95 protein-coding genes and 2 pseudogenes (2 of these 97 cut by a window edge) are annotated in these 114,583 nt (G+C 72.3%); 41 read left to right on the forward strand and 56 right to left on the reverse strand.

Annotation, left to right across the window (positions count from 1 at the left end; genetic code table 11):
* The 3 genes in view from BJY14_RS35945 to grpE are tightly spaced (at most 28 nt apart) and all read right to left on the reverse strand, a layout consistent with a single transcriptional unit that may run on beyond the window.
* Positions 1 to 335 carry the 5' end (the start) of a SaeA-related protein gene (locus BJY14_RS35945; RefSeq protein WP_179847676.1) on the reverse strand. It extends 2,347 nt beyond the left edge of the window, so the window shows 335 of its 2,682 coding nt (coding positions 1-335); the start codon lies at positions 333 to 335; the stop codon falls past the left edge of the window.
* A gap of 28 nt (positions 336 to 363) precedes the next feature.
* Positions 364 to 1,947 carry an Hsp70 family protein gene (locus BJY14_RS35950; protein ID WP_179847677.1) on the reverse strand — a complete coding sequence of 528 codons (1,584 nt, stop codon included), beginning with the start codon at positions 1,945 to 1,947 and terminating at the stop codon, positions 364 to 366.
* Between the two features lie 5 nt (positions 1,948 to 1,952).
* Positions 1,953 to 2,636: a nucleotide exchange factor GrpE gene (gene grpE / locus BJY14_RS47500; RefSeq protein ID WP_312879572.1), complete on the reverse strand. Its 684-nt coding sequence runs from the start codon at positions 2,634 to 2,636 to the stop codon at positions 1,953 to 1,955.
* Between the two features lie 194 nt (positions 2,637 to 2,830).
* On the opposite strand from grpE, the gene BJY14_RS35960 reads away from it, so the two are divergent.
* The gene (locus tag BJY14_RS35960; RefSeq protein ID WP_179849853.1) at positions 2,831 to 3,466 is read left to right on the forward strand and encodes an ACT domain-containing protein; all 636 of its coding nucleotides are present in this window, start codon (positions 2,831 to 2,833) and stop codon (positions 3,464 to 3,466) included.
* A gap of 19 nt (positions 3,467 to 3,485) precedes the next feature.
* On the opposite strand, the gene BJY14_RS35965 is transcribed toward BJY14_RS35960, so the two are convergent.
* Positions 3,486 to 4,403: a carbohydrate kinase family protein gene (locus tag BJY14_RS35965; protein WP_179847678.1), complete on the reverse strand. Its 918-nt coding sequence runs from the start codon at positions 4,401 to 4,403 to the stop codon at positions 3,486 to 3,488.
* 71 nt (positions 4,404 to 4,474) lie between these two features.
* Between BJY14_RS35965 and BJY14_RS35970 the strand changes: the two genes are divergently transcribed.
* Both BJY14_RS35970 and BJY14_RS35975 read left to right on the forward strand, forming a co-directional pair.
* Positions 4,475 to 5,119 carry a class II aldolase/adducin family protein gene (locus tag BJY14_RS35970; RefSeq protein WP_179847679.1) on the forward strand — a complete coding sequence of 215 codons (645 nt, stop codon included), beginning with the start codon at positions 4,475 to 4,477 and terminating at the stop codon, positions 5,117 to 5,119.
* Between the two features lie 35 nt (positions 5,120 to 5,154).
* A complete protein-coding gene (locus BJY14_RS35975) occupies positions 5,155 to 5,958 on the forward strand; it encodes an enoyl-CoA hydratase (protein ID WP_179847680.1) in 804 nt (267 codons plus the stop codon).
* On the opposite strand, the gene BJY14_RS44645 is transcribed toward BJY14_RS35975, so the two are convergent.
* Positions 5,915 to 6,988, reverse strand: a complete 1,074-nt coding sequence (locus tag BJY14_RS44645) for a hypothetical protein (protein WP_218905738.1) — start codon at positions 6,986 to 6,988, stop codon at positions 5,915 to 5,917. The two genes, BJY14_RS35975 and BJY14_RS44645, sit on opposite strands and share 44 nt — an antisense overlap.
* Before the next feature lie 127 nt (positions 6,989 to 7,115).
* Between BJY14_RS44645 and BJY14_RS35985 the strand changes: the two genes are divergently transcribed.
* The gene (locus tag BJY14_RS35985) at positions 7,116 to 7,535 is read left to right on the forward strand and encodes a TIGR03668 family PPOX class F420-dependent oxidoreductase (RefSeq protein ID WP_179847681.1); all 420 of its coding nucleotides are present in this window, start codon (positions 7,116 to 7,118) and stop codon (positions 7,533 to 7,535) included.
* On the opposite strand, the gene BJY14_RS35990 is transcribed toward BJY14_RS35985, so the two are convergent.
* The 3 genes from BJY14_RS35990 to BJY14_RS36000 form a co-directional block, all read right to left on the reverse strand.
* Positions 7,532 to 8,329 carry an alpha/beta fold hydrolase gene (locus tag BJY14_RS35990; RefSeq protein ID WP_179847682.1) on the reverse strand — a complete coding sequence of 266 codons (798 nt, stop codon included), beginning with the start codon at positions 8,327 to 8,329 and terminating at the stop codon, positions 7,532 to 7,534. The genes BJY14_RS35985 and BJY14_RS35990 overlap by 4 nt on opposite strands.
* An 86-nt stretch (positions 8,330 to 8,415) precedes the next feature.
* Positions 8,416 to 9,414: an ADP-ribosylglycohydrolase family protein gene (locus BJY14_RS35995; protein WP_246396234.1), complete on the reverse strand. Its 999-nt coding sequence runs from the start codon at positions 9,412 to 9,414 to the stop codon at positions 8,416 to 8,418.
* 15 nt (positions 9,415 to 9,429) lie between these two features.
* Positions 9,430 to 10,236, reverse strand: a complete 807-nt coding sequence (locus tag BJY14_RS36000; protein WP_312879573.1) for an AraC family transcriptional regulator — start codon at positions 10,234 to 10,236, stop codon at positions 9,430 to 9,432.
* A gap of 64 nt (positions 10,237 to 10,300) precedes the next feature.
* Between BJY14_RS36000 and BJY14_RS36005 the strand changes: the two genes are divergently transcribed.
* Positions 10,301 to 10,711: a PTH2-like family protein gene (locus BJY14_RS36005; RefSeq protein WP_179847683.1), complete on the forward strand. Its 411-nt coding sequence runs from the start codon at positions 10,301 to 10,303 to the stop codon at positions 10,709 to 10,711.
* Here the strand turns inward: BJY14_RS36005 and BJY14_RS36010 are convergent.
* Together BJY14_RS36010 and BJY14_RS36015 are read right to left on the reverse strand one after the other, a co-directional pair.
* Positions 10,686 to 11,783, reverse strand: coding sequence for an acyl-CoA dehydrogenase family protein (locus BJY14_RS36010; RefSeq protein WP_179847684.1), 1,098 nt, complete (start codon positions 11,781 to 11,783; stop codon positions 10,686 to 10,688). The genes BJY14_RS36005 and BJY14_RS36010 overlap by 26 nt on opposite strands.
* Before the next feature lie 92 nt (positions 11,784 to 11,875).
* Positions 11,876 to 12,118: a Rossmann-fold NAD(P)-binding domain-containing protein gene (locus BJY14_RS36015; RefSeq protein WP_179836019.1), complete on the reverse strand. Its 243-nt coding sequence runs from the start codon at positions 12,116 to 12,118 to the stop codon at positions 11,876 to 11,878.
* A 137-nt stretch (positions 12,119 to 12,255) separates the two neighbouring features.
* On the opposite strand from BJY14_RS36015, the gene BJY14_RS36020 reads away from it, so the two are divergent.
* On the forward strand, positions 12,256 to 13,062 hold the full coding sequence (locus tag BJY14_RS36020; RefSeq protein ID WP_179847685.1) for an SAM-dependent methyltransferase: 807 nt from the start codon (positions 12,256 to 12,258) through the stop codon (positions 13,060 to 13,062).
* Between the two features lie 12 nt (positions 13,063 to 13,074).
* Here BJY14_RS36020 and BJY14_RS36025 read toward each other — a convergent pair whose 3' ends face one another.
* On the reverse strand, positions 13,075 to 13,563 hold the full coding sequence (locus tag BJY14_RS36025) for a MarR family winged helix-turn-helix transcriptional regulator (RefSeq protein ID WP_179847686.1): 489 nt from the start codon (positions 13,561 to 13,563) through the stop codon (positions 13,075 to 13,077).
* A 171-nt stretch (positions 13,564 to 13,734) separates the two neighbouring features.
* Between BJY14_RS36025 and BJY14_RS36030 the strand changes: the two genes are divergently transcribed.
* Entirely contained in the window at positions 13,735 to 14,958 is a 1,224-nt protein-coding gene (locus tag BJY14_RS36030; protein WP_179847687.1) for an MFS transporter, read from the forward strand.
* Positions 14,959 to 15,058: 100 nt separating this feature from the next.
* Here BJY14_RS36030 and BJY14_RS36035 read toward each other — a convergent pair whose 3' ends face one another.
* The gene (locus BJY14_RS36035) at positions 15,059 to 15,697 is read right to left on the reverse strand and encodes a TetR/AcrR family transcriptional regulator (RefSeq protein ID WP_179847688.1); all 639 of its coding nucleotides are present in this window, start codon (positions 15,695 to 15,697) and stop codon (positions 15,059 to 15,061) included.
* Positions 15,698 to 15,768: 71 nt separating this feature from the next.
* Between BJY14_RS36035 and BJY14_RS36040 the strand changes: the two genes are divergently transcribed.
* The gene (locus tag BJY14_RS36040; RefSeq protein ID WP_179847689.1) at positions 15,769 to 16,674 is read left to right on the forward strand and encodes an NmrA family NAD(P)-binding protein; all 906 of its coding nucleotides are present in this window, start codon (positions 15,769 to 15,771) and stop codon (positions 16,672 to 16,674) included.
* Here the strand turns inward: BJY14_RS36040 and sbnB are convergent.
* Entirely contained in the window at positions 16,665 to 17,690 is a 1,026-nt protein-coding gene (gene sbnB, locus BJY14_RS36045) for a 2,3-diaminopropionate biosynthesis protein SbnB (RefSeq protein ID WP_179847690.1), read from the reverse strand. The two genes, BJY14_RS36040 and sbnB, sit on opposite strands and share 10 nt — an antisense overlap.
* A 27-nt stretch (positions 17,691 to 17,717) precedes the next feature.
* On the reverse strand, positions 17,718 to 18,683 hold the full coding sequence (gene sbnA / locus BJY14_RS36050; RefSeq protein ID WP_179847691.1) for a 2,3-diaminopropionate biosynthesis protein SbnA: 966 nt from the start codon (positions 18,681 to 18,683) through the stop codon (positions 17,718 to 17,720).
* A gap of 237 nt (positions 18,684 to 18,920) precedes the next feature.
* On the opposite strand from sbnA, the gene BJY14_RS36055 reads away from it, so the two are divergent.
* The 7 genes from BJY14_RS36055 (at position 18,921) to BJY14_RS36085 (ending at position 45,186) form a co-directional block, all read left to right on the forward strand.
* A complete protein-coding gene (locus BJY14_RS36055) occupies positions 18,921 to 20,456 on the forward strand; it encodes an amino acid adenylation domain-containing protein (RefSeq protein WP_179847692.1) in 1,536 nt (511 codons plus the stop codon).
* A 458-nt stretch (positions 20,457 to 20,914) separates the two neighbouring features.
* Entirely contained in the window at positions 20,915 to 31,855 is a 10,941-nt protein-coding gene (locus BJY14_RS36060; RefSeq protein ID WP_179847693.1) for a non-ribosomal peptide synthetase, read from the forward strand.
* The gene (locus tag BJY14_RS36065) at positions 31,852 to 39,615 is read left to right on the forward strand and encodes a non-ribosomal peptide synthetase (protein WP_179847694.1); all 7,764 of its coding nucleotides are present in this window, start codon (positions 31,852 to 31,854) and stop codon (positions 39,613 to 39,615) included. Before BJY14_RS36060 ends, BJY14_RS36065 begins: the two co-directional genes overlap by 4 nt.
* A complete protein-coding gene (locus BJY14_RS36070; protein WP_312879574.1) occupies positions 39,612 to 43,565 on the forward strand; it encodes a non-ribosomal peptide synthetase in 3,954 nt (1,317 codons plus the stop codon). The genes BJY14_RS36065 and BJY14_RS36070 overlap by 4 nt, the downstream gene beginning before the upstream one ends.
* Positions 43,566 to 43,590: 25 nt before the next feature.
* Entirely contained in the window at positions 43,591 to 43,800 is a 210-nt protein-coding gene (locus BJY14_RS36075) for an MbtH family protein (protein ID WP_179847696.1), read from the forward strand.
* On the forward strand, positions 43,793 to 44,455 hold the full coding sequence (locus BJY14_RS36080; protein WP_258943802.1) for a GNAT family N-acetyltransferase: 663 nt from the start codon (positions 43,793 to 43,795) through the stop codon (positions 44,453 to 44,455). Before BJY14_RS36075 ends, BJY14_RS36080 begins: the two co-directional genes overlap by 8 nt.
* Complete coding sequence (locus BJY14_RS36085) at positions 44,452 to 45,186, forward strand: thioesterase II family protein (protein WP_179847697.1); 735 nt, start codon at positions 44,452 to 44,454, stop codon at positions 45,184 to 45,186. The genes BJY14_RS36080 and BJY14_RS36085 overlap by 4 nt, the downstream gene beginning before the upstream one ends.
* A gap of 76 nt (positions 45,187 to 45,262) precedes the next feature.
* Here BJY14_RS36085 and BJY14_RS36090 read toward each other — a convergent pair whose 3' ends face one another.
* Together BJY14_RS36090 and BJY14_RS36095 are read right to left on the reverse strand one after the other, a co-directional pair.
* Positions 45,263 to 46,318 (reverse strand): S1 family peptidase, encoded by a 1,056-nt coding sequence (locus BJY14_RS36090; RefSeq protein WP_312879575.1) that lies wholly within the window; start codon positions 46,316 to 46,318, stop codon positions 45,263 to 45,265.
* Positions 46,319 to 46,607: 289 nt separating this feature from the next.
* Complete coding sequence (locus tag BJY14_RS36095; protein WP_312879576.1) at positions 46,608 to 47,681, reverse strand: S1 family peptidase; 1,074 nt, start codon at positions 47,679 to 47,681, stop codon at positions 46,608 to 46,610.
* A 256-nt stretch (positions 47,682 to 47,937) separates the two neighbouring features.
* On the opposite strand from BJY14_RS36095, the gene BJY14_RS36100 reads away from it, so the two are divergent.
* Complete coding sequence (locus BJY14_RS36100; RefSeq protein WP_179847700.1) at positions 47,938 to 48,891, forward strand: ornithine cyclodeaminase family protein; 954 nt, start codon at positions 47,938 to 47,940, stop codon at positions 48,889 to 48,891.
* Positions 48,892 to 49,179: 288 nt separating this feature from the next.
* Positions 49,180 to 49,704: pseudogene (locus BJY14_RS36105) on the forward strand (response regulator); the annotation flags it as partial.
* Here the strand turns inward: BJY14_RS36105 and BJY14_RS48020 are convergent.
* The 4 genes from BJY14_RS48020 to lanKC all read right to left on the reverse strand — a co-directional run bounded on the left by BJY14_RS48020 (position 49,636) and on the right by lanKC (position 55,952).
* The gene (locus BJY14_RS48020; RefSeq protein ID WP_376770025.1) at positions 49,636 to 51,480 is read right to left on the reverse strand and encodes an ATP-binding cassette domain-containing protein; all 1,845 of its coding nucleotides are present in this window, start codon (positions 51,478 to 51,480) and stop codon (positions 49,636 to 49,638) included. The pseudogene BJY14_RS36105 and the gene BJY14_RS48020 sit on opposite strands and share 69 nt — an antisense overlap.
* The gene (locus BJY14_RS36115; RefSeq protein ID WP_179847702.1) at positions 51,477 to 53,162 is read right to left on the reverse strand and encodes an ATP-binding cassette domain-containing protein; all 1,686 of its coding nucleotides are present in this window, start codon (positions 53,160 to 53,162) and stop codon (positions 51,477 to 51,479) included. Before BJY14_RS36115 ends, BJY14_RS48020 begins: the two co-directional genes overlap by 4 nt.
* Positions 53,163 to 53,223: 61 nt before the next feature.
* Positions 53,224 to 53,331, reverse strand: coding sequence for a SapB/AmfS family lanthipeptide (locus tag BJY14_RS36120; protein ID WP_179847703.1), 108 nt, complete (start codon positions 53,329 to 53,331; stop codon positions 53,224 to 53,226).
* Positions 53,332 to 53,336: 5 nt separating this feature from the next.
* On the reverse strand, positions 53,337 to 55,952 hold the full coding sequence (gene lanKC / locus BJY14_RS36125) for a class III lanthionine synthetase LanKC (RefSeq protein WP_312879578.1): 2,616 nt from the start codon (positions 55,950 to 55,952) through the stop codon (positions 53,337 to 53,339).
* A 183-nt stretch (positions 55,953 to 56,135) separates the two neighbouring features.
* Between lanKC and BJY14_RS36130 the strand changes: the two genes are divergently transcribed.
* Both BJY14_RS36130 and BJY14_RS45960 read left to right on the forward strand, forming a co-directional pair.
* Positions 56,136 to 56,924 carry an SDR family oxidoreductase gene (locus BJY14_RS36130; RefSeq protein ID WP_179847705.1) on the forward strand — a complete coding sequence of 263 codons (789 nt, stop codon included), beginning with the start codon at positions 56,136 to 56,138 and terminating at the stop codon, positions 56,922 to 56,924.
* Positions 56,921 to 57,985 (forward strand): NAD(P)H-dependent amine dehydrogenase family protein, encoded by a 1,065-nt coding sequence (locus BJY14_RS45960; RefSeq protein ID WP_179847706.1) that lies wholly within the window; start codon positions 56,921 to 56,923, stop codon positions 57,983 to 57,985. The genes BJY14_RS36130 and BJY14_RS45960 overlap by 4 nt, the downstream gene beginning before the upstream one ends.
* Here the strand turns inward: BJY14_RS45960 and BJY14_RS36140 are convergent.
* The 3 genes from BJY14_RS36140 to BJY14_RS36150 all read right to left on the reverse strand — a co-directional run bounded on the left by BJY14_RS36140 (position 57,982) and on the right by BJY14_RS36150 (position 63,430).
* Positions 57,982 to 58,827 carry a nitroreductase/quinone reductase family protein gene (locus tag BJY14_RS36140; RefSeq protein ID WP_179847707.1) on the reverse strand — a complete coding sequence of 282 codons (846 nt, stop codon included), beginning with the start codon at positions 58,825 to 58,827 and terminating at the stop codon, positions 57,982 to 57,984. The genes BJY14_RS45960 and BJY14_RS36140 overlap by 4 nt on opposite strands.
* A gap of 296 nt (positions 58,828 to 59,123) precedes the next feature.
* Positions 59,124 to 62,075 (reverse strand): helix-turn-helix transcriptional regulator, encoded by a 2,952-nt coding sequence (locus BJY14_RS46890; RefSeq protein WP_179847708.1) that lies wholly within the window; start codon positions 62,073 to 62,075, stop codon positions 59,124 to 59,126.
* 98 nt (positions 62,076 to 62,173) lie between these two features.
* Positions 62,174 to 63,430, reverse strand: coding sequence for a glycosyltransferase (locus tag BJY14_RS36150; protein WP_179847709.1), 1,257 nt, complete (start codon positions 63,428 to 63,430; stop codon positions 62,174 to 62,176).
* 223 nt (positions 63,431 to 63,653) lie between these two features.
* Between BJY14_RS36150 and BJY14_RS36155 the strand changes: the two genes are divergently transcribed.
* Complete coding sequence (locus BJY14_RS36155; protein WP_179847710.1) at positions 63,654 to 64,109, forward strand: peroxiredoxin; 456 nt, start codon at positions 63,654 to 63,656, stop codon at positions 64,107 to 64,109.
* Positions 64,110 to 64,126: 17 nt separating this feature from the next.
* Here BJY14_RS36155 and BJY14_RS36160 read toward each other — a convergent pair whose 3' ends face one another.
* Positions 64,127 to 65,767, reverse strand: a complete 1,641-nt coding sequence (locus tag BJY14_RS36160; protein WP_312879579.1) for a CocE/NonD family hydrolase — start codon at positions 65,765 to 65,767, stop codon at positions 64,127 to 64,129.
* Between the two features lie 168 nt (positions 65,768 to 65,935).
* On the opposite strand from BJY14_RS36160, the gene BJY14_RS36165 reads away from it, so the two are divergent.
* Positions 65,936 to 66,997: a mechanosensitive ion channel family protein gene (locus BJY14_RS36165; protein ID WP_179847711.1), complete on the forward strand. Its 1,062-nt coding sequence runs from the start codon at positions 65,936 to 65,938 to the stop codon at positions 66,995 to 66,997.
* On the opposite strand, the gene BJY14_RS36170 is transcribed toward BJY14_RS36165, so the two are convergent.
* On the reverse strand, positions 66,987 to 68,228 hold the full coding sequence (locus tag BJY14_RS36170) for an alpha/beta hydrolase family protein (RefSeq protein WP_179847712.1): 1,242 nt from the start codon (positions 68,226 to 68,228) through the stop codon (positions 66,987 to 66,989). The two genes, BJY14_RS36165 and BJY14_RS36170, sit on opposite strands and share 11 nt — an antisense overlap.
* A 69-nt stretch (positions 68,229 to 68,297) precedes the next feature.
* A complete protein-coding gene (locus BJY14_RS36175) occupies positions 68,298 to 68,930 on the reverse strand; it encodes a TetR/AcrR family transcriptional regulator (RefSeq protein ID WP_179847713.1) in 633 nt (210 codons plus the stop codon).
* A gap of 107 nt (positions 68,931 to 69,037) precedes the next feature.
* Between BJY14_RS36175 and BJY14_RS36180 the strand changes: the two genes are divergently transcribed.
* Together BJY14_RS36180 and BJY14_RS44650 are read left to right on the forward strand one after the other, a co-directional pair.
* Complete coding sequence (locus BJY14_RS36180) at positions 69,038 to 70,219, forward strand: MFS transporter (protein WP_218905743.1); 1,182 nt, start codon at positions 69,038 to 69,040, stop codon at positions 70,217 to 70,219.
* The gene (locus BJY14_RS44650; RefSeq protein ID WP_218905744.1) at positions 70,183 to 70,464 is read left to right on the forward strand and encodes a hypothetical protein; all 282 of its coding nucleotides are present in this window, start codon (positions 70,183 to 70,185) and stop codon (positions 70,462 to 70,464) included. The genes BJY14_RS36180 and BJY14_RS44650 overlap by 37 nt, the downstream gene beginning before the upstream one ends.
* A gap of 3 nt (positions 70,465 to 70,467) precedes the next feature.
* Here BJY14_RS44650 and BJY14_RS45975 read toward each other — a convergent pair whose 3' ends face one another.
* The 7 genes from BJY14_RS45975 to BJY14_RS36220 form a co-directional block, all read right to left on the reverse strand.
* A complete protein-coding gene (locus tag BJY14_RS45975) occupies positions 70,468 to 71,304 on the reverse strand; it encodes an ATP-binding protein (RefSeq protein WP_246396236.1) in 837 nt (278 codons plus the stop codon).
* A 75-nt stretch (positions 71,305 to 71,379) separates the two neighbouring features.
* Positions 71,380 to 72,069 (reverse strand): lysophospholipid acyltransferase family protein, encoded by a 690-nt coding sequence (locus BJY14_RS36195; protein WP_218905745.1) that lies wholly within the window; start codon positions 72,067 to 72,069, stop codon positions 71,380 to 71,382.
* A 97-nt stretch (positions 72,070 to 72,166) separates the two neighbouring features.
* Positions 72,167 to 72,793 carry a GOLPH3/VPS74 family protein gene (locus BJY14_RS36200; protein ID WP_179847714.1) on the reverse strand — a complete coding sequence of 209 codons (627 nt, stop codon included), beginning with the start codon at positions 72,791 to 72,793 and terminating at the stop codon, positions 72,167 to 72,169.
* A gap of 2 nt (positions 72,794 to 72,795) precedes the next feature.
* Entirely contained in the window at positions 72,796 to 73,038 is a 243-nt protein-coding gene (locus tag BJY14_RS36205; RefSeq protein WP_179847715.1) for a type II toxin-antitoxin system antitoxin, read from the reverse strand.
* A 12-nt stretch (positions 73,039 to 73,050) separates the two neighbouring features.
* Complete coding sequence (locus tag BJY14_RS36210) at positions 73,051 to 73,965, reverse strand: SPFH domain-containing protein (RefSeq protein ID WP_179849861.1); 915 nt, start codon at positions 73,963 to 73,965, stop codon at positions 73,051 to 73,053.
* A 125-nt stretch (positions 73,966 to 74,090) separates the two neighbouring features.
* The gene (locus tag BJY14_RS36215) at positions 74,091 to 75,629 is read right to left on the reverse strand and encodes an MFS transporter (RefSeq protein ID WP_179847716.1); all 1,539 of its coding nucleotides are present in this window, start codon (positions 75,627 to 75,629) and stop codon (positions 74,091 to 74,093) included.
* 68 nt (positions 75,630 to 75,697) lie between these two features.
* On the reverse strand, positions 75,698 to 78,784 hold the full coding sequence (locus BJY14_RS36220) for an AfsR/SARP family transcriptional regulator (RefSeq protein WP_179847717.1): 3,087 nt from the start codon (positions 78,782 to 78,784) through the stop codon (positions 75,698 to 75,700).
* A gap of 50 nt (positions 78,785 to 78,834) precedes the next feature.
* On the opposite strand from BJY14_RS36220, the gene BJY14_RS36225 reads away from it, so the two are divergent.
* Entirely contained in the window at positions 78,835 to 79,242 is a 408-nt protein-coding gene (locus BJY14_RS36225) for a limonene-1,2-epoxide hydrolase family protein (RefSeq protein ID WP_179847718.1), read from the forward strand.
* A 48-nt stretch (positions 79,243 to 79,290) separates the two neighbouring features.
* On the opposite strand, the gene BJY14_RS36230 is transcribed toward BJY14_RS36225, so the two are convergent.
* Complete coding sequence (locus BJY14_RS36230; RefSeq protein ID WP_179847719.1) at positions 79,291 to 79,839, reverse strand: hypothetical protein; 549 nt, start codon at positions 79,837 to 79,839, stop codon at positions 79,291 to 79,293.
* A 262-nt stretch (positions 79,840 to 80,101) separates the two neighbouring features.
* On the reverse strand, positions 80,102 to 80,671 hold the full coding sequence (locus BJY14_RS36235) for a superantigen-like protein SSL4 (RefSeq protein ID WP_179847720.1): 570 nt from the start codon (positions 80,669 to 80,671) through the stop codon (positions 80,102 to 80,104).
* A gap of 282 nt (positions 80,672 to 80,953) precedes the next feature.
* On the opposite strand from BJY14_RS36235, the gene BJY14_RS36240 reads away from it, so the two are divergent.
* Positions 80,954 to 81,406 carry a hypothetical protein gene (locus tag BJY14_RS36240; protein WP_179847721.1) on the forward strand — a complete coding sequence of 151 codons (453 nt, stop codon included), beginning with the start codon at positions 80,954 to 80,956 and terminating at the stop codon, positions 81,404 to 81,406.
* A gap of 189 nt (positions 81,407 to 81,595) precedes the next feature.
* Here the strand turns inward: BJY14_RS36240 and BJY14_RS36245 are convergent, their stop codons facing one another.
* The gene (locus BJY14_RS36245) at positions 81,596 to 81,823 is read right to left on the reverse strand and encodes a hypothetical protein (RefSeq protein WP_179847722.1); all 228 of its coding nucleotides are present in this window, start codon (positions 81,821 to 81,823) and stop codon (positions 81,596 to 81,598) included.
* Between the two features lie 65 nt (positions 81,824 to 81,888).
* Here BJY14_RS36245 and BJY14_RS47850 point away from each other — a divergent pair, with 65 nt between their 5' ends.
* Positions 81,889 to 82,116, forward strand: coding sequence for a Scr1 family TA system antitoxin-like transcriptional regulator (locus BJY14_RS47850; RefSeq protein ID WP_376770059.1), 228 nt, complete (start codon positions 81,889 to 81,891; stop codon positions 82,114 to 82,116).
* On the forward strand, positions 82,113 to 82,307 hold the full coding sequence (locus BJY14_RS36250) for a DUF397 domain-containing protein (RefSeq protein ID WP_179847723.1): 195 nt from the start codon (positions 82,113 to 82,115) through the stop codon (positions 82,305 to 82,307). The genes BJY14_RS47850 and BJY14_RS36250 overlap by 4 nt, the downstream gene beginning before the upstream one ends.
* Positions 82,308 to 82,858: 551 nt before the next feature.
* On the opposite strand, the gene BJY14_RS36255 is transcribed toward BJY14_RS36250, so the two are convergent.
* The 5 genes from BJY14_RS36255 to BJY14_RS36275 all read right to left on the reverse strand — a co-directional run bounded on the left by BJY14_RS36255 (position 82,859) and on the right by BJY14_RS36275 (position 86,165).
* Positions 82,859 to 83,659: a DNA ligase-like domain-containing protein gene (locus tag BJY14_RS36255; RefSeq protein WP_218905746.1), complete on the reverse strand. Its 801-nt coding sequence runs from the start codon at positions 83,657 to 83,659 to the stop codon at positions 82,859 to 82,861.
* A 248-nt stretch (positions 83,660 to 83,907) separates the two neighbouring features.
* Complete coding sequence (locus BJY14_RS36260; protein WP_179847724.1) at positions 83,908 to 84,102, reverse strand: hypothetical protein; 195 nt, start codon at positions 84,100 to 84,102, stop codon at positions 83,908 to 83,910.
* 447 nt (positions 84,103 to 84,549) lie between these two features.
* Positions 84,550 to 84,915 carry an Mth938-like domain-containing protein gene (locus BJY14_RS36265; RefSeq protein WP_179847725.1) on the reverse strand — a complete coding sequence of 122 codons (366 nt, stop codon included), beginning with the start codon at positions 84,913 to 84,915 and terminating at the stop codon, positions 84,550 to 84,552.
* Positions 84,916 to 85,011: 96 nt separating this feature from the next.
* Positions 85,012 to 85,920, reverse strand: coding sequence for a hypothetical protein (locus BJY14_RS36270; RefSeq protein ID WP_179847726.1), 909 nt, complete (start codon positions 85,918 to 85,920; stop codon positions 85,012 to 85,014).
* Positions 85,917 to 86,165, reverse strand: coding sequence for a hypothetical protein (locus BJY14_RS36275; protein WP_179847727.1), 249 nt, complete (start codon positions 86,163 to 86,165; stop codon positions 85,917 to 85,919). Before BJY14_RS36275 ends, BJY14_RS36270 begins: the two co-directional genes overlap by 4 nt.
* A gap of 49 nt (positions 86,166 to 86,214) precedes the next feature.
* Between BJY14_RS36275 and BJY14_RS36280 the strand changes: the two are divergent.
* Together BJY14_RS36280 and BJY14_RS36285 are read left to right on the forward strand one after the other, a co-directional pair.
* A pseudogene (locus BJY14_RS36280) lies at positions 86,215 to 86,382 on the forward strand (IS5/IS1182 family transposase); the annotation flags it as partial.
* A gap of 99 nt (positions 86,383 to 86,481) precedes the next feature.
* Positions 86,482 to 87,483: a hypothetical protein gene (locus tag BJY14_RS36285; protein ID WP_179847728.1), complete on the forward strand. Its 1,002-nt coding sequence runs from the start codon at positions 86,482 to 86,484 to the stop codon at positions 87,481 to 87,483.
* A gap of 27 nt (positions 87,484 to 87,510) precedes the next feature.
* On the opposite strand, the gene BJY14_RS36290 is transcribed toward BJY14_RS36285, so the two are convergent.
* From BJY14_RS36290 to BJY14_RS36300, 3 genes are all read right to left on the reverse strand, one after another.
* Positions 87,511 to 88,038, reverse strand: coding sequence for a hypothetical protein (locus tag BJY14_RS36290; RefSeq protein WP_179847729.1), 528 nt, complete (start codon positions 88,036 to 88,038; stop codon positions 87,511 to 87,513).
* A gap of 14 nt (positions 88,039 to 88,052) precedes the next feature.
* Positions 88,053 to 88,613: a hypothetical protein gene (locus tag BJY14_RS36295; RefSeq protein ID WP_179847730.1), complete on the reverse strand. Its 561-nt coding sequence runs from the start codon at positions 88,611 to 88,613 to the stop codon at positions 88,053 to 88,055.
* A 177-nt stretch (positions 88,614 to 88,790) separates the two neighbouring features.
* Positions 88,791 to 89,174 carry a S24 family peptidase gene (locus tag BJY14_RS36300; RefSeq protein ID WP_246397674.1) on the reverse strand — a complete coding sequence of 128 codons (384 nt, stop codon included), beginning with the start codon at positions 89,172 to 89,174 and terminating at the stop codon, positions 88,791 to 88,793.
* A 192-nt stretch (positions 89,175 to 89,366) separates the two neighbouring features.
* Here BJY14_RS36300 and BJY14_RS36305 point away from each other — a divergent pair, with 192 nt between their 5' ends.
* Together BJY14_RS36305 and BJY14_RS36310 are read left to right on the forward strand one after the other, a co-directional pair.
* A complete protein-coding gene (locus BJY14_RS36305) occupies positions 89,367 to 90,017 on the forward strand; it encodes an NUDIX domain-containing protein (protein ID WP_179847732.1) in 651 nt (216 codons plus the stop codon).
* 193 nt (positions 90,018 to 90,210) lie between these two features.
* On the forward strand, positions 90,211 to 90,381 hold the full coding sequence (locus BJY14_RS36310) for a hypothetical protein (RefSeq protein ID WP_179847733.1): 171 nt from the start codon (positions 90,211 to 90,213) through the stop codon (positions 90,379 to 90,381).
* An 82-nt stretch (positions 90,382 to 90,463) separates the two neighbouring features.
* Here BJY14_RS36310 and BJY14_RS36315 read toward each other — a convergent pair whose 3' ends face one another.
* The 3 genes from BJY14_RS36315 to BJY14_RS36325 all read right to left on the reverse strand — a co-directional run bounded on the left by BJY14_RS36315 (position 90,464) and on the right by BJY14_RS36325 (position 93,022).
* Entirely contained in the window at positions 90,464 to 91,306 is an 843-nt protein-coding gene (locus tag BJY14_RS36315) for a class I SAM-dependent methyltransferase (RefSeq protein ID WP_218905748.1), read from the reverse strand.
* A gap of 643 nt (positions 91,307 to 91,949) precedes the next feature.
* Positions 91,950 to 92,144, reverse strand: coding sequence for a DUF397 domain-containing protein (locus BJY14_RS36320; RefSeq protein ID WP_179847735.1), 195 nt, complete (start codon positions 92,142 to 92,144; stop codon positions 91,950 to 91,952).
* Between the two features lie 2 nt (positions 92,145 to 92,146).
* Positions 92,147 to 93,022, reverse strand: coding sequence for a helix-turn-helix domain-containing protein (locus BJY14_RS36325; protein WP_179847736.1), 876 nt, complete (start codon positions 93,020 to 93,022; stop codon positions 92,147 to 92,149).
* A gap of 815 nt (positions 93,023 to 93,837) precedes the next feature.
* On the opposite strand from BJY14_RS36325, the gene BJY14_RS36330 reads away from it, so the two are divergent.
* Positions 93,838 to 94,233: a GNAT family N-acetyltransferase gene (locus BJY14_RS36330; RefSeq protein WP_179847737.1), complete on the forward strand. Its 396-nt coding sequence runs from the start codon at positions 93,838 to 93,840 to the stop codon at positions 94,231 to 94,233.
* A 200-nt stretch (positions 94,234 to 94,433) separates the two neighbouring features.
* Here the strand turns inward: BJY14_RS36330 and BJY14_RS36335 are convergent, their stop codons facing one another.
* The 5 genes from BJY14_RS36335 to BJY14_RS36355 all read right to left on the reverse strand — a co-directional run bounded on the left by BJY14_RS36335 (position 94,434) and on the right by BJY14_RS36355 (position 98,190).
* Positions 94,434 to 94,880: a hypothetical protein gene (locus tag BJY14_RS36335; protein WP_179847738.1), complete on the reverse strand. Its 447-nt coding sequence runs from the start codon at positions 94,878 to 94,880 to the stop codon at positions 94,434 to 94,436.
* A 152-nt stretch (positions 94,881 to 95,032) separates the two neighbouring features.
* A complete protein-coding gene (locus tag BJY14_RS36340) occupies positions 95,033 to 95,479 on the reverse strand; it encodes a hypothetical protein (protein ID WP_179847739.1) in 447 nt (148 codons plus the stop codon).
* 38 nt (positions 95,480 to 95,517) lie between these two features.
* Positions 95,518 to 96,018 (reverse strand): hypothetical protein, encoded by a 501-nt coding sequence (locus BJY14_RS36345; protein ID WP_179847740.1) that lies wholly within the window; start codon positions 96,016 to 96,018, stop codon positions 95,518 to 95,520.
* Positions 96,018 to 96,464 (reverse strand): hypothetical protein, encoded by a 447-nt coding sequence (locus BJY14_RS36350; protein ID WP_179847741.1) that lies wholly within the window; start codon positions 96,462 to 96,464, stop codon positions 96,018 to 96,020. The genes BJY14_RS36345 and BJY14_RS36350 overlap by 1 nt, the downstream gene beginning before the upstream one ends.
* A complete protein-coding gene (locus BJY14_RS36355; protein WP_179847742.1) occupies positions 96,451 to 98,190 on the reverse strand; it encodes a hypothetical protein in 1,740 nt (579 codons plus the stop codon). Before BJY14_RS36355 ends, BJY14_RS36350 begins: the two co-directional genes overlap by 14 nt.
* Positions 98,191 to 99,021: 831 nt before the next feature.
* Here BJY14_RS36355 and BJY14_RS36360 point away from each other — a divergent pair.
* The 6 genes from BJY14_RS36360 (at position 99,022) to BJY14_RS36385 (ending at position 104,656) form a co-directional block, all read left to right on the forward strand.
* On the forward strand, positions 99,022 to 99,447 hold the full coding sequence (locus BJY14_RS36360) for an ATP-binding protein (RefSeq protein WP_179847743.1): 426 nt from the start codon (positions 99,022 to 99,024) through the stop codon (positions 99,445 to 99,447).
* On the forward strand, positions 99,444 to 100,010 hold the full coding sequence (locus BJY14_RS36365; RefSeq protein WP_179847744.1) for an SUKH-4 family immunity protein: 567 nt from the start codon (positions 99,444 to 99,446) through the stop codon (positions 100,008 to 100,010). The genes BJY14_RS36360 and BJY14_RS36365 overlap by 4 nt, the downstream gene beginning before the upstream one ends.
* A gap of 144 nt (positions 100,011 to 100,154) precedes the next feature.
* Positions 100,155 to 102,197, forward strand: a complete 2,043-nt coding sequence (locus BJY14_RS36370; protein ID WP_179847745.1) for an McrB family protein — start codon at positions 100,155 to 100,157, stop codon at positions 102,195 to 102,197.
* Positions 102,194 to 103,417: an McrC family protein gene (locus BJY14_RS36375; RefSeq protein WP_179847746.1), complete on the forward strand. Its 1,224-nt coding sequence runs from the start codon at positions 102,194 to 102,196 to the stop codon at positions 103,415 to 103,417. The genes BJY14_RS36370 and BJY14_RS36375 overlap by 4 nt, the downstream gene beginning before the upstream one ends.
* 223 nt (positions 103,418 to 103,640) lie before the next feature.
* Complete coding sequence (locus BJY14_RS36380) at positions 103,641 to 104,411, forward strand: transposase family protein (RefSeq protein ID WP_179842248.1); 771 nt, start codon at positions 103,641 to 103,643, stop codon at positions 104,409 to 104,411.
* A 68-nt stretch (positions 104,412 to 104,479) separates the two neighbouring features.
* Complete coding sequence (locus BJY14_RS36385) at positions 104,480 to 104,656, forward strand: hypothetical protein (protein ID WP_179847747.1); 177 nt, start codon at positions 104,480 to 104,482, stop codon at positions 104,654 to 104,656.
* A 235-nt stretch (positions 104,657 to 104,891) separates the two neighbouring features.
* On the opposite strand, the gene BJY14_RS36390 is transcribed toward BJY14_RS36385, so the two are convergent.
* Together BJY14_RS36390 and BJY14_RS36395 are read right to left on the reverse strand one after the other, a co-directional pair.
* A complete protein-coding gene (locus BJY14_RS36390) occupies positions 104,892 to 105,347 on the reverse strand; it encodes a hypothetical protein (RefSeq protein WP_179847748.1) in 456 nt (151 codons plus the stop codon).
* Positions 105,348 to 105,368: 21 nt separating this feature from the next.
* On the reverse strand, positions 105,369 to 107,132 hold the full coding sequence (locus tag BJY14_RS36395; RefSeq protein ID WP_179847749.1) for a hypothetical protein: 1,764 nt from the start codon (positions 107,130 to 107,132) through the stop codon (positions 105,369 to 105,371).
* Between the two features lie 606 nt (positions 107,133 to 107,738).
* On the opposite strand from BJY14_RS36395, the gene BJY14_RS36400 reads away from it, so the two are divergent.
* Complete coding sequence (locus tag BJY14_RS36400; protein WP_179847750.1) at positions 107,739 to 111,212, forward strand: AAA family ATPase; 3,474 nt, start codon at positions 107,739 to 107,741, stop codon at positions 111,210 to 111,212.
* A gap of 7 nt (positions 111,213 to 111,219) precedes the next feature.
* On the opposite strand, the gene BJY14_RS36405 is transcribed toward BJY14_RS36400, so the two are convergent.
* Positions 111,220 to 112,644 carry an alpha/beta hydrolase gene (locus BJY14_RS36405; RefSeq protein WP_179847751.1) on the reverse strand — a complete coding sequence of 475 codons (1,425 nt, stop codon included), beginning with the start codon at positions 112,642 to 112,644 and terminating at the stop codon, positions 111,220 to 111,222.
* Between the two features lie 153 nt (positions 112,645 to 112,797).
* Between BJY14_RS36405 and BJY14_RS36410 the strand changes: the two genes are divergently transcribed.
* The gene (locus BJY14_RS36410) at positions 112,798 to 113,067 is read left to right on the forward strand and encodes a hypothetical protein (protein ID WP_179847752.1); all 270 of its coding nucleotides are present in this window, start codon (positions 112,798 to 112,800) and stop codon (positions 113,065 to 113,067) included.
* A gap of 5 nt (positions 113,068 to 113,072) precedes the next feature.
* On the opposite strand, the gene BJY14_RS36415 is transcribed toward BJY14_RS36410, so the two are convergent.
* Entirely contained in the window at positions 113,073 to 114,020 is a 948-nt protein-coding gene (locus BJY14_RS36415; protein ID WP_179847753.1) for a hypothetical protein, read from the reverse strand.
* 433 nt (positions 114,021 to 114,453) lie between these two features.
* Between BJY14_RS36415 and BJY14_RS36420 the strand changes: the two genes are divergently transcribed.
* A protein-coding gene (locus BJY14_RS36420; protein ID WP_179847754.1) for a trypco2 family protein crosses the window boundary here: on the forward strand, positions 114,454 to 114,583 show its 5' portion. The gene runs 173 nt beyond the window's last position; the window shows 130 of its 303 coding nt (coding positions 1-130); the start codon lies at positions 114,454 to 114,456; its stop codon lies beyond the right edge, outside the window.

The following is a 114,583-nucleotide window of genomic DNA, read 5'->3' on the forward strand; positions in this document are numbered from 1 at the left end:
CGCAGCCGCGCCTCCAGCGGGCGGGGGTCGCCGCGCTCGGCGGCGGAGAACAGCGGCGCCAGCTCGCGGTGCTCGGCCTCCAGCCGGTCGATGAGCCGGCGGTACTTCAGCTGCCCGCGCGCCCGCCGCCAGCACTGCCGGACCAGCCTGACCCGCGCCGCGACGGCCGCCGCGTCCAGTCCGTCGAGCGGAGCTCGTCCGTTGAATGGCGGTGGGTGGGGGCTGGAGGACGGTCCGTCGAGCGCGTACCGGACGCGCAGGTCCTCGGGGGGCTGGTCGCCCGCGGCCCGCGCGGGTTCCAGCACCTCCCGCCGGTAGTCCTCGTCGAACGCCACGGGCGCCTCCAGGGGATCCGCGGCCCGCTCAGCTGACCTGGACCCGGGAGAGGGCCTTGCGGGAGCGCTCGACCTCCTCCTCCGACATGCCGCCGACGTCCACCTTCAGTTCCAGCCGCTCGCCGGTCTCCTTCTCCACGGCCGTGACGTTCAGCAGGCCGGAGGAGTCGAGCGCGAACGTCACCCCGATCGGCCAGCCCGACTTCTTGCCCGGCGGGACGCGGATCTCGCCGGTCGCGATCTCGGTGTTGTCGATCAGGTCGGCGGACTCCACCACGCCGGCCTGCTCCATCACCCGGATGTCGGCCGAGGCCTGGTCGTCGTAGACGGTGAAGAAGTCCTCGGTCCTGGCGGCGGGGAGCTCGTCGTTGGCGTGCACGAGGTGCGCGACGCTCTCGGCGCCGGTCTCCCGGTCGACGACCACGATCCCGAACGCGTGCGAGGCGACCGTCCTGATCCGCCGCCCGGCGATCTGCTTCTGCTGCTCGGCCGACAGGCCGGCCCGGTTCGCCATCTCCTCGGCGCGCTCGGCGGCGCCTTCCCGGACGAGCCGCCGGTAGGTCTCCTCGAACGCGTACAGGGCGGCGCCCTTGGCGACCGCGAGGTCGGGGTCCTGGAGGCGGGGGGCGAGGCCGAGCTCGGTCTGCAGCCGCGCCGCGACGACCGGCATCTTCGTGGAGCCGCCGACGAGGACGAGGTCGTCGTAGTCCTCCACCCCCTTCTCGGCGGCGGTCGCCAGCGTCCGGCCGGTGATCTCCACGGTGCGGTCGAGGAGGTCCTTGGTCAGCTCCTCCAGCTTCTCCCGCGTCACCTCGACGGAGGCGACCCGCCCGCCGTGCATCACCCGGACGGTGTGGGACGTGCGGGTGGTGAGGGCCTTCTTGGCGTCCTCGGCGTCGCGGCGCAGCTGCTGCTCGGTCTGCCGGTCGTCCAGCGGGTCGCCGGCGCCCGGATGCTCGGCGCGGAACCGCTCGGCGAGGTGCTCCACGAGCCGCGCGTCCCAGTCGGCGCCGCCGAGCTCGTGGTCGCCGTCGGTGCACACCACCTCGATGTGGCCCTCGCGCAGCGCGATGATCGTGGTGTCGAACGTCCCGCCGCCGAGGTCGTACACCAGGATCGTGCGGTCGGTCTCGGGGTTGAGGACGCCGTAGGTGATCGCGGCGGCGATCGGCTCGGACACGATGTCGATGACGTTCAGGCCCGCGATGCGGCCCGCCTTGCGGGTCGCGTCGCGCTCGGCCACGCCGAAGTAGGCCGGGACGGTGATGACGACGTCGCGGGCCTCCTCGCCCGTCGTGGTGCGCGCGTCCGTCGCCAGCTTCAGCAGGATGAACGCCGACACCTCCTCGGGCGTGAAGTCGATCCCGTGGATGGGGCGCGTGACGTCCCGGCCCATGTCCCGCTTGATCAGGCTGACGACGTTGTCGGGCTCCAGGACCGCGGTGTCCTTCGCGGTCTGGCCGACGACGACGTTCTCCCCGCTCTCGAAGAACACGACGGACGGGGTGGTGTCGGTGCCCTCCAGGTTCCGCTGGACGGCGGGCCGGCCCACATCGTCGATGGAGGCAATGCAGGAGTACGTCGTTCCCAGGTCGATCCCGTAGACGGCCATGTCCCTCACCCGCTGTTCGTCGTCTGTCCGTTGTGCGTCGCCTCGGCGGCGGGCACCGGCTCGGCGAGCCTGCCCACGCTGACCGCCGCCTTGCGCAGCACCTTCCCGCTCTGCTCGAACCCGTCGGACTGCACGTCCGTGACGGTGCCGTCCGCCACGGGGTCGTCGACCGGCGTGACCGCGACCGGACGGTGCCGGGACCCGTCGTAGGGGGCGCCCGGCTCGACGGTGAACCGCTCGACGCCGAGCCGCGCGAGCGCGTCGGCGACGTCGTCGGCCAGCGCGGCCAGCAGCGCCGCCGTCCGCCGCGGGTCGGGCGCGTCGGCGAGGTCGGGCGCGCGGAGCCGGTCGGACTCGCGGCGCGCCTGGTCGTGCAGCCGGTACAGCGCCGTGCGGACGGGCTCCAGCATCGCCTGCAGCTCTCCGCGCCGCAGCCGCTGGTTCTCCTCGTGCAGCCGGTCGATGACGGCCTCGCGGTGCTCCGCGCGCTCTCGCTCGCGGTCGAGGCGGGCGGTGAGCCCGGCGAGGGCGTCCCTCACCTCGGCGTGCAGCACCGCGCCGGTGCCGACGTCGCCGGCGTCGACCGTGCCGGCCTCGTCCGCGGCGGCGCCGCCGGCGTCTCCGGCGCGCGGCGGCTCGGGCCCGGCACCGGAGGCCTCGCTGACTGGGGGTTCCCCGTCCCTCGACACGTAGAGTCACCTTAATGCTGGGCGGCAGGAGACGTCAGGCCAACCGATGACCTCCACCGGACTCTAGTTTGACCCGTGCCCACCGTTCCAGCACCGACTTTCCGTGCCGTTTTCTTGGGATGACACGTGTGGGTAACACAGGGGAAACGGGTGTCGCCGAAGCTGGGGGCCTCGCACGGAGACGGGAGGTGGCGATGTTGCTGCGGATAAGGGTGCGCCTGCCGGACCGCCCTGGTTCGCTCGGCCAGGTCGCGCGCACCTTGGGCGCGGCGGGCGCGGACGTCGTCCAGATGGCGGTGCTGGAGCGCGACAACGGCCGGGCGATGGACGACTTCACCGTCGCGTGGCCCACCGGGGCCGACTTCGAGCGGCTGGCCGGGGGGCTCGGCACGGTGCCGGGGGTGGAGGTCGTCGGGGTCTGGCCGACCGCCGAGCCGCAGGGCGCCTTCCCGGACGCGGCCGTGATCGGCCAGGTCGCCGCCGTCCCGGAGCGCGGTCTGGAGATCCTCGCCGACGCCGTCCCGGCCATCCTGAGCGCCGACTGGGCGGGCCTCGCCGAGGTGAAGGGGGAGGACGAGCCGGTCCTCGTGCACGCCAGTTCCGGCGGCGAGCCGGGCGCCGCCCTGCCGGAGCTGCGGCCGCTGCGGCCGCGCGCGTTCACGGCGCCGGACGGCACGCGGTTCGCGGTGTGCCCGCTCGCCGCGGGCGGGGTCGCGCTCGTGGTCGCCCGGACGGACGCGCCGCCGTTCCACCGGACGGAGGTGTTCCGGCTGGAGCAGCTCGCCGGGGCCGCGAACGCCGTCCTGCACCGCGGCGCGGCCCCGCTCTGAGCGCCTGCGCGGCTCGGCGTCAGTCCAGCAGGGCGAGGACCGCGTCCAGGTCCGTGAGGCGGGCGTCGGAGCCGAGCCCCTGGGCGACGGTGGCCGCCGCGGCGGTGCCCCAGCGCGCGGCCTCCAGGACGTCCCTGCCGCGGGTGAGGCCGGTGATGAACCCGGCGCAGTAGGCGTCGCCGCAGCCGGTCGTGTCGACGACCTCGACGGGCAGCGCGGGCAGCCGGTGCGCGCCCTCGGCGGTGGCGACGAGGCTGCCGTCCCCGCCGAGCGTGACGACGACCGTGCCGGGCCCCCGCGCGAGCAGCGCGGCGGCGGCCTTCTCCGGGTCGTCCTCGCCGGTCATGAGGGCGGCCTGCTCCTCGTTCGGCAGGAAGTGGTCGACGTGCGGGAGGAACGCGGCCGCGCCGTCCAGCAGGTCGGGCATGGTGGACAGCAGGTCCATCGTCACGACGGTGCCGGCCTCGCGGGCGGCGTCGAGCATGGCGAAGAAGGCCGGGTCGTTGAGGCCGAACGTGACGTCGGGGCCGCCGAGGTGCACCGCGCTCGCCGCGCCCAGCAGGCCCGGCCCGACCGCGCCGGCGGCGAGGGTCAGGTTCGCGCCGGGGACGTGGAAGCTCGGCCGCCCGCCGTCCGGCCGGATCGGCAGGATCGACGCGCTGGTCTGGTCGGCCGTCCGCCGGACGAGCCCGCCCACGTCCACGCCCTCGCGCGTCATGATCGTGACCAGCAGGTCGCCGAGGTCGTCGTCGCCGATCGCGCCGACCGAGACGACCTCGTTGCCGAGCCGGGCCAGGGCGACGGCGGTCCCGGCGGCGGCGCCCGCCGCGGTCACCCGGATCTGCTCGACGACGACGGTGTCCTGGCCCTCCGGGATGCCCTCCACCGGGCGGGCGAGCACGTCCAGGATGTGCGCGCCGAGAGTGACGACGGTCATGACCGGCCCCTTAGTGATCGTCGGGGCCGTAGCGTACGCGGTGCAGGCTCCGAAAGGTGAGAGGTATTCGCATGTTGTTGAGGGACGAGCGGGACGCGTTGTGCGCGATCGGCCGGCGGCTCGCCGGGACCGGGCTGGTGACGGGCGCGTCCGGCAACGTCAGCGTCCGGTCGGGCGATCTGGTCGCGGTCACCCCGGGCGGGATGATGCTCGACCGGATGGAGCCCGCCGACTGCCCGGTCGTGAACATCGAGGGCCGGTGGGTGGACGGCGACAAGGCGCCGTCGTCCGAGACGCCGATGCACCTCGCCCTCTACGAGGCGACCCCGGCCGCCGCCATCGTGCACACGCACTCCACCTACGGCGCCGTCGTGGCGACGACCATGTCCGAGCTGCCGCCGATCCACTACAACACGCTCCTGCTCGGCGGCGTGGTGAAGGTCGCCGAGTACGCCACCTACGGGACGCCCGAACTGGCCGAGAACGTCCGGACGGCCATGGCGGGCGGCAAGCGCGCCGCGCTGATGGCCAACCACGGGGGCGTCACGATCGGCCGCGACCTGGAGGAGGCGTACGAGAACGCGCGCCTTCTGGAGTGGCTGTGCGGCGTGTACGTCCGCGCCAAGGCGATCGGGGAGCCACGGATCCTGACGGAGGAGGAGTTGGCGGAAGTGGTCGAGCGGGGGCTGGCGCCGCCCGACTTCCCCCGCGTGTAACCTAACGCTTGTTAGGTCACTCTGGGAGGCCCGCCTTGCCCTTCGTCCTGGTCGACAGGCCGCGCCCGAACGTCACCCTGATCACCCTCAACCGGCCCGAGCGCATGAACGCGATGGCATTCGACGTGATGGTCCCGTTCCGGGAGGCCCTGGAAGAGGTCAGCCGCGACAACGAGACCCGCGTCGTCGTGATCACCGGCGCCGGACGGGGGTTCTGCTCCGGCGCCGACCTGGAGAATCCGGGGAGCATCCCGGGCATCGACGGGCTGACGCTCCCGACGATCGCGCTCCGCTCGATGGAGCTGCTGGACGACGTGGTGCGGGCGATGCGGCGCGTCCACCAGCCGGTCATCGCGGCGGTCAACGGCCCGGCGATCGGCGGCGGCCTGTGCCTGTCGCTCGCAGCCGACATCCGGCTCGGCGCGGACACGGCCCTGTTCCGCGCGGCCGGGATCAACAACGGGCTGACCGCGAGCGAGCTCGGCCTCAGCTACCTGCTGCCGCGCGCGATCGGCGCGTCCCGGGCGTTCGAGCTGATGCTGTCCGGACGCGACGTCGAGGCCGCCGAGGCCGAGCGGATCGGCCTGCTGTCGCGCGTCGTCCCCGGCGACAAGCTCCTCGACGCCTGCTACGAGCTGGCCGAGCGGATCGCCGGGTTCAGCCGCCCCGGCACCGAGCTGACGAAGCGGATGCTGTGGTCGAGCCTGGACGCCGCGAGCCTGGACGCCCACATGGGGCAGGAGGGCCTCGCCCAGCTGTACGTCCGCCTCACCACCCACAACTTCGAAGAGGCGATCAAGGCGCGGAGGGAGCACCGCCCCCCGGACTTCCAGGACTGACGCACACCGGCCTGGTCCGCCGCTGGTACGACCACGCCGCCGCGCCCAGCGCCAGGCCGTAGGCGGCGAACGCGCCGATCCCGCACGCCGCCACCGTCCAGCCGGACCATCCGCTGATGAGCCCGTCGTGCGGGAGGTCGCGCAGACCGAGGACGGGCGGCAGCAGGTAGGCGATGGAGCCGACGACGCCGTACGGGCCGAGCGTCAGGGCGCCGAGCCAGGCCGGGGTGAGCGGCAGCCAGCGCGGCACCCTGCGCCCGGCCAGCGGCGGCGCCCACCGCGGGAAGACCTGCCCCCATTCGTGGGTGAGCCCCATCAGCAGGAAGACGCCGGCGAGCGCCGCCAGGGTGGTGAAGTCCAGTCCGTACCTCTCCAGCGTGAGGACCAGCCCGGACGCGCCGTTGCGCTCGAACTCGGCGACGACCTGCTCGCCCTCGATCCCCGCGAAGGAGCCCCCGAACGCCCATGTCGTCTTCATGGCGACGTAGGGCGCGAACCCGAGGGCCCCGCCGTAGGCGGCCCACCGCACCGCGCGCGGCGCGGGGGACACGGGCGGCGAGGTCGTGGCGGTGCCCGTCCCGGCGTGAAAGCCGCCGCACCGTGCGCACCTTCCCGCCGTGCTGCGCTGGTAGGCCAGGGCCGTCCCCGCGAGCAGGGCCGCGCCCACCGCGCACAGGGCCTCGACGGCGAACCTGGGCCAGTCGTCGACCGTCCCGTCGAAGACGAGTTGCAGCGCGTTCATCACGAAGCCGAACGTTCCGGCCCCCGCCAGCACGCAGGCCGTCCACAGCCCGCTGAGCGGCCACCACCGCGGCATCTGCCGCCCGACGCCGCGCACGCTCGACACCGCCATGATCCCGCCGACGCCGAGGAGGGCGGCGATCACCCATCCCGCCGCCCGCGCGCCGGCCGGCGGCGCCCCGGTCTCCCCGCCGGCCGCCCAGTACAGGGCCGCCCCCACCGCGCCCAACGACCACACCCCGGCCGCGTACCCCGCCCAGCGCGGCCACAGCCTCCCGACCGATTCCATGGGACGAGCCTGTCCGCGCCCCCGCCGCAGCGCCTCCCACCGGGGGGCGAACGCCCTACCCCGTGCGGGGGAGGGGGCATGGCAAGTCAGGGGGCACGGCAAGTGAAGGGCATGGCAGGGTGAGGGGGTGCCGAAGCTTGCGCCGGACGAGGCGCGCCGTCTGCTGACCACCGTGCCGGTCGCGCGCCTGGCGACCGTGGGGGAGGACGCCCGCCCGCATCTCGTCCCGGTGACGTTCGCCGTCCACCGGGGCGCCGTCTACACGGCCGTCGACCACAAGCCCAAGAGCAGCCGCGATCTGCGGCGCCTCGCGAACATCCGGGCCAATCCGCGCGTCGCGCTCCTGGCGGACCACTACGAGGACGACTGGGAACGCCTCTGGTGGGTTCGCGTGGACGGCCACGCGACCGTCGTCGCCGACCCCGCGCGCATGGCCGAACCTGTCCGGCTCCTGGCGGAGCGCTATCCCCAGTACCGCGAGCATCCGCCCGAGGGCCCGGTCATAGCCGTCACCATCGAGGCCTGGACGGGCTGGTCGGCGTCCTAGAGGGAGCGGTGGAAGGCGGTGACGGCGTTGGCGATCTGCTCGGGGAACTCCACGTGCGGGTGGTGGCCGGCGCCGTCCAGCAGGACGACCTCGCCGTTCAGCCTCTGGCCGACCCATTCGGCCTCGGCGGCCGGGTCGGGCCAGTCGATGTCGCCCGTGCCCATGATGACGAGCGTGGGCGCCTGGACGCGGTCGAGCCGCGCCTCGGCCTCGGCGTGGGACATGCTCAGGTAGTCGGCGATGACCTTGCCGCGGCCCGGCTCCTTGAAGTTCGCCTTCAGTTCGGCCTTGTGCTCGGCGAAGTCGGCCGGGGGCTTCGGCTCCCACTTGGGGTAGTAGGACATGTAGAGCGGCAGGGCGAGGCCGGGGACCCGCATAAGGGCGGTGGTCAGCTTCTGCGCGAACCCGCCCTTGCCGTCCCGGACGAACGGCGCCGCCAGCACGAGTCCCTTGACCAGTTCGGGCGCCTCGGCCGCGACCCACACCGCGGCGGCCGCGCCGTTGGAGCACCCGTAGATCAGTGCCGGGCCCGCGTCCAGGTGCTGGAGCAGGGCCAGCAGGTCGTGGGCCAGCGGGGTGCTGCCGTACTCGGGCCAGCGTGCGCTGGTCTCGCCCATCCCGCGCTGGTCGACGGTCACGACGCGGTACCCGGCGTCCAGGAGCAGCGGCTGGAGGAACCGGAACTGCGACCGCAGGTCGAGCATCGAGGGCAGGCACACGACGAGCGGGCCGTCGCCGGTGTCGTCGTAGGCCAGCCGTCCGCCGGGAAGATCGAGGAAACGGGTCTCGCTCATCACGCACTCCTTGAAAAAGTGTAGCTTTATAGCTAAGGATATTAGCTTTAGGGCGGCCGCACGTCAAGAGCGGTGCTCTCGCGGGATCAGTCCCAGGCCTCGCCGAGCCTCGCGAGGTCGGCGGCGTACTCGATGCGGGCCGCCCACTCGCCCGGCCAGGCGTCCACGCCGAGGTGCGCGCCCGCGAACGCGCCGGCCAGGCACGCGATCGAGTCGGAGTCGCCCGAGCTGGCCGCGCCGCGGCGGATCGCCTCGACCGGCTCGTCCGGGAACAGCAGGAAGCACAGCAGGCCGGTGGCGAGCGCCTCCTCGGCGACCCAGCCCGCGCCGGTGACCGCGCAGGGGTCGGACGTCCGGTCCCCGCGCGCGACGGCCTCGTCCAGGCGGTCGAGGACGTCCAGGCACTCGTCCCAGCCCCGGGCGGCGAACGTCTCCGGGGCGTCCATGCCGGGCTGCTGCCACAGGGTGCCGAGCCAGCGCTCGTGGTAGACGGCGCGCTGGTCGTGGCAGCGGGCCCGGAGCGCGGCGGGCAGGTCGGACGGGGCCATCCCGTCGGCCAGCCACCGCACGGCGAACGCCGTCAGCTCGCTCGCCGCGAGCCCGGTCGGATGCCCGTGCGTGAGAGCGGCCTGGAGCTGCGACGCCCCGGCCCGCGTCTCGTCCGACAGGCCCGGGGCCAGGCCGACCGGCGCGACGCGCATGTTGGCGCCGCAGCCCTTGGAGCCCGCCACGGTGGCCTCCACCCAAGGCCTCCCGGCGGCCAGGTTCCGGCACGCGCGCAGGCAGGTGTTCCCAGGCGCGCGGTTGTTGTCGGGGCTGTTCAGCCAGTCGACGAAGCGCCGCCGCCACATCGGCGTGATCAGATCGGGGGTGAACGGCGGGTTCGCCAAGGCGTCGAGGAGCGCCAGCCCGACCGCGATCGCCATCTGCGTGTCGTCGGTGACGAGGGCCGGGTCGCCTTCGGGCCGCGCGGGGCCGTGCTCACCGAACCGCCTGTGGATCTGCTTCATGGTGAGGAACTCGGTGGGCGCGCCCAGCGCGTCCCCGTACGCCAGCCCGAACATCGCCCCGCTCGCCCGTTTCATGGGCGGCATTCTTCCTTAATCCGTACAAGCGTCGCGGTAGCCGCCGGGGGTCGTCCCGTAGCAGCGGACGAACCAGCGCGTCAGATGGCTCTGGTCGGCGAAACCGGTGCGGGCCGCCACGTCCCCGATCGCGTCGCCCCGGGCGAGCAGGCGGCGCGCCGCGCGCAGGCGGAGCTGGCGCTGGTAGTCGCTCGGCGCCATCCCGTACTCCCGCCGGAACGCCCGGTACAACGCGAACCTGCTGCACCCCGCCGCCTCCGCCAGCGCGTCGGCTCCGATGTCGTCGGTGCAGCACTCCTGGAGGCGCCGCCGGGCCCGCTCGACGAAGCCGCCGGCGGGCGCCGCGCGCACCCTCCGCGTGGCGGCCCGGTCGACCAGCGTCCCGACGGCCGCGGTCAGCAGCTCGTCGCGCTTCAGGGCCGGCGCACCGCCGAGCAGCGCCGCGTGCAGCCCGTGCAGCGCCCGGGCCAGGGCGGGGTCCGGCACGACGGGCGCGTCGAACAGCGGCAGCCCGACCGGGCGCGCCGCGATGTCGGCGAGCACGTCCGAGATCAGCCCGGCGCCGATGTGGACGATGCGGTAGGTGAAGCCGAGCTCGTCGGCGGCGTGGCCGTCGTGCGGGTCGTCGGGGTTGAACGCGATGACCATCCCGGCCGCGCTCGTGTGGGCCCCGCCCCGGCACCGGAACGCCTGGTAGCCGTCCTCGGTGACGCCGAACGAGTACGTCTCGTGGCTGTGCCGGTGGTAGGCGTGCCGCTCGAAGTGAGCGTGCATCGCCTCCAGCGGACGGTCGGGCGACCGCCAGTACCTGCTCCAGTCCACGCCTCCCAGTCTGGCGCACGAGCGTTCAAGACGGCGCGCCCGGGCCGAGGGCAGGCTGGACCGCATGCGTTTCGACACCAAGATCGGGATCGTGGTCCGCGACGACCTCGCCGCCTGGCAGCGGCTGAACGTCACCGCGTTCCTCGCCAGTGCCGTCGCGGGCGGCGTCCCCGGCGTCATCGGAGAGCCGTACGAGGACGCGTCCGGCAACACCTACCTGGCGATGTTCCGCCAGCCCGTCCTGGTCTACGAGGCCGGGGCCGAGGCGATCTCGACGGCCCACGCCCGCGCCCTCGCCCGCGAGATGGACATCGCCGTCTACATCGAGGACATGTTCAAGACGGGCCACGACGAGGCGAACCGCGCGACCGTCCGGGCCGTCACCGCCGAGGAGATGCCCCTGGTCGGGTTCGCCGTCCACGGCCCTAAGAACGGCGTGGACAAGGTGCTCAAGGGGTTGCGGCTGCACCCGTGAGCCCGGCGAGGGCGGCCAGGCGCTCGCGGTGCCGGTCCGGCGACCCGAACAGCTCCCGCGACGACCGCGCCCGTTTGAAGTACAGGTGCGCGTCGTGCTCCCAGGTGAACCCGATCCCGCCGTGCAGCTGGATCGCCTCGCCCGCCGTGTGGAAGAAGGCCTCCGAGCAGTACGCCTGGGCGAGCGCGGCGGCGGCCGGCAGCTCGTCCGGGCTCTCGTCGGCGGCGGCCGCCGCGTTCAGCACGGCCGACCGCGCCGACTCCACCAGCACGAACATGTCCGCGCACCGGTGCTTGACCGCCTGGAACGACCCGATCGGGCGCCCGAACTGGTGCCGCACCTTCGCGTACTCGACCGTCATGTCCAGGGTGCGCTGCGCCCCGCCGAGCTGCTCGGCGGCCAGCGCCACGGCCGCGACGTCCAGGGCCCGCGCCAGCGCCTCCGGCCCCCCGACCCTGCGCGCCGCGACCCCGTCCAGCTCGATCCGCGCCAGCCTGCGCGTCTGGTCGAGCGTCGGGAGGGCGTGCCGGACGAGCCCCGCCGCGTCCTCGACGGCGTAGACCCCGACCCCGTCCCCGCCCCGCGCCGCCACGAGGACCAGGCCGGCGATGTGCCCGTCCAGGACGAAGTTCTTCGTCCCGCGCAGCACACCGTCCTCGAACGTCGCCCGCACCGAGGCGGGGTCCCAGGACCCGCCGTCCTCGGCCACCGCCAGCGTCCCGATCACCGACCCGTCCGCGAGGCCGGGCAGCAGGTCGTGCCCGCCGTCCCCGGCCTCCAGCGCCGCCGCGGCTGTGATCGTCGCGAGGAACGGGGCGCACACCACGGCCCGCCCCATCTCCTCGAACACCACGGCCAGCTCCCGCATCCCGAACCCGGCGCCGCCGTGCTCCTCGGCGATCGCCAGGCCCTGCAGCCCGAGCTGCTCGGCCATCTGCCGCCACACCTTCGGGTCGTGGCCCTCGGCCGTCTCCATCAGCCGCCGCACCTCGGCGCCGGGGGACCGGTCGGCGAAGAAGCGCCGCAGCGCGTCCCGCAGCTCCCGCTGTTCCTCGGTGACGACGAGCTTCATCGGGCGTCCTCCCACACGTGTCCCAGGCCTACCGGGTCATCGTGCCGCGCGCCCGCCGCCCGCCTCCGGACCCTTCCCATCCACCGGGACGGTCAGGGCGCCCAGTCGTGCGGCCCGAGCACGTACCCCTTGCTCGTCGAGTGCAGATGGTTGATCGACACGAGGTGGCCGAGCGCGGCCCACAGATCCTCCTCGGGCGCGTCCACGAGCGCCCCGATCGTCTCGAAGTCCGCCGCCCCGCGCTCCTTGTCGATCTCCGCCACCGTCTCGTACACGACCAGCTCGAAGTCCGACAGCTCCTGCACGTCCCCACGCGGAACATCTCGCTCATCCATAGACACACCGTGCCCACTGGTGCACGTTCTCAGTCCCGAACGAGAGGGGCGGACGTGGCGAAAGCGGGGCCGGGCGGGCGATCCGGAACTAGAGTGATCAACGGATCTGGAGGCACGACCGAAGGCGGGTACCGGATATGTCGGACGTTCCGCGGGACCCGTCCGCCGAGGCGGATCTGCAGACCGACAGGCCGCACTCGGCGCGGGTCTACGACTACATCATCGGCGGCAAGGACAACTACGCCGCCGACCGGGAGACCGCGGCCGCGGTGCTGGCGAACTGGCCGGGGCTGCGCACCTCGATGATCGCCAACCGGGCCTGCATGCAGCGGATGGGCCGCCACCTCGCCGAGCTGGGCGTGCGGCAGTTCATCGACGTCGGGACCGGCATCCCGTCCTCGCCGAACCTGCACGAGGTGGTCCAGGAGGTGGCGCCGGACGCGCGGATCGTCTACGTCGACAACGACCCGATCGTCCTCGCCCACGCGCGTGCGCTGCTGGCCAGCACCCCCGAGGGCCGCACCGCCTACATCGAGGCCGACATGCGGTCCCCCGAGGCGCTCCACACCGATCCCGCGCTGCGCGACGTCCTCGACCTCTCCCGGCCGGTCGCGCTGACCGTGATCGCCATGCTCCAGTTCGTGGAGGACGCCCAGGGGCTGGTGGAGTCGCTCGTCGCTCCGCTCGCCCCCGGCAGCTACGTGGCCGTCACCATCCCCACAGCCGACCTCGCCCCGGAGTCGCGGCGGCTCGCCGACGACTACACCAGCAGTGGCATCCCCATGTACCTGCGTGACCACGCCGAGGTGGAGCGCCTGTTCGCCGGGCTGGAACTCCTCGAACCGGGCGTCGTCCCGATGTCGCGCTGGCGGCCCGCGCCGGGCGCCGCGCTCCTGCCCGACACCGCCACGAACATGTACGCCGCCGTCGCGAAGAAGCCCTAGCGGGGCCGCTGGTCACTGACCGGCCCGGCCCGTCGAATGCGGCAGGTCACCGCCCTGCAACTGGAGCACGGCATCGACCAGGGGTGCGAGCGCGGGCTCGGTGGCCGCCTGATCGAGGGCCTCGCGCAGAGCCGTGTTGTGGGTGGGGCGGGCCTCCTCCAGTAGGCGCAGGCCGGCGTCGGTGACGTCGGTGTAGATGCCGCGGCGGTCGGTGGGGCACAGGTAGCGGGAGAGCAGCCCGCGGTCCTCCAACCGGGTCACCAGGCGCGTCGTGGCGCTCTGGCTGAGGACGACCGAGTCGGCGACCTGCCGCATCTGCAGGTGTCCGCCCTCGCCGTCGTGCTGGCGGCTCAGTACGTCCAGCAGCGAGTACTCGCGCGCGCTCAACCGGTGCCCGGCCTGGAGCGCGCGTTCGACTCTGCTCTCGATGCGGCCGTGCAGCAGCGAGAGCGCCGACCAGCCGTGCGCCAGGGCGGTCATCGCCGGGTCGGTGGCGGTCATCAGCAGCTCCCTCGGTCGGGCCGTGCGAGCGGACGCGCCGGCGGAGCGCCCACCGCCGTGTCGCGGACCTCACTATACCCGCGCTTGCCATTAGCCCGCGTGTGCAATTATTGTCCACGCTCATAGAAGGCTTACGCAACATCGTCTTGAACGTCGGAAGGACCGCCCACCATGCCGCTCGCACTGCTGGCCCTGGCCATCGGGGCCTTCGGAATCGGCACCACGGAATTCGTGATCATGGGGCTGCTGCCCCAGGTCGGCGCGGACCTCGGCGTCTCCGTGCCGACGGCCGGCCTCCTGGTCACCGGCTACGCCCTCGGCGTCGTGGCCGGTGCGCCGATCATGACCGTCCTCGGCACCAGGATCTCTCGCAGGACCATGCTCATGCTGCTCATGGGCCTGTTCATCCTCGGCAACCTCATCTCCGCGGCCGCCCCGGCCTTCGCCGTCATGCTGATCGGCCGGGTGGTGGCGTCGCTGGCCCACGGCGCCTTCTTCGGCATCGGCTCCGTCGTCGCCGCCGGACTCGTCGCGCCGGAGCGGAAGGCCGGCGCCATCTCCATGATGTTCACCGGCCTGACCGTGGCCAACGTCATCGGCGTGCCCCTGGGCACGTTCGTGGGCCAGACGGCCGGCTGGCGCGTGACCTTCCTGATCGTCGCCGCCCTCGGCGTGCTCGGCCTGGCGGGCGTCGCCGGGCTGGTCCCGGACGTGCCCAAGCCGGAGGGAGTGCGGCTGCGGCACGAGGTGGCCGCCTTCAAGAACGCCCAGGTCGTCCTGGCCATGGCCATGACGGTCCTCGGCTTCGGCGGGGTGTTCGCCGCGATCACCTACATCGCGCCGATGATGACCGAGGTCGGCGGCTTCGCGGAGTCGTCCGTCACCTGGCTGCTGGTGGTCTTCGGACTGGGCATGGTGGCCGGAAACCTCATCGGCGGCCGCTTCGCGGACCGCAGGCTCATGCCGATGCTCTACACCGCCCTGGGCGGCCTGGCGGTGGTCCTGCTGCTGTTCACCTTCCTGGCCTCCGGAAAGGCCGCGTCCGTCGTGGCGGTCTTCCTCATCGGCCTTCTCGGCTTCGCCACCGTCCCGCCGCTGCAGAAGCGCGTCCTGGACCACGCCCACGGTGCGCCGACGCTCGCCTCCGCGGCCAACATCGGCGCCTTCAACCTGGGCAACGCCCTGTCCGCCTGGCTCGGCGGCCTGGTGATCTCCGCGGGCCTCGGCTACACGGCGCCCAGCGCCGTCGGGGCGGTCCTGGCCGCCGCCGCTCTGGTGCTGGCCGTCCTCTCGCACCGGCTCGAATCGCGCCGGCCCCGCACCACCACGGCCCCGGCGAACCTCGGACGCACCCCGGCGTCCTCCACGGGCGCCAGGGCCGGCATCGGCCCCTGATCACTGGGCGGTCCAGCCTCCGTGGGAGGGGTGTTCCTTCAGGGTTGGCGGGCCGGGCAGACGACGATCTCGCCGCGACCGGCGGCGGGCGTAGCGGCGCCTAGCCCTCCCGCAGGGCCGTCGACACCAGGCGGCGGATCGCGGAAAGATCCACGGCTTCGGCCAGGGCCTGCTCGTCAGGATCGTCCTTGCTCGGGGCTTCGACGTTGAGGAGCGTGCGGAACAGGCGCGGGAGCACCGTCCGGGCGAGCAGGTCCTCGGCGAGGGCCGCGGCGTCCGCGACGTCGTGCCCGGCCAGGTAGCCGGTGAGGCGCTCCCGGGTGCTGGCGAAGATGGCGTCGAAGTAGGCGCTGGAGCTGCCGGGCAGGCGCTCGGCTTCGGCGATGCAGAGCCGGCAGGTCCGCACCTGCGGTTCCCATGCCATCAGCTGCTGGAAGCGCCCGCAGAACAGCGTCACCGCCTCCGCCGGGTCTTCGGCGTACGCGTCCGGGGTCTTCAGCCTGCCCAGGTACAGCTCGCGGACCCACTCCATGACGGCGAGGAACAGGCGGTCCTTGCTCTCGAAATGCGCGTACAGCGACCGCTTCGACGTCCCGGCGCGCGCGGCGACGGCGTCCATCGAGGCTCGTTCGTAGCCGGTCTCCAGGAACACGTCCTTGGCCACCGCCAGGATGTGGCGGCGCAGCTCCTCACCGCGTCGCTGCCGGCCCCGCTCCGGGGATGCGCCTGCTGCACTCATCGGGTTGCGTCCTCAAAAATAAACGGTACGGTTGAGTTTACTTATCCCCGGCAGGTCATTGGAGGGACGCCATGATCGTCATTACCGCCCCCACCGGGAACATCGGGCACCAGGTCGTCGACACCGTGCTCGCGGCCGGCGAGCCCGTCCGCGTCATCGCGCGCGATCCGGCCAGGCTGCGCGCCGACGTGCGGGAACGTGTCGAGGTCGTCCAAGGGTCGCACGGCGACGGGCAGGTCGTCGCCCAGGCCTTCGACGGCGCCGACGCCGTTTTCTGGCTGCTGCCGTCCGATCCCCGGGCCGCCGACGCGAACGAGGCGTTCCTGGGCTTCACCAGGCCCGCGGCGGAGGCGATGCGCGGCCTCGGGGTCAAGCGCGTCGTGGACGTCAGCGCCCTCGGCCGCGGCACCCCGCAGGCGGGCGCGGCCGGGCACGTGACCGCGTCGCTGGCCATGGACGACCTGATCGCGAGCACCGGGGTCGCCTTCCGCGCGCTGGCCGCGTCCGGCTTCATGGAGAACGTGCTCCGGCAGGTCCAGACGATCAAGGAGCGGGGCCGGTTCTTCGACGTGATCTCTCCCGACCGCGAGCTGCGCCTCGTCGCCACGCGGGACATCGCGGCCGTCGCCGCCCGCCTGCTGCTCGACGCCACGTGGACCGGCCAGGAAGAGATCCCCCTGCTGGGCCCCGAGAACCTGTCCTACAACGACATCGCCGCCGTCATCTCCGAGGTGCTCGGAACCTCCGTCCGGTACGAGCGGATCCCCGCCCGGGCCCTCGCGGACCGGCTCACCGCCCGAGGCATGTCCGGCGCCATGGTCCAGAGCATGCTCGACATGATGGCGGCCAAGGAGAACGGCCTGGACGACGCGATCGTCCGCACGCCCCGGCACGCGACCGACACCCCGACCACCTTCCGGCAGTGGTGCGAGGAGGTCCTCAAGCCCGCGGTGCACGCCTCCGGGCGTCAGCCGTAGCGCTTCATCTCGTGGAAGAAGCCGGGGACGGTGTTCAGCTCGCCCGACGACGCGACCTGGTCGTAGACGTACTTCGCCACGGCCAGGTCCAGGACGCCGAGGCCGAACGGTGAGAAGACGACCGGCTTGTCGGCGGGCGGGGCCGTCTCGCCCGTCAGGACGTCGTACAGGGTCCCGGCGACGAAGTCGCGGTGGCCGACCCGCTGCTCGGCCAGGTGCGGGGACGTGTTCGCCTTCATGCAGTGCTCGACGTCGTCCACGACGTTGTACGACGACAGGATGATCTCGGGGGAGAGGTCGCGCAGCGACACGTGCAGGACGAGGGGGGCGTGCGCGAACCAGGCCGGGTCGGTGACGTGCGGCTCGCCCGCGACGGTCGCGAAGACGACCAGATCGGACGAGCGGATCAGCGACTCGGCCGAGTCGTGGATCGTGATCTCGCCCTTGCCGGCGCGCTCCAGGTACCCCCGGAAGCCTTCGGCGTGCTCGCGCGACAGGTCGTGGACGCCGAGCTCGTCGAAGGCGAAGCCGTTGCCCGCCAGGTAGGTGTGGATGTAGCGGGCGATGAGGCCGGTGCCGACGAAGCCGACCCGGCGGGGGCGGGGGCCGCGGCGGTCGGCGAGGGCCGCGGCGGCCAGCGCGGCGGACGCGGCGGTGCGGGCGGCGGAGATGATGGAGCTCTCCAGGCACGCGAACGGGTAGCCCGTCTCGGCGTCGTTGAGGACCAGCACGGCCGACGCGCGCGGGACGCCGTTGGCGACGTTGCCCGGGAAGCTGGAGATCCACTTGATGCCGTGCACGCCGACGCCGCCCTTGACCGAGGCGGGCAGCGCGATGATCCGGTCGGACGGGCGGTCGGGGAAGCGCAGGAAGTAGGAGTCGGGGTTGACCGTCAGGCCCTCGCCGTGCAGCCGGTAGGCCGCCTCGACCATCCGGGTGACCTCCGCCTCGCGCCCGGCGACCGCCCGGTGGACCTGGGCGCCGGAGACCACGGCGAACGTTGGGGCCTGCGTCATGGGCGGAACTCCGTTCTCCTGTGATGATCAGTCGCCGAGGATAGCGGCCGGGTCGCCGAAGTGTTCGCGCAGCCAGTTCTCCTCGTAGAGGGAATCGAGGTAGCGTTCGCCGAGGTCGGGGGCGATGGCGACGGCCACGGGGTCCTCGCCGGGGTACTTGGCCTCCAGCCAGCGGGAGGCGCCCGACACGACGGTGCCGGTGGAGCCGCCGAACAGGAACCCGCGCGAGGCCAGCGCGTGGACGGTCCGGATCGTGTCGGTCTCGGGGACGTGCACGACGTCGTCGACGAACGACTCGTCCACCAGCGCCGGCCGGGTGCTGGTGCCGAGACCGGGGACCATCCGGCGCTCGGGGAGGCCGCCGAAGGTGACCGAGCCGACCGCGTCCACCGCCACGATCGTGACGGGCCGGCGGTGCTCGCGGAAGTAACGGGCGCAGCCCATCAGCGTGCCGGTCGTGCCGGCGCCGACGAACAGGACCTCCAGGTCGGGGAACTCGCGGTCGATCGCCGGGGCCGTCCCGCGGTAGTGCGCCAGCCAGTTGTTGCGGTTGGCGTACTGGTTCAGCCACACGTACTCGTCGCCGGACGCGCACAGGTTCCGGACGTAGGCGATGCGCCCGCCGAGGTAGCCCCCGTTGGCGTCCCGGTCGGACACCACGCGCACCTCCGCGCCGAGGGCCCGCATGACCCGCATCGACGCCGGGTTGCAGCGCGGGTCGGTGACGCACACGAACCGCAGGCCGCGGCTCGCGGCGATCAGGCTGAGCGCGATCCCGAGGTTGCCCGACGACGACTCCACGATGATCGAGCCGGGGGTGAGCGCGCCGTCCCGCTCGGCCGCCTCCACCATCGCCGCGGCCGCCTTCAGCTTCACCGAACCGGCGAAATTGAAGCCCTCGCATTTGAGGTAGAGCGGGCGCTGTATGACATGCCGAAGATCGACGTAAAGGTCGTCGACATTGAATTCCTGCGGCGAGGTTATGATCGGCACGCTGCCACCCTGAAATGAAGAAGCAATTCCCTCGTCTTCCCCCGAAGTTCGCCGCGGGCTTCACGCCAGAGCCATGGCGAGGCATCACGGTACCTTCGGGCATCTTGCCGCCGCAACCCCCTGATTACCCGCCGGTAGGGCAGAATACGTGGTACTTCTGCCGGGCCGGACTTAGGCTATGGCGGCCGCTTGTTTTGCTTGTTACAGCGGAGAAGTCCTACAACACGGAGAGTTAAGATGAGTGCTCGCGGACCCGCCGTGGACCGGCTGCTCCCCCTGGCCGGGCTGCCCGCCCTGGACGTGCCCGCGGCGCAGGCGGAGCGGGCCCGCGAGCTGGCCGCGCGGCTCGGGATGCTCCGCGAGCGTGACGTCGACCTCGCCGGCCCGGTCATCGCGCGGGTGGAGCGGATCGCCGCCGAGCGCGACCGCCCCGCCGTCGCCGACGAGCACCGGACGCTCTCCTACGCAGGGCTGGCCGCCGAGGCGCGCCGGATCGCCGCGCTGCTGGAGGACGAGGGGGTCCGTCCCGGCACGGTCGTCGGCGTGGGCGGCGCCCGGTGCGCGGGCGTCATCGCCGCGTTCCTCGCGATCGAGCTGGTCGGCGCCCTGTACGTCCCGGCCGACGAGACCTGGCCCGCCGCCCGCGTCCGCGACGTCCTCGACCAGGCGGGCGCGTCGTTGCTGATCACGATGGACGCCCAGGGGGTCGCGCCCGCGCTGCTGGAGGGGGCGGCGGAGGCGGGATGCCGGGTCGTCGGCGCGTCCCGGGCGGACGGCCTGGCCCCGTGGGCGGGGGAGCCGCGCCTGAGCGCGCTCGACCAGCCCCGGTACGTGCTGTTCACCTCGGGGTCGACGGGCCGTCCCAAGGGCGCGGTCGTCGAGCACCAGGGCATGCTCAACCACCTCTGGGCGAAGGTCGTCGACCTGGAGCTGACCGGCGACGACGTGGTCGCGTTCACCGCCCCGCTGGGCTTCGACATCTCGATCTGGCAGATGCTCTGCCCGCTGCTCGTCGGCGGCCGGGTGGACGTGGTCGGCGACGAGGTCGGCCACGACCCGGTCGCGTTCGCCCGGGCGGTGAACGCGCAGGGCGTCACGGTCGTCGAGCTCGTCCCGACGATGGTCAGGCACCTGCTGGACGACCTGGCCGCCGGCGCCTCCCCGCCCGGCGGCGCCGGGGCCCGCCCGCTGGCGGGCCTGCGCTGGATGATCGCCACGGGCGAGGAGCTGCCGGCCGAGCTGTCCCGCCGCTGGCTGGAGGCGGTGCCGCACGCCCGGCTGCTGAACGCCTACGGCCCGACCGAGTGCTCCGACGACGTCACCCACCACACCGTGACGGCCGGTGACCTGGGGCTTCTCCGCCTGCCGATCGGCACGCCGATCGTCAACGCGCGCCTGTACGTGCTGCGCCAGGAGGACGACGGCACCTGGTCGGCGTGCGACGTCGGCGAGACCGGGGAGCTGTTCGTCGGCGGCGTGGTGGTCGGCCGCGGCTACCTCGGCGACGACGAGCGCACCCGCGAGGCGTTCTACCGGGACCCCTTCGGGACGTCCCCGACCGGGCGCCTCTACCGGACGGGCGACGCGGTGCGGCTGCTGCCGCCCGGCGCGGGCGGCGAGGACCGTCCCACGCTGCAGTACCTGGGGCGCGTCGACCGCCAAGTCAAGATCGCCGGGGTGCGGATGGAGCTGGGCGAGATCGAGGCGGTGCTGCAGCGCCATCCGGCGGTGCGGGCCGCCGCGGTGGTGGTGCACGAGTACCCGGGCAGGTAGCCGGCCTGCCCTTCACCGAGCGTGACCGGGCTGGCCGGATTCGGTTGCCAACCTTTGTCACCCGTCGAGCGTCCCGCCTGTCCGGAACGGACCTGGCGGCCGATGATTTTGTCACTCCTGTTAGCAATGGGGCCGGGCAAGTTCTGCTTTTGAGGGGATTGCGAGGCATGTGACCGGCTGGTTGACTGTGACCCCGCTACTCCTGAGTAGATCGTGGGACGCGAGCGGAAGACGGGCGAGGGCGGAAAGCGACGGCGCTCCGTATTGGCCGGAACACGGGGCGTTGACTCCGGGATCGCGCGGGCGATGTGCGTCCCCGGAGGAAACTCGGGTGAAAGGGGACGGGGAAACCCGATCAGTTCTGTGGTCATTCTCTTTGAATTTCTGCCCGCCGGCGTCTTGCCGGACCCGAATCCGGGCGTGAAGCAAACCCCCTGCGACCGGGAAAGCACCGCCTGATGTCCATCGAGTACGTTCCCCTTTCGGCCGCCCAGCGCAGCGTCTGGTACGCGCAGCAGCTGGCGCCGCGAACGCCGATCCACATCGCGCAGTACATCGAGATCGAGGGACCGCTCGACCACGAGCTGTTCGACCGGGTGGCGCGGATCGGCGCGCACGAGGTGCTCGCGCTGAACGCGCGGCTGGTGGAGGAGGACGGGACCGTCCACCAGATCCTCGACCCGGACGCCTCCGTGTCGATCCCGCTGGTGGACCTGTCCGGCGAGCCCGACCCGGACGCCGCCGCGCGGGCGTGGACGCGGGAGCGGATGGCCGAGCCGCTGCCGCTGCACGGCGAGCGGCTCTTCACCACCGCCCTGCTGCGGCTGTCGCCGGACCTGCACCGCTGGTTCATCCGCGCCCACCACATCATCCAGGACGGGTACTGCGGCTCGCTGATCGCCCACCGGGCCGCGGAGATCTACACGTCGCTGGCGGCCGGCGGCGGGTACGTCCCGGCGGAGCTCGGCGACTACCGGGCGCTGCTCGCCGACGAGGAGGAGTACCGGGCGTCGGAGCGGTTCGAGCGGGACCGCGCCTACTGGACCGAGCGGTTCGCCGACCGCCCGGTGGCGGTGTCGCTGTCGGACGCGACGGCCGAGCCCACCGCAGACCACCGGAGCCTGACCGGCGTCGTCCCGCCGGAGGAGAGCGCAGCCCTCGCCGCCGGGGCGCGGCTGCTGCGCACGGCGACGCCGGGCCTCGCGATCGCGGCGGCCGCCGCGTACGTGGCGCGGATGACCGGCGCCGAGGACGTCGTCCTCGGCCTCGCCGTCTCCGGCCGCACGTCCCGGCTGGCGCTGGAGACGCCGGCGATGCTGTCGACGATCCTGCCGCTGCGGGTCCGGGTCCGCCCGGACATGACGGTGGACGGCCTGGTCCGCGCCGTGACGCGGGCGACCGCGCGGGCGCTGCGGCACCAGCGCTACCGGCGCGACGACCTGGTGCGCGACCTGAGGCTGCTGGGCGAGCGGCACCGGCTGTACGGCCCGGTCATCAATGTCATGGCCTTCGACTACCGGCTGGACTTCGCGGGCCTGCCGGCGCGGATGCACGCGGTCACCACCGGTCCGGTCGACGACCTGTCGATCAACGTCTACGACAACTTCGACGGCGCCGGGATGCGCGTCGACTTCGAGGCGCACCCGGACCTGTACACCGAGGACCAGGTCGCCGCGCACCTGGACCGCTACCTGCGGTTCATGCGCCTGCTGGGGACGGTGGACCCGGCCACGCCGCTGCGCGACGTGGAGCTGCTGGACGCCGCCGAGCGGTCCCGCGTGCTGGAGGAGTGGAACGACACGGCGCGGCCCGTCGCTCCCGCCGTCGTCCCGGAGCTTTTCGAGGCGCAGGCCGCCCGCACGCCGGACGCGCCCGCCGTGACGCACGCCGGCGCGACCCTCACCTACCGGGAGCTGGACGAGCGCGCGACCCGCCTCGCCCGCCTGCTGATCGGCCGCGGCGTCGGCGCGGAGGACTTCGTCGCCCTCGCCCTCCCGCGCGACGAGAACCTGGTCGTCGCGGCGCTCGCCGTGCTGAAGGCGGGCGCGGCCTACGTCCCGGTCGACCTGGCCTACCCGGCGGACCGCATCGCGTTCATGCTGGACGACGCGTCCCCGGTCTGCGTCGTCACGACCTCGGACGCCGTCCTGCCCGGAGGAACGCCCCGGGTCGAGCTGGACGCGCTCGCCCTCGGCGGCCCGCCCGGCGGCGGCCCGCCCGCCGCCGTAACCGACGCGGAGAGGGTCCGTCCGCTCCGCCCCGGCAACGCCGCCTACGTCATCTACACCTCGGGGTCGACCGGACGGCCGAAGGGCGTCGTCGTCTCGCACGCCGGCGTCGTCGACCTGTGCGCGTGGGCGCGGGAGGACTTCGGCCCCGGCCGCCTCGCCCGCGTGCTGTTCTCCACGTCGCTGAACTTCGACGTGTCGGTGTTCGAGTGGCTGGCGCCCCTCACGATGGGCGGCGGCATCGAGGTCGTCCGGGACCTGCTGGAGGTCGCCGAGCGGGGCGGCTGGTCCGGGACGCTGGTCAGCGGCGTGCCGTCGGCGGTGTCCGCCCTGCTGGCGACGGGGGCCCCGGCGCTGGAGGCGGGCGACGTCGTGCTCGCCGGGGAGGCGCTGCCCGCGAAGCTCGTCCGGGATCTGCGGGCCCTCATGCCGAAGGCCCGCATCTCCAACATCTACGGGCCCACCGAGGCGACCGTCTACGCGACGGCCTGGTTCGACGACGGCGACCCCGCCGGCCGCGCCCCGATCGGCGGCCCGATCGCGGGCACCCGCGCCTACGTGCTGGACGCGTCGCTCGAACCCGTACCGGTGGGGGCGCCCGGAGAGCTGTACCTGGCGGGCGAGGGCCTGGCCCGCGGCTACCTGGACCGGTCCGCTCTCACCGCCGAGCGGTTCGTCGCCTGCCCGTTCGGGACGCCCGGCGAGCGCATGTACCGCACGGGCGACCTGGCCCGCTGGGACGGCGCGGGGCGGCTGGAGTACCTCGGCCGCCTGGACCACCAGGTGAAGATCCGCGGCTTCCGCATCGAGCCGGGCGAGATCGAGTCCGCGCTCGCCCGGCATCCCGCGGTGGGCCAGGTCGCGGTGGTGCACCGCGAGGACCAGCCGGGGAACCCGCGGCTGGTCGCCTACGTGGTCCCGGCGCCCGGCGGCTCCGCCGACCCCGGCGAGCTGCGCCGCTTCGTCGGCGAGACGCTGCCCGCCTACATGGTCCCGGCGGCGGTGGTGCCCCTGGAGGCACTGCCGCTGAACCCCAGCGGCAAGCTCGACCGCGCGGCGCTGCCCGCCCCCGACTTCGCGGCGCGGGCGTCCGGCCGCGAGCCGCGCACCCCCGCGGAGAAGCTGCTGGCGGACCTGTTCGCCGAGGTGCTGGGCGTCGCGCGGGTCGGGATCGACGACGGCTTCTTCGACCTCGGCGGCGACTCGATCATCGCCATGCGGCTGGTGTCGCGGGCCCGGGGGGCCGGGCTGCTGCTGTCGCCGCGGGAGGTGTTCCGGCACCCGACGGTGGAGTCCCTCGCGCGGGTCGCGCGGCCGGCGGAGGACGCGGCGCGGGGCGGCGCGGGCGGCGCGGCCGAGGAGCCCGGGGCCGGCGTGGGCGGGTTCCCGGCGACCCCGATCATGCGGTGGCTGCGGGATCTGGACGGTCCGGCCGCCGGGTTCAGCCAGAGCGTCCTGCTGCGCACCCCGCCGGGACTGGGCGCGGAGCATCTGACCCGTGCGCTGCAGGCCGTGCTCGACCACCACGACGCCCTCCGGATGAGCGTTCCCGACGGCGGCGAGCCGCGGATCGCCCCGCCGGGGACGGTCGACGCGGCCGCGTGCGTCCTCCGGGTCGACGTCGCCGGAGCCGATGACGCGGCCTTGGCGGAGACCGCGAGGGCGCAGGCCGCGCTCGCCCGCGGGCAGCTGGACCCCGCCTCCGGGGCGATGGTGCGGCTCGTGTGGCTGGACGCCGGCGCGGACGCGCCGGGCCGCCTGCTGGCCGTGCTGCACCACCTCGTCGTCGACGGCGTGTCCTGGCGGATCCTGCTGCCCGACCTCGTCGCCGCCTGGGCGGCGAGCGCCACCGGGGCGCCCGTCCGGCTGGACCCGGTCGGCACGTCCTTCCGCCGGTGGGCCCGGCGGCTGGCCGAGGAGGCGGTCACCGATCGCCGGGTCGCCGAACTCGGCCTGTGGACCGAGATGCTGCGGACGGAGGACCCGCTGCTCGGCGGACGCCCCCTGGACCCGGCCGAGGACACCCGCGGCACGGCCGGGAGCCTGACCCTCGAACTGGACGAGGCCACCACGTCGGCGCTGCTGACCGGCGTGCCCGCCGCCTTCCACGGCCGGGTGAACGACGTCCTGCTCGCCGGGCTGGCCCTCGCCGTGGCCGAGTGGCGCCGCCGCCGGGGGACCGGCACGCGCGACTCCGCCGTGCTGGTGGACCTGGAAGGCCACGGGCGCGAAGACCTCGGCGACGGTGCAGCGCTCGACCTCTCACGCACGGTGGGCTGGTTCACCAGCATGTTCCCCGTCCGGCTCGACGCGGGCGACGCGGCGTGGGACGACGTCCGCGCCGGCGGCGCGGCGGCCGGGGAGGCCGTCCGGAACGTCAAGGAGCGGCTCCGCTCGCTGCCGGACAACGGCGTCGGCTACGGCCTGCTGCGCCACCTGAACGCCGCGACCGGACCGGAGCTCGCCGCGTCCCCGGCGCCGCAGATCGTCGTCAACTACCTCGGCCGGGTCGAGACCGCGGACGGCGACTGGAGCATCGCCGCCGAGGCGGGGGCCCTGGACGGCGGCGGGGACGCCGCCATGCCGCTCGCCCACACCGTGGAGATCGACGCGATCGCCCGCGACTCGGCCGCCGGGCCGCGCCTGTCGGCCACCTGGACGTGGGCGGCCCGGATCCTGGACGGCGCGGACGTCCGCGAGCTGGCCACCGCCTGGTTCGAGGCCCTGCGCGGCATCGCCGCGCACGTCGCCGCGGGCGGCGGCGGGCCCACGCCGTCCGACTTCCCGCTGGTCCCGCTGACGCGGCCGGAGGTCGCCGAGGCGGAGGCGGCGCACCCGGGGCTGAGGGACGTCTGGCCCCTGTCCCCGCTCCAGCAGGGCTTCTTCTTCCACGCGCTGCTCGACTCCGGCTCCGACGTCTACACCGCCCAGCTCGTCCTGGACTTCGAGGGCCCCCTCGACGCCGCCGCCCTGCGCGCCGCCGGGCAGGGGCTGGTCGACCGGCACCCGGGCCTGCGGGCCGCGTTCGCGCAGACCGGCGGCGGCGACCCCGTGCAGATCGTGCTCGGCGAGGCCGAAGCGCCCTGGGAGGAGACCGACCTCGTCGGCGCCCCCGCCGCGCGGGTCCGGGAGGCCATGGCGGCCGAGCGGGCCCGCCCCTTCGACCTGGAGCGTCCGCCGCTGCTGCGCTTCGCGCTGCTCCGGCTGGGCCCCGGCCGCCACCGCCTCCTGCTCACCGCGCACCACATCGTGCTCGACGGCTGGTCGATCCCCGTGCTGGCCGGCGAACTCCTGACCCTGTACGCCGGAGAGCGGCCGCCGCCCACCGCGCCGTACCGGGAGCACCTGGCCTGGCTGGCCGCCCAGGACGGCGACGCCGCCCGGGACGCGTGGCGCGCGGCGCTGGACGGGATCGCCGGGCCGACGCTCCTGGCCCCCGCGGCCGCCGGCCGCCCGCCGGTGCTCCCCGAGCACGTCGTCCTCGACCTGAGCGCGGAACTGTCCGACGGGCTGACCGCCCGGGCGCGGCGCCACGGCCTCACCGTCAACACCGTCGTGCAGGGGCTGTGGGGGCTGCTGCTGGCGCGCCTCACCGGCCGCGACGACGTGGTGTTCGGCGCCACGGTGTCCGGGCGCCCGCCCGAACTGGCCGGGTCCGAGCAGATGGTCGGGCTGTTCATCAACACGCTGCCGGTCCGGGTCCGGCTGCGCGCGGCCGAGACCCTCATGGAGAGCCTCGGCCGCCTCCAGGACGAGCAGTCGGCGCTGTTCGCCCACCACCACCTCGGGCTGGGCGAGATCCAGCGGGCGGCCGGGACCGGCCCGCTCTTCGACACCATGACGGTGTTCGAGAACTATCCCCTCGACGCCGGGCTGCTGGAGGCGGAGTTCGGCGGCGTCCGGCTGGCGGACGCCGACCTGGTCGACGCCACCCACTACCCGCTGACCCTGCTCGCCGTCCCGGGCGAACGGCTCCGGCTCCGGCTGGAGTACCGGCCGGACGTCGTCGGCCGCGCCACCGCGGAGCGGCTGACCGCGCTGCTGGACGGCCTCGTCCAGACCCTCGTCGCCGAGCCGGACCGCCCCGTCGGCGACATCACGCTGCCCGGCGCCGACGACGCGCGGGCCGGGCTGGCCGCGCCCGGCGCCCCGGCGGGGCGGGGGACCGCGCCCGGCGGCAGCCGGCTGGTCGCCTACGTCGTCGCCGCGCCGGGCGCCGGCGTGGACCCCGAGGAGCTGCGCGCCCACGTCCGGGAGAACCTCCCCGAGTCGATGGTGCCCGCCGTCGTGGTGGTCATGGACGAGCTGCCGCTCACGCCCAACGGGAAGGTCGACACCAAGGCGCTGCCCAAGCCTGAACTCGCCGTCGCCGGCACTCCCTACCGGGCGCCCCGCGACGCCCGCGAGGCCGCGATAGCGGACATCGTCGCCGGCCTGCTCGGGATCGAAACCCCGGGCATCGACGACGACTTCTTCGACCTCGGCGGCGACTCGCTCGTCGCCATGCGGGTGGCGACCCGGATCCGCCGGGCCCTCGGAGCCGAGCTGCCCGTCCGGGCCCTGTTCGAGGCGCCCACCGTCGCCGGGCTCGCCGCGCGGGTCGCCGCGCTGGAGGGCACGGCGTCCGGCCGCCCGCCGCTGGAGCCCCGCGAGCACCCCGACGTGGTCCCGCCCTCCTACGCGCAGCAGCGCCTGTGGTTCCTGAACCGGCTGGAGGGCCCGTCGGCGACCTACAACATGCCGGTCGCGCTGCGCATCCGCGGACCCCTGGACGCGGACGCGCTCCGCGCCGCGATCGGCGACCTGGTCGAACGGCACGAGACGCTCCGCACGATCCTGCCGGACGCCGGGGGAGCGCCGCGCCGTCTCGTCCTGGCCCCGGCCGCCGCCCGCCCCGAGCTCGAGATCTCCGAGACGACCGAGGCGGAACTGCCGGTCCGGCTCGCCATGGCCGCCGGATACGCGTTCGACATCACCGCCGAGCCGCCGCTGCGCACCCACCTGTTCCGGGTCGGTCCGGACGAGCACGTCATGCTGCTGCTCCTGCACCACGTCGGCGGCGACGGCTGGTCCATGGCGCCGCTCGCCCGCGACTTCGTCACCGCGTACGCGGCGCGGGCCGGCGGGACGGCGCCGGACTGGGCGCCGCTGCGCGTCCAGTACGCGGACTACACGCTGTGGCAGCGTGAGCTGTTCGGGTCCGAGGAGGATCCGGAGAGCCTGGTGTCCAGGCAGATCGCGTACTGGCGGGACGCTCTGGCCGGGTTGCCGGAGGAGCTGCCGCTGCCGGCGGACCGGCCGCGTCCGGCGCAGGCGTCCTACCGGGGCGGGACGGAGCGGTTCCGGCTCGGCGGCGATGTCCGCGCCGGACTCATGAAGATCGCCCGGGAGACCGGCGCGAGCCCGTTCATGGTCGCCCAGGCCGCGTTCGCCGCCCTGCTGACGCGGCTCGGGGCGGGGACGGACGTGCCGATCGGGTCGCCGATCGCGGGCCGGACGGACGAGGCGCTGGACGACCTCGTCGGGATGTTCGTGAACATGCTCGTCCTGCGGACCGACACCTCGGGGGACCCGTCGTTCCGGGAGCTGGTGGGGCGGGTGAAGGAGACCGATCTCGCCGCCTACGCCCACCAGGACGTCCCCTTCGAGCGGCTCGTCGAGGTGCTCAGCCCGGCGCGCTCGATGGCGCGCCATCCGCTGTTCCAGGTCGGCCTGACGTTCCAGAACAACCCCGAGGTGCGGCTGGAGATGCCCGGCTTCAGCGCCGAGCTGGAGCCGCTGGCCGGCGGCGCGTCCCGGTTCGACCTGCTCGTGATCCTCACCGAGCGCGCCGAGGGGTTCGACGGCGAGCTGGAGTACGCGCTCGACCTCTACGACCCGGCCACCGCGCGGCGGCTCGTCGAGCGGTTCGAGCGGTACCTGTCCGCGCTGCTCGCAGACCCGGACTCGCCCATCGGAGCCGCGGACGTCCTCGCGCCGGAGGAGCGGTCACTGGTCCTCGGCGAGTGGGCCGGGCGGGCCGAGGCCCCGGCGGAGCGGGCGACGATCCCGGCGCTGTTCGAGGCGCAGGCGGCGGCGCGTCCGGACGCCGTGGCGGTGTCGTCCGAGGAGGTGTCGTGGACGTATGCCGAGGTGAACGCGAGGGCGAACCGTCTCGCGCACCGGCTCATCGGGCAGGGCGTCGGGCCCGAGCAGTTCGTGGCGCTCGCCCTGCCGCGCTCGGCGGACCTCGTCGTGGCGATCCTTGCCGTCCTGAAGGCCGGCGCGGCGTACGTGCCGATCGACCCGGACTATCCGGACGACCGCATCGCCTACATGATCGAGGACGCGCGGCCCGTCCTCACCCTGCGGCCGGAGGATCTGGACGCCGCCGGTGAGGACGACACCGACCCCGGGGTGGCCGTCGACCCGGACCATCCGGCGTACGTCATCTATACGTCGGGTTCGACGGGGCGTCCGAAGGGTGTGGTGGTTCCGCATCAGAACGTGGTGCGGTTGCTGCGTTCGACTGAGAAGTGGTTCGAGTTCGGTCCGGAGGACGTCTGGACGCTCTTCCATTCCTATGCGTTCGACTTCTCCGTCTGGGAGCTGTGGGGGCCGCTTCTGCACGGTGGCCGCCTGGTCGTGGTGCCGTACCTGACCTCGCGTTCGCCCGAGGATTTCCTCGCTCTCCTGGAGAGGGAGCGGGTGACGGTTCTCAACCAGACTCCGTCGGCGTTCTACCAGTTGATGGCGGCGGACAAGGAGCGTCCGGGCGCTGATCTGGCGCTGCGGTACATCGTGTTCGGCGGTGAGGCACTCGATCTGGGTCGCCTGGAGGACTGGTACTCCCGGCATCCTGAGGACGCGCCGACGCTGGTCAACATGTACGGGATCACTGAGACGACCGTGCATGTCTCCTACCTGGCGCTGGATCGGGTCCATACGGCGACGGCGACCGGGAGCCTCATCGGCACCGGTATCCCTGACCTTCGCGTGTACGTCCTCGACGGCCGTCTCCAGCCCGTTCCGCCGGGTGTGGTGGGGGAGTTGTACGTCGCGGGTGCGGGTTTGGCGCGCGGGTATCTGAATCGTCCGGGTCTGTCGGCCGAGCGGTTCGTCGCCGATCCGCACGGTGACCCCGGTACCCGGATGTACCGGACGGGTGACCTGGGCCGCTGGCGCCGTGACGGGACGCTCGAATACCTCGGCCGTGGTGACCAGCAGGTGCAGCTGCGCGGCTTCCGGATCGAGCCGGGCGAGATCCAGGCCGTACTGACCAGGCACGACGCCGTCTCCGACGCCGCCGTGATCGTCCGCGACGAGCGCCTCGTCGCCTACGTCGTCGGAGCGGGGATCGACCCGTCCGAACTGCGCCGCTTCGCCGGCAAGGATCTCCCCGAGCACATGGTCCCGGCCGCCGTCGTCGAGCTGGACGCGCTGCCCCTCACCGTCAACGGCAAGCTCGACCGCGCGGCGCTGCCCGCGCCGGACTTTGCCGCGAAGGTGTCGTCGCGTGCTCCGCGCACTCCGGAGGAGGAGACCCTCGCCCGCCTGTTCGCCGAAGTCCTCGGACTGGAGCGGGTCGGGGCCGACGACGGGTTCTTCGACCTGGGCGGTGACTCGATCATCGCGATCCAGCTCGTCTCGCGCGCCCGCCAGTCCGGCCTGGTCATCACACCCCGCGACGTGTTCCAGCACCAGACCGTCGAGGAGCTCGCCGCGACCGCCCGCCCGGTCGGCGAAGGAGAGGAGACCGAGGCCGAGGCGCCCGGCGCCGGGATCGGTCCCGTCCCGGTCACCCCGATCGTGGCGTGGCTGCGCGAGCGGGTGGCGGGGGACGCCGCGCTGATCAGGGGCTTCCACCAGTCGGCGCTGCTGCGCACGCCGCCGGACCTCGGCGCCGAGCGGCTGACCGGCGCTTTCCAGGCGCTCCTGGACCACCACGACATGCTGCGCCTCCGCCTGGACGGATGGCAGCCCGTCGTCCGGCCGCCCGGCTCGTGCGACGCTGCCGCCCTGGTGACCCGGGTGGACGTCGCCGGCCTGGACGCCGACAAGCTCCAGTCCGTCATCACCGAGCAGGCCACCGCCGCCCGCGACCGGCTCGACCCGGCCGCCGGGACGGTGGCGCAGCTCGTCTGGTTCGACGCGGGCCGGGAGCAGGGCCGCCTCCTCGTCGTCCTGCACCACCTGGCCGTGGACGGCGTCTCCTGGCGGATCCTGCTGCCCGACCTGGTCACCGCGTGGTCCGGGGGAGCGCTCGACCCCGTGCCGACCTCGTTCCGCCGCTGGGCGCAGAGGCTCACCGTGTCGGAGCCGGGCGAGGACGAGCTGGAGGACTGGCTCGACATCGTCGACGGCCCGCCGCAGAGCCTCGCCGTGCGGCCGCTCGACCCGCGCGTGGACATCGCGGCGCGCGCCCGCTCGGTCACCCTCGACCTGCCCGCCGACGTGACCGGCCCGCTGCTCACCGAGGTCCCGGCCGCCTTCCACGGGCGGGTCAACGACGTGCTGCTCACCGGGCTCGCCCTCGCCGTCGCCCAGTGGCGGCGGCACCGGGGCGGGCGCGGCTCCGGCGTCCTCGTCGACCTGGAGGGCCACGGCCGCGAGGACGTCGTCCCCGGCGCCGACGTCTCCCGCACCGCCGGCTGGTTCACCTCGATCCACCCGGTCCGGCTCGACACCGGTCACGAGACCGGCACCGCGGCGCTCAAGACGGTGAAGGAGCAGCTCAGGGCGGTCCCGGACGGCGGCATCGGCTACGGGCTGCTGCGCCACGGCGGCGGCGAGGCCGCCGCGGAGCTGGCCGGCGTCCCGCCCGCGCAGATCGCCTTCAACTACCTCGGCCGGGTCGCGGCCGGGGACGGCGGCGACTGGACGCTCGCCCCCGAGGAGCTCATCGCCGGGGAGGACCCCGCGATGCCGGCGGCGCACGTCCTGGAGATCAACGCCGTCACCCGGGACCTGCCCGGCGGGCCGGTGCTGTCGGCGACCTGGACGTGGCCGGACGGGCTGCTGGAGGCCGCCGCCGTCCGCGACCTCGCCGCGGGATGGTTCACCGCGCTGCGCGCCCTCGCCGCGGACGTGGCCGCCGGGGACGCGGGCGGTTTCACCCCGTCCGACCTGCTCGTGGACCTGGACCAGAGCGAGATCGACAAGCTGCAGACCGCGTGGAGGCAGAAATCGTGAACCGGGGGGACCTCGAGGACATCCTGCCGCTGTCGCCCCTGCAGCAGGGCTTCTTCTTCCACGCGCTCGTCGACGCGGGCGACGGGGACGTCTACACGGCCCAGCTCGTCCTCGACCTGGAAGGGCCGCTGGACGCCGCCGCGCTGCGCGCCGCCGCCGGGACGCTGCTGCGCCGGCACGCCAACCTGCGCGCCGCGTTCTGGCACGAGGACCTGTCGCGTCCGGTCCAGGTGATCCCGCGCACGGTCGAGCTGCCGTGGGAGGAGGTCACCGCGTCCGGGGCGGAGGCGGACGCCGTCGTCGCCCGGGAGCGGGCGCGCGGCTTCGACATGACCGCGCCGCCGCTCCTGCGGTTCGTCCTCGTCCGGACGGGCCCCGAGCGCCACCGGCTGATCCTCACCAACCACCACATCCTGCTGGACGGCTGGTCCACGCCGATCCTCGCGACCGAGCTGTTCCTGCTCTACATGCAGGGCGGCCACGACACGGGCATGCCGCGCGTCACCCCGTACAAGAACTACCTGGCGTGGCTCGCCGGGCAGGACCGCTCCGCCGCGCGGGACGCGTGGCGCCGCGCCCTCGACGGCCTGGACGAGCCCAGCCTCGTCGCCCCCGAGGCCACCGCCCGCGCCCCGCGGCCCCCGAGGCCGACCGTCGCCGACCTCGACGAGCGCACCACCCGGCGCCTCACCCGCGCGGCCCGCCGCCACGGCGTCACGTTGAGCACCGTCCTGCAGGGCGCCTGGGGCCTGGTCCTCGGCCGCCTCCTCGGCCGGCGCGACGTGGTGTTCGGGTCGACGGTGTCCGGCCGGCCGCCGGAGCTGCCCGGCATCGAGCAGATGATCGGGCTGTTCATCAACACGCTGCCGATCCGCGTCCGCTACCGGATGGACGAGCCGCTCGCCTCCCTCATGGAACGCCTCCAGGACGAGCAGACCGAACTCCTCGCCCACCACCACCTGGGCCTCACCGAGATCCAGCGGGCGGCGGGCCACGGCGGCGCGCTGTTCGACACGATGACGGTCCTGGAGAACTACCCCTTCGACCCGTCCTCGATGGACGGCTCCCTCAACGGCGTGCGCGTCGCCGCCGCCGACTCCTACGACGCGACGCACTTCCCCCTCTCGCTGGTGGCCGTGCCCGGCGAGCGGCTGTCGCTGCGCCTGCACTACCGCCCCGACGTCTACGAGCACGGGGCCGTCGTGGCGCTCCTCGCCCGCGTCCGCCGCGTCCTGGAGGCGTTCGCCGAGGACTCCGGCCGGCCGATCGGCGCCGTGGACCTGGCGGGGGAGGACCAGCGGGCCCTGCTGGCCGGCTGGAACGACACCGCCGGTCCCGTCCCGTCCGGCACCCTCCCGGCCCTCTTCGAGGCCCAGGCCGCGCGCACCCCGGAGGACGTGGCCCTCGTCTGCGGCGGCACCTCCCTCACGTACGCGGAGCTGGAGGGGCGCGCCAACCGCCTCGCCCACGAGCTGATCGCCCGGGGGATCGGCCCCGAGGACCGCGTGGCCCTGGTCCTCCCGCGCACCCCCGGGATCGTCGTCGCGATCCTCGGCGTCCTCAAGGCGGGCGCCGCCTACGTCCCGATCGACCCGCAGTATCCGGCCGACCGCATCGCCTTCATGCTGGACGACGCCGGGCCCGCTCTCACCATCACCGACGGGAGCGCGCCGGACGGAGCCGGGCACGGGCGGCCGGTCCTGATCGTCACGGGCGGCGGATGCGCGGACGCGAGCGAGCGGCCGGGGCACGCACCGACCGACGGTGAGCGGATCCGGGCACTGCGGGCCGAGAACGCCGCGTACGTCATCTACACGTCCGGGTCCACCGGGCGCCCCAAGGGCGTGACCGTCCCGCACGCGGGCGTCCTCAACTACTTCGAGGCGCACCGGGACGCGTTCATCGACCCGGCCGTCGAGGCCGCCGGCGGGCGCCGCATGCGGTTCGCGCACCTGGCGTCGTTCTCGTTCGACACGTCCTGGATGGGCCTGCTGTGGATGATGTACGGCCACGAGCTGCACCTCATCGACGACGAGACCCGGCGCGACGTCAAGGCGTACGCCGACTACGTGGCACGCGCGCGGATCGACCTGGTGAACACCACCCCGTCGCACTTCACCTCGCTCCGCGAGGCCGGACTGCTGGACGACGACGGACGGCACCGGCCCTCGCAGCTCCTCCTCGGCGGCGAGGCCGTCAGCGAGAGCCTGTGGGCCGAACTCCGCGCCGTGCCCGGCCTCGCCACGCGCAACTTCTACGGGCCCACCGAGTCGACCGTCGACACCATGAACCAGGCGGTCGCGCTCAGCGAGCACCCGTCGGTCGGCTCGCCCTACCGCAACACCCGCGCCTACGTGCTGGACACCGCGCTCCAGCCCGTCCCGGCCGGCGTCCCCGGCGAGCTGTACCTGGCGGGATCGCAGCTCGCGCGCGGTTACCTGAACCGGCCCGGACTGTCCGCCGAGCGGTTCGTGGCCGACCCGTACGGCGCGCCCGGTGACCGCATGTACCGGACCGGCGACCTGGCCCGGTGGCGCCCGGACGGGTCGGTGGAGTACCTCGGCCGCACCGACGACCAGGTGAAGATCCGCGGGTACCGGGTGGAGCCCGGCGAGATCGAGAACGTCCTCGCGGGCTGCGGCGGCGTCGCGCAGGCCGCCGTGGTCGTCCGCGACGACGGGCGCGGCGGCGGGCGCCTCGCCGCCTACCTCGTCGGGCCGGACGTCGACGTCGCGGCCGTCCGCCGGCACGCGGCCGAGCGGCTGCCCGACTACATGGTCCCCGCGCTCACCGTCCTGGACGCGCTGCCGCTGACCGTGAACGGCAAGCTCGACCGGGCCGCGCTGCCCGCCCCCGACGCCGCACCGGGCGGCGGCCGCGCGCCCCGCTCCCCGCGCGAGGAGATCCTCTGCGGGCTGTTCGCGGAGGTGCTCGGCGTGCCGAGGGTCGGCGTGGACGACGGGTTCTTCGACCTCGGCGGCGACTCGCTCACCGCCACCCGCCTCACCGGCCGGATCCGTTCCGCGCTCGGCGCCGAGCTGCCCGTCCGTGCGCTGTTCGAGGCGCCGACCGTCGCAGGCCTCGCCGAACGCGTCGCGGGCTCCACCGGCGACGTGCGCCCTCCGCTGGTGCGCGCCGAGCGCCCGGACGTCGTGCCGCTGTCCTACGCGCAGCAGCGGCTGTGGTTCCTCAACCGGTTCGAGGGCCCGTCGGCGACGTTCAACATGCCGATCGCGCTGCGCCTCAACGGCTCCCTCGACCTGGACGCGCTGCGCGCCGCCCTCGCCGACGTGGTGGCGCGGCACGAGCCGCTCCGCACGATCTTCCCGGACGGGTCCGGGACCGCCCGCCAGCTCGTCCTCGAACCGGCCGCCGCGCGGCCCCGGCTCGACGTCGCCGAGACCGGCGAGGCGGCGCTCCCGGCGGCGCTGGCGGCGGAGGCCGGGCGCGGCTTCGACCTGTCGGTCGAGCCGCCGCTGCGCACCCGCCTGTTCGCGCTCGGCTCCGGGGCGGACGGTGACGCGCATGTCCTCATGATGGTCCTGCACCACATCGCGGCGGACGGCTGGTCGATGGCGCCGCTGGCCCGCGACGTGATCCTCGCCTACGCGGCGCGTGCCGGCGGGACGGCGCCGGACTGGGCGCCGCTGCCCGTGCAGTACGCGGACTACACGCTGTGGCAGCGTGAGCTGTTCGGGTCCGAGGAGGATCCGGAGAGCCTGGTGTCCAGGCAGATCGCGTACTGGCGGGACGCTCTGGCCGGGTTGCCGGAGGAGCTGCCGCTGCCGGCGGACCGGCCGCGTCCGGCGCAGGCGTCCTACCGGGGCGGAACGCACACGTTCGAGCTGGACGCCGAACTCCACGCACGGCTCCTCGGGCTCGCCCGCGAGAACGGCGCGACGCTGTTCATGGTCATGCAGGCGGCCTACGCCGCGCTGCTGACGCGGCTCGGGGCGGGGACGGACGTGCCGATCGGGTCGCCCATCGCGGGCCGGACGGACGAGGCGCTGGACGACCTCGTCGGCATGTTCGTGAACATGCTCGTCCTGCGGACCGACACCTCGGGGGACCCGTCGTTCCGGGAGCTGATCGGGCGGGTGAAGGAGACCGACCTCGCCGCCTACGCCCACCAGGACGTCCCCTTCGAGCGGCTCGTCGAGGTGCTCAACCCGGCGCGCTCGATGGCGCGCCATCCCCTGTTCCAGGTCGTCCTGTCGTTCCAGAACAACCCGGAGGCGCGGCTGGAGATGGACGGGCTCACCGGCGGCGCCGAACCCCTCGTCTCGGGTGCCGCCAAGTACGACCTGTCCCTCTACCTGGAGGAACGGCACGGCGACGACGGCGCCCCCGGCGGGATCGAGGCCGGTCTCGAATACGCCCTCGACCTCTTCGACGCCGGAACCGCCGTGTCCATCGCGGACCGCTTCGAGCGCCTCGTCCGCGAACTGGCGGCCGACCCCGACGCGCCCGTCACCACCGCCGACATCCTCGACCGCGGCGAGCGCCGCACCCTGCTGCGCCGCTGGGCGGGCGGCAAGGGCGGCGACGTCCCGCGCACGACGATCCCGGCGCTGTTCGAAGCGCAGGCGGCGGCCCGCCCGGACGCGCCCGCCCTCACCTTCGAGGGCGTGTCGTGGACGTATGCCGAGCTGAACGCGAGGGCGAACCGTCTCGCGCACCGGCTCGCCGGGCTGGGTGTGGGACCTGAGCAGTTCATTGCCTTGGCTCTGCCGCGTTCGGCGGATCTGGTGGTGGCGATCCTCGGAGTGCTGAAGGCGGGGGCGGCGTACGTGCCGATCGACCCCGGCTACCCGGAGGACCGCATCGCCTACATGGTCCAGGACGCGCGGCCCGTCCTGACCTTGCGCCCAGAAGACCTGGAGGGCCTGGACGACCCGGGCCTCCCCGCGACCGATCCCGGAGTGGCCGTCGACCCGGACCATCCGGCGTACGTCATCTATACGTCGGGTTCGACGGGGCGTCCGAAGGGTGTGGTGGTTCCGCATCAGAACGTGGTGCGGTTGCTGCGTTCGACTGAGAAGTGGTTCGAGTTCGGTCCGGAGGACGTCTGGACGCTCTTCCATTCTTACGCGTTCGACTTCTCGGTCTGGGAGCTGTGGGGATCGCTGTTGTACGGCGGCAGGCTCGTCGTCGTCCCCTACTTGACCTCGCGTTCGCCCGAGGACTTCCTGGCCCTGCTCGCTACGGAGGAGGTGACGGTTCTCAACCAGACTCCGTCGGCGTTCTACCAGTTGATGGCGGCGGACAAGGAGCGTCCGGGCGCTGATCTGGCGCTGCGGTACATCGTGTTCGGCGGTGAGGCCCTTGACCTGGGGCGCCTGGAGGACTGGTACTCCCGGCATCCCGAGGACGCGCCGACGCTGGTCAACATGTACGGGATCACTGAGACGACCGTGCATGTCTCCTACCTGGCGCTGGATCGGGTCCATGCGGCGACGGCGACCGGGAGCCTCATCGGCACCGGTATCCCTGACCTTCGCGTGTACGTTCTCGACGGCCGTCTCCAGCCGGTTCCGCCGGGTGTGGTGGGGGAGTTGTACGTCGCGGGTGCGGGTTTGGCGCGCGGGTATCTGAATCGTCCGGGTCTGTCGGCCGAGCGGTTCGTCGCCGATCCGCACGGTGTGCCCGGTGCCCGGATGTACCGGACGGGTGACCTGGGCCGCTGGCGTCGTGACGGGACGCTCGAATACCTCGGCCGTGGTGACCAGCAGGTGCAGTTGCGCGGCTTCCGGATCGAGCCGGGCGAGATCGAGTCGGTCCTCGCCCGCCACCACGCCGTCTCCGACGCCGCCGTGATCGTCCGGGACGAGCGCCTCGTCGCCTACGTCGTCGGAGCGGGGATCGACCCGTCCGAACTGCGCCGCTTCGCCGGCAAGGATCTCCCCGAGCACATGGTCCCGGCGGCGGTCGTGGAGCTGGACGCCCTGCCGCTGACCTCCAACGGCAAGCTGGACCGCGAAGCGCTGCCCGCGCCGGACTTCGCGGCCAGGGCGTCGTCGCGTGCCCCGCGCACCCCGGAGGAGGAGACCCTCGCCCGCCTGTTCGCCGAAGTCCTCGGCCTGGAGCGGGTCGGGATCGACGACGGGTTCTTCGACCTGGGCGGTGACTCGATCATCGCGATCCAGCTCGTCTCGCGCGCCCGCCAGTCCGGCCTGGTCATCACACCCCGCGACGTGTTCCAGCACCAGACCGTCGAGGAACTGGCCGCGACCGCCCGCCCGGTCGGCGAAGGCGAACGGACCGAAGCGGAGGCGCCCGGCGCGGGCATCGGCCGCGTCCCGGCCACCCCGATCATGCACTGGTTCCAGGAGCTGCGCGGCCCCGTGGACGGCTACAGCCAGCGCATGCTGCTCCAGGTGCCGCCCGGCCTCGGCGCCGGCCGGCTGACCGGCGCGCTCCAGGCAGTCCTGGACCACCACGACATGCTCCGCCTCCGCGTGACCGGCGCCGAGTTCGAGGTCGCCGAGCCCGGCGCCGTCGACGCCGCGCCCCTCGTCCGCCGCGTGGACGTCGCCGGACTCGGCGCCGAGGACCTGCGCGCCGTGCTCGCCGCCGAGGCGGAGGCCGCCCGCCGCGCCCTCGACCCGGCCGCCGGGATCATGGCGCGGCTCGTCTGGTTCGACGCGGGCCCCGCAGCGTCCGGCCGCCTTTTGCTCACCCTCCACCACCTGGCCGTGGACGGCGTCTCCTGGCGGATCCTGCTGCCCGACCTGGTCACCGCGTGGGCCGGGGGAGCGCTGGACCCCGTCCCGACCTCGTTCCGCCGCTGGGCGCAGCGCCTCGCCGCCGAGGCGTCCGACCCCGCCCGCACGGCGGAGCTGCCGCTCTGGGAGGACGTCCTCGCCACCCCCGACCCCGTTCTCGGCGCCCGCCCGCTGGACCCGGCCGCCGACACGTTCGGGACGGCCCGGCACCTCACCCTCGGCCTGCCCGCCGACGTGACCGGCCCGCTGCTCACCGAGGTCCCGGCCGCCTTCCACGGGCGGGTCAACGACGTGCTGCTCACCGGGCTCGCCCTCGCCGTCGCCGAATGGCGGCGCGAGCGCGGCACGTCCGAGGAGACGGCCGTCCTCATCGACCTCGAAGGGCACGGCCGCGAGGAGATCGTCCCCGGCGTCGACCTGTCCCGCACCGCCGGCTGGTTCACCTCCATCCACCCGGTGCGCCTCGACGCCGGCCTGGTCGAGCCCGCCGACGTCCGCGAGGGCGGCCAGGCCGTGGGCACCGCCCTCAAGCGGGTCAAGGAGCAGCTGCGCGAGATCCCCGACAACGGCGTCGGGTACGGGCTGCTCCGCCATCTCAACCCCGCGACCGGCGAGCGGCTGCGCGCGCACCCGCAGATCGCGTTCAACTACCTCGGCCGCTCCGCCGCCCCCGAGGCCACCGACTGGGGGCCGGCGGACCAGGCCGAGAACGACGCCCTCGGCACCGGCCAGGACGCCGCGCTCGGCCTCGTCCACCCCGTCGAGGTCAACGCGCACACCCGCGACCTGCCGGGCGGCCCCGAACTGTCCGCGACGTGGACGTGGGCCGGCGGCCTGTTCGATGCCGCCGCGATCGAGGACCTCGCGGGCCGGTGGTTCGCGGCGCTGCGCGGCCTCGTCGCGCACGTCGCCGGCGGTGCCGCCGAGGGCCCCGTCGGCGGGTTCACCCCCTCGGACCTTTCCCTGGTGGACGTCAGCCAGGACGAGATCGACGAGCTCGCCGCCGAGCTCGACGGCGAATGGGAGCCGGAGTGAGCAAGTCGCAGCTTGAGGACATCCTCCCGCTGTCCCCGTTGCAGGAGGGGCTGTTCTTCCACGCCCTCTACGACTCCGGTCACGACGTCTACACCGCGCAGATCGTGCTCGACCTGCGCGGCCCGCTGGACGCGGACGCGCTGAAGGCCGCCGCGGCGGCCCTCCTGCGGAGGCACGCGAACCTGCGGGCCGGGTTCCGGCAGCGCAAGGAGGGCTCCCCGGTCCAGGTCGTCCACCGCATGGTGCGGCTGCCGTGGCGGGACGAGGACCTGTCCGCCCTGCCCGGACCCGAACGCGAGACCAGGGCCCGCGAACTGGCCGCCGCCGAACGCGCCCGCCCGTTCGACATGGCCAAGCCGCCGCTGCTGCGGTTCATGCTCATCAGGCTGGAAGACGGCCTGCACCGCATGGTCTTCACCAACCACCACATCCTGCTGGACGGCTGGTCCACGCCCGTCCTGCAGACCGAGCTGTTCGCGCTCTACCTCACCAGGGGCGACGACACCGGCATGCCGCGCGTCACCCCCTACAAGAACTACCTGGCGTGGCTCGCGAAGCAGGACCGCGCCGCCGCGGAGGACGCCTGGCGCCGCGCCCTCGACGGTGTCCACGAGCCCACGCTCGTCGCACCCGGCGCGCCCGAACCGGGCGACGGCGACGGCACGCCCGGGCGCGTCCGGACCCGCCTCACAGAGGAGCTCACCTCCGCGCTCAACGCGCGGGCCCGCGCCCAGGGCGTCACCCTGAACACGGTCGTGCAGCTCGCCTGGGCGACGCTGCTCAGCGGCCTCACGGGCGCGAGCGACGTGGTGTTCGGCGCCGCCGTGTCGGGCCGCCCGCCGGAGCTCCCCGGCGTCGAGCAGATGGTCGGCCTGTTCATCAACACGCTGCCGATCCGCGTCCGCGTCCGCCCCGCCGACACCGTCGCCGAGGCGCTCACCCGCCTCCAGGACGAGCAGGCCGCGCTGATGCCGCACCACCACCTCGGCCTCGCCGACATCCAGCGCCTCACCGGCGCCGGGACGCTGTTCGACACGATGACGGTCCTGGAGAACTACCCGTTCGACCCAAACGCCGCCGGAGCCGACCTCGGCGGGCTGACCCTCCGCGACGTGGACGGGTACGACGCCACCCACTACCCGCTGACGTTCGCCGCCGTCCCCGGCCGCCGCCTGTCCCTGCGCATCGACCACCGCCCCGTCCTGTTCGGCCCGGACGACGCCGAGCGGCTGATGCGGCGCCTCCTGCGCGTCCTGGACGCCGTCGCCTACCGGCCGGACCTGCCCCTCGGCCGTGTCCCCGTCCTGGACGACGGGGAACGCGACGACGTCCTGCGGAACTGGCAGGGGACCGGGACGGGCCGCGCCCCCGGCACCCTCACCGGCCGGTTCGCCGCGCAGTGCGCGAAGACCCCGGACGCGACCGCCGTCCGCGCGGCGGGCGAGTCGATCACCTATGCGGAACTGGACGCGCGCGCGAACCGGCTGGCGCACCGGCTGATCGAACTGGGCGTCCGCCCGGAGACGTGCGTCGCGCTCCTGCTCGAACGGTCCGCCGACGTCGCCGTCGCGTCCCTGGCGGTCCTCAAGGCGGGCGGAGCCTACGCGCCCCTCCACCCCGGCCAGCCGCCGGAGCGGATCGCGTGGGCGATCGGCGAGGTCGAAGCGCCCGTCCTGCTCGTCGACGGCCCCATGCGCGGCAAGGCCGCCGCCCTCGGCACCGCCGCGCGGATCGTCGCCGTGGACGGCCCGGACCTCGCCGGCGCGCCGGACACCGACCCGGGCGTGCCGTGCCTCCCCGGCCGGCTCGCCTGCGTTTTCTTCACCTCCGGCTCCACCGGCCTGCCAAAGGGCGTCATGGTGACGCACCGCGACGCCGTCGACCTCGCCACCGACAGCCGGCTCCGGGGCGGCGCCCACGACCGGGTCCTCGTCCACTCCTCGCACGCGTTCGACGCGTCGACCTACGAGCTGTGGACGCCGCTGCTGAACGGCGGCACCGCCGTCTTCGCGCCCCCCGGCCCCCTCGACGGCGCGACCCTCCAGGAGATCGTCGAGACCGAGGACCTCACCGCCGCCTTCCTCACCACCACCCTGTTCAACCTGGTCGGCGAGGAGCGCCCGCACGCCTTCGCCCGGCTCCGCGAGGTCCTGACCGGCGGGGAGGCCGGGTCGCCCGCCGTGATGCGCAAGGTCCTCGCCGCCTGCCCGGACACCGAGGTCGTCCACATGTACGGGCCCACCGAGGCCACCACGTACGCGACCGCCGCGCCGCTGCGCGGGCCCCTCGCCGACCCGGCGGAGCGCACGCCCGTGCTCGGCCGGCCCTACGACGACATGCGCGTGTACGTGCTGGACCAGGGGCTGCGTCCCGTCCCGCCCGGCGTCGTCGGCGAGGCCTACCTCGCGGGCGCCGGCGTCGCCCGCGGCTACCTGCGGCGGCCCGCGCTCACCGCCGAGCGGTTCGTCGCCGACCCGTTCGGCGCGCCGGGCGAGCGCATGTACCGGACCGGCGACCTGATGCGGTGGCGGCCGGGCGGGAACCTGGAGTACGTCGACCGCGCCGACCTCCAGGTCAAGATCCGCGGATTCCGGATCGAGCTGGGCGAGGTCGAGGCGGCGGTCGCCGCGCACCCGGACGTCGCCAACGTCGCCGTGATCGCCCGGGAGGAGGCGTCCGGCGCCAAGGCCCTCGTCGCCTACGTCATCGCGCCCGCGCTCTCCCCCCGGGGCCACGGCTCCCAGGAGGCGGGCGGCGGGCGGCCGCTGGACGGCCTGCGCGAGTTCGTCCGGGCGCGGCTGCCCGAGTACATGGTGCCCGCCGCGTTCGTCGGGCTGGACACGTTCCCCGTCGGCCCGACCGGCAAGCTCGACCGGCGCGCCCTGCCCGCCCCCGACTACGCCGGCGCCGCCGGCGGCCGCGACCCGCGCACCCCGGAGGAGGAGCGGCTGTGCGGGATCGTCGCCGACGTCCTCGGCCTCGACCGGGTCGCCGCCGACGTCAGCTTCTTCGACCTCGGCGGCGACAGCATCGCCGCGCTGAGGCTCTCCACCCGCGCCCGGCAGGCCGGCGTCGAGCTGACGCCCCGCGACGTGTTCACCCACCAGACCGTCGAGGCGCTCGCCAGGGTCGGCGACCCGGACGACCGGATCGGCTTCGAGGTGCTGCTCCCCATCCGGACGTCCGGATCCCGCCCGCCGGTGTTCTTCGTCCACCCCGCCGGCGGCCTCGCCTGGCCCTACCTGCAGTTCCAGCGCCACCTCGGGCCCGACCAGCCGGTCTACGGGCTTCAGGCCCGCGCCTTCACGCGATCCGACCTGCCCGAGTCGGTCGCGGAGATGGCCGCGGACTACCTGGAGCAGATCAGGTCCGTCCGGCCGGCCGGGCCCTACCACCTCGTGGGCTGGTCCCTCGGCGGCCTCGTCGCCTACGAGATGGCCGTCCGGCTCCAGGCCGCGGGCGAGACCGTCGGGCTGCTCGCGCTCATCGACTCCTACCACGGCCAGGACCTCGCGGGCGACGAGCGGAAGATCCTGCACGAGCTGCTCCAGGGCATCGGCGTCGACGCCGCGGCGATCGCCCCGGACGGCGACCCCGACATGCAGCAGATCATGGGGATCCTCGCCGACCGCGACGACGCCCTCGCCACCCTCGGCGAGGACGACCTCGTCAACGTCTACCGCAACTACGAGAACGGGCTCCGGCAGGCCGAGGAGTACCGGCCGGGACGGTTCCGCGGCGACCTGGTGTTCTTCACCGCCCTCCAGGGCCGCACCGGCGAGTCGCCCACCGGGCGGGCCAACTGGGGCCCGCTCGTGGAGGGCGAGATCGAGGACTACCCGGTCGACGCCGAGCACCACCTGCTCCTGGACCCCGGCCCGGCCGCCGAGATGGGCGCCGTCCTGGCCGCCAGGCTCGACAAACTGCACAGCGGAACGCGGGACCACTGAAGCCAGGCACGGAAAGGAACAACCCATGTCGAACCCCTTCGAGGACCCCGACGGCACCTACCTCGTGCTCGTCAACGGCGAGGGCCAGCACTCGCTGTGGCCGTCGTTCGCGGAGGTCCCCGCCGGCTGGACGGTGGCCAAGGACGAGGACACCCGCCAGGCGTGCCTCGACTTCGTCAACGAGAACTGGACGGACATGCGGCCGAAGAGCCTCATCGAGGCCATGGGTGAGTGAGGCGGGCTCGGGGCCGCATCCGGAGACCGCGCATCTGCGGATCCCCTCGGTCACCGAGTGGGAGATGGAGATGCTGGACGCCGCCGACCTGCGTCCCGCGCCGCTGCCGGGCGTCGAGATGACGTTCACCCTCGCCGGGGTGCCGTCCCCGGACGTCAGCCGCGCCCTGTACGCGACCGTCGGCGCCCGCGTCTGCTGGACCGACCGCTTCCCGTGGACGTGGGAGCGGTGGCGGGCCTGGGTGGAGCGCCCGGAGCTGTCCACGTGGATCGCCATGGCCGAGGGCACCATCGCCGGCTTCTTCGAGATCGAGGCGCAGCCCGGCGGCGACACCGAGATCCACCTGGTGGGGCTCACCCCCGCGTTCGTCGGGCGCGGCTACGGCGGCTACCTCGTCGAGCAGTGCACCCGCCGCGCCTGGCAGCGCGGCGAGCTGTGGGCCCTCACCAGCGGGCCCGCGGCGCGGGTGTGGCTGCGCACCAGCAGCCTCGACCATCCGAACGCCATCGCCAACTACCGGCGGCGGGGCTTTAAGGTGGCGGCGGAGAGCACCGCGCCGAAGCTCGTGCCGGACCCGCGGGTCGCGCCGTGGCCGCTGCCGCGCGACCCCCGCGCGGCGTCCCGCCGGCACGAGGAGGAGGAGTTGATCACGTGACCTGGTTCCGCTGTCCCGAGACGCGCCCCTGGGCGTCGATGCGGCTGTTCTGCCTACCGCACGCGGGCGGGTCGGCGGTGTTCTACCGGTCGTGGGCCAAGGAGGCCGGCCCGGCCGTCGAGGTGCAGTCCGTCCAGTACCCGGGGCGCGCCGACCGGATGGCGGACGCGTTCGTCACCGACGCGCACCAGCTCGCCCGGCTCATCGCGGGGGCGATGGCGCCGCTGATGGACCGGCCCGCCGCGCTGTTCGGGCACAGCATGGGCGCCGTCCTCGCCTACGAGGTGGCGCGGCTGCTGGAGGAGCGGGGCACCGCCCCGGTGCACGTGTTCGCGTCCGGGGCCCGCCCGCCCGACGACCGGGGCGACGAGCGCATCCGCGACAAGGACGACGACGGCCTCGTCGCCGAGCTGGCGCGGCTCGGCGGGACCGACGCCGAGCTGCTCGCCGATCCGGAGCTGCGCGAGCTCGTCCTGCCGTACGTCCGCAACGACTTCACGCTGGTCGAGGAGTACGCGCACCGGCCCGGGCCGCCGCTGACCGCCCCGGTCACCGCGATCATCGGGGACGCGGACCCGCACGTGGACGAGGAGCAGGCCCGCGGCTGGGCGCGCGCCACCCGCGGGCGGTTCGCGCTCAGGGTGCTGCCCGGCGGGCACTTCTACCTGGCCGACCAGCGGCCCGCCGTGCTCGCCGAGGTCCTGCGGACCCTGGAGGTCCCCGCCGTCTGACGCGCGGACGGGCCGCCCCCACGGGAGTCCGTGGTGGGGGCGGCCCGTCGCCGAAGGGGGAGCCTCCTGAGGTCGTCTAGTAGACGGACGCGCTGTACACCGACAGCGGCTCGGTGATGGGCTGGAAGAACGTCGTCCCGCCCGAGGAGCAGTTGCCGCTGCCGCCCGAGGTCAGGCCGAGCGCGGTGTTCCCGGCGAACAGGGAGCCGCCGCTGTCGCCCGGCTCGGCGCACACCGTGGTGCGGATGAGGCCGCTGACGCTGCCCTCCTGGTAGTTCACCGTCTGGTTGAGGGCGGTGACCCGGCCGCTGTGCAGGCCGGTGGTGCTGCCGCTGCGGTACACGGTCTGGTTGACCGCGGCGTTCCCGGCGCTGGTGATGTCGCGGGTGCCGCTGTACAGGCTGACCGTGCCCTGCGTGTCGGCGGGCGTCGACGAGTACGTGACGATGCCGTAGTCGTTGCCGGGGAAGCTGCTGCCCGCGGTGCGGCCCAGCGTCCGGCCGGAGCTGTCGGTCCAGGTCGAGCCGATGTTGGTGCAGTGCCCGGCCGTGATGAAGGCGTAGCCGCCGCCCCTTCTGACATTGAAGCCCAGCGAGCACCGGGCGCCGCCGGTGTAGATGGCCTCGCCGCCCCGGGTGAGCGTCTGGAACTTGCCGGCGACGCTCTCGGTGCGGACCGCGGAGCCCTGCTTGCTCGCGGCCGCGCGTACCTTCTCGAGCCGCGCGCCCTTGACCGTGCCGTCCACGCTGAGGACGACCTGGTTGCTCGCCGGGTCGACGGCCCAGGCGGTGCCCGGGACGGTCGCCTCGCGCTTGAGGGCGGCCTCGACCTTCTTCAGGTCCGCGCCGCTGCGCGCGACGGTCCGCGGCACCGCGCCCGCGGCGCGCACGGCCTGGGCGGCCTGCGCGTCGGTGACCGTGACGACCAGCTTGCCGTCCTTGATGTAGGAGCCCGCGCTGCGGGTTCCGAGCTGGTGCGCCAGGGACGTGGCGACGTCGCCGGGAGCGGCGGGGGCGGCGGGGGCCGCCGGTGCCGCGGACGCGGTGGGAGCGGTGGCCAGGGTGGCGGCCACCAGGCCGGCCGCGGTCGTGGTGACGGCCGCGGCGCGGACGCGCCTGTGACGGATCTTCACTTGTGCCTCCACGGGGGATAGGGCGCACCCGTGTGGTGCGCCGGAGGTCATCGACATGGTGTAAGAACCGTCAAGGCGGACGTAAGACGCAGAAGGTGACCAATTCGGCACGTTCCCGTTGGCACTCTCGGGGCGGCGTGCGTGGTCAGTCCGGCAATGCCAACCGCCGCCCGCCGGGTGAGAACGAAGTTCGGCCCCGGCCCTTTCCGCCGGAAAGGCGGAAAGGGCCGGGGCCGAAACTCGCGAGGCCTCCCGCCGCCTGGGAGCTCCGGCGGGCCGCCGAGGGCCGCTAGTAGATCTCGACCCCGAACTCCGACAGCGGCTCGGTCACGGGCTGGAAGAACGTGACGCCGCCGGACGAGCAGTCGCCGCTGCCGCCCGAGGTCAGCCCGACCGCGCCGGCCCCGGCGAACAGCGGGCCGCCGCTGTCGCCCGGCTCGGCGCACACCGTCGTCTGGATGAGGCCGCTGACGCTGCCCTCCTGGTAGTTCACCGTCTGGTCGAGCGCGGTGACCTGCCCGTCGTGGACGCCGGTGGTGCTGCCGCTGCGGGTCACGGTCTCGCCGACCGTGGCCTCCGCGGCGCCGGTGATGTCCTGGAACTGGCCGTTGACCGTGACGCCGCCCTGCGTGTCCTCAGGGGCGGCGGTGTACTTGACGAGGCCGTAGTCGTTGCCGGGGAAGCTGCTCCCGGCGTTGCCGCCGAGCGTGCCTCCCGACTCGTCGGTCCACGTGGAGCCCGCCTCGGTGCAGTGCCCCGCCGTGAGGAAGTAGTACTCGCTTCCCTTCTTGACGTTGAAGCCCAGTGAGCACCGGGCGCTGCCGGTGTAGATGGGGTCGCCGCCCGCGGTGAACGTGCGGAACTTCCCGGCGACCCGCGTGGTGCGCACGGCCGCACCCTGCTTGGTCGCGGCGCCGCGCACCTTGGTCAGCCTGGCTCCCTTGACCGTGCTGTCCATGGTGAGGACGACCTGGTTGGCCGCCGGGTCCACGGCCCAGGCGGTGCCCGGGACGGTCGCGTCGCGCTTGAGCGCGGCCATGACCTTCTTCAGGTCCGCGCCGCTGCGCGTGACGCTCTTCGGCACGGCCCCGGCCGCCCGGACCGCCTGCGCGGCCCTGGCGTCGGTGACCGTGACGACCAGGTTCCTGGTGGCCTGGTCCACGTAGGCGCCGGCGCTGCGGTCGCCGAGCCGCTGCGCCAGCTTCGCGGCCACCCCGCCGGTGTCGGCCGGGGCGGTGGCGCGCCCGCCGGGCGCGTCGAGGGTCGCGTTCGCGGCGGGGGCGGCGGCCAGTGCGGTCGCCACGAGCCCGGCCGCCGCCGTGGCGGCGGCGGCTCCGCGGACGCGGTTGGGACGGATCTTCACTATGCCTCCAGGGGGGATTGGGCGCGCCCGAATGGCGCGCCGGAGGTCACGGGTCATGCTGGAAGATTCCTGAACGCCCATGTAAGGCGAGAAAGTGACCAATCGACCATCTACGGATTGTCACAATGGGTGCGGGTTCCGTGGTCGATCCTCGGGGAGGACTGCCCGTTTGGCTGGTTTCGGGCCGGGCGGTAGGTCCAATCGAGGTGCCCTCCCGGGGGTGACTGCGCCCTCGGGGGCACGGGAGGATGGTTCGGTGACGCTCCTTTTGGCTCGTTCCATCCTTGAGTCGCTGCTCGAACCCGCCCCCTGCCTGGACGCCCTGCGCCGCGGCTTCACGGCCGGGGACGGCGGAACCGCCGCCCGCCGGGTGATCACCGAGCTGCCGGGGCAGGGCACCGCGACGGCGCTGATCCCCGGCGTGATCGAGGGGATCCCCGCCTACACGGTGAAGGTGAACGCCAAGTTCCCCGGCAGCCGCCCGGCGCTGCGCGGCGTCGTCTGCCTGCACGATCTGGCGACCGGCGAGCTGCTGGCCCTGCTGGACTCGGCGACCGTGACGGCCTGGCGCACCGGTCTGGCCGCCGCGCTCGGCACCCACGCCCTGGCGCGTCCCGCCGCCGGCGAGGTCGCGGTGATCGGCGCGGGCGCGCAGGCCGAACTGGTCATGCGGGGTCTCGGCGAGCTGCGGGAGGTGCGCGGCCTCACCGTGTTCGACCTGGACGCCGCCCGCGCCGCGGACTTCGCCGCGCGGCACGGCGCCCGGCTGGAGGCGCCCGCGACCGTGGCGCCGGACCCGCGCGCCGCCGTCCGGGACGCCGGGATCGCCGTGCTGGCGACCTGGGCGCGCCGCCCCCTGCTGAACGCCGCCGACGTGGCCCCCGGGACGCACCTCACCTCGCTCGGCGCGGACCAGCCCGGCAAGGCCGAACTGGGCGCCGACCTGCTGGAGGGCGCCCGCGTCGTCGTCGACGACGTCGCCCTGGCCGTCGAGATGGGCGTGCTGGCGGGCGCGGGCCTGGACGTCGAGCACGCCGCCGGGACGCTGCGCGACCTGATGTGCGGCCAGGTGCCCGGCCGGGTGAGGGACGGCGAGATCACGGTCTACGCGCCCGTCGGGCTGCCCTGGCAGGACCTCGCGTTGAGCTGGACGGCCTACACCGCGGCCCGCGCCGAGGGCGTGGGCGAGGGTTTCGATTTCCTCGCCTGAACCGGTTCCGGCCCATCAGGTGTACGACCGCGAATTGGCGGAATACCCATCGCTGGATTCCTGGTTTTCCCGGTGTTCTTTACAATGACGCAGTGAATAGTGTTGGCTCCATCCGGTAAGACTTTAGTAGTCGTGAGGCCTGTCGAAGGTGACCCAATGAAAGTTCGATTTTGCACTGACCGAATCCCCGGTATCGCTTCTCGCCGGCCGCCCTGACTTCGCAGTGAAGCGCGTTCGATGATTGTTCCTTTCTCAGGTCGCGGACGGGTGGCCGTGTTGGAGACGAAAATGATTCGGATTCTGCTCGCCGAGGGGGCGCCCCTCTTGCGCGGCGGGCTGGTCGCGCTGTTCGACCGGGTGAAGGATCTCGACGTGGTGGCGGCGGTCGGCTCGGGCGATCAGGTGCTCCGCACGGCGCGCAGACGGCGGCCCGACGTCGCGCTGATCGACGTCGGGCTGCCGGGACTGGACGGCTTCACCGCGGCGCGCGCGTTACGCGAGGCCGTCCCCGAGTGCCGCACCGTCCTCATGGCGGGCCGCTGCCGGACGGGCGACCTGCGGCGCGCGGTGGCCGCGCGGGCGGCCGGGCTCGTGCTCAAGGACACCTCGCCGGGCGAGCTCATGGACGCGATCAGGCGGGCGGCCGAGGGCGCGCGCGTCATCGACCCCGAGATGGCCTTCACCGAACTGGGCTCGGCTCAGAGCCCGCTCACCGAACGGGAGATCGAGGTCCTCACCCTGGCGTCACGGGGCGCGTCCGCCGCGCGGATCGCCGAGGACCTCGTCCTGACGATCGGCACCGTCCGCAACCACCTCTCCCGCATCAACCGCAAGATCGGGGCCGAGAACCGGGTCCAGGCCATCCGGATCGCCGAGGACGCCGGGTGGCTGTGAGCCCTCCTCCCAGCGGCCGATCAGGTCCCGGTACAGCGGGCACACCGCGGGCAGGTCCGCGTGCCGCCCGAGGTGGGCGCGGGTCCCGTCCAGCACCAGGACGCGGCGGGCGCGCATCGCCGAGCTGATCCGGTGCGCGATGACGACCAGCGTGCCGGGCCGCCGCGCGAACGCCTCCTCCATCCGCGCCTCGGCGGCCGGGTCGAGCCGGTACGCGGCCTCGTCCAGGATGACGAGGGGCTGCGGCGCGAGGTAGGCCCGGCACAGCGCGACGCACTGCCGCTGCGCCTCGGTCAGCGCGCCCGGCTCCAGCCGCGCCCCGAAGCCGCCGAGGTCGCGGACGAGCGGCGCGAGCCCGAGCGCGTCCACGGCACGGCCCGCCTCCCGCGGCCCGGCGTCCGGCGTGTGGTAGGCGAGGTTGTCGAGCAGGGTCCCGCTGAAGACGTAGGCCTCCTGCGGGACCAGCACCCGGCGGCCCGGGTCGCCCGCCGGCCGCCCGTCGACCAGCACCTCGCCCGCGCCGGGCGCGGCCAGCCCGGCGATCAGCGCGGCGAGCGTCGACTTGCCGATCCCGCTCGGCCCCACCACGGCCAGGTGGTCGCCGTGCGGGACGACCAGGTCCAGGTCCTCGATCACGGGCCGCGCGCCGTCCCCGTAGGCGAACGTCACGCCGCGCAGCTCCACCGCCGGCGCCCCCGGCACGGGCTCGGCGGCCGCGGGCGGGACGGGCGCGTCCGGCGCGGCCGTCTCCAGGATGCGGCCGAGCGTCACCGCCAGCCGCAGGCCGCTGCCGCCCATCCCGTGCACGAGCGTGCGCAGCGCCGGCTGCAGCCCGTGCAGGACGTAGGCCAGCGCGCCGATCACCGTCCCCGCCGTGGCGCCGCGCCGCATCAGCCACGGCGCCGCCGCGAGGACCAGCAGCAGCGGCAACCAGCCGCTCACCGCCAGCGCGACGGCGCGCACCGCCGCGAGCCGCGCCACCGCGCGCCCGGCCGCCGCCTGCGCCTCCACCGCCGCGCCCAGCTCCGCCCGCAGCAGGTCCTCGCCGCCGCACCCGGCGGCGTCCCGCAGCCCGGCGGCCAGTGCGGTGGTCCGCTCGGCGATCTCCTCCTCGCCGACGACGAGCTCGCGCTGCCGCGCGGCCGCCCTCCCGAACACCGCCCCGAACAGCGCCAGCCCGAGCACGAGCGGCGGCAGCACCAGCGCCGCCACCTCCGGCGTCGTCGCCGCCAGCCCGAGCAGCGCCGCCCCGGCCGTGAACACGAAACCGCGCGCGACGACGAGCAGCCCCCCGAACGTGTCCCGGACGATCTCCACCTGGTGGGTGAGTCGCGCGACGGCGCCCGTGTCGGGCCGTCCCCGCAGCGACCGGTGCAGCGCCCCCGTCGCGACCCGCCGGACCAGGACGTCCCGGAACGGCTCCACGATCGCCGCCAGCGCCGGATACAGCCGCCGGGCGCCGACGGCCCCCACCAGCGCCGACACGGCGAGCACGCCGAGCCAGGCGACCGCGCCGGACGTGCGTCCCGCCCGGAACGCGTCGGTGGCCTCCCCGACGGCCCGCCCGAACACCGCCGTGGGCACGGCCTCCACCGCCGACCACCAGGCGGCCCGCGCCACCGCCCGCGGGCGCGCCCGGACGGCGTCCCCGGCGCCGCGCCACACGACCCGCGCCGCCTCCCGCCTCCCGATCACGCCGGGCTCCCGAAGACCGCGCGGTAGTCGGGGTCGGGCCAGAGGACCGCGTGGGGGGCGACCCGGCGGACGCGGCCCGCGTCGAGCCAGACGACCAGGTCGGCGCGGGCGGCGGTGGAGGCGCGGCGGGCCACGATGAGGCGGGTCCGGCCGGCGAACCGGTCGAGCAGCGCGTCGGTGATCTGCACCTCGGTCACGGTGTCGAGGCTGGAGGTCGCGTCGTCCAGGACGAGGACGCGCCCGGCGTGGGCGAACGCGCGGGCCAGGCCCACGCGCTGCAGCTCCCCGCCCGACAGCGGCGCCTCCGCGAGCGGGGTGTCGTAGCCCTGCGGGAGGCGGCGGACGAAGCCGTCGGCGCGGGCGGCCCGCGCCGCCTCGCGCAGCCGGTCGTCCGGCGGTCGGGAGGGGCCGAAGGCGATGGCGTCGCGGACGGTCGCGCCGAACAGCGCGGGCCGGGCGAAGGCGTAGCCGATCTCGCGGCGCAGCGCCGCCCGGCCGAGGCGGGGCAGCGGCGTGCCGTCCAGCCGCACCTCGCCGCGGTCGGGGTCGGCCAGCCGCCCGGCGAGCGCGGCGAGCGCGTCGGCGCCGGAGCCGGCATCGCCCACGACGGCCACGGCGCGGCCGCCGGGGACGGTGAGGTCCAGGCCGTCCAGCGCACCGCGGACCGCGACCCCGCGGAACTCCAGGCGGCCGGGGCCCGGCGGGGCGTCGGCGGTGCCGTGGCGCCGCGCGGGCCACGCCAGGATCTCCGCGGCGCGGCGGGCGCCGGCGCGGGCGCGGCCGAGGCGGAGCAGCTGGGTGAGGACCGGCCCGAACCCGGCGGCGAGCCCCGCGTACTGGACGGTCGCGACCAGCTCGCCCGGCGTGAGGCGGCCCGCCGCGAGCTCGGCGCCGGCGATCCCGACGGCCGCGACCTGGAGGAGCAGCAGCGCCAGCAGGCCGCGCGCCGCGATGCCGCCCTGCACCCGCCACATCGCCTCGCCCTCCGCGCGCAGGCCGGGGAGGGGGCGCAGGATGCGCGCCGCCTCGCGTTCGGCCGTGCCGGCGGCGGCGATCGTCCGGGTCCCGGCGAGGGCCTCGGCGAGGCGGCCCGCGATCGTGCCCTGGACGGTGAGGTAGCGGTGCGCGGACGCGGTGATGTCGCGGACGAACGCGCGCATCAGCAGCGCCACGGCCGGCAGCGCGGCCGCGATCGCCGCCGCGACCCGCCAGTCGATGAGGACGAGGGCCGCGAGCGCCCCGGCGGCCGGCAGCAGCCCCGCCGCGGCCTCGGTCGCGGCGGCGGGCGCCGTGCCCGCCTCGGCCGCGCCGCCCACCATGCGCCCGGCCACGTCCCCCGGCGGGACGCGCGGCGCGGGACCCGCCGCCAGCAGGTGCCGGACGAGCGCGTGCCGCAGCCACGCCGTCGCCCGCGCGGCCGCGCAGCCGGTCGCGAGCTCCGACAGCACCTCCGCCGCGGCGGCCGCCGCGACCAGCGCGACGCAGGGCCACAGCGCGGCCGCGGCCGGGGGCCCGCCCGGCGGGACCGCGTCGATCGCGCGGGCCAGCGCGAACGGGAGCAGGACGGCCGCCGCCGCGTCCGCCAGCGCCGTGGCCGCGACGAGCGCCGTCCAGCCGCGGGCGCGCCCGGCGGCGCGCACCAGCAGCCGGTCCGCGCCGGGCGCCGGGGGAGGGGAGGTCATGGGGTCTCCAAACACGGTGACGGCCATGGCCCCGGCACGGGGACCATGGCCGCCAGCGTCATCACAGGCAGATCGTGATGCTGTGGGAGCTGTGGCAGAGCAGGCTGAGGCTGCTGTTGCCGCCGCCGCCGTTCTCGCTCACCATCCCCTGAAGGTCGAGAAGCGCCATGTTCTTCACCTCCTTTCGGGCTGGATCGAGGTGGCCGCCATGGGGGTTCCCACGGAGGGTCCGTGCGCCGTTCCGAAGAACGGCAGTCCGGGGGCCGGGTCGTGCAGGGCCGCGCCGAGCGCGAGCAGCACCCCGGCGGTGCCGGTCGCGAGGTCCATCGACAGCCGGTACATGTGCTCGCCCGGCATCGCCAGCCCGCCCGCGTACGGCAGCGCGTGCCAGGCGAGGTCGCGGACGTGCCCCGCCACGCGCGCCCCGTCCTTCGGGCCGGCGCCCGACCGGGCGTGCCGGGCCAGGTAGAGCAGCATCCCGGCGCGCCCGCTGAACAGGCTCGGCTGCGCGTAGTACCGGGACGTCGCGGCGACGCGGATCGCGTCGCGCGCGGCCTCGAACCGCTCGTCGGAACGGTGGGCCAGGTACTCGTCCAGGACGAGGCCGATGCCGACGCTGCCGCGCCCGAGGTAGGGCAGCACCCGGCTGCCCTGGTCGACGTGCAGCGCGCCGTTGTGGTCGGTGACGCAGGCGGTGAGGTCGCGGCGGAGCGCGGAGGCGGCCAGGTCGAGCAGTCCGGGGTCGCCGTCGCGCTCGTAGGCGCGGACGAACATCAGCGCCGCCCCGGCGCCGCCGTACATGAGGCCCGGACGCCCGCCGCCCCCTCCGCCCGCCCGCTCGGCCACGATCTCCACGCAGCGGCGGGCCGCCTCGCGCAGGAAGACGTCGCCGGTCGCGCGGGCGAGGTGGTCCAGGCCGAGCGCGAACCCGGGCAGGCCGCCGTAGAGGTCGTCGCCGAGCCGCTCCCACCGTTCGCCCAGGCAGTGCCGGACGGCGGCGAGCGCGGCATCACGGTGGCCGAGGCGCGACAGCACGTACGCGGCGCCCATCAGTCCGTCGTACAGGCCGATCCCGGTCCCGCGCCGCGGGTTCGACGCCCGCTCCGCCAGCCACTCCTCGTGGGCCGCGACCCGTCCGGCGCCCGTCGCGTCCAGCGCGTACAGGACGCCTGCGGCGCCGTGCGCGAGCCCGAGGGACGCGCCGGAGAACTGCTCCACGTCGCCGGGGAAGAGCCGGTCGGCGCGCCCGGGCGTGGCGCTTTCGAGGATGGCCCGCGACAGGGCGTCCCTGGCGCGCTCCCAGCCGGGGGCGTCCGGAGTGAACGCCGGCGCGGGGGCGGGCGCGGCGTCCCGGGCGATCTGCGCGACCGCCTCGTCCAGGAACGCCCGGGGGACGGGGAAGTTCTCGGCGATCAGGTCGGCGAGCTGCCGCGCCTTGCCCCGGTCGATCACGAACAGCGTGGTCAGCGGGACGAACAGGGCGAGCCGCAGGCAGGCGAGGCTGTAGCGGTCCACGTCGGCGCCGCGCCGGTCGGGCGGGGCGAGGAAGGCGGGGTTGGCGAGTGTCTGCCGGCCGCCGTCGGCCGCGGGCGCCGCCGTCTCGAAGTCGATCAGCGCGACCGAGTCGTCCGGGCGCACCATCACGTTGAACATGTGCAGGTCGTTGAAGACGAGGCCGCGCTCGTGGACGGCGGCGACGACGCGTTCCACCCCCTCGTGGACGCGCAGCGCCCACTTGGTGTACTCGGCGGTCTTCGCGGGATCCGGCTCGGGATCGAGCATCGGGTGCCGTTCGGCGAAGAACGTGTTGAGCGTGCGCCCCTCGATGAACTCCTGGACCAGGAAATGGTGCTCGCCGAGCGTGAACCAGTCGAGGACGGCGGGCACCCCCTCGATTCCGTCGAGCTTTTTCAGAATGTCCCGCTCGCGCTGGAGACGGGTCACCGCGTCCGCGCCGTCGGCGGCGAGGCCCGCATAGGGGCGCCCTTCTTTCAGGACCACCTTCGTGCCGCTCCGGGTGTCGGTCGCCGCGTATACGCCGCCCCCGTTGGAGAAGTGGAGGGCGTTGTCGATCCGGTAGGGCAGATCGGTCGTCGTGGTGGCGCCGCGTGCCTTGAGATGCGATTCCAGGCAGGCCGGGAGGGTCACCCAGCCGGGGACGGAGAAGACGGGATCGCGCCGGTCCGGCACCAGCTCCCCGGAGCCGTCGCGCAGCGCGGGCACGAGCCGCCCTTGCTCGTCCAGGCACCGGCGCTCCGCGAAGCCGCCGTACCGGACGTGCAGCGGGCCCTCGCCGATGCGCAGGTCGCTGAGGATGTAGGGGCCGGGGAGGCCGTCCAGCCGGGCGCCGAGCCCGGCGAGCACCTCCGCCAGTTCGCGCTCGTCCTCGGGGTAGATCGTGACGAGCTTCCCGCTCGCGCCGCGCGGCGCGTACTTGGCGTTGCGCCTGCGGAGCGTTCCCGGGCCGCGCAGGTGCTTGAACTCGATTCCCCGGGCGACGCAGTACTCCCACGTGCCGGCGAGCGACTCCTCCGCGCTTTCCGGGCATCCGGAGACGTGCACTTTCCAGCCCTGCTCCGGGGTGCGCTGGGCCGGCGGCACATAGACGACCCATTCGTCGCCGAAGACCTTTTCCCAGCCGTCGGGGAGTTCGCGCCGCGTGATGTCGAAGTCGGTGCTGCGGGTCACCGGCGGAGCATCGTAGAAGAGCTCGTCTGCGAGGCAGTAAAGCTCGTACCCCTTGTCCACGGCCGGTTTCCCCTTCCTCGTGCGCCGGTTGTCGGAACGCACTGGAGAAAGAGTTACAGGAATGTCGGAAATGGACCAGTAGCGGACATCACGAATGACCCGTGAAGATGTACCGTCCGCCGGTGTGCGCCCGTCACGCGCCGCCCGTCCCGGCGGTATTGAAACAGGTTCTAGTTCCTGCGTAGGCTGTGCGGGCGGCAGGGCGACGGACCGGAGGTGACGCCGGTGATCTCGGAGCGGTTCCGAATCGACGGCAGGGTGGCGGTGGTGACCGGCGCGGGCCGGGGGATCGGAGCGGCCACCGCGGTCGCGCTCGCCCAGGCGGGCGCCGACGTGGTGATCTCCTCCCGGACGCGCGAGCAGCTCGACGAGGTCGCCGCCGGGATCGAGGCGGCCGGGCGGCGGGCGCTGGTCGTCCCCTCCGACCTCGCCGACCCCGAGTCCGCCGCCGAGCTGGCCGGCCTCGCCGCCGGCGAGTTCGGCCGCCTGGACATCGTGGTGAACAACATGGGCGGCGCCATGCCCGCCGCCTTCCTGGACACCTCGCCCCGGCACATGGAGAAGGCGTTCCGGTTCAACGTCGGCACCGCGCACGCGCTGACCCGCGCGGCCGTCCCGCACCTGCTGAAGGCGGACGGCGGCAGCGTCGTCAACATCTCCTCGGCCATGGGGCGGATCGCCGGTCGCGGCTACCTGGCCTACGGCAGCGCCAAGGCGGCCCTCGCCCACTACACCCGGCTCGCGGCGTTCGACCTGGCCCCGCGCGTGCGGGTCAACGCGATCGCCGTCGGCTCCGTCGCGACGTCCGCGCTCGACGTCGTCATGACCAGCGACGAGCTGCGCACCGAGATGGAGCGCAGGACGCCGCTGCGCCGCGTCGGCGAACCCGAGGACGTGGCCGCCGCCGTGCTCTACCTCGCCTCGCCCGCCTCCGCCTACGTCACCGGCAGCGTGCTGCGCGTGGACGGCGGCATCGAGGCCCCCAACCTCGACCTCGGCCTGGAGGACCTGTGACCTACCGCGTCGTCCAGTGGAGCACCGGCAACGTCGGCCGGCACGCGATCGCCGGCATCGACGCCCGCCCCGACCTCGAACTCGCCGGGGTGTGGGTCTCCAACCCGGCCAAGGCCGGCCGGGACGCCGGGGACCTCGCGGGACTCGGCCGCGACCTCGGCGTCACCGCCACCGGCGACGCCGACGCGCTGCTCGCCCTGCGGCCCGACTGCGTCGTCTACACCTCGATGGCCGACGTCCGCCTGATGGAGGCCATCGGCGACCTGTGCCGCATCCTGCGCGCCGGGGTGAACGTCGTCTCCAGCAGCCCGGTGTTCCTGCAGTTCCCCGACGGTGTCGTCCCGCCGGAGATGTCCGACCCGGTGCGGGAGGCGGCCGCGGCCGGCGGCGCGTCGGTGTTCGTCAACGGCATCGACCCCGGCTTCGCCAACGACGTGCTGCCGCTGGCGGTCACCGGCATCAGCGAGCGCATCGACCAGGTCCGCTGCATGGAGATCCTCAACTACAACACCTACGACCAGGCCACGGTCCTGTTCGACATCATGGGCTTCGGCCGCCCGATGGACGACGTCCCGATGCTGCTGCAACCCGGCGTCCTCACCATGGCGTGGGGGAGCGTCGTCCGGCAGATCGCCGCCGGCCTCGGCGTCGAGCTGGACGAGATCGCCGAATGGCACACCCGCCTTCCCGCGCCCGAGACCTTCGCCGTCTCCGCCGGGACGATCGAGAAGGGCACGGCCGCCGCACTGCGGTTCGAGGTGCGGGGCATGCGCGGCGGGGAGGCCGTCGTCGTCCTGGAGCACGTCACCCGGCTCCGCGACGACCTCGCCCCCGACTGGCCGCAGCCCGCCGGGGCGGGCTGCTACCGCGTCGAGGTCCGCGGCGAGCCGAACTACACGGTGGACCTGCGGCTCCTCGGCACCGACGGCGACCACAACACCGCGGGCCTGAAGGCCACCGCGATGCGCCTCGTCAACGCCGTGCCCGCCGTCGTCGAGGCGCCCCCCGGCCTGCTCACCGCCCTGGACCTGCCGCTGATCCCGGGCCGCGGGCTCCTCTAGTCGCGTCCGCCTCCCGGGAACACGAGGGCGTCGAGGAGCGGGAGGAGTCGCTCCTCCTCGTGGTCCAGGTGCGCCTCCAGGGCGGCGGTGAGCCGATCGACCTCGGCGAGCAGCGACGCGGAGTCGCCGGCGTCGAGGGCCCGGCGCAGCTCGTCCAGCAGCTCCGCCACCACCTCGTGCTCATCGCGCAGGCGCGCCAGGGCCGGCGCGAGCTCCGGATGCTCCCGCTCCAGCAGCGGGAACATCTGCTGGTCCTCGCCCATGTGGTGGTGGCCGAGCCCCTGGCACATCGTCAGGCAGTTGACCCGCAGCTGAGCGCCCACGGCGGCTCCGGAAGCGGCGACCTCCTTGCGGATCAGCTCCAGTTCCCCGCGGAACGCGTCGTGCACCGCGACCAGCATGGCGCTCGGCGACCGCGGCCCGGAGGGCGGCCCGGCGGCGACCTGGACCAGGGCGACGACGGGGAGCGTCCGTCCCGACTTCTCCTCGTACTCGGCCCAGCCGGGATCGGCCTCGGCGGCCCGGGCGAAGGCGCGGTCGCGCTCGTCGCCCTCTAGGACGACGGCCTCGGCCTCGTAGGCGAAAACGCCGCTCTCGACCGTGACGCGCGGGTTCGCGACCAGGTTGTGGTACCAGGCCGGGTCCCTCGGCGCGCCTCCGGCCGAGCCGATGACCAGGACGCGCCCGACACCGTCGGGCAGGTAGCCGAGCGGCGTCGTGTGCGGGGCGCCGCTGCGCGCCCCGGTCGTGGTCAGCAGGAGCAGCCGCCCGCCCTCGAACGGGCCGCCGACCCGTCCGCCGTTGGCGCGGAACTCCTCGATGACCTGCTTGTTGAAATCCATCTGTCTCCTGTTTCCGGGCATGGCGAATAAGCCACGGAAAGAACGCGCGGCCGTGGCTTGGGAAAGGTGTGAAAGGGCATGCCTAAAGCGCGGGCATGCGGGATGACGTCGTGCTGCGCACGCGAGAAACGGCGTGCGGCGCACGCGGAAGAAGGAAGGGAAGGGGAGTGGAAGAGGCGGGCCTCGCGCCCGCTCCGGCCTCACTCGGAGGCCGGGAACCTCACTCGCTCGTGGCCCATGGCCGACCCGGCAGTCACGAAATGCACATTACCGGCGCGAGCTCCGGAATTGCAAGATCAGACACCTTCGCGGTGGGCGACGGCGGCGGCCTGGGTGCGGCTGGAGACGTTCAGCTTGCCGAGGATGTTCGACACGTGCACGCTCGCCGTCTTCGGGGAGATGAACAGCGCCGCCGCGATCTCCCGGTTGTTGCGGCCCTCGGCGACGAGCTTGAGCACCTCACGCTCCCGCCCGGTGAGGGAGGCGAGCGGACCGGACGGCCCGGTCCTCGGCGCCGCGCCCGCGCGGCCGGTCCCGAGCCGGGCGCGGGCGCCGAGGTCGCGCAGCGCGGCCAGCAGCGGCCTGGCGCCGAGCCGCTCGGCGGCCTGCACCGCCGCTCGCCACTGCACGGCGGCCTCGTCCCGGTCGCCGTTCTCCGCCAGCGCCTCCGCCAGCCGCCACCGCGACCGCGCCACCTCGTAGACGAACCCGCCGTCGGCGTCGCCGTAGGTGAACAGCTCGGCCGTGCGGCGCCACAGCTCCACGTCGTGGACGCCGTCCAGGCGGCGGCGCTCGGCCTCGGCGCGCGCCAGCCAGCCCTGCCCCTCCCAGCCGAGCCAGGTGCGCGGCTGCCCGTCGACGTTGACCGCGACGACGCTGCGCGCGGTCCGCAGGAGCAGGTCGCCGGTCTCCCGCGCCGCCCGCAGCGTCTCCTCGTCGCCGGCGGCGCGGGCGCGGGCCGCCCGGTCGGCCTCCGCCCACAGCCCGGTCGCGGCGATGCGGATGGCCCCGACCGTCTGGACGTAGACGGTGTCGAGGAGGTCGCGGACGTGCTCGGCCGCCGTGTCCGGGTCGCCGCGCCACAGCGCGTGCTCGGCGGCGAGGCCCCGGGCGAGGTAGTTGACGAACCCGTCCTGCCCCCACAGCGGAGCGATCCAGCGCAGCCGCTCCTCGACCGTCGGGGCGCCCTGCGCGACCTCCAGGAACAGGGCGTACGCCGATACCTGCGCCTCGGGGGTGCGGACGACCTGCACCGCGAACTCGTCGGCGAGCCGCCCCGCCTCCGCCCAGTCCCCTGAGGTGTAGTGGACGAGGTAGCGCAGGGACCGCAGCACGATGCCGAACGTGCTCCACACGATCCCGTTGTCGACGGCGTACTTCACGCCCGCGTCGGCGGCGCGGACCGCGCCCGCGAGGTCGCCCCGGTCGAACTTCGTCCGGGCGTGGTGGAACGCCGCCCGCATCGCGATCATGGAGCTGTCGCCGGCGGCCGCGGCGAGCTCGTGGGCGCGGGCGAACACCTCCGCGACGCCGGTGTCGGCCTCCCGCGACTCGCGGTACAGGCCGAGCGTGACCAGCAGGCTGGCCTCGGCGCCGGTGGCGCCCGCCTCGCGCGCCGTCTCGATGGCGCGCTCGGCGTACCCGGGCATCTCCCCGGCCTCGTCCCGGTACATCAGCGTCCGGGCGTAGGTGGCGAGCGCGTCGGCGCGCTCCACGGTCGGCGGGTCGGCCGGCAGCATCGCCACCGCCTCCCGCGCCACCGCCTGCGACTCGGCGTCCTCGTCGATGTCGCCGAGGTAGCCGGCCAGGTGCTCGCGCAGCAGGCAGCCGAGCCGCACGTCGGCGGGATCGGCGGCGGCCAGCACCCGGCGCAGCCGGTGCACCGCCCGCCGCAGCTCGCCGGCCCGCGCGGACGCCTGGGCGGCCGCCAGCGACAGGCGCATCCGGTCCGTACCGGCGGCGGCCTCCGGGTCGGTGACGGCGTCCCACAGCTCCAGCGCCCGGTCGTAGTGCTCGTAGGCCTCGGCGGGGGCGGCGAGGCGGTCGGCCTCCCGGCCCGCCCGGACGGACGCGGCGAACGCGGCGGGCAGGTCGTGCGCGGCGAGGCTGTGGTGCGCCAGCTCGGCGGCCGATCCGCGCGTGCCGTCGGGGAGGCCGGCGAGGAGCCGGGCGAAGTCGGCGTGCAGCCGGGTCCGCTCGCCGGGCAGCAGGTCGGCGTAGACGGCCTCGCGCAGCAGGGCGTGCCGGAACGTGTACCCGGTGCCGGACGGGACGAGCAACTGGTGCGACACCACCTCGCGCAGCGCCTCGCCGACCGTCGCCTCGTCCAGCCCCGCCACGACGCGGACCAGTTCGTCGTCGACGCGGCGTCCCGCCACGGCCGCGACCCGCACCACGCGCTGGCCCGCGTCCGACAGCCGCTCGATCCGCGACAGCAGCAGGTCGGCGAGCGCGGACGGCAGCCCGTCCGCCCCGTCGTCGCGGTCGTCCAGGCCCGAGGAGTACAGCTCGGCGGCGTAGAAGGGGTTGCCCTCCGACCGGCGGTGCACCCGCTCGACGGTCCGCGCCGTGACCGGGCCGGACCCGCGCGCCAGCTCGGCGAGGTACTGGGCCGTCTCGCCCCGGCCGAACGGGCGGACCTCGACGCCCGTCACGTTCGGCAGCCGCAGCAGCTCGGCGACCACGGGCCGCAGCGGGTGCCGCCGGTGCAGGTCGTCGGACCGGTACGTCCCGACGAGGCAGACCCGCTCGCGCTGCAGGACGCGGCTGAGGAACGTCAGCAGGTGCCGCGTCGACCGGTCGGCCCAGTGCAGGTCCTCCAGGACGAGCAGGACGGGCCGCTCGTCGCCCAGTTCGCCGAGCAGGCCGAGCACCGCGCCGAACAGCTGCTGCTGGCCGAGCTCGGAGCCCGCGCCGGGGCCGCCCTCGCCGTCGGGCAGCAGGCGCGCGAGCGCGGGCCGGGCGTCCAGCGCGGCGCGCACCTCGGCGGCCTCCGGCGTCGCGGCGTGCGCGGCGGCCCACAGGGCGTCGGTGAGCGGCAGGTAGGGCATGCTCTCGCCCAGCTCGGCGCACTGCCCGACGAGCACGGCGCAGCCGCGGTCGACGGCGGCGGCGGTGAGCGCGGACACCAGGTGCGTCTTGCCGACCCCCGCGTCCCCGCTGACCAGCACGACGCCCGCGCCGCCCGCGGCGGCGCGGTCCAGCGCGGCGGTCAGCTCCGCGAGCTCCGTCGCCCTGCCGATCAGCACGAAATGCCCCTTCTGGTCATCTCGGTCGAGTATCCCATCCGGGGGGACGTGAACGGGCCCCGGACCGGCAGGTCCGGGGCCCGCGGGGCCGGTGCGCGTCAGCCGGCGAGGGCGGGGGCCTTGTCGGTCTCGCGCTCCGCCTCGTCCTCCTGCGCCGCCGGCTCCGGCTCCGGAACGGGCAGCACCTTCAGGTAGGCGCGGAGGGTCTCGGCGGCGATCCGCTCCAGGGAGTAGCGGGAGCGGGCGCGGTCGCCGGCGGCGATCGAGTAGCCGTGCAGGGTGGTGTCCTCCGACAGCAGCTGCCGGATCGCCCGCCCGATCACGACCGGCCGCCCCGCCGGGACGTGGATGCCGGTGATGTGGTCCAGGACCTCGTCGGCGTTGCCGCCGACCGGGGTCGCCGCCACGGGGACGCCGCAGGCCATGGCCTCCAGCGGCGCCGTCGGGGACGGCTGGTGCGGGGCCAGGCAGAGCGCGAGGCTCGCGGTCCGCAGCAGCTTCGGCAGGGTCTTGCGGGGCAGCCGCCCGAGGAAGATGACCCGGTCGGCGACGTGCAGCTCCTTGGCCAGCAGCCGCAGCCGGTGGACGGCCGAGTCGTGCTCCAGGTCCTCGCGCTCCGGGCCGCCGGCGACGGCCAGCTCGGCGTCGGGGACGTGCACCAGGGCGCGCAGCGCGGTCTCGACGTCGGAGCCGAGGTCCTCGCTGACCATCACCAGGCGGGGCCGGTCGCCGTGCGGCATGGCCGGGCCGACCTGCGCGAACAGCTCGGAGTCCACGCCGTAGGGGACGACCGCGACCGAGGGCCGCGGGACGCCCGTCCGCACGACCGCGGTGGCCTCCTCGGCGTGCCCGGCCAGCACCAGGTCGGCGTCCCGCCCGATGGCCTTCTCCAGGCGGTCGCGGTGGGGGTGGACCTGGCGTCCGGCCTGCCGCTCGACGGCGGCCACGCCGTGGTAGCTCTGCACGAAGGGGATGTCGAGCTCGCGGGCGACGGCGCAGGCGGCCAGGCCGCCGATCCAGCCGTGCGCGTGCACGATGTCGGGTCGCGCCGAGCCGGACCAGCGGCGGCGCAGCCCGTCGGCGAAGTCGCGAAGGTGCTGGAGCAGCTCGTCGTCCGACAGCGGGCGGGCGGGCCCGGCGTCCAGGTTCACCTGGGCGGCGCCCGGAGCGAGCTTGACGCGACCGCGGGCGGCCCTGTCCTGGCGGCGCGTGTAGACCGTGACCTGGTTCGGCTCACCGTCGGCGGTCAGCGGACGGGTGAGGGAACGAGCGAGATCCCGGACGTGGACTGACTGCAGGTGCTCGCCGTCAAGGTCGGAGGCGGACACCAGAGCGATGTGAAGCGGGTGATGCATGACGGATCCTCCGGGACTACGCAGGGGAAGCTCGGAGGTATCTGCGTCGTAGACACCTGCTCGGTCAGTTTCCTATCCCTCCCCCCTCTCCGTCAAACCTGACGAAACGGAATACCTACCCCCGGGCCCCTCGGGAGGGCGCCCACCCTGCGACGATACTTTTCTCGATGGACGACGAACCGCTCCGGTCCGGCCCGCCCGCCTGCTCGGCTAGGTTCGACCCATGAGACCCGGTGACGTCGTCGACGACTTCGAACTCCCGGACGAGACGGGCGAACCGCGCACCCTGACCGGCCTGCTGGCCGAGGGCCCCGTGGTCCTGTTCTTCTACCCGGCGGCCATGACCCCCGGCTGCACCGCCGAGGCCTGCCACTTCCGCGACGTGGTCGCCGAGCTCGCCGAGGCGGGCGGGCACGCCGTGGGCATCAGCGCCGACCCGGTCGGCAGGCAGAAGGAGTTCGCCGAGAAGCACGCGCTCGGCTACCCGCTGCTGTCCGACCCGTCCGGCGAGGTCCGCGCGCGCTTCGGGGTCAAGCGCTCCGTGGCCCTCATGCCGACCAAGCGCCAGACCTTCGTCATCGACACCGACCGCCGCGTCCTCGCGGTCGTCAAGAGCGAGATCCGCATGAGCGCCCACGCCGACCGGGCCCTGGAGGCCCTCAGGGCCCGCCGCGGCTGACCCGGCCGCCCCGCCGCTCAGCCGATGATCGGCAGAGTGATCGAGGACGGGTGGCCCGGGGCGTGGAAGATCTCCTGGTCGGCGGTGAGCATCTCGGTGGCGGTGCCGATCGGGGCGCCGGTGCCGGGGTTGCGGGCCACGCGGGGGTAGGCGCCGCTGGCGACCTGCACGCGGACGCGGTGCCCGCGGCGGAAGCGGTGGCCGACCGGCCAGAGCTCGACGGCGACGCGGCGGACGCCGTCGGGCCCGGGCTCCGGGGTGCCGGGGACGAGGCGGCGCATGCCCTCGCACAGGTTGAGCGACTCGCCCTCGGGGGTGACGTCGCAGAGCCGCACGACGAAGTCGGTGTGCTCCCGGTTCGAGCGGACGTGCAGGTCGGCGGTCACCGGGCCGATGACCTCCATGTCCTCGTCCAGCACGCCCGAGGTGTAGGTCAGCACGTCCCGGCGGCGCTCCAGGCGCTTCTGGTCGGTGGACGGGTGCGTCTCGCCGAGCAGGGTGGGGCCGCCGAGGAACGGCGTCGGGTGGTTCGGGTCGTAGCGGTAGGCGTCGGGATCGGACTCCGGCGGCCCGTCCGGGGCCAGGGCGCCCGCCGGGTGCAGGTGCCAGCGCTCCTCGCGCATGCCGGGGACGGGCCAGTCGGGGAACTCGCGCCACTCGTCCGCGCCGGTGATGAAGAGCCGGACGGGCTGCGCGCGCAGCCCGGACGGGTCGTCCAGCAGGTGGGCGCGGAACCACGCGGTCGCGTCGGCGACCGAGCCGCGCATCATGCGCTGGTCGGCGTGGAACCAGGGCCCGATCGTCAGGTAGGGGCGCCGGCCGGCGGCGCGCAGGGCCGCGTAGTCCTTCATCTGCCAGGGCAGGAAGATGTCGTACCAGCCGCCGGTCATGTTCACCGGCGCGGTGACCTGTGACACGGTGGTGCTGAAGTCGCGCTTGTCCCAGAACGGGGTGTCGGGGCCGTTGACGAGCAGGTCCTGGAAGAAGCGCTGCTGCTCGCCGGTGGCGAGCCGGTCCAGCTCGGCCAGCGGGCGTCCCGACAGGGTGGCGCGGCGGGCGCGGCGCGGCGACATGATGCCGGTCGTGATGCCCGACAGGGAGTTCTTCATCCGCGCGGTCAGGTCGACCCAGATGAGCGCCGACTCCAGCGCGAAGGTGCCGCCGACGTTGACGGCGTCGCGGAAGGTGGACGCCGTGACCTGCATCGACAGCGCCTTCAGCTCGGGTCCGGCCTCGGCGGCGACGGCCCACTGGACGTAGCCGAGGTAGCTCGGCCCGTGCATGGCGAACGTGCCGCCGAACCACGGCTGCGACGTCAGCCACTCGATGGTGGCGAGGCCGTCCTCCCGCTCGTCCAGCGCCTCGAAGACACCGCCGGAGCCGAAGCCGCCGCGCACGCTCTGCACGACGGCCTGGAACCCGTGCGAGGCGAACCCCTGCCCGCACATCAGGCCGAACGGCCCGCGCCGCCCGTAGGGCGAGCGGACCAGCACCGTCGGCGCCTTCTCGACGCCGGCGGGCGAGTACCGGTCGGCCAGCAGCGTCACACCGTCGGCGGCCGGCACCTCCAGGTCCCGCTCGACCGTCACACGGTGGGGGCCGTTCCGCAATCCGAGCGCCGTGACCCCGAGCCGGCGCATCATTCCCACGCCTACCACTTGATCGATCGTATCCGCCAGGTCGCCGGACCCCGCGGCCAGATGTGCCGTGATGTGCCTCGCAGTGCCCCGGGTCTTCACTACGATCGGGGACGCGTAAACACGCAAATCGGAAATTTCAACGGGCGGCGCCATGCCTCCCCGGACAGAGGAGGAATCCGCCGCGTCATGGTCCATCTGGGCGATCTGAGCTGGCATCGGGTTGTGGGGGCCGCCGCCGTGATGGTGGTGGCGGTCGGGATCGCGGTGGTCCTGCGGCTGCTGACCGGCCGGCTGTTCAAGCGGGCGGGCGACACCCGGTGGGCGTGGGACGACCTGGCCGCCCGCCTGGTCAAGGACCTGGCGGTGCCCGTCTCGGTGCTGCTCGGCCTGTGGGGCGCGGCCAGGATGCTGCACCTGCCCCGGGGCACGCTGGACGTGACGGCCAAGGTGCTCACGGCCGCCGCCATCCTCGTCGTCTCGCTGGCGTTGGCCCGCCTGATCGCGGGCTCGGTCAGCTCGATCGCGATGGTCCGGCAGGGCGTGGCCGGAAATGTGACTATTTTCGCGAACATCACCCGGGTCCTGGTGATCGGCGTCGGCGTCCTGGTGATGCTGCAGAGCCTCGGGATCTCGATCTCGCCGCTGCTCGGCGCCCTGGGCGTCGGCGGTCTCGCGGTCGCCCTCGCCCTCCAGGACACCCTGGCCAACCTCTTCGCGGGCGTGCACGTCCTGGCGTCCAAGACGATCGAGCCCGGCGACTACATCAAGCTCAGCAGCGGGCAGGAGGGGTACGTCGTCGACATCAACTGGCGCAACACCTCCATCCGGACGCTGTCGGACAACATCGAGGTCATCCCGAACCAGCGGTTCTCCGACACGATCCTCACCAACTACCACCGCCCCGCCGAGGACATGTCGCTGCTGATCCAGGCCCGTGTGGCCTACGAGAGCGACCTGGAGCACGTCGAGAGCGTGGTCGTCGAGGTCGGCCAGGAGGTCATGCACGAGGTCCAGGGCGGGGTGAAGGACAGCGAGACGCTGGTGCGGTTCCACACCTTCGGCGACTCCTCCATCGGCTTCACCGTGATCCTGCGGACCGACGAGTTCGGCGACCAGTTCCGCCTGAAGCACGAGTTCGTCAAGCGGCTGCACCGCCGCTTCGCCAAGGAGGGCATCGAGATGCCCTACCCCCGCCGCCAGATCATCCTGCCCGACGGCGAGGGCGCGCACGGCCTGATCAGCGGATGAACCGCACGTCGGGGTGGCGGGGCGAGGGGCGGTCGAGGATCGGGCGGTGCCGCCCGAGCAGCGCCCGGTCGAAGAACGCGGTGACGTAGGCCCGCACCGACGCCGTCATCCGTCCCGGGTCGACCGTCCCGATGAGGGCGGCGCGGTCCTCGGCGGGGATGTCGAGCTCGGCGTCCAGCGCCGGAAGGACGGACTGGACGTCGGTGTAGGAGTAGTGGCTCGCGGTGGGCACGTTCAGGTCGCGCTTCCAGCCGGTCGAATGAGTCCAGAACGACCCCCAGGACGGGGTCGTCAGGTGCGTCTGCGGAGAGCCGCCTGTAGCGGCGCCCATCAGCATGAACGCGCGGTCGAGCCCGGTCTCGGCGACCCGCACGTAGTCGTTCTTCGCGTACTGCAGGGTGCCGTCCATATCGATGCCCGCGTCGACCCGCCGGTCGGTGCGCATGGCCTCGGCCGCCTGGATGCCGCCGGCGGAGTGCCCGGCCATGCCGACCCGGGACAGGTCGAGGGACCGTCCGAGGCCGGCGGGCAGGGCCCGCCCCTCGGCGTCGGGGTTGCGGCCGGCCCGCAGCGCGCCGAGCCGGTCGAGGACGAACCGGCTGTCCTTCACGCGCGTGTCCAGCGCGGTCTTGCGCGCCTGCGTGTCCGACGAGGGCAGGCGCTGCGGCTCGACCCGGCCGGCGGGGAACTCGATCGGGGCCGTCTCGTAGGTGTGGTCCAGGGTCACCACCACGTACCCGCGGCTGGCGAGCTCCTCGGCGACCGTGGTGCCGAGCGCGCGCGGGACGCCGAGGCCGGGGGAGTACAGGACGACGGGCCGGGCGCGCCGCGCATCGGCCGGGGCGCCCTCGGCGGCGTGGGTCCGGGCACTCGCCCAGTCGACCGTTCCGGCCTTGAACACGCCGAGCGCGTCGGCCTCCGACAGCGCCTTCGCGACTCCGGGACGCAGGTAGGGCGCCTTCGGGCCGGAGGACCGGGCGGCCGGGTACCAGACGCTGACCATCAGCTCGCGGATCCGGCCGGGGACCCACGGGTCGGCGCGCCCGGCGTCCACGAGGTGCAGTTCGGTCGTCCCGATGGCCTGGTGCGGGCCCGTGGGGCGGGGAAGTTCGAACCGGGCTGGGGCGGTGGCGGCGGTCTTCGTCGCGTGGGCGGAGGCTCCGCACGCGGACAGGGCGAGGGGAAGGACGGCCGCGGCCGCGAGCAGCCGGAGGGGCACAAGTGATCGCATGCCCCGAGCCTTCCGGCCCCGGGCCATCTCCGATCATGGTCGAACGGCCGCCGCGCACCCCGACCTTCGTCAGGGGCGCACGATCGGCATGAGGACCTCGTCGACGATCGACGCCAGGTCGTCGTCGGTGATCGGGCCGCCCTCGGTGAGGTTGCCGTACACCATCACCGCCGGGCCCACGTTGGCGATCTGCCGGGTCGCGGCCTCCGGCCGGATCTCCCCGCGCGCGGCGGCGTCGCGGAGCGCCTGGTAGAGCAGGTCGCGGACGGGCTTGGACAGCCGGTCGCGCACGACGTCGTGGATGAGCCCGACGCCCTCCTCGCTCTCCTCCTTGAGCACCCGGAAAGCCGCGCCGCGGCAGGCGATCAGCGTGTCTCGCAGGCACCGCAGGACCTGGAGCATGTCCTCGCGCACCGAGCCGGTCTCCGGCGGGGTCGGCGGCTCGGGCAGGACGTGCCTGAGCGCGTCGGTGATCAGCTCGTTCTTGGACCGCCAGCGCCGGTAGAGGGCGGCCTTGCCGGTGCGGGCGCCGGCGGCGACGCCCTCCATGGTCAGCCCGCGGTAGCCGACGGCCTCCAGCTGGGCGAACACGGCGTCGAAGATCGCGGCCTCCAGGTCGCCGCCGCGGCGGCGGGTCGCCGGGGGCCCCGCGTCGGCGGAGGGCTCCGCCTCGGCCCGGGGACCGGAGTTCGCACGGGTCACGGCACGATCCCGAAAATAGTGAACGCTAGCGTTCTCTTTCGCGTGCGTCGGTGATACGTTCCCCACATAGTGTACTTCGCCGTTCCTTATTTCTGGGAAGGTTCGCCTTGACCGCAGCCAGCGGGCGGACGGCCGCGCACCGGGAGTCGACACCTCCCGGCCCGGCCGTGCCGCCCCTCCATCATCGTGCAGGAACCGTCCTCGCCGTCATCGTCGGCTGCCAGCTCATGATCGGCCTGGACACCTCCGTCGTCACCATCGCGCTCCCGGACGTCCGGACGGGCCTCGGCCTGACCACCGGGGGCCTCGCCTGGATCCAGAACTCCTACATGCTCGCATTCGGCGGCCTGCTCCTGCTCGGCGGGCGCGCCGGGGACGTGTTCGGCCGCCGCCGCGCCTTCACCGCCGGCATCGTGCTGTTCACCGTCGCGTCCCTGGCGGGGGGCTTCGCCGACGCGGGGTGGTGGCTGCTGGCCGCCCGGGCCGCCCAGGGCGTCGCCGCCGCCGTCGCCGCGCCGAGCGCGATGGCCCTGATCGCCACCAACTTCGAGGGCGCCGCCCGGGTCCGCGCGCTGAGCGTCTTCTCCGCCGTGACCGGCGCCGGCGCCGCCGTCGGCATGATCGTCGGCGGGGCGCTGACCGAGGCCGGGTCGTGGCGCTGGGTGTTCTTCGTCAACGTCCCGGTCGGCCTGGTCCTGGCGCTGGCCGCGCCGCGCGTCCTCACCGAGACGCCGCGCCGCCCGGGCAGGTTCGACGCCCTCGGCGCCGTCGTCTCCACCGGCGGCATGTCCGCCCTGGTCTACGCGCTGATCCGGGTCGGGTCGGACGGCTGGGGCGACGGCCGGGCGGTCGCGGCGTTCGCGGCGGCGGCCGCGCTGCTGGCCGCCTTCGTGGCCGTCGAGGCCCGCGCCCGCCGCCCGCTCATGCCGCTGTGGCTGCTGACCGGACGCGACCGGGCCGCGTCCTACCTGACCCAGCTGTGCCTGGCGGCCGCCATGTTCGGCGCGTTCTTCTTCCTCACCCAGTACCTGCAGCAGGTGCTCGGCTACGGGCCGCTGCGCGCCGGCGCCGCGTTCCTGCCGATGGTCGGCATGCAGTTCGCCGTCGTCCGGACGGCGCCGCGGCTGCTGGCGCGCGTCGGCGCCCGCCGGTCATCGCCGGGACGGTCCTGCTCGGCGCCGGGCTGCTGTGGCTGTCGCGGCTGTCCCCGGGGGACGGCTACACCGGCGCGCTGCTGGGGCCGTTCGTCCTCATGGGCGCGGGCGGCGGGCTGTCGATCCTGCCGCTGAACGCGACGATCCTGGGCAGCGTCGAGCCGGAGCAGTCCGGCGCGGCCGCCGGGGTGGCCCAGGCCATGCTGTGGTCGGGCGGATCGCTCGGCTCGGCCGTCATGGTGACCGCCTACGGGTCCGCGGTGTCCGGACACGGCCCCGCGGACGCCGTCGACGGCATGGACGCCGCCTTCGCGACCGGCGCGGTGTTCGCCGCCGCCGCTCTGCTGGTCGCCCTGCTCGTGCTGCGCGTCCGGCGCTGAGCCTCACGCGGGCGGGGGAGCGGCCTCCTCGAACCACGCGAGGATCTCGTCGGCGCCGACCAGCCGTGCCGTGTCGGCGGCCGACGGCGATCCCGCCCGCGGGTCGGCCCCCGCCTCCAGCAGGACCCGTACGACCTCGTTCTCCCGCTTGAACACCGCGCCCGTGAGGGGGCGGTGGCCGCGGTCGTCGGCCCGGTCGGGGTCGGCGCCGCGCATCGCGAGCGCGCGGACGGTCTCCGGGTGCCCGTGGAAGGCGGCGTGCATCAGCAGGGTCTCGCCCCTGTGGTCCGACAGGTCCACCGACACCCCGTTGTCCAGCTGGGAGAGGAGGCGCCGCGTGTCGCCGGTCCGCGCCATCTCGAACAGCCGGGCCGTGGGCTCGTCCGGGGCGGGCCGGAAGCCGTCCCCGCGCGGGACGTCGCTGCCGGCGGTGAGGAGCCCGCCGAGGCTGTCCTCGCCGTAGGACAGGTGCTTCTCCAGCGCCACCAGCGCCCCGTCCTCGGGGAACGAGGCGAACCGGACGTCGTCGGCCAGCGCCCGCATGATCATCAGGCCGCGCCCCTGCTCGGCGGCCGGATCGGGGAGCGGGACGAGCGCCGCGTCGAAGCCCGTGCCCGAGTCGATCACCTTGATCACGCAGCGCCGGTCCTGGATCGTCGCCCGCACGGTGTAGTCCGCCCCGTGCTCGGCGTGCTTGATCACATTGGTGCACGCCTCGGTCAGCATCATCTCGATGTCGTCGCGGATGTGGCCCTCGACACCGAGCGCGGCCAGTGCCGCGTCCAGAAGCTTGCGCGTCGCCGGAACGCTCGCCACGTCGCGCGGAAGCACGAGGTCCATCGTGATTTCCACATCATCTCCATCCGTCCCCATAAAAGGTGCCCAATCGGACACGGTGAAACATGGGGCGGACGATCAGCGCGGCCCGGCGGGCCTCGGGGCGTAGTCGTCCACGTACTCCTGGCCCGACAGCTCCTGGATCGCCTCCATGATCTCGTTGGTGACCTGCCGGGCCGCCCGGCCGCGCGGAACGCCCTTGTCCCGGTCGCGGAAGTCCATCGGCGCGCCGATCCGCAGCCCGATCCGGCCCGGCCGCGGGACGGCCTGCCCCCGGGGCTGCACCTTGTCGGTGCCCGCGATCGCCACCGGGACGACGGGCGCCCCGGTCCGCATCGCCAGCCGCGCCACGCCCGTGCGGCCGCGGTAGAGCCGCCCGTCCGGCGACCGCGTCCCCTCGGGGTGGATCGCGAACACGCCGCCGCCCTCCAGCACCGCCGCCGAGGTGTCGAGCGCGTCGAACGCGGCCCGCCCCCCGGACCGGTCGACCGCGATCGCGCCGACGCTGCGGAAGAACGTCGCGGTGACGCGGCCCCTCATCCCCGCCCCGGTGAAGTACTCGTGCTTGCCGAGGAAGTGGACCCGGCGCGGCACCATCAGCGGCAGCACGAACGAGTCGAGGAACCCCAGGTGGTTCGCCGCGAGGATCACCGGCCCGATCCGCGGGACGTGCCGCAGGCCGCTCACGCTCGGCAGGAAGGCCAGGCGCATCGCGGGTCCCATGACCACGTGCTTCATAAGGGGATAGATCAGGCGTTCGGGGTCCATGTCCGAGCAGGCTATGGGGCGCGCCGCCCCCGCCGCCGCTGGGGGCCGATACAAGTTCGGCCCCCGGACCTTGTAGGAATCCGCACTTGCCCGCCGCTCAGCCGCTCGCCGCCGCCGCCTTCTTCTGGCGGATCACCTTCATGACCGCGGGCGCCGCCGGCCCCGTCCGCGCCGTCAGCTCCGCGATCCGCCGCCGGTGCCGCCGCCTGTCCCGCCTCGGCAGGACGGTCGTCAGCCCGCCCGCCGCCGCCAGCGCCACCGCCGCGGCGTCGTAGCTGTTCACGTGGGCCACCGGACGCCCCCGCAGCGCCGACGACGCCCCGCCCCACAGCGACTTCACCACCCGCGGGTCCTTCACGGCGACCTCCCGGCGCGGGAACACCCTGAGCACCCGGCGCGAGTGGACCCGGATCCACCCGCCCCGCACCAGCTCGTCGCGGACCGCGGCCTCGACGGCCCGCGCGTCCTTGCGCACCCAGTGCTGCCACGACCGCGGCCTCGACGCCGCGATCTGCGCCAGCACCCCGTACGGGTCGTCGCCCGGCGTCCCCGGGACGGGCCTGCGCCGCTCCTCGCCGAGCCGCCCGTCCAGGTACAGCTCGGTCAGCGCCGCGGCGCGCAGCACGTAGCCGAGCCGCGCGCCGCCACTGATCATCCGCTGCCTGCGCAGGTCGTACGCCAGCAGGTACATCCGCGCCGGCAGCGACTCCGGAACCTCGACCATCGCTAGTCCTCGCCCCCGCCGCCCGGCGGGCTCTCCTCGTCCTCGCCGGCCGGCGCCTTGCGCGGCCGGCCGGGCCCTCGCATCCGTCCCGCCGACCCCGGCATCCGCCCGGCGTCCGCGAGCGCCTTGCGCAGCAGGAACTCGATCTGCGCGTTGGTGCTGCGCAGCTCGTCCGCGGCCCACCGCGCCAGCGCGTCGTGCACGGCCGGGTCCAGCCGCAGCAGGATCTTCTTGCGTTCCGCCACTGGTCCGCGCGGTCACTGGTAGAGCGAGCCGGTGTTGAGCACCGGCTGGGCGTCGCGGTCGGCGCACAGCACCACCAGAAGGTTGCTGACCATCGCCGCCTTGCGCTCCTCGTCCAGGTCGACCACGTTCTCCTCGTCCAGCCGGTCGAGCGCGAGCTGCACCATGCCGACCGCGCCCTCCACGATCCGCTGCCGCGCCGCCACCACCGCGCCCGCCTGCTGGCGGCGCAGCATCGCCTGCGCGATCTCCGGCGCGTACGCCAGCCCGGTGATCCGCGACTCGACGATCCGCACCCCGGCGGACGCCACCCGCAGCGCCAGCTCGTCCGACAGCTGCCCGGTGATCTCGTCGGCGTTGTCGCGCAGCGACGTCCGGTCGTGGGCGTCGTAGGGGAAACTGCCCGCGATGTGCCGGACGGCCGCCTCGGTCTGGAACGCCACGAACTCCACGAAGTCGTCCACCTCGAACACGGCCCGCGCGGTGTCGGCCACCTGCCACACGACCACGGCCGAGATCTCGATCGGGTTCCCGTCCAGGTCGTTGACCTTCGCCAGCCCGGTCTCGTGGTTGCGGATCCGCGTCGACACCTTGCGCCGCTCCGTCAGCGGGTTCACCCACCGCAGCCCGTCGTTCCGGACCGTCCCCTTGTAGCGCCCGAGGAGCTGGAGCACCCGCGCCTCGCCGGGCGCCACCGGCGTCAGCCCCGCCGAGACGGCCAGCCCCGCCACCGCCAGCAGCGACCCGGCCACCACGCCCGCCGCGATGGCGGCCTCGCCTCCCGCCGCCACCCCGCCGACCACCGCCGCCGCCCCGGCCAGGATCAGCGCCACCGCGACCCCGAGCATCCCCCAGCCGCCGCGGTCCGCCGCCGCCCGCTCCGTGATCTTCGGCCGTGGCATGTCCACCGTCGCCGCCGCGTCCACCATGTCGTCCCCGTTCTCCCGTGCCATCATCGGCATAGCAAAGTGATATCACATAAATTCCGGACATACCACCTCGATCTCCCTGGGACGCCGCGATCCCGTCCGGGGACCGGACGGGAACGCGGTGGTCAGCGGGCGGAGACGAGCTCCGGCTCCTCGGTGTCGGGGATGAGCTTGGGGACGTTGCGCAGCGTCACCAGCGCGAACGCCGCGACCAGGACGGCGAGGCCGGCGCTGCAGGTGAGGGCGGCGTGCATGCCGTCCACGAAGGCGGCCCGGGCGGCGGCGGCGACCTGGTCACCGAGCGCCTGCGGCAGGTTCGCGGCCGCCTGGAGCGCGCCGCCGAGGGAGTCGCGGGCGGCGGACGCGGCCGGCGCCGGGACGCCGGCGGGCAGGTCCAGGACGTTCCGGTACACCGCGTTCAGCACACTGCCGAGGACGGCCATGCCGAGCGCGCCGCCGAGCTCGGTGGCCGTCTCGGAGATCGCGGACGCGGCGCCGGAGCGGTCCCTGGGGACCGAGGCGAGGACGGTGTCGGCGGTGACGGTCATCGCCAGCCCCATCCCGATGCCGGACAGCAGCATCGCCGGGATCATCGCCCAGTAGGAGGTGTGCAGGCCGAACGTCACGAACAGGGCGAAGCCGCCGGCCGAGAGCACCATGCCCGCCGCCACGACGCGGGCGCGGCCGAGCGCGCCGATCAGCGGCGGGGCGAGCGCGGCGCCGCCGATCATGGCGCCCGCGGCGCCGGGCAGGCCCGCCAGGCCCGACCGCAGCGGCGACCAGCCGAGCGCGAGCTGGAAGAACAGCGAGAAGATCAGCGACTGGGCGACCAGGGTGAACATCGCGAACATGTTGGTGCCGACCGACCCGGAGAACGCGGCGCGGCGGAACAGCCGGATGTCGATCAGCGGCTCGGCCACCCGTCCCTGCCGGACGAGGAACGCCGCCAGCGAGAGCGCGCCGGCCAGCGCCGAGACGTACACCGCGGGCTCGTCCACGCCGTGCGCGGCGGCCTCCTTGACCGCGTACACCAGGCCGAGGACGCCGGCCACCGACAGCGGCACGCTGATCAGGTCGAGGCGGCCCGGGACGGAGGTGCGCGACTCGGGCAGCACGAACGCGCCGGCGACGAACGCCACCGCCATCAGCGGCACGTTGATCAGGAAGACGGAGCCCCACCAGAAGTGGTCGAGCAGGGCGCCGCCGACGACGGGCCCGAGCCCGACCGCGAGCCCCGCGACGCCGCTGAACGCGCCCACCGCCATCGTCCGCTCCTTGGGCTCGGTGAACGCGCGCCGCAGCAGCGACAGGCAGGACGGCATCAGCGTCGCCCCCGCGACCCCGAGCAGCGCGCGGGCCGCGATCAGCAGCTCGGCGCTCGGCGCGTAGGCGGTCACGGCGGACGCGGCCGCGAACACCGCCGTCCCGATCAGCAGCAGCCTCCTGTGGCCGATGCGGTCCCCGACACCGCCCATGGTGATCAGCAGGCCGGCGAGCGCGAACCCGTAGGCGTCGGCGATCCACAGGATCTGCGTGCCGGACGGGTGCAGGTCGGCCGACAGGTGCGGGACGGCCTGGTTCAGCGCGGTCAGGTCGATGTTCGGCACGAGCGCGACGAGCAGGCAGATCGCGAAGGTGCTCCATTTGCGGGCTGAGGAGTTCATGCCCGGAAGGTTCGCGCGGCGCGCTGACCGTCCGCGCACCGTCCGCTGACGGCGCCGCCGGCGGCCGGTCAGGCGCCGGTGAGCAGGGCCAGCGCCCGGTCGCGGGGCAGGGCCGCGGCCCGGGCGAAGACGGCCTCGCGGGCGTCCTCGTCCAGCAGGGCCCGCACCTGGGCGAGGACGCGCTCGGTGTCGGGGTCGCCGGACACCGTCACGCCCCGCAGCGCCCGGCTCGCGCCGAGCAGCAGCGCCGCGCGCTCCCCGTCGCCCTCCCGGGCGGCCAGCCCCGCCATCGCGGTCGCCGCGTCCGCCTGGTAGCCGAAGATCGGGTGGTCGAACGACATGTCCACCGCCTCGCTCAGCAGGCCCCGGGCCCGCCCGGCGTCGCCCTCGTCCGCCGCGAGCCACCCCAGCCCGACCAGCGCCCCGCCCCGCACGGCGGCGGCGATGAACCGCTCGGAGCCGTAGCCGGTTAGTGCCGCCTCGTACATGCCGCGCGCCCCGGCGGCGTCCCCGCGCAGCCGCGCGACCGTGCCGAGCCCCAGGCAGCCCCCGGCGATCTTGTCGGGGGTGCCGGCCCGGCGCGCCAGCTCGATGCCGCGCTCGTAGTCGGCCCGCGCCGCGTCCAGGTCGCCCGCGCGGATGTGGACGAGGGCGCGCTGGTAGAGCAGGTCGGCGGTGTCCTCAAGGGCGCCGAGCTGCCCGACCAGGTCCAGCGCCTCGTCCAGCAGCGCGCGGGCCCGCTCCCGGTCGCCGCGCCAGTCGGCGACCTGCGCGAGCGGGTCGAGCGAGTTGGCCGTGCCCCAGCGGTCCCCGCACGCCCGGAAACCGCGCACCGCCTCCTCGCACGCCTTCTCCGCCTCGGCCAGGTCGCCGCCGAACTGGGCGAGGAACCCGTCGCTCATCCGCACCAGCGCGCGCGTCCACGGGTCGTCGCCCACCTGCCGCTGGAAGACCTCCAGGTCGGTGCGTTCCGGGCCCGCCGTCAGCGCCCACAGCACGATGACCGCCGGGTACCGGACGGGACCGTCGATGCCCCGCAGCAGCTCGGCGGCCCGGTCGAGCCACGCCACCGCGCGCTCGCCCGTGATCCCGCCCGACACCGCGTTCGTGACGCACAGGACGTACTCCTCGTCGAAGCCCTCCGGCGGCCCGGCGCCGACCGCGTCCAGCAGGTCCGACGCCAGCTGCGCGCCCTCGACGCGCCCCCGCAGCCACCAGTACCACGACAGCCGCGCGATGATCCGCAGCGCCAGCGCGGGGTCGGGCCGCACGCTTCGCCGCAGCGCGGCGTGCAGGTTCCCGTGGTCGGCGGCGAGCAGCTCCAGCCACTCCAGCTGCTCGGCGCCCCGCAGATGGGGCTCCGCGCGCCGCGCCAGCCCGGCGAAGTACTCCGCGTGTGCCCGTTCGAACCGTTCCAGCTCACCGGCCGCGGCGAGCCGCTCCGCGCAGAACGCCCGGACGGTGTCGAGCATCCGGTACCGGGACCCGTCGCTCTGCACCAGCGACTTGTCGGCCAGCTCCACCAGCAGCTCGTCGGCGTCGTCCAGGCCGCACACGCCCATCGCCGCCTCCAGCGTGAGCCCCCCGGCGAACACCGTCAGCCGCCGCGCGAGGGTCTGCTCCGCCTCGTCCAGCAGGTCCCAGCTCCACTCCACGACCGCCCGGAGCGTCTGGTGGCGCGGCGGCGCCGTCCGGTTGCCACGCGACAGCAGCCGGAACCGGTCGTCCAGCCGCGTCGCGACCTCCGCCACCGGCAGCGACCTCAGCCGCGCCGCCGCCAGCTCGATCGCCAGCGGCAGCCCGTCCAGCGCCCGGCAGATCCGCAGCACCGCCCCGGCGTTGCCCCCGTCCACCGCGAACCCGGGGCGCACCGCCGCGGCCCGGTCCAGGAACAGCCGCACCGCCGGGTACCGGGGCAGCTCCCCGAGCGCCGCGTCCGGGGGCGGGACCTCCAGCGGCGGCAACGGCCGCAACGCCTCACCCGTGATCGCGAGGGCCTCCCGGCTGGTCGCCAGCACCCGCAGCTCCGGGCAGGCGCTCAGCAGCCGGTGCGTCAGCTCCGCGACGGGCGCGACCACGTGCTCGCAGTTGTCCAGGACGAGCAGCACCCGCCGCCCCTCCAGCGCCGTGACCAGCCGCTCCACCGCGTCCGGCTGCTGCTCCCCGGGCGCCGGCAGCATCCCGCCCTCGCGCAGCCCGAGCGCCCCGAGCAGCGCCTTGCCCACCTCACCGGGGACCACGGGCGCCAGGTCGACGAAGCAGACCTCGCCGCCGTCCCGTGCCGCCGCCTCGATCGCCAGCCGCGTCTTGCCCGCCCCGCCCGGCCCGAGCAGCGTGACGAGCCGCCCGTCCGCGAGCATCCTCCCGACGCGGCGCAGCTCCTCCTCCCGGCCGATGAAGCTCGTGAGCTGCGCGGGCAGGTTCGCCCGGACGGCCGCCGGCGCGTCCCCTCGCAGGATCGCCAGATGGACGTCCGCCAGCTCGCGCGACGGGTCCGCGCCGAGCTCCTCTGCCAGGACCTTGCGCCCGTCCTCGAACACCGCGAGCGCCTCGGCCTGCCGCCCGCCGCGGTGCAGCGCACGCATGAGCAGCGCCCGCGCCCGCTCCCGCAGCGGCTGCGCGTCCACCAGGTCCCGCAGCGCCGCGACCGCGGCCCCGGGGTCCTCCGCGAGCACCGCCTCGCCGTACTCCTCGACGGCGCAGGCCCGCTCCTCCTCCAGCCGCGCCGCCTGCCCCGCCGCGAACGGCGCGCCCACACCCGCCAGCGCGGCCCCCCGCCACAGCCCGAGGGCCTCCCTGAGCAGCCCGGCCGCCTCGTGCCGCCCGGCGGCCCCGGCGTCCGCCACGAGCCGCTGGAACCGGTGGACGTCGACGTCCTCGCGCTCCACGGCGATCCGGTACCCGGCGGGCGTCCCCTCGACCAGCGCCGGGTCGCCCAGCCCCCGCCGCAGCCGCGACACCTGCGACTGCAGCGCGTTGGCCGCCCCGCTCGGCGGATCCTCCCCGTAGAGCCCGTCGATGAGCCGCTCGGCCGGGACGAGCCGCCCCGCGTCCAGGAGCAGCATGGCCAGCAGCGACCGCACCAGCGGCCCGCCCACCGGGACGACCGCCCCGTCCGCCCAGACCTCGACGGGTCCCAAGATGCCGAACCGCATGGCCCGATTCTCCCGCACTACGGTGGTTCCACCGACCTCTGGAGGACGCCATGACCGAGATCCAGATCGTCACCGACTTCCTCGCCGCCCTCGAGGACCTGGACGTCGACCGGGCCCTCGCCCACGCCGCCCCCGCCATGGTCTACCAGAACGTCCCGCTTCCTCCCGCGCGCGGCCTGCGCGCCGTGGAGAAGACCCTGCGCACCATGACCCGCTACGGCACCGGCTTCGAGGCCCGCGTCCACAACATCGCCGCCACCGGCCCGGTCGTCCTCACCGAACGCACCGACGTCCTGGAGCGGGGCTCCTGGCGCGCCGAGTTCTGGGTCTGCGGCACCTTCGAGGTCCACGACGGCAAGATCACCCTCTGGCGCGACTACTTCGACTGGACCACCTTCCTGACCGCCTCCGCCAAGGGCCTGCTGACCGCGGCGCTGTCCACCGCCCGAAAGAAGTGATCCCCGGGGCGGCGTGCCCCGGGGATCGGCCTCAGACCGGCCGGCTCGTCACCGGTCGGTCGTGCTGGGCGTGGCGCTCGGGACACCCGTGCAGGACGGGAAGTCCTTGAACACCATGCGCGTCAGGTTGGGCCGGCAGCTCTGGAACACGGCCGTGGACACGTCCACCTTCCAGAGCATCGAGATCGCCTGCCCCGTGACGTCGAGGTTCCGGAGGGCGTCCTTGTCCTTCGACATGGCCTCCAGGTCGCCCTGGTACTCGTCCATCGACGCGAGGACGAGGAACGGACCCTGGGGCCCGTCCTCGAACGCGCCGACGACCTGGCCGGGGCGGAGCGAGACGTCGGAGGGGGTGGCCTCCGGCTGGCTGGTGGACGGCTCCGGGTCCGCGGTCTCGCTCGGGTCCGCGACGGGTGTCGTGGTCTCGGCGGTGGCGGTCGCCGAGGCCGGCGGCCGTCCGTTGTCCGAATCTTCCGAGGAGCTCTGGCGGAAGGATCCCAAGGCCATGGCGGCCACGAGGAACACCGCCACGAAGGCGACGACGGCGCCGCGACCCTTGAGGATCCTGCGCACGGAGGCGAGGTTGAATGGGCTCATTGTTTGTATGTCAGTTGACAGGTCCGACGCGACGCCGGACACGCGTATGCCACTGACCCTTTCGCGAAGGACCGTCCGGGCTCCGGCGGCGTTGACCACAGCTGACCGGACGCGGGGAGGAACCGCCTGGTCCGGGCTCGCCGGAGTGTGCGGCGGAGGGCTCGTCGTCCGCAACATCGCGGCCGGTGCTGTCCACCGCGCGAAAGAAGTGATCCCCGGGGCGGCGTGCCCCGGGGATCGGTGACTCAGACCGGCCGGCTCGTCACCGGTCGGTCGAACTCGGCGCGGTGTCCCCACTGGACGGGTACACCGCGTACAGCTCGTAGGAGGCGAACTCGTCCATGGAGACGTTCACCCTCCAGGCCGACGCGATCGGGATCGCCGTGACGTCCAGGTCCTCCCCCTCGGCCCGCTGCTTCGCGGAGTACTCGAGCGAGCCCCTCTGCTGCCAGGCCGCCTCCAGGGCGCTCTGGGACGCGTCCATCGGCGCGAGGATGAAGTACGGGCCCTGGGGGCCGTCCTTGAACTTGGCGACGATCTTGCCCGGACGAGTCGAGGCGTCGAACGACTCGGAGGCCGAGGTCTCCGGCGTGCTGGCGGACGGCTCGGCGGACGGCTCCGTGGACGGCTCCGCGGTCGCGGTCGTGCTCGCGACGGGGGTCGCGGGCTGGATGGGGGCGGTCGCCGACGGCGGCCGCTCGTTGCTCGGGGTCTCCGAGGCGGAGTGGACGGAGCACCCGGCGGCCACGACGGCCGCGAGGCCCGCCGCCGTCAGTGCGGCGCCCTTGAGGATCTTGCGTACGGGGATCCGGACACCAAGAAATACGTTCATGGTTTGTGTGTCAGTTGACAGGTCCGACGCGACGCCGGACACGCGTATGTCACTGACCCTTTCGCGAAGGACCGTCCGGGCTCCGGCCGTGTTGACCACCGCTGACCGGGCACGGGGGAGAACCGCCTGGTCCGGGCGCACGCCCCGCCGGTCTCCGGCCGGCTTGCCGAGCGCGCCGGGCCCGGCACGGTAGAGCCCAGCGCCCGTGGTGAAGCACGGGGTCTCCAACAACCGACCGGCGCTCGTGAAGCACGAGCGCCCCAACGCAAACCGGGAACCAACATGAAGAGAACCGTCCTGAACGGGCTGCTCGCGATAGCGGTCGGCGCACTCGCCGGCGTGTGCGGCGGAGGGCTCGTCGAGCACCTGCTCCACACCTCCTACATCGCCGAGATCGCCCACGCCTTCGGCGGCGCCCCGGCGGGGTCCGCCTGCTCCGGCTTCCTGGCCGACGTGGTCGGCCCCGGCCTCACCGACCGCTTCGTCGCCGGCGCCGTCGGCGGCTTCGCCGGCTTCATCGGCGCCGTCGTCCGCAGCGCCTACCGTGCCGCCTACGGCGCGGCCGTGCCGAGGGACGACTGCGGGCGCCTCGTCGCCGGCGGTCTCGTCCTCGCCGCCGTCTTCGGCGTCGCGGGCCTCGTCTCGGTCGGAGGCTTCGGCCTCCTCGCCGCCATCACCGTCATCGGCGGCTTCGCCGCCGGCGCCGTCGTCGGCGACGCGATCGCCGACGTCTGACCCACCCGCGGGGGCCTGGCGACGCCAGGCCCCCGTTCCGTCCAAACTTGCCTCGGCCATCCGCAAAGCGTCGGTTCCGGGAGGAGCGGCCATGGAATTCGGGCCCTGGCCACCGACCACTGACTGGCGTAGGCCGACGCCGAGCACCCGGTAGTCGCCCGGCGCGAGCGCTGGGGCGGCTGCGACGGCTCAGCAGGTGGGGATCTGGCAGCGGAAGTAGAAGGTGTCTTCAGTGAACCAGTGACTGATTTGGAGCGTGAACAGGCCTCCGGCTCGGACGGTGTGCGTGGCGGACCCTCCATAGGGGTGGTACCAGCTCATGTAGGCGTACCCCTGGCCGCCGGTGCCGTCCACGGTGTAGGTCACGTATCCGCCGTTGTCGCCTTGGACGCCCGGCCTGGAAATCCAGGTGACCATGGTGCGCGGGGCGATGTGGTCGGGCGGCCGCGGGTTCCAGGTGTCCCCGTAGTCGAGATGCTCGCATCCCGAGGTCGGCCGGCGCCTACATAGGGCTTGACGGCCCGTTCCAGATCATGAGTCTTGAAGCTCGGGACATCGCCTATATCGGGGCTTTTCGCGGAGGCCGGTTGGTGGAGGTGCCCTCCGAAGTTAGGCAGTTGAGCATGGACTTCGAGCGGATCGGGGCGAAAGCCCTCCATGAGGACGCCTCCCGGGCTCTGATCCGCAAGGTGATGGAGGAGTGCACATGACCAGCGCGTGGCGGAAGAGTTCGCACAGCGGTGGCGCAACGGATGAGGCATGCGTCGAGTTGGCCGCTTTGCCGGAGGGGGTCGGGGTCAGGGACTCCAAGGACCCCGAGGGGGGACGGTTGACCGTGAGTGGGGTCGCGTTCGGGAGTCTGCTTCGGCGGATCAAGGATGGGGCTCTCGACCGGGCCTGACGGGCGTGCGGGCCGGTCCTGGGGTGGGGCGCTCCGGGACCGGCCGCGGGCTCGGCGGGCCAGAAGGAGCGGCGCCCGGGTGCGCTCAGTGTCGTGGCGGTGGATCGCCCATAGCGGACGACCGTCCAGAATCCTTGAACTGCGCAGGACGAACCGTTCCCGAGAGCGGCTCCGCCAGCCGCGCGATGTGCTCATTTCGGCTCGCTGACGATGGACGCGGGGCGCGGTCGGGGGGTCGGCGCGTCCGGGCTGATCTCAAGAGTGAGGAGCGGCTTCGTCCACGAATGACTCCGGGCCCGACCAAGAGTGCTGTGACCGGAAACGATCACCGGTTCGTGGTGGCCGTGGGCCTGGTGCACAAGCGGCGATCATGTCGGCATACCGTCGGCCTTGGCGTTTGCGCCCGGTCGTTCGGGTCGGCCGCGGCTCACGACGCGGCGAGTCGGCCTTCGTTCCCCGCCGCGCTCTTCGACCGCGTCGAGGAGTTGGTGGTCCGGGGGCAAGTGCCCTGGGTGACGGGCAGGTGGTGACGGGTTGATCAATGGTGGCGGTCAGGCGAAGTCCCTGCGCTTGATCTTGGCGCGGCGGCCGTCGGGATGGTGGAAGACGATCCCTTCGGCGAGGTGGCCTGGAGCGAACCTGCTGTCCAGCGTGGCGAGGTAGTCCCGCAGGCCGTCATAGCTGCGGGGCACGTCCTCGTAGGCCGGCACCTGAACGTTGAAGGGGACGCACCGGTGCTCTTCGAGGCCCAGCGGGTTGCCCTGGATGCGCGGGCCGAGCGCCTCGCAGGGATGCTCGCCGTCCGGCCACCCGGAGACGTCGGTGTTGCGGGCCGCCGCCTGGATCCACTTGTCCTCGGCCCCCTCCGCGGCGTCGACGTACCAGCCGTCCACGATCCCCTGCTGCTTCTGCGCCTTGCTCGGGTTGCGCCGCTTCTCGACCCGGACCAGCAGGCCAGACCGCACGGTGAGGCGGACGTTGGTGCCGTCGAGTTTCTCGGTGCCGGTCCCGGCCCCTTCGAACACCCAGGCGCACTCGGCTCTGGGGCGGTCGACGACCCGGAACCGGTCATCGCGCTCGAAGAGCGTGGGGATCTTCTCCATGACGTCCCTTCCCCTTTCGACGTGCCCGAGCAGCTCGCCGTGGGTGATCGCGCCGGCGGCCAGCCCGCCGGCCAGGGCCCGGACGAGGTCGGCGACGGAAACCCCGGCGTCGACGGCGACGTGCTTGAGCGCCTTCTTCTCTTCGGGAGAGACCCAGGCGACCAGCCGCGACCAGCCCTCCGGGGGCGTCCATCGCGCCAGTCGGTCCGGGTCCTTGCGCGGCCGTCCACGCCCCTTGCCGGTGCTCACTCGGAGGACGTTAGGACCGATCATGGACTTGTGTCAATTGGCATAACAGAAAATATCCAGAACTCGGCGGCAGCGGCAGCGTGGACGCGCGCCGCCCTCCAGCGTCCACACACGTCACCCGCATTCGCGTCGACTTCCCCGGCCCCTTGAGCGGCACCGTTCGGGAGCGGCCGTCGGCAGCCCCGCGCCCCGTGCCAGCCGCTTCACCCCCGCCACCGGAAGCCGCTTCGACCGCGTCGGCTACCGCGTCAACATGGTCCAGGCCTCGGAGTCGCACGGGCTGCTGTCGGGAGCTTCGAGAGCCGCACCTCCTTCTGCGGCCGCATGCCGTCCCGCAGCCGGTTGCCGCGCCGGACCCAGCGGACGACGTCCAGGAAGGACGGAACGCCGCGTGCGCTCTCGGCCTCCATGACCTCGGTCAGATCTTTCAGTTCGTGCGCCATGGGTCATTCCCTCCCTGCCGCGCAGCGGCCGGGACGCCCGGATCGATTCGGAGTCTGGCGAGGGCCTTGTGGTCTGGCTCTTCACGGTCCCGACCGAGCAGCCGAGCACGAGCACCGCCGCGATCCGCGGCACCGACAGAGCCTCGAAGAAGCGCAGCACCAGCGTGGCGCCCTGCCAGCGGCAGCCTGCCGAGCACCGCCCACAGGGCCTCGTCCTAGGCGGCGGCGATGCCGTCGGCCGGGTCGCGGCCGTCCGCCGGCCGGTCCGCGGGCCGCTCGCGGCGCCGGTGCCGCCCGGCCCCATCGCGCCGACCAGATCCGCTCCGCCGAGGGCAGCGCGCGATCAACCGGTGGGACGGGGACCAGATCCCCGCTTCGGACCAGCGGGACCATCGAGGACCCCTAGGGGCGGAACTCCACGGTGGCGCCCCGGTGACCCGGGCGTGATCAGCACGTCGAGTGGAACAGACCGCCGACAGCCGTGGACCGGGCAAGCTCGTTGTAGAGCTTCACGGCGACCGTGGTCTCCTCCACATGCACTTCGACCCCTGCCTCCTCCAGCTGCCCGAGGGTCTCCGGCATGGTCAGCAGACGTAGTTCCATGCCACGGCTGAGCACGATGACCGTGCACCCATGGGCGAGGAGTTCCCGGACGTCGGTGGGCTGAATCCCCGGCTTGTGACGCGTCCCTGTCTCGGACCAGTCCCAGGCGCGACCGCCGCCGGGGTAAAGCTTGAAATCCTTGCCCGGTTCGAGGCCCTCGACTTCCATGCGGCCCCATGAGACATGTGTGATCTGAGGTGATGTCGTCATCGCGGATCCTCTTCGTCCTGCGGCCGTCTGGCCAGGTCGCGTGCGGACATGTGTCAGGCGGCGCCGATACCGCTCAGGTTCCGCCGTGAGATGACGCTAAGGCGACAGCCCGATCCGGTAGAGGGCCAGGGCGGCGAATCCGAGAAGTGATCGGTCCCAGGGGAGCGGGAACGCGGTCGCGCTGATCTCGTCAGTATGGTCCTGGGCCTCGGCGAGTACGTGCAGTCCGGCGTCGGGTATCTGCTCGCCGAGCCGGATCGCGAGAGCGACGGCCGCGGTGAGCTGGACACCGAACGTCCCGGCGGCGAGCAGGGCAGTCAAGCGGTCATCGATCGCCGGTTCGTCCGGGGCGAGATAGCCGAGGCTGAGGTTGGCGCTCGCGCGCGCCATCTGGTGTTCCCGGGTCTCGGGGATCTCCATCAGATGCGCGACCGCGCGTCGGGTGGCGGGAAACCAGGCCAGCAGCTCAGCCGCCATTGCGGCGACCGCGTGGTCGGGATCTTTCGTCCAGACGACGAACCGGTCGCTGATCGCGGCTGCCGCGAGGTAGGCGTCGCGGTCCCAGGAAACCGCGACGGCATCGCATTCCCCAGGCTCGTCGTCTTCGTTATAAAGCCATTCCACGACCGTTGCCACGTCGGTGGCGGTCACGTTGTCGGCCTGGGCGAACTCACGGTGGGGCTCGAAAGGGAGACAGGTGTCGTCGCGGTCTCCGAGCGCGACGGCGCGGAGCAGATCGACCACCGCCGCACGGTCCGGCGTTGCCGGATCGTCCGCCATTTCGGTCAGGAACGGAACGACATGGCAACTCGCCTGCCAGCGGGTTCCTTGGTGATAGACGTTCCCGCCCAGCCGGGCATGAGCCTGGTGACGTTCCTCGGCGTCTGCCGACAGTAGTGCCCTGAGCTGGCCGGGGACGTCTTCAGCCGACCCGTACGCGTGGTGGAGTTCAGCCCAGTTGACCTCCTCCAGGCCATCCAGCGGGCTTCTTGCCATGGTGCTCATGAAGGCTGCTCGTTCGCGAGGCGCAGGTGCAGGCGCGGTGTTGGCGGCAGGGGCGCGGGTGCGTCGGACTCCGGAGTGGCGTGGAAGGCCTCGATGACGTAGGCGGCGTAACGGCTGCTGGTCACCTCGGTGTAGTCGGGTCCCTCGTGGACGGACCCCGATGAGGCGTGCGCCGGAGTAGCTATTACGAGTACGGCCGTCAGGGTGCCCGTGCTGATATCGGCCGCCTTTCTGAGGACTCTCACGTCTTCATCCCCCCGTCTGCATTGAAAACGAAACCTCAGGGTCTAGATGGAGGACGCCAACCGCGCACGCGCCAAGCTCCGCGGACCCCGCGAACGCGCGAACACCCAGCTCAAGTCATGGTGAACCCTGCGCAAGCTGCGCTGCTGCCCCCATCGCGCCGGCCGTCCAGCCGAAGCCGTCCACACCCCGCGACTCCGCGAGACCACATCACGCTGAAAAGGCTTACTGGATCGGCGTTCGCCGGACGATTGCACCGAGGACTCATCCCTTAAACGTCGTTGCCGATGCAGACAAGGTGGGTTCATGATAGGCGCCATGAAACTCGACTGGGCCTATTTCCGTCGGCTCTATGAAGAGCTGCACGACCGCCACGATGCCACCGGGCGTCAGGAATACCTGGTCGGGCAGCGGCCGACGGCGGCCGCACATCTGGCCGAGCTGGCGACGCTGCGCGAACGGGAGCCGATCCCCGCCGGCGGGTACACCGGTGACGACGAGCAGCTATGGCAGATCATGAAGCTGTACGCGCTGAGCCGGGTCAGCGACTACCTGATCGAACTTTTCTGCCCCGCGGGGGACCCGCCCCAGGGATTCGGAGTCACCGGAGGACGCCCCGTCATCGAGGGCAGTTCCACCCACAGGCTGGAACTCGGCGGGTGGCGGATCAACGCCACCCCAGGGTGGATCGGCTCTCGCAGGGTGGATCCCGGCGGGCTGGCCGCCTACACCGGCTTCTTCGCCGGCATCGGGCTGACCCCGTTCGAGCACGCCGAGGCGTTCTCCCCGTTCCACCACGAGATCTTCGCCGTGGTTCAGGATCCCTCCACGACGCGCGTGACCGTTGAGGAGGTGCTGTGGCCCGGTTTCTGGTTCGGTGACCTGCTGTTCAGCCGCGCCGGTGTGCGGGTGCGGGCACCACGGCACCTGATCGACGCCGCGGTGGCCACCACCTCGACGCTGTACTTCACCTACCGCCGCGAGCCGCGTCCCACCAGAGACCCGTCGCACGGCTGGGGATCCAACTCGCAATGGCGCACGGAATTCCACCGGTTCTACTCCGACGAGGACGGCCTGCACCTCAACTGGGACGGTCAGGTGGACATCGGCGAAGACCCTCCACAACAGCCGACCGACCAACTCGACGACCCGGCCCCCCTGGACCAGCGCCGCGAACTGCTACTGCACCGCTGTTTCGTCCGCAGTACGCTGCCACGCGACGAGGACGACCGGTTTCCTTACGACGACCGGCTCAGCCTCACCACCGCGGAGTGGCCGCTGCGGCCAGAGTCGATCGTGCACGTGCCACAGGCACGGTGAGGTTCCCGAGACGAGGGCCGGCGGCCGTCACTTCTTGTACGGGGCCACCTTCTCGCGCAGCTCCTGCATGGTGCCCTGGAGGAGCTGCCGGAGCCGGTCGCGGTCGGCGCCGTCGGCGTCGGCGTAGTCGTCGATGTCGATGAGCTGCTTCTTCGTGGCGGTGATCGAGTTGAGCTGGTGGTCGAGCTTGACGTCGCCGAACCACGGGCTGCGCAGCATGTTCGCCATGTCGGTCCGGAACATCGCCACCAGATCGTCGGGGTCGGCGATGTGGTTCTTGACCTCGGCGACGAACGTCAGCGTCGCCTTGCTGCCGAGGACGGCCTGCTGGAGCACGCCGTCCCCCGTCTTGCGGTCCAGCACGATCGTGAAGCTGTACAGGACCGGGTCGTTCACCGGCTTGAACCGGACGTACTGCAGGTCCGCGCCGGACTTGATCCCGATGACGGGGCACCCCAGGTGCGCCATCGTGAACACCATCTCGCCGATGAGGGCCTCGTCCTTGCTCTCCCGCTCCTCGGCGCTGTTCTTGAACTTGTTGATCATCGAAAGCATGGCGGTCCTCCGGTTCAGGCGGCGATGCGGCCGTGCAGGTACTTCGCGCAGGCCTGGGTGACGGCGGCGATGTGCTCCTGCAGGACGGGGTACTTCACCGTGTAGTGGTCGGCGAAGTACTGGTCCAGGTCCAGCAGCAGGGGCACCTGCACGTAGACGTAGCCGGACGCGATGTCCGCGTCGACGGTGAACACGCCGGGTTCTCCGACGTCCAGGAAGCCGCTCTTCACCTCGGACTTCAGTGCCTGCCACACCGTCCGGGCGTCCCGCACGTACTCGCCGTAGGCGATCGTCACGGCCGCGTGCTGGCCGAGCGTCTTTGCGGCCGTGACGGTGCCGGCCCGGTGCGTGAGCTGGAACATCAGGCGGTGCTTGCGTTCCCGGTGCTGGAACCGCAGGTAGTGGTGGTTGCCGTCGGAGTTCAGGTCGATGAGGGCGTTGCCGTGGGCGACCGCCGCGGTGATCACGGCGCCGACGAGAAGATCGTCGATCTCGCGGGTGTGGAGCTCCTCGGAGAAACGCTCCCAGCTGCGGTGGACCAACCGGCCGAAGACCTGGTCGAGCTGCTCGCTCACGATCACCTTTCGTCGGGGAGGATCAGGGGACGAAGGTGAGACTCCCGAACCGCCACGCCGGTTTCATGATCTGCCAAGTAGACCGCCCGAGCCGGATATTCCGCGCTACCGACCCGGTTCCGCCTCCCGCGTCGCCTGACCGGCTCGGTGGAAAGTGCCACCGGCCCGGCGCGGGGCTCACTGATCACTGGATGGAGCTCGGTCCGACGCCTGTGAATCCGGCTCGTGGGCCACGACCTTCGCCATGGCGCCCGGCCGGTGATCTCCCTTGACGGCGACGCAGATCCCGAAGACCCGTTCGCGTCCTGTCCAGCCGTTGATCCGGCCGCGGTTGTTGCTGATCTGTACGCGGCCCCTGGCGGGATCGAGGGCCGAGACGAGGTGCAGGTAGACCGTCCCGGCCACGCGGGCGAGCACGATGTCACCGACCTCCAGTCTCGCCGGATCGACAGGCGCGACGGTGACCAGATCCCCGCTCCTGATCAGCGGGACCATCGAGGACCCTGAGGGCCGGAAATCCACGGTCGCGCCCTCGGCGACCCTGGCGGCGATCATCTCCATCTTCCCCACATGAGCAGGATGCGGACCTTCGCACCTGCGTGTCCATCGACTTTCCCTCCACGTCCGGGGCCGGGAGATCGGGATGACTCGACGCGCGGAGCTTGCGACCGTCCGGGGTCTCCGGACTGTATCGGCGGGGGAGTGTGAAAGAGCCCCCACCGATCAAGCGGAACAAACTAGGAGAAAACCAACATGCGTGAGCACACAGACCCGAAGGTGCTGGCAGCCGACTGGGCGGATCCCGAGACGGACCCGACCAGGATCAACTGGCCGGCCCGGCAGCGGTTGGCCTTGATCCCCTTCGAGGTGGTCGACGGCCGTCCGGTCAACCCGTGCGAGAAGACGCCCATCCAGCGTGGTCGCAACCTGCTGGGCGGCTGGGCCGAGAACCGCACCTCGGACGCGCTCGCCTCGGTTCGGGACGAACACGGCAACCGCTGGATCGTCCTGGTCGAGCGGAACCGCGGTCGCGGCTGGGGCCTCCCCGGCGGCTTCCAGGACCCGGGTGAGACCTCCGTGATCGCGGCGTGCCGCGAGCTGCGCGAGGAAGCGAGCTTGGACCTGCGGCGCCTGGTGTGGTACGCGACCAAGCCGCGTTACGTGCACAGCAAGCGCTCGTCGGACGAGGCCTGGATCGTCACCGTGCCGTGCACGGTGGACCTGGGAACGCTGAACCGGCGCGACTTCCCGAGGGTGTTCCCTCGGGACGACGCGAAGCAGGCGGCCTGGGTGCGTGCCAACACGCTCCAGGAGCTGACCGCCGATCTGAAGGACTTCCACGGAGGTGAGGTGACCTCCAAGAACCACGTCGGCATGCTCACCGACTGGTTCGCGGCGGCCTGAGGACCGTAACCGAGTAGGAGGGACGGGTCACCGGCCCTCCTGACACCACCGTCCGGCTTCCGACAGGTCGCCGGCTGACCAACGCACAACTCAGGGCCCGGCGCACACCGCCGGGCCCTGATCTTCGTCCCGACGCCGTCCACCCGAACCCACGGCCTCCCCAAGCCGCCGGCCCCGCTTCCGGCACATCGTCGTGGACGAGGCGCAGGACCTCGCCGCCGCGCACTGGAGGATGCTGCGCGCCATCGTCCCCGGCGTGGAGGCCCGCCTCGCCCGCGCGGGCATCCCCGCCACCCGCGCCCGCGACACCCTTCACATCACCTGGCACGGCACCCCGGCCCCTTCCTCAGCGCCCCCCCACTGAGCCGACGAGAAGAGCGCGGGCGGATCCAGAGGACCGCCCGCGCTCGACTTGACACGGGTCCCCGTCACGAGGACCCGGAAGGTCACTCGGCCGGCACCCTCGCGACCGCGAACACGTTCTGCCCGAAGCGCAACGGCAGCCGGTCGAACAGCCGGCTCAGCGGAACGACCAGGCGGTCGTACAGCCTCACCAGCCGCGGGTCGGCGAAGTCGGCCGTGCGGCCGACCATGACGCGGTTGAACAGCCCACCCAGGAGGTTGACGGGTCGGCTGATCTCCACTTCCAGCCCGGCGAGCCGAAGCCTCTCGGCCAGGCCCTCCGGCGTGTACCGCCGTAGGCGTCCGGCCTGGTCGCGATCGAAATCGCTGAACAGTTCCGGATATCCGGCTTCCCAGACGACGACCCGGCCACCCGGCACGAGAACATCGCCGAGCCCCGCGATCGTCTCGACGTCGTGTTCGAGATGCCCGAGGACGTTGACCAGAAGCACCGTGTCGACGGGCGCGATGTCGGGCCGGCCCGGCAGGCTCAGACCCAGAACCTCGGCGTCGGTGAAGCGCCGACGCAGGTGTTCGACCCAGCCCTGCTCGTGGTCGGTCAGCACCAGGCGTTCGAGCTTGGCGCCCCGCCGCACGATCCGGGCGACCAGTTCGCCCGTCTGCGCCCCGGCGTCGAGCACCGAACGGCCGAGGAACGGCGTCACCCACGCGGCCTGGTAGCCGCGGTAGCGATCGGCGTCCCCGCTGGACCGCCACGACGGAATCAGCGCGGCGTCCAGGTGACCGTCGCCGTCACCGGCGGTCGGCTTGACGGGCTCCCTCTTCTCGATGAACGGTCGGAGAGAGTCCAGCAGAGGCAAACAAGCCATGATCGTCCTCCATTTCGTTTGGGCGTGGCCCCCGATGCGTTCACCGGCGGTCCACACAACTTCCCCTACTGACAGTCGGCCCGCGATCTTCACTCGCAACCACGGCCCCAAGAAGAAGGGGAGAGAGAACCCAAACCCTCAAGAACGACAGGCACCCGATCCGCAGAATCGGAATCGCCTGCGAGCAGGCTCCATCTGCAAGCTCACGCGCCGCAGGGAATACAAGGGACCGCGCTCACCGGCGCCCGCCCCGCCATCACTCGACCATCTAGGCCGCTCGAACACCTGCTCGCGCCGAGGGAACCTGCACGACCGCCACGTGATCCAAGAACGCTGTCCAAACTGAAAAGCCGCGTCCGGGGACCCGGACCGGCACCAGCACGACCGCCTCACCCGCCGACCCGCCGCCAGCGCAGGGCGACCGGCCCAGCGCCACCCCGCGGCACCACACCGAACGACCCGCCCCAGCCCACCGCGTCGCCGACGAACCTGAAATCAGCACCTCATCAAACGGGAGGACGAGACGCAGCCTCCACGCCACGCAGAGAGGAACTCAACACACCACCACGCATGAGTATGCGATGCTCCGAGAACTCAAACCCGAAGAGCGGCTCTACCCGGCGCCAGCGCTCGCGAGATCCGTAGCGAGAGCCCCAGCCCGCCAAACCGTCGCAAGCCACTCTTTGCTACAGGACGTAGTTCAGCGACCTCGTGAACGGATCTTGTTGAGGAGAGTGCGCCACTCGTCCGCGGTGAATTCCAAGATTGGCCCGTTGTCATCAAGCTTGGTGTCCCGGACACCGACGGTGCCATCGGCGGCTTGGCCTACCTCTACGCAATGACCATCAGGGTTGCTGTGGCTGGATTTGTGCCAGGCGAAGTAGTGCATGCTCATGTTCACGATCCTGTCTGGTCTGCCAGTTGGTTGGCTACCCGTTCGAGGAAGGCGATGCTGGCATCTGGGGGCAGTGCAACCTCCCGTAGGCGGTCGTACATCCCGGTATACCTCTCGACCTCACGACGCTGGTTGAGAACGAGATCAGTGGTGACGGTGTCGACCACTGCCATAGGCGGGTCTCCAGGCTCGGCGAAGGTGTAGAGGTAGAACGACGACTGCGGGAGGAGACCTCCAGGGATGCGGACGTCGTGCATCAGCACTCGTACGGTGACCTTCTCTTGCTCGGAGAGCAGGCTGACCATGTGCCGAAGCTGGGTGGCCATAACTGCTGGAGGAACCGCCAGCCTGTGGATTACGGACTCGTCCAAGACGGTCTCGTACGACGGACCATCCGGCCTCAAGAGCTCGCGCTGTCGATACTCACGAGCTTCGGTCATACGTTCCGGCTGGTAATCGGGACTTCCCTGGCTCTCGTCGAGCTCGATGAGAGCCTCGATGAACGGGCGGCACTGCAGAGCGCCGGGCAGCGCGGTCTGGTCGTAGCTGCGGACAGTACTGGCGTTGTATTCGAGGTCGGCCGCGAGCTTCTGACGGGGACCCATGGACATGCCGTAGCGATCCCACCAGCCTTTCTGTGCGGCATCGCGGGCGAGTTGGAGAAGGCGGTCGTACTGGCTGCCGGTGATCTCGAGGGCGTCGAGCATGTTCATGATCTCGGCCAGGTCGGGACGAATCTGGGCGTTCTCCAGGCGGGTGATCTTCGTCCGGGAGTGGAAGACCAGGCGGGCGAGACCGTCGGTCGTGAGGCCGCGGCTCTCCCGGAGTTTGCGGATCTCGACCGCCAGCCGGCGGCGGCGGACGTAGGGGCTAGGCATGGCCGTCCTCCCGATATCGCGTCGAACACGGACCGTGCTGATCGCTAACTCGCTGCAATCGAACGTTGCAGGCAAGAGTAAAGTCACGCCCCGACAAAAGCGCGCCTCACCGGCGCGCCCTTGAAATCCGCACGTGCGGGAATTGGAAGTCGCATCTTCGGTCAGTCCGCTTCGGCGGTTTAGGTCCGTATCCGCAACGCGTCCATACCGGGGTGTTTCGGGAACAAGTGGGAAGTCTCGATGTGCAGAGTTGCTTCTTCCTGGCGTTGCTCCCGGCCGTCGTCGCGTCCGAAGAGCGTCGCCAGACCAGTACGGCCTACAACAAACGCACCACTACGTTGCCACTGGCACGCGCGTGCCAGGCCCGCCGAGTGCGCTTGGCAGATTATGCCGGTCTTCTCAGAGCCGTTGCCTTTACGCTTCACGTATGGTCGCTAAACGCCCTAATCCGAAGAAGGACAAGGCCGCTCGTCGCCGCCGTCCATCCCGTCCACCATTGCTGGTTTTGCCCGGGGCAAGCGGCGGAGTTCTGACGGCCGCCGGCTTGTCGGAGGGGCTGGTGACGGCCAGCGGAGTGCGGATCCGCGCGGCGCGGGCTGAAGACGTCGCGGCCGCGCGACGGCTGATTGCGTTGACCGGGAGTGGGGTCATCCTGGAGGACAGGCTCTCCGCCGCGGTTTCGGACGGGACCCTGGGCGCCGCAGTGAGGAAGGGGCTTTCCGGTGGCGAGGACGCGCTGACCTACGAACTGGCGTCGGCGATGTCGCAGGAGGGCGAAGGGACGGTTGAGGGCCTGCTCGTCGGGGCTGACATGCGTGCTGGTCGCCGAGCACCCGGAGGCCGGGGTGGTGGGCGCGCTGCTGGTGCTGCCGCCGGCGCGGGTGCTGTCGCATGCCGGACTTCCGGAGATGGAGTCTGTCTTCGGCCTGTTGCAAATCATCAAGCTCAAGGCCGTCGCGGTCGACCCGGCCCACCGTTCGAGCGGGGTCGCCGCGGCTCTCATCGCCGCCTGCCGCCAGCTCTACACCCAACTCGGCTACACGCTGCTCTACGGCCAGTTCGAGGTCGGGAGCGGACTGGAGACGTACTACCGCCGGCAGCGCCTCACGGTGCTGCCCGAGGGACAGGGCGTCAGCCTGACGATGTTCAGCGTCCCGGTCGGCATTCACACCTCGCCGACAGAACGCTTCTTTGTCTGCGACCTGGACTGAACGCGGGGCTGCCCGCGGACAACCGGGTGGAGGTGGCCGCGCGACCGCAGCAATACGGATGCACGGCAAACGCAACCAGGCGCGCACGTTCCCGATTGAGGCGCCGGCGGCGCCTCACTGCTGAACCACCTCGCCGAGGGCGGCCCGTGAAAACGGCCCCTGTGGCGCGGGCACCTGACGGAAGATGGCTGATCAGCCAACTATTCCAGTAGTTCGTCCGCGTCTGCGCGAATCTGCACCATGAAGGCATGGAGTTCGGCGTCGCTGTAGTTGGCCTGCGCGTTCAGAGCTGAAAGCAAAATGATCTGGTGACCGAGAACCGTTTCGTCGTCAAAGTCCGGGAGAGGACCTCGGCCCAGGGCGTGCAGGATCACCTGTTCTGCGACATCCGGGTTGACCGCGTCTGAAGATTCATCGCCTGCCGCGCGCACCACTGCGACGAATTCGATGATCTCTGAGCGGTCGGCTGCTTTCCCGTCCCTGACGAACCGCCGCCGGATAGCCTCGAACAGCCCCGCCGCCAACAGTGCCGCATAACCAACGTTGTCGGTCTGATCGAGCTTGTTGAACAGCCGCAGATGTTCTTCCAGAGGACGTCCTGCCAGTTGAGCATGAAGAGCCGCCACCTGCTTATCCGTTACCGACATGCTCTGCTCCTATCGATTCAATAGGCTTGCGTCTCGCCAACTATCTCGACTGCTAACACAATGCCGCTGACAGCACAGAGCATCGCGTCGTCATGTCTGGACCTTGAGCCGAGGGTGTTCACTCCTCAGACTGGGTTGCCTCCGCCGGACTGTCATTCCAATACCTGGTCAGCGAGAGCCGCCGCTTCTGCCATAAAGGCATCGAGTTCGGACCCTTCGAATTGTGCCTGGCTGACCAAGGCGGCAAGCAGGATGATCTGATGCTCGAGCAGCGTATTCCCGTCTATCGTGTCGACCGATCCTCTGCCGAGTAGAGTAAGAATGATGCTCTCAGCTACTTCCGGGTTCACGATATGAGCCGAGTCGTCACTTCTAGCGCGTACGCTCGCGATGAAATCGATCACCGTTGCGTCATCTGCAACGTTATTGCCTTCTCTGAAGCGTCGTTCGACGGCTACAACGAAGGCTGCGGCGACCAATGCGGCGTAACCGAGCCTGGCTTGTTCGGGATCGAGTCCATGGAGTAGCCGGCGGTGCTCGTCAACTTGCCCTGCAAGTTGGGTGCGCAACGTGGCCAGGTGCTCGGTGAGAACGGGCATGGTCTTTCTCTGCGGCTACTCGGTTAGGCTTTTGAACTTCACGAGACGGCCGAAGTGGAGGCAGCGTCGCGACGTGCCGCAAGCCACTCCTCGGTATAGGCGGTGACCTCGTCAATGAACTGCTCCAGGCCAGCCCGATCGAGATCCATCTCAGCGACGAGGTAGAGCAAGATGAAGACCTGGGCATGCAGAGTGGCCGACACGTCCTCAGGGACGGTTTGCTTCAGAGGAGGTGCGTCGACGGCGCGGCGTACCATGTCCTCGGCCACGAGCGGATTGATCGGGAACGCGTCCTCGCTGGCTGCGATCCGAACGTCGGCGACGAACCGAACAAGCTGACCCACGATGTAAGGCTGGGCGAACTTTCGACGCACCGCAACCTCGAAGGCGCAGAAGAGCAGCGACATGTATCCGGCCGCCGTCTCGTCGTCCACCTGCATCTCGTCCTGTAGAGGCACCCAAGCCTCGGGTCCCTCCAGTAGGAACGACCGCAAAGCGAGGATGTTCTCCTCGCCGATATGAACTGCCGAGTAATCCATTACTTGAGCAACTCTTCGGCAAGCGAACGTGCGCTCTGCAAGAACGCGTCGAGTTCGGCTGGAGTAAACTGTTTTTCGCCCACTATAGCCGCCACTATGACAATTTGGTGACCGAACTTGACGCCCGGTTCGGCGTCGATCATCTCGCCTTTTCCAAGCAAGTCTCGTATCATGCTTTCCGCGAGACTGGGGTTGATCAGATCGGAGGATTCGTCGTTTCCTTCTCGCAATTGTGCGACGAAGTCAATGATCTGAGTGTCGTCTGCAACTTCGCCGTCTTTTATAAAATATTGCTCGGCGGCTTCAATGAAAGCTGCTGCGATGAGAACAGGGTAAAACTCGTTGACCTCAGTGGAATCAAGTTGCTCCATAAGTCTGAGATGCTCTGCGCGGTTTCCTCTAAGCTGAGCCCGCAGTACTGCGACCTGTTCGTCAGTGATCGGCATGCTCTCTCCTTCTTGAGTTCTTTGCAATATTTATGGCGAAACGGACGATCTCTGTCAGGACGATCACCGTGCCTACGGCGCCGATGACAGTATCTCCGGCCTTGATTTTCTCGTCAGGGGCCTTTATGTGATCAGTGTTGAGGCGAGCTCCGCACGATTGCCCAGTCGGTTTTACTCGCTCCAGTTTATTCTGGGCCGGCGTGGAGAACTTTTCTATAGAATCTCTTGTGTCGTCTGCTTTGTCGACGAATTTTTTGAGTTCGCCGCGAAGTCGAGATAGTTTGTCGGGGCTTCTTTCTTGGTAATCGCGAGAGGCTCGGTCGTCTTCGGGACGGCGGAGTTCGCCTCTGCCCGGGGTCTCGGTGTCGGCGTCCGGGCGGCCTGGCGGGATCGGTCTTCCGTCGCGGTCAAGGGTGATCGTGACTTGTCCGGCGAATCGGCTCGGCTCTATGTCCGTCGATTGTTCTTGGTGAGGCGTTAGTTCTGTGCCGGATTCCTCTCTTTCGCCCGTCTGCTCGGCCTCTTGATCGGGTGGGTCGGTTTCGTCGGTGGACTCGATCGACTCCGTGCCCTCGGCAGTTTTACCATGGCCGTCGCCCTGTTCACCGGGAGGCTCTGGGGGCGGGACGTTATCGCCGGTTCCTTCGAGAGGAGGCGTGGTCTCGACGGGGGGTTTCGGGTCGTCTGTCTCGTTGCCCGTGGTTCCGTCGGTGGCCTTGGGCTCCGGGGGTTCGGTGCCCTGGTCTTTGGTCTCGGGGCCGGTGGAGGAGGCCTCGCGGCCGGGTTCGGGAACGCCGGTGCCGGTCTCGGCGGCGGGATCGATGGGGTGGCCGGTTTCTGAGCCTGGGGGCGTCCCGTCTTTCCCGTCTCCGGGCTGGTCGTCGTCGGGCAGTGAGGCGTCCGCTGGTGGTTCGGTCGGCGGGTCGCCGCCGCCGTCGCCGGAGCCAGAGGAGTCCTTCGGGACGAGCGGCTCGTGCTCCTGATCTTGCGGGCGCGGTACCTCGGGTGCCGGGGGCTCCGCCTCTACTTCGGGGGTCCCAGACGCGGGCTGATCGCGGCCGCCGGACCCCTCACCATTGCCGGACGCGTCACCGCCGCCGCCGGGAGTCTCACTGCCGCCGATAGCGCCAGGCGGTGTCTCGGCGCCCGGGGGTTGTGCTTCCGGTCCGCGCCCGTTCGACCCCGCGTCCTGGTTCTGCGGCGTAACTCCGCTGTCACCGCTTTCGGCGGTGGTTCCTTCTCCGGGTCCGTTGGTGGTCCGGGTGTCCTGGAATAGGGCTCGCCGTTCTTCCGCGGTCGCCTCTTGCCACTCTCGGGCGGCGGCGAGGCTTGCCCGGCGGGAGCCGGGCGGGAACTGAGAAGCCTCGGCCGCGCGGGTGCTCGGCTGCTCGGAGGACGCGGGGTCGTCGGTGGTCTCGCCTTTGTCCTTACCGCCGTCCTGCCCTTCCGCCTTGCCCGGCTCGGGCCGATCGGTCTTGGAACCGCGGTCGTCGGTGCCCAGCTCGCCCTCGTCTTGCCGAGGGTTCTCGGTCTTGGCCTGGCCGGGCTTTTCCGCCTCCGTGCTGCCTGCGCCTGTCTCTGGTTCCTTCTTGGTCTTCGGGTCGGCTTCGGACGGCGGGTCACCGGGGGTCTGGGGCTTCTCCGCGGCCGGGCCGGTGGCGGACTCGTTGGGTCGCGCCTCGCGGCCGCCTCGTTGTTCGTTGCCGACTTCCGAGCGCCCGGGCACCGGCTGACCTGCTGCTTTATAGCTGTCTATGCGGGGCGTTCTGCCGTCTGCTCCGGGAACGGTGGACGTTGATTCGCCGCCGGTGGACGGTTGGGTGGGCTTTTCGGGGGTCTCGGGGCCTTTGCCCGGCCCACCGGGGGGGTTGTCCAAGCCCACGCTCGCAGCCCTTTCCATAGGGGGAAGGCGAACCGGTCGGCCAGACGGTTCACCGGGCGTGTCCGTGACGTGCGGGGCCAACGCCGGATCACACCGGACCCTATGTAATCGTGCACGTGCGAACTTTGCACGTGCCGATATCCCTCTCACCTCCTCCTGGCGCACGTATCCCGCGACTCCGTGTCGGTTTCCCGCTGATTCGTCTGCTTGTTCGGACCGGCCGGATCGGAGCGGCGTCACTCGGCGCGTCATTCAAGCGTTCCGATGATGCGGATTTTGCGCCGATATAGGCGGTATGTTCGCTTTGGGGCGGGCGTGTCCCGCCACGTCTCGCAGCCCGGCGGTGCTCGCGACGGACGCTTTTCACGCCGCCACAGTGTCCCTATTCATCTGCGTTCAGGGTGATCTGGTCGGCCGGTCCAGACGGCCACGGGGTGGCGCGGCCGTCGAAGCCGCCCCTGCCTCCTCGCCCGAATGCGGAAGCTGACGTGCGCAATTTCGCACGTGCGGAGATCGGACGTGAGACCAGCACTCGTTTTAAAGCCCTTGCAAGGGCCGGTAGTGCTCCGATCCTTCGTGCTCGAACGACAACAGAGTGTGACGATGTGCGAGCGGAACAAGGGGTGACCCCGTAGATCCGCAACGTCCACTTCCATCGCGACCCGAGGTGCTCTGATGTCCCTGACCATGCTTCCGGCAGCGCAGCCGGCGCCGCTGTGCTGGCGGCGCTCCTTCCCCGGCGGGCCCGAACAGGCCCGCAACGCCCGCCGGTTTGTGGGTTGCCTGCTGGACGGCTGCCCCTTCCTCGACGACGTCCTGCTGGCCGCCGACGAACTGGTCGTCAACGCGCTGCGGCACTCCAAGTCGGGCCAGGTGGGCGGCTCGTTCACCGTCCAGGTCGTGCGGGACGGCGGCCTGGTCGCGGTGTCGGTCACCGACCAGGGCGGCCCCGGTGAGCCCGCCGCGCTGGACGCCGCCGAGCTGGCCGAGTCCGGCCGGGGCCTGCGCACCATCTCGCTCACCGCCAGGAGCTGGGGATGGCACGGCAACGGCGAGGGCCGGACGGTCACCGCCGTGTTCGCGGGGGAGTGGGCCGCGTGACCGAGCCCGCCTCCTGGACGCACGACCAGGTCCACCTGCGTGTCCACGCCGCGATGACCGCCGCGATGCGCGCCGACCCCCACTCGATCGACGCCGCGCTTGTCCAGACCGGGAGCCTCGACCCCGCCAGCCGGGCGTTCGTCGCCCACTCGCGGCGCCTCGTTCTCGCTTGTACCGCCGCGCTGACCTGCGTCCTCGCCTCCCATCGCCCCGGCGAGAGCGCGCACGGCGAACCGGTGTGCCGCGGCTGCGGGACGCCCGAGTGCCGGACACTGCGCGGCCTCTCCCATGTCCTTGCCGCCTACAGCGTCCGCCCGGCCCTGGTCGACCGCGCCGAGGCGTGGAGGCGCGCGGACGCGCACTTCTGGCGCGGCGGCCGACCTGTCCCGCTGCTCATCGAAGACTTCTCAGACGGCTTCGTCGCCCGCGCCGCCGACAGCCCCGGCGACGACGAGGCCCCACTACTGATCATCGACCGCCACACGGGCGCGCTGAGCCGCTGGCCGTCCATGCCCCTCGACGTCCTCGCCGGCGAATACACCCGCTACCGAGAAGGGCTTTAGACGACCTATGCGCAGGATGCGCACTCGACACTTCTACGCGTGTCCGCGACCGCTCTCCGCGCAGCGGTCCGCGATCAGCGGATGAAGAGTGGAATGCGGCGTGTGGGTGGCATCGTGCGGCCCATATCTGCCAGCCTTTGCCGTATGTTCAGCCGCAGCGAACTCCGAAGCGAGATGCTCTTCACCGCCGCGCACCTCCTGTCCGAATTCCATTCGGATGCGGCTGGTGCCGGTGTCCCCTACCGGGAGCTCCACGATCGGGTTCTGGAAACGAACCCCGAGCTGAAAGGGCACTGGCAGGAGATCGCGGGCGACGCGTGGTATGACACCTCCTACCTCGAACTGCAGTTCGCCAGTATCGGCCTGGTCAAGGCCGGATGGGTGCACAAGACCCAGCGGAAGTGGTTTCCGACCGGTCTGGGGCGTTCGGCGCTGGCGGCCTGTACTGACCCGGCCTCCCTGTCAGCGGAACTGGATCGGATATATGCGTACTGGGAGCGGCACAAGGAGAACTTTCAGACCGCGATGGCGATGGCCGAGGTGCTTCCTGAGGGGCGCTGGGCGTCTGTAACCGACGTCGCTTCCGAAACCGGACTGGCGACCGCCGCTCTCGTCGGCCTGCTGCTCGGGAGCCGGTCCGAAGGCTGGCACCGGCTCCTCTCCGACGACGGCACGCTGCCGCGCGAGGCCCACGCCACCGAGTCCGAGCGAGCACTCTGGCTCCGCATGCTGGAAGAGGAAGGCGCAGCAACCCTCATCGGTGGAGGGGCCGATGCACACCACCGGATGGGCGCGGCCGAGCTGCGGCTCCTGGTGGTCACGGTCCCGGGCCCGGACGACCGAAACCGCAGGGCATGGCTGGTGCGGTCGTCCGGCCTCACGGGCTTGTGGCTCGACGAGGGAGTGTGCTCGCTGCCGGCGGAACGGCTTCGCGACCTGCCGCCGGGTGCTCCACCCGAACAGATCGCCGCGGCGGTCAGGGACGACTACGCGGAGAAGGGCGCGCAGGACCACGACCGGCTCACCGCGCAGTTCCACGCCTTCCTCAGCCGGATGAAAGAGCGCGACATCGTCGTCACCAACGAGGGCAGCCGGATCTACATCGGCGAGATCCAGGGAGGGCCGTCGTTCGTCAGTAGTGTGGGTGAACGCGCGAACCTGCAACGTCCCGTCCGGTGGCATCGCCCCGACCGGCCTCTCGACTACTACGAAGACCTCCCCGACGAGTTCTCCGCACTGGTCAGCAACCCGGACGTCGACATAGTCGACCTCACCTCTCTGCGGGCGGAGTTGGAGAAGCTCCTCGGGGAGCCCGTGGACGTCGTCGAACACGAGATGGTGCTCCACGACGTCAAAGACGCCCTCGCCAAGGAACTCCTGGTCGAGCGGGAGTGGCTGCAGGAATGCGTCGAGCTGCTGCGCGAACGTCCCCAGCTCATCTTCTACGGACCTCCCGGTACCGGGAAGACGTACCTGGCGCGGAAACTCGCCAAGCACCTCGTCGGCGGGCGGCCGGAATGCGTCCAGCTCGTGCAGTTCCACCCGGCCTACGCCTACGAGGACTTCTTCGAGGGCTACCGCCCCAAGAAGGCCGACGACGGCACCGTCTCCTTCGACCTGGTACGCGGACCCTTCCGCCGCCTGGTCAGCGCCGCGCTCTCCCATCCCGGCCGCCCCTACGTCCTGATCATCGACGAGATCAACCGGGGTAACCTCGCGAAGATCTTCGGTGAGCTGTACTTCCTGCTGGAGTACCGCAAGGAACCGATCAACCTGCTCTACGGCTCCGAGGACGGCGAGGGCTTCACGCTCCCGCCCAACGTGATCGTCATCGGCACCATGAACACCGCCGACCGGTCCATCGCCCTCGTGGACGCGGCCATGCGCCGCCGCTTCTGGTTCGTCGAACTCCACCCGGACGCAGCGCCCACCCGGGACATGCTGGCGAAGTGGCTCGCTGACAACGGGCTTTCCGACGAACCGGCGCGGCTGCTCGCCGAGCTCAACAGCCGCATCGAGGACCGCGACTACCGCATCGGCCCGTCCTACCTGATGCGGGAGAGCGCCGCCACCGAAGCAGGCCTGGCGCGGATCTGGCGAACCCAGATCCTGCCGCTGCTCGAAGAGCACCACTACGGCGACGGCATCGACGTCCAGGCGAGGTACGGCTTGGACGCGTTGCGGTGACCGTCGTCCGTCTCCAGGAGAACGCCCCCTGGGCGGAGCACGAACTCACCTCCGGCCAGGCCGCCGCCCTGGCCGCCGCCGAACTGGTGCGGATCGCGCCCGGCCCCCGCCCCGGCCTGTGGCGGCTACGCGACAACGGCCTCATCGGAGCCGCCCGGATCGGTCCTCGCCACGACCCCGTCGAGGTCCGCGTCCGGCCCAAGACGCCCATCGACCGTCTGCTCTTCCTTCTCGGCTACGCGCGGCAACCCCGCGGTTGGCGGCAGAACACGGTGGACGCGGGGGAGCGACCTGACTTGGTTCCCGCCCTGGCCCACGCGTTCGCCCGGTCTGCCGAACGGGCGCTGCGCCAGGGCGTCCTGCTCGGCTACCGCGAGCGGGAGGTGGCGCTGCCGGTCGTCCGCGGGCGCATCCGCATGGTCGACCAGGTGCGGCGGCGCCACGGCCTGCCCCTCCCGGTCGAGGTGCGTTACGACGACTACACCGTCGACATCGCGGAGAACCAGCTCCTCCTCGCCGCCGCCCACCGGCTCCTGCGCCTTCCGGGCGTACCCGCCGGCACCCGGAAGCTGCTCCGCCACCTGCTGCTGAGACTGGACGACGTGACACGACTCGTCCCGGGAAGGCCCCTGCCCGACTGGACGCCGTCCCGCCTTAACACCCGCTACCACACAGCGCTCGGCCTGGCTGGTCTCGTGCTGCGCGGCGCGTCCTACGAACTCGACGACGGAACCACCGTTCGCGTGGATGGGCTGATGCTGGAGATGTGGCGCGTCTTCGAGGACTTCGTGTGCGTCGCTCTCGCCGAGGCGCTCCGTCCGTACGGCGGCACGGTGAAACTCCAGGACAAACGCCACCACCTCGACCGCGCCCATCGCGTACGTCTCCAGCCTGACCTCGTCCTCAACTCCGCCGACGGGCGCCCCGTGACCGTGGTGGATGCGAAGTACAAGACCGGGAAGACGCCCCAAGAGGACCTCTACCAGGTCCTGGCCTACTGCACGGCCATGAGACTGCACCGCGCCTACCTGGTGTACGCGGCCAAGACCGAGACGCACACCCACACCATCACCGGCACGGACGACCTGCAGATCGTAGAAACCGCGCTGGACCTGTCCTCCACCCCTGACGCTCTCTGCACCCAAGTAGCAGCCCTAGCCCACCGAATAGCCTTCGAAGCCGAAACCCTGCCTCCTGTGAGTTCCTGGCCTAACGGGTGAAGCTCCCATTGGGGATGGGGCTGTGATCCGCAGGGCCTCTCTCGTCAAGAGGCCATCATGGCCGCTTCCGCGGCTTCGTGGATCAGTGAGCCTTTTTCAGCGGCAGTTCGATGTGCGCTGATCACAGCATGATCGCGGACGGTGTGGGCGGTGCCGGACGTCAAGAAACCCCTGGTAGGACGGTTGGTCTCTCACAACGTCCCGTCCCCACCAGAGGCCTCACATGCTTTTGTACCGTGCTTCGCTGCCGTTGTCGCGCCGGACCCTGGCCTACGCCACCGGTGTCGTCCGCCGCCACCGCCAGGCCCTCGGCAGCAGGGGCCGGTGCCTGCCCCCGGGCATGCAGGCTCTGATGACCTTGGTCTACCTGCGCAAGGGCGAGACCTACGCCGAGCTGGGCGCCGGATTCGGCGTCTCCACCGCCACCGCGTGGCGCTACGTCAACGAGACCGTCGACCTTCTCGCCGCCCGAGCGCCCAAACTCGGTGCGGCGCTGGCCAGAGCGGTCAAAGCCGGGCTGCCTTACCTGGTGCTGGACGGCACGTTGGTCTCGATCGACAGGGTCGCCGCCGACCGGCCCTACTACTCGGGAAAACACCGCCGCCACGGCATGAACCTCCAGGTCATCGCCGCACCGGACGGGACCTTGCTGTGGGTGTCGGGACCGCTGCGCGGCTCGGTCCACGACCTGACCGCGGCCCGGATCTGGGGCGTCGTCCGGGCACTGGCGGCCACCGGGCTGCTGGTGCTGGCCGACAAGGCCTACCAGGGCGCCGGCGCGCACATCCTCACGCCCTACAAGGGACGCGACAAGCCCGAACCGCAAAAGGACGCCAACCGTGCACACGCCAAGCTCCGCGGCCCCGGCGAACGCGCGAATGCCCAGCTCAAGTCATGGCGAATCCTGCGGAAGCTGCGCTGCTGCCCCCACCGCGCCGGACGCCTCGCCAAGGCCATCCACACCCTGCAACTCCGCGAGACCGCAGCACGCTGAAAAAGGCTCAGTGCATCCACCCCGGCGCCATCGAGGTCGGCCTCGATCACAAGGGAGAACAGCAGCAATTGCTGGATGCCGGCGACTTCTTCTCGGTTCTCGCTGGTGATGGGAGGTTCCTTGAGCGAATCATCGCTGAGGAGGAAACGGATGATGTTCTCTGCCAGGCGTGGGTTGAGTTCGCTAGCGTCTTCGTCGAGCTTTATCCGTTGGTAGGCGACGTACTGGATAACGTCCTTCAATGAGTTGGAGGACGAGAACTTTCTGCGTACCATCGTGCCTAGCGAGAAGGCCAGCAATGTGGAGAAACCTTGACTGCTATTGCCTTCCGTAAGAAGTTCGGTGGCGCATGCTTCCCACTCTTCGTCTGAGCCTAGTATCAGTGCCCGCAAGGCTCGCTTATGTGACTCGGTGATTGCCGGCTCGAATTCACCTGTCATTACGAAATCCGTTTTGTGTCAACGTCGGGTGGCCCTCCGGTCAGTTGTCGCGAGAGATCCAGTCGTCTGCGGTCTCTCTCACCGTCGCCATGAAGGAATCGAGTTCGGCCTCGCCGAAATCTTCGTCGGCGACCAGGCCTCCGAGCACTATGATCTGTGCTCCGAAGAAGATCTTCCTGTCGATGTCGTCTATATCGCCTCTACCGAGAGAATGGCGGATCAACCTCTCCGCGACCACGGGGTCTAGATTCTCCGCGGTGGCCGGAGTTCTGGAACGCAGGTCTGCGACGAATTTGGTGACCTCCTGGTCGCTCGCCGTCTCCTCTCCTCGGATGAAGCGTCGACCAATGGCCTCAAAAACTCCGGCGGCGATGAGAGCGGAGTATTCGTAACCCACCTCCTCGGGCGTCAGTTCTTCGAAGAGGCGGTTGTGGTCTTCGATTCTCCCGGCCAGTTGGGCGTGAAGGGTCGCTGCTTGCTTATCTGTGACAGCCATCCGTGGCTCCCTCGGTTCGAATTATCTTGAGCGAATTTTCTGGGCGAGCTTCCGCCCGCCTTCCATGATGACCATGGTGGCGGTGGCTGCGGCCATAAATGAGTCCTGCGTGGCCCCGTATGTGTGCGGGGAGCCCATGGTGGGCGCGGTGCTGGTCTCCGCGTGACCCGTCGGCGTCGGTGGGCGTGGGCCTAGGAAGCCATTAACGGTATCACGGCTCAAAGCGGATGCGTTCTTCAGGTCGGTGCCCCGCTTCCACGTAGCTCCTCTAGCTCTCTCAGTCCGAGACTCGTTGTCGGTTTCGGATTTTTTTCTTCTGTCGGAGGCTTTTGCGACGACGCCGGGTTCGCGGTCCGCGCCGGTGGGGTCGAGTTCGTCTTGTGTTGCGGATTGTGAGATCTCAGACGTACCGGAAAGCCAGGGTGGGAGTTCGGTGTCGCGGGACTGAGTGGATTCGCCGCTGGTCCTCCTTGCTTGGTCGACCGTCTGGGTGAAGTGCCCATTTGGGTTGTATGTCCCCAGGTAAGGAAGCGTGTTGGGCCCGGTTTTGATTTCCTCCGGCTTCTCGCCGGTTTTACCATGCTCGCCGTCCTGCTCGCCGCCGGTTCGGTCGGCCGGGTTCTCTTTGCCGTCAGGTTCAGGTTGCTCTGTGCCGGAACCTTCCACTGGTTCGGCCGGGGGTTGCTCTTCCGATTCGGGCAGGGGCGGCTCCGCCTCGGGGGCGGGGCGTTCGCCCGGCGTCGGTGGGTCGAGTTCGCCTTCCCCGGGTGGCTCGGCGGCAGACCCCTCGACCTTCGCGGCGCCGGGAGTGCCTTCGCCGATCTGTTCTGGGAGAGGCGGCGGGGCATCGGTATCGGCGGAGTTGTCCGTGGCCTGCGGCTGCTCGGAGGGTGCCGGCGATTCGGGGGGCTGGGGCGTGGGGTCCGGCGTGTCCGTGTCCGGGGTGCTCGTGTTCTGCGCCGGGTCGGTGGTCTCGGTCTGCTGTGGGGTGGCGTCCGTACGGCCGGGGAACTCCCAGCCCGCCGCGATGAGACTCGCGATGCGAGACGGTTGGTTGGGAGAGCCCGGGTTGTCCACATACGGCGTGCGTTCGGGCTGTCCGGGCTCGGCCTTGTCGGTGGTTTCGGGCTTGTCACCGGTGGTCTCGGTTTGCGGCGTGGCGGGCTTTCCGTCGCGCTCACCGCCGGCCTCGCTGCCGCTCCCCGCCGCCTCGGCGGGCGGCCTGTCGGTGTCCAGGGTGAGTGGTGCGTCCTGGTTCGCAGGCTCGCCGGGCCTGGGCTCGCCGGTGTCAGTGGTCGTGCTGCTCTGATCCGTTGCACCGGGGGTCGGAGGAGCTTCTCCGCCGGTAGGCCGGTCGGTGGGATCCTGACCGGCGGTGGTGTTGTCTGCCGGTCGAGACGGGGGTTCCGCGTCGGTGCTTCCCGTGGTGCCGCCCGCTTCGCCGACGGGCTGGGCACGGGGCGACTCCGCACCGGGAGCCGTGTGCGATGCGCCGGCTTCGGTCTTCTGGGGATCCTGGTCTTTTTCGCCCGTGCCCGTTGTTTCGCCGGTTCTGGTCTTGGGGTCGGCCTCGCGGTCCACGGCCTGGGAGCCGGTTTCGGCCTCTGTCTTCTCTCCAGTCCCCTGATCAACTTTGCCGGACGGGTCGTCAGGGGGCGGCTGATTCTCGCCGACAGAATCGGTGGAGGACGACTCGCTGGTTCGCGTCGCGTCGTCGCCGCGCGGGGCGGAGCTCGCGTCCCCTGGGTTCTCGAATTTCCAGCCTGCTGCCCTGAGGCTGTCCATGCGGGGCGTCCTGGACGCTCCCTCGGGGGCGGCCGGGGGTTCGCCACCGGTGGATGGCGGGGTGGGCTTGTCGACAGGGTCGGTGGTCTCTGGGCCTTTGCCCGGCCCACCGGGGTGATCCACGCCCACGCTCGCAGCCCTTTCGTCGGGGGGAGGCGAACCGCTATCGGGCAGAGATCGGACGGCTCGCCGTGCGTGTCCCTTGACGCGCGGGGCTGACGTCACGAGTACACGGCCCCCTATGTAATCGCGCACGTGCGAACTTTGCACGTGCGTACCTCGCCTCTCTGAGCGGCGGAACGCGATCTTGGCGGCTCGGGGCCCTCAACACGACACCATCGTCCAACTTGAATGGTGTGAGTAGAGAAATCAGTGGCGATTGCCATCGTTTTCAACCGTTACGCCCCTGTCTAGTTTGTAGAGGGACGTAATGTTCTCGGGTGGTTTGGGGGATGTGGGGGTGGGGTCGGGCAACTGGGGGGCCTGACTCGGGGTGAAGGTCGGCGGCGCACGCCCTACCATGGCCCGTCGAATGGCCTGGCGTCGTTGGGCGGCGCGGCAGACGGGCCATCACTGCCGGGACGGCGTATTCGGGAGATGGGTGCGATGCCACTACCGGAACATCTGGAACTGCTCGTCACCGACGAGCCGATGCTGGATCTGTGGTCGGTCGGCCCGTGGCGGGTCCCGGACGGGCTGTTCGAGGAGATCGGTGCGCGCGTCGACAAGCTGGTGGCCGATCCGCGGTGCGCGGATCTGACCAGCATCAAGAGCGCCAACCTGAAGACGCCGGCTCCTCTCGTGGTGGCCGAGCTCGTCATCACGATCGAGTTCCTGTTGGGCGCGTCGGCGGTCCGCACCGGTTCGCATTCGTCGCTGAAGCGGCAGTGCCTCGGCGATTACTACAAGACGGGCCGCGGGGCCCTGAGCACTGCCAAGGACTGGTACGTCAGCGGGGGAGAGTTCCTTCCGCTGAACTGGCTGGCCGATGCGCCGGATCTCGATCTCGCGGTGCGGTTGAACCGCGTGTCGCTGGACGTCCTCGAAGGCATAGAGCCGCTGGAGGCGAGGCGGAAGGCGCTGATGCGCCTCTTCGACGACCCGCCACCCGAACTTACCGGCATGAAGCAGGCGGCCCGTGCCGAGGCGTGGGCGGCGCGGGCCGATGACGACACGGTGGCGGCACTTCCTGAACTCGCCGGACCGACCGGATATCTGGAGTGGGTCTGGTCAGGGCTGCGGCCGCTGCACGAGCATCTGCTGGAGGCCGCCCCGCACGAGGAGTCGACGGACCGCCTGCTCATGAGCCTTCTCCGCAATGCCGGGCTCGACGCTGTTCCCGTCGAGCTCTCGGCCGTCCTCGGTGAGGAAGCCTTCCGCGACCTGCTGGACCGTTTCGCCGCCCAGCGCGCCGGTTATGACCGGGACTCCTGGGTGGCCGAGACCGGGGGCTGGCTCGGCAGGGCGTTGGGGGCAGGTGAGCCAGAGGCCTGCAGGCGCTGGCTGGATCTGGCGGCGCGTTTCATGGGCGCGGTCGGCGGTCTTCCTGGGAACGCCCAGTATCCGGACGGAGCCAGGCTTCCGGTCGTGAGCTTCATGCGGCAGCTCAAGCGGCTCCACGCTCCGCGCCGCCGCGTCGTCAACCCGGTGATGTCCACTCTCACGTCGGCCCCTCAACCGCCGGACGATGCGGAACACCAGGACGAGGATGCCTCCTTCGGGCTGGTCGGCCAGCCCGACGTCGTCGCCGCGCTGAAGGGCGTCTCCACGGACGCGGGGAACGTCCGGCTCCTGCTGGTCGGCCCGGACGGCACCGGCAAGCGGGACGCCGCCGCCGAGGTCGCCCGGCTGCTCGCCGGTCGCGTCCCCAAGGACCCGCTCTGGCAGGCCGGCGACCACTACGCCGGCAAGAGCGCCTCGGACGCCACGACGAAGATGATGGACGCCGTCCGGAGCTGCGTCGGCGAACGACTCTTGATCATCGATGGCCTGGACGACCTGGCGCGCGACGACGACGCCGGGGCGGCCGCCCTCGAGGAGCTGCACCGGGCCATCGACGTCCGGGACGGCCTCCACGTCGTCGCGTTGTGCGAGCCGGGCGGCGGCGAGGCGGTCAGCGAGGTCAATCCCGCGCTGGCGCTGCGGTTCACGACGGTGCCCACCCACTCCTTCGACGCCGACGGCTTCGCGGAGCTGTTCCGCCGCGCGCTGCGCGAGCGCGGGGCCTGGGCGGACGAGGACGCGCTGAGCGCGGCGGGAGAACTGCTGGTCCGGACGCCTCCGGTGCGCAATCTCCGCAATGCCCGCCTCGCGCCCTATCTCGCCGGGCTCGTTCTCGCGGCGGTGCGCGAGCGGACGGAACCAGGTGAGGAACTCCTCGTCACGAGTGCCGACCTTCCCGCCTCCCTCGGCGAGGCGGGTAAGGCAGCCGACCCTGTGGCCGAGCTGAACGCGCTGGTCGGCCTGGACGCGGTCAAGCAGGAGATCGAACTCGTCGCCGCCCGCGTCCGGGCCGGGAGGCTGCGCCGGGACGCGGGGCTGCCCGTCGCATCGGCGCCCGCCCTCCACATGGTCTTCACCGGCAACCCCGGCACCGGCAAGACGGTCGTCGCGCGACTGGTCGCCAGGATCTTCAAGGAGCTCGGGGTGCTGTCGTCCGGGCACCTGGTGGAGGCGTCCCGCGCTCAGCTCGTCGGCCGGTACATCGGCCAGACCGCGCCGAAGACCCGCGACGTCGTGCAGAGCGCGGTCGGCGGCGTGCTGTTCATCGACGAGGCGTACTCGCTCACCCGGAGCGCCTCCGAGAACGACTACGGCCCCGAGGCGATCGCCGAACTGCTGAAGGCGCTGGAGGACCATCGCGACGACCTGGTGGTCATCGTCGCCGGGTACGAGAGCGAGATGGAGCGCTTCCTCGGCGCGAATCCGGGTCTGGCCTCCAGGTTCCCCACCAGGGTCCGGTTCCCCGACTTCTCCGACGCCGAACTCGTCGAGATCTTCACCGGCCAGGCCGCCGCGGCGGGCGTGGAGCCGTCCGCGGACGCGCTCGGCAAGGTCACCGAGCTGCTCCGGCGCTCGCCGCGCGTCCGGTCCTTCGGCAACGCCCGCGTCATGCGCAACCTGTGCGAACGCGCCGTCGCGTTGCAGGCCCGCCGACTCACCGCGCTCGACGCGCCCTCCGCCGACGACCTGACCGCCCTCGGCCCGCAGGACATCCCGGACGTGCTGAGCGGCACCACCCGCGTCCAGCCCGTCAACGACCCGTTCGCCGAACTCGACGCGCTCGTCGGGCTGGACGAGGTCAAGGAGGAGGTCCACCGGCTGATCGCCGAGGCCCACGCGGCCGACCTGCGCCGCGACGTCGGCGCGAAGCCCGCCGCGCCCACCCGGCACATGGTGTTCACCGGCAATCCCGGCACCGCCAAGACGACCGTCGCCCGGCTCGTCGCGGCCGTCTACGCGGAGCTGGGCCTGCTGTCCAGCGGCCACATGGTCGAGGCGTCCCGCGTCGATCTGGTCGGCCCGTATCTCGGGCAGACCGCGCCCCGCGTCCGCGCCGTCGTGGAGCAGGCCCTGGGCGGCGTCCTCTTCGTGGACGAGGCGTACGCGCTGGCGTCCGACGCCTACGGGCAGGAGGCCATCGCCACCCTGATCCAGCTCATGGAGGAGTACCGGGGCGACCTCGTCGTCATCGCCGCGGGATACGAACGCGAGATGCGCCGCTTCCTCGCCGCCAACTCGGGCTTGGAATCACGCTTCCCCAAGCGCATCGCCTTCCCCGACTACACCGACACCGAACTCGCCGAGATCTTCCGGCACCTCGCCGCGGCCGAAGGGTTCACCCTGGCCCCGGACGTCCCCGACCGGCTCCGCGCCCTGCTCCGCACCAGTTCACGCGGGCCGTCCTTCGGCAACGGCCGGCTCATGCGCAACCTCCTCGACGCCGCCATCGCCAGGCAGGCGCAGCGCATCACCGCCGGCGACCGCCCGGACGACGCCGAGATCACCACGCTGCGCGCCGCCGACCTGCGACCCGTCACCCCCGAGACGCGTTCCAAGAACGTGGGCCTGTATCTCTGACTCGGGCCTATGGCTGCGGGTCGGCGGGGCAGGACTGGACGCTCGGGAGCGCGCCGGTGACCAGGTAGCGGTCGATGCCGGAGGTCGCGCAGCGGTTGCGGAGGTAGGCGGTGTGCCCGTCGCCGTCGTAGGCGAGGACCTGCGAGCCACGGATGCCGCGGCTCAGGCTCCTCGCCCACCCCAGGGGCGTGGCCGGGTCGTGGGTGTTGCCCACCAGCAGGACGGGCGGCGCGTCGCGGATGTGCACCGGACGCTGAGGATCGGCCGGGCGGACGGGCCAGCCGATGCACCCGGTCGTCATGTCCCAGAACTCCGACGTCCCGCCCATGTGCGGGGCACGCCGCCGGACCATGCGCTCACGCCTGCGCAACTCGCCGAAGCCGGACACTTGCGGGTCGATGTCCTGGCACAGGATCGCTCTGTAGGCGGCCGTGCTCGCCGGGTCGTAAAGCGCCTGGTCCCGCATCCGCCCGAGCAGCGAGGAATCGTCCCTGTCGGCTTCGGCGATGCCCCTTGCGAGCCCCTGCCCAAACTCGGGGAAGAGCGTCAGCATCGCGTAGACGCTGTAGCGCAGTTCCTCGGCTGTCAGCGGCCGCCCACCGGGGACCGGCAGGGGACGGCGTTCGGCCCTGTGAACGAGCGCGTCCCACACTTTCGCGACGGGACGGCCGTGCAGTTCGCAGTCGGTTGTCCGCGCGCACCAGGCCGCGAACCGGTCGAAGGAGTCCTCTACGGCCGATGCCGCCTGGCCCGTCAGACGGCGGGACGGCATGCCGTGGTCCACTACACCGTCCAGTGCCATGGTGCGGATGCGGTCGGGGAACAGCCGCGCGTACTGGGTGCCGAGCATGCTGCCGTACGACCGTCCCAGGTAGCTGACCTTCCTTTCCCCCAGAGCGGCGCGCACGGCGTCGAAGTCACGCGCCACGCTCATGGTGTCGACGTACCGGATGAGCGGATCGCAGCTCTTTCCGACCGCCCTGTTCCGGGCCACCATGCGCTCATACTCACGCTCGGTGCTGGGAAACTGGGTCATTTGCGGATCGTGCACGGGCATCCTGCAAGAGATCTGTCCGCTGCCGCCGACACCCCGCGGGTCGATGCCGACGATGTCGAACCGCTCCCGCAACCGGGGTGAGAAGAACTGCGGTGCCCAGTCGCGGACCAGGTCGGCAGCGCCCGTGCCGGGGCCGCCGGGGTTGTACAGCAGCGTGCCGACACGGGCCTTGGTCGCCTTCCGGCGGGTCACGGCCAGCGAGAGCTTCCGCCCGTCCGGGTGGGACCAGTCCATGGGCACCGTCACCGTCCCGCACTCGGCGCCGGTGCTCCCGCAGGCCCGCCAGGCGATCGTGCTCGCCGCCGCGCTTCCCGGGACGGCCATCAAGGGCGGGATGGTCAGGGCGAACGCCGCCAGCACAGAGGGTCGCTTCATGCAGATCGATCTTGCTGATGCGGCGCGGCCGGCGCATCGGCCGGACGGTCGCGTCCCGGCCCGCGGGCATCGGCCGTTCGGCCGATGCTCACGCCACCGGAGGCCGCTGCCGCGTTACCGTTCTGGAGAATTCTCGCCTACCGAGGAGCCGCCTTGAGGCCGCCGATGTGCTTCATCTGTCTACGCACCCCCGACGACGAGGCTTCGTTCTCGTCGTTCGAAACCATCCGGTTCGCGCTCACCCCGCAGGAGGAGGCGGCCTCCCGGGAACGAGATCGGGAGGGCTGGGTCGGTCATCCTTCGGAGGTGGAATGGTTCTGCCACGAGCACTCCGCATTGGCCAGGAAGCATTCGCATCTGCACTGGCGAGAGGCCATGGAACTGCTGGCACAGCAGCGCCGGCAGCCTGGCGAGGCGCGCTGAATTCGTTAAACCGGGTGCGGGGGGCCATGGCCGGGTGCGTCCGGCGGCCAGCTGGCCGGCCTGACCGTCAGGTGGAGGCCGCCGAGCCATGCGGGACCGGTCTTCGATATCACGCGGACCGTGACCGGGACGCCTCTGGAAGGGCGGGTCGGGAACTCGCCCGGCGGGGCGGACCGGGTCAGATAAGCGAGGCCCTGGCGCAGGAAGGCCCGCGGCCCCGGATCGAGGTGACCCGCCCACGGCGGCTCGGTCTCGCCGCGCAGCCAGGCATAGCAGGCCATCGCGTAGCCGAACTCGCGCTCCGTCAGATACCCGAGCCGCGAATAGCCGTCGTTGCGGGCCGCGTTCAGGGTGCGCTCGTCCAGATCGCCGAGCGGCTGGACGGAGAAACCGCGGGAGGTCTCGCCGAATCTCAGCGCGGCGTTCGTGCTGAAGACGCCGAACCCGAAATAGACGGTGAGGAGATCGGTGAGCCGCTCGTGGTCCTTGCGCCCGGTAGTGATCCGCTCCTCGCCGAGGAGGCGGACGTGGCACAGTTCGTGCGCGATCACGGCGATCAGGTAGGGGGCGTCGGACGCCTCCGTCACGTCCAGCCCGATGACCGCCCGGCCGTCCTCGACGTAGTAGTGCCCGACCGCGCGCGTGCCCTCGCTCGCCGTCGCGTCCTCGCCCTCACGGTCGAACAGTTCCACGATGAGCTCGGACCGGTCGATCCCCATCAGCCCGCACATCCTGGCGACCACGTCGTCGATCTGCTTCGGCGTGCCGGTGTAGCCGGAGGGGTACAGATCGAGCCGGGGCAGGACGATCGGCCGCAACGCCGGTTCGCGGCCGAACTCCCGGACGAACCAGGCGATCGACGCCTCGATCCACGCCTGATGCGCGACGCCGACCGGACACTCGGTGCTGATCGCCGGCGACCACGGCGGGGGCGTCTCGCGTCTCTCGCTCATCGGGGCTCCTGACGGTCGTTCTTCCCTCGTCCGGCCCGGTCGTGCAGAGTTTTATCACGCGTTCCTATCATCTTGTTGACATTGGCCATAAATGGCCTGTCGATGCCGGAGAAATGGCGTGACAAGCGCACCCGCCGGTGCGGGTTCGCCCACCTTGGAGCCGAAACCCTAGGGCCCGTGATCAAGGTGCGCGGCGACGACCTGCCGCGCCGCGGACGGCCCGTGCCGGTCGTGGGGCCGTTGCCTGCCTCCTCCGGCCTGTCGGTACTCGAATGGCCTTTTCTGGCCGCACGGCCAAATCCCTCTCGTCACGAGTGCCGAAGCTCATGGAGTATTGATTCGCGGACCGCGCTGCGGCAGAAGGCGTCCCTCACCGGAAGATCATTCGGTTTGGTCGTCCGCCCTCGACGGAACGCGGATAGGGGAGGAATCCATGGGTGAGCTCGGTCTTGCCGAGAGCATTGCCGCGCTTCGCGCGGAGTTGATGGAGGCTCTGGAGGCGGGGAAGGGGTCGGAGTTCGCTTTCGGTGTCGGCCAGATCCAGCTGGAGTTCCACGTCGGGG

Source organism: Actinomadura luteofluorescens, from assembly GCF_013409365.1.
Lineage (GTDB): Bacteria > Actinomycetota > Actinomycetes > Streptosporangiales > Streptosporangiaceae > Spirillospora > Spirillospora luteofluorescens.

Bases quoted from the DNA above. Each gene is read 5' to 3' on its own strand.
- BJY14_RS35950 (WP_179847677.1), bottom strand. From the start codon at position 1,947: ATGGCCGTCTACGGGATCGACCTGGGAACGACGTACTCCTGCATTGCC.
- BJY14_RS35960 (WP_179849853.1), top strand. From the start codon at position 2,831: ATGTTGCTGCGGATAAGGGTGCGCCTGCCGGACCGCCCTGGTTCGCTC.
- BJY14_RS35965 (WP_179847678.1), bottom strand. From the start codon at position 4,403: ATGACCGTCGTCACTCTCGGCGCGCACATCCTGGACGTGCTCGCCCGC.
- BJY14_RS35970 (WP_179847679.1), top strand. From the start codon at position 4,475: ATGTTGTTGAGGGACGAGCGGGACGCGTTGTGCGCGATCGGCCGGCGG.
- BJY14_RS44645 (WP_218905738.1), bottom strand. From the start codon at position 6,988: ATGGAATCGGTCGGGAGGCTGTGGCCGCGCTGGGCGGGGTACGCGGCC.
- BJY14_RS35990 (WP_179847682.1), bottom strand. From the start codon at position 8,329: ATGAGCGAGACCCGTTTCCTCGATCTTCCCGGCGGACGGCTGGCCTAC.
- BJY14_RS35995 (WP_246396234.1), bottom strand. From the start codon at position 9,414: ATGAAACGGGCGAGCGGGGCGATGTTCGGGCTGGCGTACGGGGACGCG.
- BJY14_RS36005 (WP_179847683.1), top strand. From the start codon at position 10,301: ATGCGTTTCGACACCAAGATCGGGATCGTGGTCCGCGACGACCTCGCC.
- BJY14_RS36010 (WP_179847684.1), bottom strand. From the start codon at position 11,783: ATGAAGCTCGTCGTCACCGAGGAACAGCGGGAGCTGCGGGACGCGCTG.
- BJY14_RS36015 (WP_179836019.1), bottom strand. From the start codon at position 12,118: ATGGATGAGCGAGATGTTCCGCGTGGGGACGTGCAGGAGCTGTCGGAC.
- BJY14_RS36020 (WP_179847685.1), top strand. From the start codon at position 12,256: ATGTCGGACGTTCCGCGGGACCCGTCCGCCGAGGCGGATCTGCAGACC.
- BJY14_RS36025 (WP_179847686.1), bottom strand. From the start codon at position 13,563: ATGACCGCCACCGACCCGGCGATGACCGCCCTGGCGCACGGCTGGTCG.
- BJY14_RS36030 (WP_179847687.1), top strand. From the start codon at position 13,735: ATGCCGCTCGCACTGCTGGCCCTGGCCATCGGGGCCTTCGGAATCGGC.
- BJY14_RS36035 (WP_179847688.1), bottom strand. From the start codon at position 15,697: ATGAGTGCAGCAGGCGCATCCCCGGAGCGGGGCCGGCAGCGACGCGGT.
- BJY14_RS36040 (WP_179847689.1), top strand. From the start codon at position 15,769: ATGATCGTCATTACCGCCCCCACCGGGAACATCGGGCACCAGGTCGTC.
- sbnB (WP_179847690.1), bottom strand. From the start codon at position 17,690: ATGACGCAGGCCCCAACGTTCGCCGTGGTCTCCGGCGCCCAGGTCCAC.
- BJY14_RS36055 (WP_179847692.1), top strand. From the start codon at position 18,921: ATGAGTGCTCGCGGACCCGCCGTGGACCGGCTGCTCCCCCTGGCCGGG.
- BJY14_RS36060 (WP_179847693.1), top strand. From the start codon at position 20,915: ATGTCCATCGAGTACGTTCCCCTTTCGGCCGCCCAGCGCAGCGTCTGG.
- BJY14_RS36075 (WP_179847696.1), top strand. From the start codon at position 43,591: ATGTCGAACCCCTTCGAGGACCCCGACGGCACCTACCTCGTGCTCGTC.
- BJY14_RS36115 (WP_179847702.1), bottom strand. From the start codon at position 53,162: ATGACCTCCCCTCCCCCGGCGCCCGGCGCGGACCGGCTGCTGGTGCGC.
- BJY14_RS36120 (WP_179847703.1), bottom strand. From the start codon at position 53,331: ATGGCGCTTCTCGACCTTCAGGGGATGGTGAGCGAGAACGGCGGCGGC.
- BJY14_RS36140 (WP_179847707.1), bottom strand. From the start codon at position 58,827: ATGGATTTCAACAAGCAGGTCATCGAGGAGTTCCGCGCCAACGGCGGA.
- BJY14_RS36150 (WP_179847709.1), bottom strand. From the start codon at position 63,430: ATGCATCACCCGCTTCACATCGCTCTGGTGTCCGCCTCCGACCTTGAC.
- BJY14_RS36155 (WP_179847710.1), top strand. From the start codon at position 63,654: ATGAGACCCGGTGACGTCGTCGACGACTTCGAACTCCCGGACGAGACG.
- BJY14_RS36165 (WP_179847711.1), top strand. From the start codon at position 65,936: ATGGTCCATCTGGGCGATCTGAGCTGGCATCGGGTTGTGGGGGCCGCC.
- BJY14_RS36170 (WP_179847712.1), bottom strand. From the start codon at position 68,228: ATGCGATCACTTGTGCCCCTCCGGCTGCTCGCGGCCGCGGCCGTCCTT.
- BJY14_RS44650 (WP_218905744.1), top strand. From the start codon at position 70,183: ATGGGCGCGGGCGGCGGGCTGTCGATCCTGCCGCTGAACGCGACGATC.
- BJY14_RS45975 (WP_246396236.1), bottom strand. From the start codon at position 71,304: ATGGACCTCGTGCTTCCGCGCGACGTGGCGAGCGTTCCGGCGACGCGC.
- BJY14_RS36195 (WP_218905745.1), bottom strand. From the start codon at position 72,069: ATGGACCCCGAACGCCTGATCTATCCCCTTATGAAGCACGTGGTCATG.
- BJY14_RS36200 (WP_179847714.1), bottom strand. From the start codon at position 72,793: ATGGTCGAGGTTCCGGAGTCGCTGCCGGCGCGGATGTACCTGCTGGCG.
- BJY14_RS36210 (WP_179849861.1), bottom strand. From the start codon at position 73,965: ATGGTGGACGCGGCGGCGACGGTGGACATGCCACGGCCGAAGATCACG.
- BJY14_RS36215 (WP_179847716.1), bottom strand. From the start codon at position 75,629: ATGAACTCCTCAGCCCGCAAATGGAGCACCTTCGCGATCTGCCTGCTC.
- BJY14_RS36220 (WP_179847717.1), bottom strand. From the start codon at position 78,784: ATGCGGTTCGGCATCTTGGGACCCGTCGAGGTCTGGGCGGACGGGGCG.
- BJY14_RS36225 (WP_179847718.1), top strand. From the start codon at position 78,835: ATGACCGAGATCCAGATCGTCACCGACTTCCTCGCCGCCCTCGAGGAC.
- BJY14_RS36230 (WP_179847719.1), bottom strand. From the start codon at position 79,839: ATGAGCCCATTCAACCTCGCCTCCGTGCGCAGGATCCTCAAGGGTCGC.
- BJY14_RS36235 (WP_179847720.1), bottom strand. From the start codon at position 80,671: ATGAACGTATTTCTTGGTGTCCGGATCCCCGTACGCAAGATCCTCAAG.
- BJY14_RS36240 (WP_179847721.1), top strand. From the start codon at position 80,954: ATGAAGAGAACCGTCCTGAACGGGCTGCTCGCGATAGCGGTCGGCGCA.
- BJY14_RS36245 (WP_179847722.1), bottom strand. From the start codon at position 81,823: ATGGTCACCTGGATTTCCAGGCCGGGCGTCCAAGGCGACAACGGCGGA.
- BJY14_RS36250 (WP_179847723.1), top strand. From the start codon at position 82,113: ATGACCAGCGCGTGGCGGAAGAGTTCGCACAGCGGTGGCGCAACGGAT.
- BJY14_RS36260 (WP_179847724.1), bottom strand. From the start codon at position 84,102: ATGGCGCACGAACTGAAAGATCTGACCGAGGTCATGGAGGCCGAGAGC.
- BJY14_RS36265 (WP_179847725.1), bottom strand. From the start codon at position 84,915: ATGACGACATCACCTCAGATCACACATGTCTCATGGGGCCGCATGGAA.
- BJY14_RS36270 (WP_179847726.1), bottom strand. From the start codon at position 85,920: ATGAGCACCATGGCAAGAAGCCCGCTGGATGGCCTGGAGGAGGTCAAC.
- BJY14_RS36285 (WP_179847728.1), top strand. From the start codon at position 86,482: ATGAAACTCGACTGGGCCTATTTCCGTCGGCTCTATGAAGAGCTGCAC.
- BJY14_RS36290 (WP_179847729.1), bottom strand. From the start codon at position 88,038: ATGCTTTCGATGATCAACAAGTTCAAGAACAGCGCCGAGGAGCGGGAG.
- BJY14_RS36300 (WP_246397674.1), bottom strand. From the start codon at position 89,174: ATGGAGATGATCGCCGCCAGGGTCGCCGAGGGCGCGACCGTGGATTTC.
- BJY14_RS36305 (WP_179847732.1), top strand. From the start codon at position 89,367: ATGCGTGAGCACACAGACCCGAAGGTGCTGGCAGCCGACTGGGCGGAT.
- BJY14_RS36320 (WP_179847735.1), bottom strand. From the start codon at position 92,144: ATGAGCATGCACTACTTCGCCTGGCACAAATCCAGCCACAGCAACCCT.
- BJY14_RS36325 (WP_179847736.1), bottom strand. From the start codon at position 93,022: ATGCCTAGCCCCTACGTCCGCCGCCGCCGGCTGGCGGTCGAGATCCGC.
- BJY14_RS36335 (WP_179847738.1), bottom strand. From the start codon at position 94,880: ATGTCGGTAACGGATAAGCAGGTGGCGGCTCTTCATGCTCAACTGGCA.
- BJY14_RS36340 (WP_179847739.1), bottom strand. From the start codon at position 95,479: ATGCCCGTTCTCACCGAGCACCTGGCCACGTTGCGCACCCAACTTGCA.
- BJY14_RS36345 (WP_179847740.1), bottom strand. From the start codon at position 96,018: ATGGATTACTCGGCAGTTCATATCGGCGAGGAGAACATCCTCGCTTTG.
- BJY14_RS36350 (WP_179847741.1), bottom strand. From the start codon at position 96,464: ATGCCGATCACTGACGAACAGGTCGCAGTACTGCGGGCTCAGCTTAGA.
- BJY14_RS36360 (WP_179847743.1), top strand. From the start codon at position 99,022: ATGTCCCTGACCATGCTTCCGGCAGCGCAGCCGGCGCCGCTGTGCTGG.
- BJY14_RS36370 (WP_179847745.1), top strand. From the start codon at position 100,155: ATGTTCAGCCGCAGCGAACTCCGAAGCGAGATGCTCTTCACCGCCGCG.
- BJY14_RS36380 (WP_179842248.1), top strand. From the start codon at position 103,641: ATGCTTTTGTACCGTGCTTCGCTGCCGTTGTCGCGCCGGACCCTGGCC.
- BJY14_RS36390 (WP_179847748.1), bottom strand. From the start codon at position 105,347: ATGGCTGTCACAGATAAGCAAGCAGCGACCCTTCACGCCCAACTGGCC.
- BJY14_RS36395 (WP_179847749.1), bottom strand. From the start codon at position 107,132: ATGGACAGCCTCAGGGCAGCAGGCTGGAAATTCGAGAACCCAGGGGAC.
- BJY14_RS36400 (WP_179847750.1), top strand. From the start codon at position 107,739: ATGCCACTACCGGAACATCTGGAACTGCTCGTCACCGACGAGCCGATG.
- BJY14_RS36405 (WP_179847751.1), bottom strand. From the start codon at position 112,644: ATGAAGCGACCCTCTGTGCTGGCGGCGTTCGCCCTGACCATCCCGCCC.
- BJY14_RS36415 (WP_179847753.1), bottom strand. From the start codon at position 114,020: ATGAGCGAGAGACGCGAGACGCCCCCGCCGTGGTCGCCGGCGATCAGC.